General features: G+C 59.4%; 101 protein-coding genes and 2 pseudogenes (2 of these 103 cut by a window edge). 51 read left to right on the plus strand and 52 right to left on the minus strand.

Annotated features, from left to right (window positions below; all coding sequences use genetic code 11):
* On the minus strand, positions 1-254 hold the 5' portion of the coding sequence (locus AB1748_RS10860; RefSeq protein WP_293770001.1) for a cupin domain-containing protein. 76 nt of this gene lie to the left of the window's left edge; the window shows 254 of its 330 coding nt (coding positions 1-254); the start codon lies at positions 252-254; the stop codon falls past the left edge of the window.
* Positions 255-393: 139 nt separating this feature from the next.
* On the opposite strand from AB1748_RS10860, the gene AB1748_RS10865 reads away from it, so the two are divergent.
* The 5 genes from AB1748_RS10865 to AB1748_RS10885 all read left to right on the plus strand — a co-directional run bounded on the left by AB1748_RS10865 (position 394) and on the right by AB1748_RS10885 (position 5,499).
* A complete protein-coding gene (locus AB1748_RS10865) occupies positions 394-1,032 on the plus strand; it encodes an RpiB/LacA/LacB family sugar-phosphate isomerase (RefSeq protein WP_111140355.1) in 639 nt (212 codons plus the stop codon).
* 208 nt (positions 1,033-1,240) lie between these two features.
* Positions 1,241-2,356 (plus strand): ABC transporter substrate-binding protein, encoded by a 1,116-nt coding sequence (locus AB1748_RS10870; RefSeq protein WP_111140356.1) that lies wholly within the window; start codon positions 1,241-1,243, stop codon positions 2,354-2,356.
* Positions 2,357-2,520: 164 nt separating this feature from the next.
* Positions 2,521-2,928, plus strand: a complete 408-nt coding sequence (locus AB1748_RS10875) for a DUF2231 domain-containing protein (protein ID WP_111140357.1) — start codon at positions 2,521-2,523, stop codon at positions 2,926-2,928.
* A 12-nt stretch (positions 2,929-2,940) separates the two neighbouring features.
* Positions 2,941-4,242, plus strand: a complete 1,302-nt coding sequence (locus AB1748_RS10880; RefSeq protein WP_111140358.1) for a sorbosone dehydrogenase family protein — start codon at positions 2,941-2,943, stop codon at positions 4,240-4,242.
* A gap of 624 nt (positions 4,243-4,866) precedes the next feature.
* Positions 4,867-5,499 (plus strand): DapH/DapD/GlmU-related protein, encoded by a 633-nt coding sequence (locus AB1748_RS10885; protein ID WP_111140359.1) that lies wholly within the window; start codon positions 4,867-4,869, stop codon positions 5,497-5,499.
* Positions 5,500-5,513: 14 nt separating this feature from the next.
* Here AB1748_RS10885 and AB1748_RS10890 read toward each other — a convergent pair whose 3' ends face one another.
* Together AB1748_RS10890 and AB1748_RS10895 are read right to left on the minus strand one after the other, a co-directional pair.
* A complete protein-coding gene (locus AB1748_RS10890; RefSeq protein ID WP_111140360.1) occupies positions 5,514-6,395 on the minus strand; it encodes an EamA family transporter in 882 nt (293 codons plus the stop codon).
* The gene (locus AB1748_RS10895) at positions 6,392-7,597 is read right to left on the minus strand and encodes an MFS transporter (protein WP_367395484.1); all 1,206 of its coding nucleotides are present in this window, start codon (positions 7,595-7,597) and stop codon (positions 6,392-6,394) included. Before AB1748_RS10895 ends, AB1748_RS10890 begins: the two co-directional genes overlap by 4 nt.
* A 125-nt stretch (positions 7,598-7,722) precedes the next feature.
* On the opposite strand from AB1748_RS10895, the gene AB1748_RS10900 reads away from it, so the two are divergent.
* Complete coding sequence (locus AB1748_RS10900; RefSeq protein ID WP_111140362.1) at positions 7,723-8,178, plus strand: helix-turn-helix domain-containing protein; 456 nt, start codon at positions 7,723-7,725, stop codon at positions 8,176-8,178.
* Between the two features lie 224 nt (positions 8,179-8,402).
* The gene (locus AB1748_RS10905; RefSeq protein WP_367395485.1) at positions 8,403-9,830 is read left to right on the plus strand and encodes a cytosine permease; all 1,428 of its coding nucleotides are present in this window, start codon (positions 8,403-8,405) and stop codon (positions 9,828-9,830) included.
* 59 nt (positions 9,831-9,889) lie between these two features.
* Here the strand turns inward: AB1748_RS10905 and AB1748_RS10910 are convergent, their stop codons facing one another.
* Positions 9,890-11,212 carry an MFS transporter gene (locus AB1748_RS10910; protein WP_293770014.1) on the minus strand — a complete coding sequence of 441 codons (1,323 nt, stop codon included), beginning with the start codon at positions 11,210-11,212 and terminating at the stop codon, positions 9,890-9,892.
* Positions 11,213-11,402: 190 nt separating this feature from the next.
* The gene (locus tag AB1748_RS10915; protein ID WP_293770016.1) at positions 11,403-12,416 is read right to left on the minus strand and encodes a GT-D fold domain-containing glycosyltransferase; all 1,014 of its coding nucleotides are present in this window, start codon (positions 12,414-12,416) and stop codon (positions 11,403-11,405) included.
* Positions 12,417-13,086: 670 nt separating this feature from the next.
* Between AB1748_RS10915 and AB1748_RS10920 the strand changes: the two genes are divergently transcribed.
* The 7 genes from AB1748_RS10920 to AB1748_RS10950 all read left to right on the plus strand — a co-directional run bounded on the left by AB1748_RS10920 (position 13,087) and on the right by AB1748_RS10950 (position 22,058).
* On the plus strand, positions 13,087-15,441 hold the full coding sequence (locus AB1748_RS10920) for a membrane-bound PQQ-dependent dehydrogenase, glucose/quinate/shikimate family (protein WP_367395486.1): 2,355 nt from the start codon (positions 13,087-13,089) through the stop codon (positions 15,439-15,441).
* A gap of 296 nt (positions 15,442-15,737) precedes the next feature.
* Complete coding sequence (locus AB1748_RS10925) at positions 15,738-16,718, plus strand: TIM barrel protein (RefSeq protein ID WP_111140367.1); 981 nt, start codon at positions 15,738-15,740, stop codon at positions 16,716-16,718.
* Positions 16,719-16,774: 56 nt separating this feature from the next.
* Positions 16,775-17,815, plus strand: coding sequence for a substrate-binding domain-containing protein (locus AB1748_RS10930; protein ID WP_111140368.1), 1,041 nt, complete (start codon positions 16,775-16,777; stop codon positions 17,813-17,815).
* A gap of 16 nt (positions 17,816-17,831) precedes the next feature.
* Positions 17,832-19,334: a sugar ABC transporter ATP-binding protein gene (locus AB1748_RS10935; protein WP_111140369.1), complete on the plus strand. Its 1,503-nt coding sequence runs from the start codon at positions 17,832-17,834 to the stop codon at positions 19,332-19,334.
* A 32-nt stretch (positions 19,335-19,366) separates the two neighbouring features.
* Positions 19,367-20,338, plus strand: coding sequence for an ABC transporter permease (locus tag AB1748_RS10940; protein WP_111140370.1), 972 nt, complete (start codon positions 19,367-19,369; stop codon positions 20,336-20,338).
* On the plus strand, positions 20,338-21,195 hold the full coding sequence (locus AB1748_RS10945; RefSeq protein WP_111140371.1) for a MurR/RpiR family transcriptional regulator: 858 nt from the start codon (positions 20,338-20,340) through the stop codon (positions 21,193-21,195). Before AB1748_RS10940 ends, AB1748_RS10945 begins: the two co-directional genes overlap by 1 nt.
* A 2-nt stretch (positions 21,196-21,197) precedes the next feature.
* The gene (locus AB1748_RS10950; protein ID WP_111140372.1) at positions 21,198-22,058 is read left to right on the plus strand and encodes a PfkB family carbohydrate kinase; all 861 of its coding nucleotides are present in this window, start codon (positions 21,198-21,200) and stop codon (positions 22,056-22,058) included.
* Positions 22,059-22,101: 43 nt separating this feature from the next.
* On the opposite strand, the gene AB1748_RS10955 is transcribed toward AB1748_RS10950, so the two are convergent.
* Positions 22,102-23,133 (minus strand): NADP-dependent oxidoreductase, encoded by a 1,032-nt coding sequence (locus AB1748_RS10955; protein ID WP_111140373.1) that lies wholly within the window; start codon positions 23,131-23,133, stop codon positions 22,102-22,104.
* Positions 23,134-23,517: 384 nt separating this feature from the next.
* Between AB1748_RS10955 and AB1748_RS10960 the strand changes: the two are divergent.
* A pseudogene (locus tag AB1748_RS10960) lies at positions 23,518-23,845 on the plus strand (VOC family protein).
* Positions 23,846-23,963: 118 nt separating this feature from the next.
* Positions 23,964-24,482, plus strand: a complete 519-nt coding sequence (locus AB1748_RS10965) for a glutamate racemase (protein WP_111140381.1) — start codon at positions 23,964-23,966, stop codon at positions 24,480-24,482.
* Here AB1748_RS10965 and AB1748_RS10970 read toward each other — a convergent pair.
* Positions 24,475-25,224 carry a DeoR/GlpR family DNA-binding transcription regulator gene (locus AB1748_RS10970; RefSeq protein ID WP_367396343.1) on the minus strand — a complete coding sequence of 250 codons (750 nt, stop codon included), beginning with the start codon at positions 25,222-25,224 and terminating at the stop codon, positions 24,475-24,477. The two genes, AB1748_RS10965 and AB1748_RS10970, sit on opposite strands and share 8 nt — an antisense overlap.
* 83 nt (positions 25,225-25,307) lie before the next feature.
* On the opposite strand from AB1748_RS10970, the gene AB1748_RS10975 reads away from it, so the two are divergent.
* On the plus strand, positions 25,308-25,892 hold the full coding sequence (locus AB1748_RS10975) for an NUDIX domain-containing protein (protein ID WP_111140374.1): 585 nt from the start codon (positions 25,308-25,310) through the stop codon (positions 25,890-25,892).
* A 49-nt stretch (positions 25,893-25,941) separates the two neighbouring features.
* On the opposite strand, the gene AB1748_RS10980 is transcribed toward AB1748_RS10975, so the two are convergent.
* Together AB1748_RS10980 and AB1748_RS10985 are read right to left on the minus strand one after the other, a co-directional pair.
* Positions 25,942-27,042: an NADH:flavin oxidoreductase/NADH oxidase gene (locus AB1748_RS10980; protein WP_367395487.1), complete on the minus strand. Its 1,101-nt coding sequence runs from the start codon at positions 27,040-27,042 to the stop codon at positions 25,942-25,944.
* Between the two features lie 168 nt (positions 27,043-27,210).
* On the minus strand, positions 27,211-27,960 hold the full coding sequence (locus tag AB1748_RS10985; RefSeq protein WP_293770029.1) for an SDR family oxidoreductase: 750 nt from the start codon (positions 27,958-27,960) through the stop codon (positions 27,211-27,213).
* Positions 27,961-28,102: 142 nt separating this feature from the next.
* On the opposite strand from AB1748_RS10985, the gene AB1748_RS10990 reads away from it, so the two are divergent.
* The gene (locus tag AB1748_RS10990) at positions 28,103-29,089 is read left to right on the plus strand and encodes a LysR family transcriptional regulator (protein WP_367395488.1); all 987 of its coding nucleotides are present in this window, start codon (positions 28,103-28,105) and stop codon (positions 29,087-29,089) included.
* Here the strand turns inward: AB1748_RS10990 and uraH are convergent.
* On the minus strand, positions 29,045-29,467 hold the full coding sequence (gene uraH, locus AB1748_RS10995; protein WP_111140378.1) for a hydroxyisourate hydrolase: 423 nt from the start codon (positions 29,465-29,467) through the stop codon (positions 29,045-29,047). The genes AB1748_RS10990 and uraH overlap by 45 nt on opposite strands.
* Positions 29,468-29,889: 422 nt before the next feature.
* Between uraH and AB1748_RS11000 the strand changes: the two genes are divergently transcribed.
* From AB1748_RS11000 to AB1748_RS11020, 5 genes are all read left to right on the plus strand, one after another.
* Entirely contained in the window at positions 29,890-31,128 is a 1,239-nt protein-coding gene (locus AB1748_RS11000) for a thioredoxin domain-containing protein (protein ID WP_367395489.1), read from the plus strand.
* A 573-nt stretch (positions 31,129-31,701) separates the two neighbouring features.
* Positions 31,702-32,205 (plus strand): sugar dehydrogenase complex small subunit, encoded by a 504-nt coding sequence (locus tag AB1748_RS11005; protein WP_111140498.1) that lies wholly within the window; start codon positions 31,702-31,704, stop codon positions 32,203-32,205.
* A 20-nt stretch (positions 32,206-32,225) separates the two neighbouring features.
* Entirely contained in the window at positions 32,226-33,830 is a 1,605-nt protein-coding gene (locus AB1748_RS11010; protein WP_111140499.1) for a GMC family oxidoreductase, read from the plus strand.
* On the plus strand, positions 33,823-35,160 hold the full coding sequence (locus tag AB1748_RS11015) for a cytochrome c (RefSeq protein ID WP_367395490.1): 1,338 nt from the start codon (positions 33,823-33,825) through the stop codon (positions 35,158-35,160). Before AB1748_RS11010 ends, AB1748_RS11015 begins: the two co-directional genes overlap by 8 nt.
* A gap of 957 nt (positions 35,161-36,117) precedes the next feature.
* Positions 36,118-36,453, plus strand: a complete 336-nt coding sequence (locus tag AB1748_RS11020; RefSeq protein ID WP_111140501.1) for a gamma-glutamylcyclotransferase family protein — start codon at positions 36,118-36,120, stop codon at positions 36,451-36,453.
* Positions 36,454-36,724: 271 nt separating this feature from the next.
* On the opposite strand, the gene AB1748_RS11025 is transcribed toward AB1748_RS11020, so the two are convergent.
* From AB1748_RS11025 to hipB, 4 genes are all read right to left on the minus strand, one after another.
* Positions 36,725-38,770: an FUSC family protein gene (locus AB1748_RS11025; RefSeq protein ID WP_293770042.1), complete on the minus strand. Its 2,046-nt coding sequence runs from the start codon at positions 38,768-38,770 to the stop codon at positions 36,725-36,727.
* Between the two features lie 391 nt (positions 38,771-39,161).
* Positions 39,162-39,368: a type II toxin-antitoxin system MqsA family antitoxin gene (locus AB1748_RS11030; protein ID WP_111140503.1), complete on the minus strand. Its 207-nt coding sequence runs from the start codon at positions 39,366-39,368 to the stop codon at positions 39,162-39,164.
* 110 nt (positions 39,369-39,478) lie between these two features.
* Positions 39,479-40,792: a type II toxin-antitoxin system HipA family toxin gene (locus AB1748_RS11035; RefSeq protein WP_293770045.1), complete on the minus strand. Its 1,314-nt coding sequence runs from the start codon at positions 40,790-40,792 to the stop codon at positions 39,479-39,481.
* On the minus strand, positions 40,792-41,040 hold the full coding sequence (gene hipB / locus AB1748_RS11040) for a type II toxin-antitoxin system antitoxin HipB (protein ID WP_111140505.1): 249 nt from the start codon (positions 41,038-41,040) through the stop codon (positions 40,792-40,794). Before hipB ends, AB1748_RS11035 begins: the two co-directional genes overlap by 1 nt.
* A 183-nt stretch (positions 41,041-41,223) precedes the next feature.
* Between hipB and AB1748_RS11045 the strand changes: the two genes are divergently transcribed.
* Positions 41,224-41,685, plus strand: a complete 462-nt coding sequence (locus tag AB1748_RS11045) for a GNAT family N-acetyltransferase (RefSeq protein WP_293770048.1) — start codon at positions 41,224-41,226, stop codon at positions 41,683-41,685.
* A gap of 1 nt (position 41,686) precedes the next feature.
* Here the strand turns inward: AB1748_RS11045 and AB1748_RS11050 are convergent, their stop codons facing one another.
* From AB1748_RS11050 to AB1748_RS11065, 4 genes are all read right to left on the minus strand, one after another.
* Positions 41,687-42,478, minus strand: coding sequence for an inositol monophosphatase family protein (locus AB1748_RS11050; protein WP_111140507.1), 792 nt, complete (start codon positions 42,476-42,478; stop codon positions 41,687-41,689).
* A gap of 23 nt (positions 42,479-42,501) precedes the next feature.
* The gene (locus AB1748_RS11055; RefSeq protein WP_111140508.1) at positions 42,502-43,563 is read right to left on the minus strand and encodes an ABC transporter ATP-binding protein; all 1,062 of its coding nucleotides are present in this window, start codon (positions 43,561-43,563) and stop codon (positions 42,502-42,504) included.
* The gene (locus AB1748_RS11060) at positions 43,560-45,785 is read right to left on the minus strand and encodes an ABC transporter permease (RefSeq protein WP_367395491.1); all 2,226 of its coding nucleotides are present in this window, start codon (positions 45,783-45,785) and stop codon (positions 43,560-43,562) included. The genes AB1748_RS11055 and AB1748_RS11060 overlap by 4 nt, the downstream gene beginning before the upstream one ends.
* 88 nt (positions 45,786-45,873) lie before the next feature.
* The gene (locus tag AB1748_RS11065; protein ID WP_111140510.1) at positions 45,874-46,902 is read right to left on the minus strand and encodes an ABC transporter substrate-binding protein; all 1,029 of its coding nucleotides are present in this window, start codon (positions 46,900-46,902) and stop codon (positions 45,874-45,876) included.
* Positions 46,903-47,115: 213 nt separating this feature from the next.
* Between AB1748_RS11065 and AB1748_RS11070 the strand changes: the two genes are divergently transcribed.
* From AB1748_RS11070 to AB1748_RS11080, 3 genes and pseudogenes are all read left to right on the plus strand, one after another.
* Complete coding sequence (locus tag AB1748_RS11070; protein WP_111140511.1) at positions 47,116-48,150, plus strand: LacI family DNA-binding transcriptional regulator; 1,035 nt, start codon at positions 47,116-47,118, stop codon at positions 48,148-48,150.
* Between the two features lie 264 nt (positions 48,151-48,414).
* Positions 48,415-49,308, plus strand: a complete 894-nt coding sequence (locus AB1748_RS11075; RefSeq protein WP_367395492.1) for an SDR family oxidoreductase — start codon at positions 48,415-48,417, stop codon at positions 49,306-49,308.
* An 88-nt stretch (positions 49,309-49,396) separates the two neighbouring features.
* Positions 49,397-51,220: pseudogene (locus AB1748_RS11080) on the plus strand (glycoside hydrolase family 15 protein).
* A gap of 26 nt (positions 51,221-51,246) precedes the next feature.
* Here the strand turns inward: AB1748_RS11080 and ampC are convergent.
* The 3 genes from ampC to AB1748_RS11095 all read right to left on the minus strand — a co-directional run bounded on the left by ampC (position 51,247) and on the right by AB1748_RS11095 (position 53,926).
* Positions 51,247-52,401, minus strand: coding sequence for a class C beta-lactamase (ampC, locus tag AB1748_RS11085; protein ID WP_367395493.1), 1,155 nt, complete (start codon positions 52,399-52,401; stop codon positions 51,247-51,249).
* Between the two features lie 30 nt (positions 52,402-52,431).
* The gene (locus AB1748_RS11090) at positions 52,432-52,677 is read right to left on the minus strand and encodes a hypothetical protein (protein WP_111140515.1); all 246 of its coding nucleotides are present in this window, start codon (positions 52,675-52,677) and stop codon (positions 52,432-52,434) included.
* A gap of 67 nt (positions 52,678-52,744) precedes the next feature.
* Entirely contained in the window at positions 52,745-53,926 is a 1,182-nt protein-coding gene (locus AB1748_RS11095; protein WP_111140516.1) for a glycosyltransferase, read from the minus strand.
* Positions 53,927-54,544: 618 nt separating this feature from the next.
* On the opposite strand from AB1748_RS11095, the gene hpxO reads away from it, so the two are divergent.
* Positions 54,545-55,702, plus strand: a complete 1,158-nt coding sequence (gene hpxO / locus AB1748_RS11100; RefSeq protein ID WP_111140517.1) for an FAD-dependent urate hydroxylase HpxO — start codon at positions 54,545-54,547, stop codon at positions 55,700-55,702.
* A 42-nt stretch (positions 55,703-55,744) separates the two neighbouring features.
* On the opposite strand, the gene dcp is transcribed toward hpxO, so the two are convergent.
* The 5 genes from dcp to guaD form a co-directional block, all read right to left on the minus strand.
* Positions 55,745-57,790 (minus strand): peptidyl-dipeptidase Dcp, encoded by a 2,046-nt coding sequence (gene dcp, locus AB1748_RS11105; RefSeq protein ID WP_367395494.1) that lies wholly within the window; start codon positions 57,788-57,790, stop codon positions 55,745-55,747.
* Between the two features lie 61 nt (positions 57,791-57,851).
* A complete protein-coding gene (gene xdhC / locus AB1748_RS11110) occupies positions 57,852-58,628 on the minus strand; it encodes a xanthine dehydrogenase accessory protein XdhC (RefSeq protein WP_293770066.1) in 777 nt (258 codons plus the stop codon).
* Positions 58,615-60,981 (minus strand): xanthine dehydrogenase molybdopterin binding subunit, encoded by a 2,367-nt coding sequence (gene xdhB, locus AB1748_RS11115; RefSeq protein WP_367395495.1) that lies wholly within the window; start codon positions 60,979-60,981, stop codon positions 58,615-58,617. Before xdhB ends, xdhC begins: the two co-directional genes overlap by 14 nt.
* On the minus strand, positions 60,971-62,413 hold the full coding sequence (gene xdhA, locus AB1748_RS11120; RefSeq protein ID WP_367395496.1) for a xanthine dehydrogenase small subunit: 1,443 nt from the start codon (positions 62,411-62,413) through the stop codon (positions 60,971-60,973). The genes xdhB and xdhA overlap by 11 nt, the downstream gene beginning before the upstream one ends.
* Positions 62,410-63,738: a guanine deaminase gene (guaD, locus tag AB1748_RS11125; RefSeq protein WP_367395497.1), complete on the minus strand. Its 1,329-nt coding sequence runs from the start codon at positions 63,736-63,738 to the stop codon at positions 62,410-62,412. The genes xdhA and guaD overlap by 4 nt, the downstream gene beginning before the upstream one ends.
* Before the next feature lie 408 nt (positions 63,739-64,146).
* On the opposite strand from guaD, the gene ydfG reads away from it, so the two are divergent.
* A complete protein-coding gene (ydfG, locus tag AB1748_RS11130; protein WP_111140547.1) occupies positions 64,147-64,893 on the plus strand; it encodes a bifunctional NADP-dependent 3-hydroxy acid dehydrogenase/3-hydroxypropionate dehydrogenase YdfG in 747 nt (248 codons plus the stop codon).
* Between the two features lie 28 nt (positions 64,894-64,921).
* On the opposite strand, the gene AB1748_RS11135 is transcribed toward ydfG, so the two are convergent.
* Entirely contained in the window at positions 64,922-65,248 is a 327-nt protein-coding gene (locus AB1748_RS11135; RefSeq protein WP_367396344.1) for a YnfA family protein, read from the minus strand.
* 237 nt (positions 65,249-65,485) lie between these two features.
* Between AB1748_RS11135 and AB1748_RS11140 the strand changes: the two genes are divergently transcribed.
* Both AB1748_RS11140 and AB1748_RS11145 read left to right on the plus strand, forming a co-directional pair.
* Positions 65,486-65,809 carry a DUF1283 family protein gene (locus tag AB1748_RS11140; RefSeq protein WP_111140522.1) on the plus strand — a complete coding sequence of 108 codons (324 nt, stop codon included), beginning with the start codon at positions 65,486-65,488 and terminating at the stop codon, positions 65,807-65,809.
* A 45-nt stretch (positions 65,810-65,854) separates the two neighbouring features.
* Positions 65,855-66,151, plus strand: coding sequence for a DUF1161 domain-containing protein (locus AB1748_RS11145; protein ID WP_111140523.1), 297 nt, complete (start codon positions 65,855-65,857; stop codon positions 66,149-66,151).
* A gap of 38 nt (positions 66,152-66,189) precedes the next feature.
* Here the strand turns inward: AB1748_RS11145 and AB1748_RS11150 are convergent, their stop codons facing one another.
* Positions 66,190-67,656 carry an MDR family MFS transporter gene (locus AB1748_RS11150; RefSeq protein WP_367395498.1) on the minus strand — a complete coding sequence of 489 codons (1,467 nt, stop codon included), beginning with the start codon at positions 67,654-67,656 and terminating at the stop codon, positions 66,190-66,192.
* A 393-nt stretch (positions 67,657-68,049) separates the two neighbouring features.
* Here AB1748_RS11150 and AB1748_RS11155 point away from each other — a divergent pair, with 393 nt between their 5' ends.
* From AB1748_RS11155 to osmV, 4 genes are read left to right on the plus strand one after another with little or no spacing between them, the layout of a single operon-like run.
* Positions 68,050-68,766 (plus strand): ABC transporter permease, encoded by a 717-nt coding sequence (locus tag AB1748_RS11155; RefSeq protein ID WP_111140525.1) that lies wholly within the window; start codon positions 68,050-68,052, stop codon positions 68,764-68,766.
* Positions 68,767-68,782: 16 nt separating this feature from the next.
* Positions 68,783-69,694, plus strand: coding sequence for a glycine betaine ABC transporter substrate-binding protein (locus tag AB1748_RS11160; RefSeq protein ID WP_367395499.1), 912 nt, complete (start codon positions 68,783-68,785; stop codon positions 69,692-69,694).
* A gap of 9 nt (positions 69,695-69,703) precedes the next feature.
* A complete protein-coding gene (gene osmW / locus AB1748_RS11165; protein WP_010244802.1) occupies positions 69,704-70,351 on the plus strand; it encodes an osmoprotectant ABC transporter permease OsmW in 648 nt (215 codons plus the stop codon).
* Entirely contained in the window at positions 70,351-71,487 is a 1,137-nt protein-coding gene (gene osmV, locus AB1748_RS11170) for an osmoprotectant ABC transporter ATP-binding protein OsmV (protein ID WP_367395500.1), read from the plus strand. Before osmW ends, osmV begins: the two co-directional genes overlap by 1 nt.
* 138 nt (positions 71,488-71,625) lie before the next feature.
* Here osmV and AB1748_RS11175 read toward each other — a convergent pair whose 3' ends face one another.
* The 4 genes from AB1748_RS11175 to AB1748_RS11190 form a co-directional block, all read right to left on the minus strand.
* Complete coding sequence (locus tag AB1748_RS11175; protein ID WP_111140529.1) at positions 71,626-73,002, minus strand: nucleobase:cation symporter-2 family protein; 1,377 nt, start codon at positions 73,000-73,002, stop codon at positions 71,626-71,628.
* Between the two features lie 180 nt (positions 73,003-73,182).
* Positions 73,183-73,881: a dethiobiotin synthase gene (bioD, locus tag AB1748_RS11180; protein ID WP_111140530.1), complete on the minus strand. Its 699-nt coding sequence runs from the start codon at positions 73,879-73,881 to the stop codon at positions 73,183-73,185.
* A 113-nt stretch (positions 73,882-73,994) separates the two neighbouring features.
* Complete coding sequence (locus AB1748_RS11185; protein ID WP_111140531.1) at positions 73,995-75,212, minus strand: ROK family transcriptional regulator; 1,218 nt, start codon at positions 75,210-75,212, stop codon at positions 73,995-73,997.
* Positions 75,213-75,345: 133 nt separating this feature from the next.
* The gene (locus AB1748_RS11190) at positions 75,346-76,236 is read right to left on the minus strand and encodes a LysR family transcriptional regulator (protein ID WP_111140532.1); all 891 of its coding nucleotides are present in this window, start codon (positions 76,234-76,236) and stop codon (positions 75,346-75,348) included.
* A 94-nt stretch (positions 76,237-76,330) separates the two neighbouring features.
* Between AB1748_RS11190 and AB1748_RS11195 the strand changes: the two genes are divergently transcribed.
* The 3 genes from AB1748_RS11195 to AB1748_RS11205 all read left to right on the plus strand — a co-directional run bounded on the left by AB1748_RS11195 (position 76,331) and on the right by AB1748_RS11205 (position 79,405).
* The gene (locus tag AB1748_RS11195) at positions 76,331-77,581 is read left to right on the plus strand and encodes an MFS transporter (RefSeq protein WP_111140533.1); all 1,251 of its coding nucleotides are present in this window, start codon (positions 76,331-76,333) and stop codon (positions 77,579-77,581) included.
* Between the two features lie 159 nt (positions 77,582-77,740).
* Positions 77,741-78,001 (plus strand): hypothetical protein, encoded by a 261-nt coding sequence (locus tag AB1748_RS11200; RefSeq protein ID WP_111140534.1) that lies wholly within the window; start codon positions 77,741-77,743, stop codon positions 77,999-78,001.
* A gap of 219 nt (positions 78,002-78,220) precedes the next feature.
* Complete coding sequence (locus AB1748_RS11205; protein ID WP_111140535.1) at positions 78,221-79,405, plus strand: sugar transporter; 1,185 nt, start codon at positions 78,221-78,223, stop codon at positions 79,403-79,405.
* A 77-nt stretch (positions 79,406-79,482) separates the two neighbouring features.
* Here the strand turns inward: AB1748_RS11205 and AB1748_RS11210 are convergent, their stop codons facing one another.
* Positions 79,483-79,740, minus strand: a complete 258-nt coding sequence (locus tag AB1748_RS11210; protein WP_293770092.1) for a DUF1471 domain-containing protein — start codon at positions 79,738-79,740, stop codon at positions 79,483-79,485.
* A 50-nt stretch (positions 79,741-79,790) separates the two neighbouring features.
* The gene (locus AB1748_RS11215) at positions 79,791-80,048 is read right to left on the minus strand and encodes a DUF1471 domain-containing protein (RefSeq protein ID WP_111140537.1); all 258 of its coding nucleotides are present in this window, start codon (positions 80,046-80,048) and stop codon (positions 79,791-79,793) included.
* A 306-nt stretch (positions 80,049-80,354) separates the two neighbouring features.
* Here AB1748_RS11215 and AB1748_RS11220 point away from each other — a divergent pair, with 306 nt between their 5' ends.
* Entirely contained in the window at positions 80,355-81,005 is a 651-nt protein-coding gene (locus tag AB1748_RS11220; RefSeq protein ID WP_367395501.1) for a TetR/AcrR family transcriptional regulator, read from the plus strand.
* A 33-nt stretch (positions 81,006-81,038) separates the two neighbouring features.
* On the opposite strand, the gene rhaM is transcribed toward AB1748_RS11220, so the two are convergent.
* From rhaM to rhaB, 4 genes are read right to left on the minus strand one after another with little or no spacing between them, the layout of a single operon-like run.
* Positions 81,039-81,353, minus strand: a complete 315-nt coding sequence (gene rhaM, locus AB1748_RS11225) for an L-rhamnose mutarotase (RefSeq protein ID WP_111140539.1) — start codon at positions 81,351-81,353, stop codon at positions 81,039-81,041.
* The gene (gene rhaD, locus AB1748_RS11230; RefSeq protein ID WP_111140540.1) at positions 81,343-82,185 is read right to left on the minus strand and encodes a rhamnulose-1-phosphate aldolase; all 843 of its coding nucleotides are present in this window, start codon (positions 82,183-82,185) and stop codon (positions 81,343-81,345) included. The genes rhaM and rhaD overlap by 11 nt, the downstream gene beginning before the upstream one ends.
* Positions 82,186-82,195: 10 nt before the next feature.
* Complete coding sequence (locus tag AB1748_RS11235; RefSeq protein WP_111140541.1) at positions 82,196-83,452, minus strand: L-rhamnose isomerase; 1,257 nt, start codon at positions 83,450-83,452, stop codon at positions 82,196-82,198.
* On the minus strand, positions 83,445-84,917 hold the full coding sequence (gene rhaB, locus AB1748_RS11240; RefSeq protein ID WP_367395502.1) for a rhamnulokinase: 1,473 nt from the start codon (positions 84,915-84,917) through the stop codon (positions 83,445-83,447). The genes AB1748_RS11235 and rhaB overlap by 8 nt, the downstream gene beginning before the upstream one ends.
* Before the next feature lie 291 nt (positions 84,918-85,208).
* On the opposite strand from rhaB, the gene rhaS reads away from it, so the two are divergent.
* Together rhaS and rhaR are read left to right on the plus strand one after the other, a co-directional pair.
* A complete protein-coding gene (gene rhaS / locus AB1748_RS11245) occupies positions 85,209-86,030 on the plus strand; it encodes an HTH-type transcriptional activator RhaS (RefSeq protein ID WP_111140543.1) in 822 nt (273 codons plus the stop codon).
* Positions 86,031-86,040: 10 nt separating this feature from the next.
* On the plus strand, positions 86,041-86,907 hold the full coding sequence (gene rhaR, locus AB1748_RS11250) for an HTH-type transcriptional activator RhaR (RefSeq protein ID WP_111140544.1): 867 nt from the start codon (positions 86,041-86,043) through the stop codon (positions 86,905-86,907).
* A 52-nt stretch (positions 86,908-86,959) separates the two neighbouring features.
* On the opposite strand, the gene rhaT is transcribed toward rhaR, so the two are convergent.
* On the minus strand, positions 86,960-87,994 hold the full coding sequence (gene rhaT, locus AB1748_RS11255; RefSeq protein WP_111140545.1) for an L-rhamnose/proton symporter RhaT: 1,035 nt from the start codon (positions 87,992-87,994) through the stop codon (positions 86,960-86,962).
* 359 nt (positions 87,995-88,353) lie between these two features.
* On the opposite strand from rhaT, the gene AB1748_RS11260 reads away from it, so the two are divergent.
* Together AB1748_RS11260 and AB1748_RS11265 are read left to right on the plus strand one after the other, a co-directional pair.
* On the plus strand, positions 88,354-88,677 hold the full coding sequence (locus tag AB1748_RS11260; RefSeq protein WP_293770109.1) for a hypothetical protein: 324 nt from the start codon (positions 88,354-88,356) through the stop codon (positions 88,675-88,677).
* 43 nt (positions 88,678-88,720) lie between these two features.
* On the plus strand, positions 88,721-88,819 hold the full coding sequence (locus AB1748_RS11265; RefSeq protein ID WP_139805882.1) for a YoaK family small membrane protein: 99 nt from the start codon (positions 88,721-88,723) through the stop codon (positions 88,817-88,819).
* A 3-nt stretch (positions 88,820-88,822) separates the two neighbouring features.
* Here AB1748_RS11265 and AB1748_RS11270 read toward each other — a convergent pair whose 3' ends face one another.
* Complete coding sequence (locus AB1748_RS11270; RefSeq protein ID WP_111141284.1) at positions 88,823-89,089, minus strand: DksA/TraR family C4-type zinc finger protein; 267 nt, start codon at positions 89,087-89,089, stop codon at positions 88,823-88,825.
* Between the two features lie 195 nt (positions 89,090-89,284).
* Between AB1748_RS11270 and aldA the strand changes: the two genes are divergently transcribed.
* Positions 89,285-90,721, plus strand: coding sequence for an aldehyde dehydrogenase (gene aldA / locus AB1748_RS11275; RefSeq protein ID WP_111141285.1), 1,437 nt, complete (start codon positions 89,285-89,287; stop codon positions 90,719-90,721).
* 199 nt (positions 90,722-90,920) lie between these two features.
* On the opposite strand, the gene AB1748_RS11280 is transcribed toward aldA, so the two are convergent.
* Both AB1748_RS11280 and AB1748_RS11285 read right to left on the minus strand, forming a co-directional pair.
* Positions 90,921-92,189 carry an MFS transporter gene (locus tag AB1748_RS11280; protein ID WP_293770117.1) on the minus strand — a complete coding sequence of 423 codons (1,269 nt, stop codon included), beginning with the start codon at positions 92,187-92,189 and terminating at the stop codon, positions 90,921-90,923.
* Entirely contained in the window at positions 92,186-93,607 is a 1,422-nt protein-coding gene (locus AB1748_RS11285) for a M20 family metallopeptidase (RefSeq protein WP_293770120.1), read from the minus strand. Before AB1748_RS11285 ends, AB1748_RS11280 begins: the two co-directional genes overlap by 4 nt.
* Before the next feature lie 140 nt (positions 93,608-93,747).
* On the opposite strand from AB1748_RS11285, the gene AB1748_RS11290 reads away from it, so the two are divergent.
* Positions 93,748-94,662 (plus strand): LysR family transcriptional regulator, encoded by a 915-nt coding sequence (locus tag AB1748_RS11290; protein ID WP_111141288.1) that lies wholly within the window; start codon positions 93,748-93,750, stop codon positions 94,660-94,662.
* Between the two features lie 159 nt (positions 94,663-94,821).
* On the opposite strand, the gene AB1748_RS11295 is transcribed toward AB1748_RS11290, so the two are convergent.
* On the minus strand, positions 94,822-96,417 hold the full coding sequence (locus AB1748_RS11295) for an ABC transporter substrate-binding protein (protein ID WP_367395503.1): 1,596 nt from the start codon (positions 96,415-96,417) through the stop codon (positions 94,822-94,824).
* 127 nt (positions 96,418-96,544) lie between these two features.
* Between AB1748_RS11295 and pepT the strand changes: the two genes are divergently transcribed.
* Positions 96,545-97,771, plus strand: a complete 1,227-nt coding sequence (gene pepT, locus AB1748_RS11300) for a peptidase T (protein WP_111141290.1) — start codon at positions 96,545-96,547, stop codon at positions 97,769-97,771.
* Positions 97,772-97,806: 35 nt separating this feature from the next.
* Here the strand turns inward: pepT and AB1748_RS11305 are convergent, their stop codons facing one another.
* Both AB1748_RS11305 and AB1748_RS11310 read right to left on the minus strand, forming a co-directional pair.
* Positions 97,807-98,583 (minus strand): transporter substrate-binding domain-containing protein, encoded by a 777-nt coding sequence (locus AB1748_RS11305; RefSeq protein ID WP_367395504.1) that lies wholly within the window; start codon positions 98,581-98,583, stop codon positions 97,807-97,809.
* A gap of 64 nt (positions 98,584-98,647) precedes the next feature.
* Positions 98,648-99,814 (minus strand): methionine aminotransferase, encoded by a 1,167-nt coding sequence (locus AB1748_RS11310; RefSeq protein ID WP_367395505.1) that lies wholly within the window; start codon positions 99,812-99,814, stop codon positions 98,648-98,650.
* A gap of 124 nt (positions 99,815-99,938) precedes the next feature.
* Here AB1748_RS11310 and AB1748_RS11315 point away from each other — a divergent pair, with 124 nt between their 5' ends.
* On the plus strand, positions 99,939-100,820 hold the full coding sequence (locus AB1748_RS11315; protein WP_111141293.1) for a LysR substrate-binding domain-containing protein: 882 nt from the start codon (positions 99,939-99,941) through the stop codon (positions 100,818-100,820).
* Here the strand turns inward: AB1748_RS11315 and AB1748_RS11320 are convergent.
* From AB1748_RS11320 to AB1748_RS11335, 4 genes are all read right to left on the minus strand, one after another.
* Positions 100,778-102,442: a methyl-accepting chemotaxis protein gene (locus tag AB1748_RS11320; RefSeq protein ID WP_111141294.1), complete on the minus strand. Its 1,665-nt coding sequence runs from the start codon at positions 102,440-102,442 to the stop codon at positions 100,778-100,780. The two genes, AB1748_RS11315 and AB1748_RS11320, sit on opposite strands and share 43 nt — an antisense overlap.
* Positions 102,443-102,658: 216 nt before the next feature.
* Positions 102,659-104,179, minus strand: coding sequence for a carboxylesterase/lipase family protein (locus AB1748_RS11325; RefSeq protein ID WP_367395506.1), 1,521 nt, complete (start codon positions 104,177-104,179; stop codon positions 102,659-102,661).
* Between the two features lie 416 nt (positions 104,180-104,595).
* Entirely contained in the window at positions 104,596-105,939 is a 1,344-nt protein-coding gene (locus AB1748_RS11330) for a VOC family protein (RefSeq protein ID WP_111141296.1), read from the minus strand.
* Between the two features lie 67 nt (positions 105,940-106,006).
* Positions 106,007-107,341, minus strand: coding sequence for an MFS transporter (locus AB1748_RS11335; protein ID WP_367395507.1), 1,335 nt, complete (start codon positions 107,339-107,341; stop codon positions 106,007-106,009).
* A 322-nt stretch (positions 107,342-107,663) separates the two neighbouring features.
* On the opposite strand from AB1748_RS11335, the gene AB1748_RS11340 reads away from it, so the two are divergent.
* Positions 107,664-108,584 (plus strand): LysR substrate-binding domain-containing protein, encoded by a 921-nt coding sequence (locus AB1748_RS11340; RefSeq protein WP_111141298.1) that lies wholly within the window; start codon positions 107,664-107,666, stop codon positions 108,582-108,584.
* Here the strand turns inward: AB1748_RS11340 and smrA are convergent.
* On the minus strand, positions 108,581-109,147 hold the full coding sequence (gene smrA / locus AB1748_RS11345) for a DNA endonuclease SmrA (protein WP_111141299.1): 567 nt from the start codon (positions 109,145-109,147) through the stop codon (positions 108,581-108,583). The two genes, AB1748_RS11340 and smrA, sit on opposite strands and share 4 nt — an antisense overlap.
* Positions 109,148-109,464: 317 nt before the next feature.
* Here smrA and AB1748_RS11350 point away from each other — a divergent pair, with 317 nt between their 5' ends.
* Positions 109,465-110,217 carry an FNR family transcription factor gene (locus AB1748_RS11350; protein WP_010244686.1) on the plus strand — a complete coding sequence of 251 codons (753 nt, stop codon included), beginning with the start codon at positions 109,465-109,467 and terminating at the stop codon, positions 110,215-110,217.
* 116 nt (positions 110,218-110,333) lie between these two features.
* Positions 110,334-111,290: a universal stress protein UspE gene (gene uspE / locus AB1748_RS11355; protein ID WP_367395508.1), complete on the plus strand. Its 957-nt coding sequence runs from the start codon at positions 110,334-110,336 to the stop codon at positions 111,288-111,290.
* 46 nt (positions 111,291-111,336) lie between these two features.
* Here the strand turns inward: uspE and pntB are convergent, their stop codons facing one another.
* Both pntB and pntA read right to left on the minus strand, forming a co-directional pair.
* A complete protein-coding gene (gene pntB, locus AB1748_RS11360) occupies positions 111,337-112,725 on the minus strand; it encodes a Re/Si-specific NAD(P)(+) transhydrogenase subunit beta (RefSeq protein ID WP_111139509.1) in 1,389 nt (462 codons plus the stop codon).
* A gap of 3 nt (positions 112,726-112,728) precedes the next feature.
* Positions 112,729-114,261: a Re/Si-specific NAD(P)(+) transhydrogenase subunit alpha gene (pntA, locus tag AB1748_RS11365; protein ID WP_367395509.1), complete on the minus strand. Its 1,533-nt coding sequence runs from the start codon at positions 114,259-114,261 to the stop codon at positions 112,729-112,731.
* Between the two features lie 537 nt (positions 114,262-114,798).
* Between pntA and ydgH the strand changes: the two genes are divergently transcribed.
* Positions 114,799-115,343, plus strand: the 5' portion of a protein-coding gene (gene ydgH / locus AB1748_RS11370; protein ID WP_293770166.1) for a DUF1471 family protein YdgH. The gene runs 409 nt beyond the window's last position; the window shows 545 of its 954 coding nt (coding positions 1-545); its start codon is at positions 114,799-114,801; the stop codon falls past the right edge of the window.

Below are 115,343 nucleotides of genomic sequence, written 5' to 3' on the forward strand. Positions count from 1 at the left end.
CCATGCACCACATCCGGCGCCTTATAGAGCGTGTCTCCGGCGCCGACTTCACGCGTTTCGCCATCAATAGTGAAGGCGAAGCGACCGCGCAGTACGTAAGTCAGCTGCTCATGAGGATGATGATGCAGCGGTCCGATCGCCCCGGTTTCAAAGGTGACTTCGACCGCCATCAGGCTGCCGCCGTGCGCCAGTATCCGGCGCGTTACCCCCTGGCCGAGGTCCTCGACTGGCTGCGCGTTATGAAAGATAAACATGGTTAACCTCCGTTGATGACCCGACGTGCGGTCGCCAATTTGTGATGGCACTCACAGCCCGCAGCCCAATTAGTCCATGCACTTTACTCACTTTTCATTAAAATGAAACGGTGTTTCAATTAATTTATGAGGGCAGATCATGAAAATCGCATTAATGATGGAAAACAGCCAGGCCGCTAAAAATGCCATTGTGCTGAAAGAGCTGGAAGGCGTCGCACAGCCGCTGGGCCATCAGGTCTTCAACGTCGGGATGAGCGACGAGCAGGATCACGCGCTCACCTATATTCATCTTGGCATTCAGGCCAGCGTGCTGCTGAACAGTCAGGCCGTGGATTTTGTGGTCGCAGGGTGCGGGACCGGACAGGGTGCGCTGATGTCGCTGAACCTTCATCCGGGCGTGGTGTGCGGCTACTGCATCGATCCGGCGGATGCGTACCTGTTTGCGCAAATCAACAACGGTAACGCGCTCTCTCTGCCTTTCGCCAAAGGCTTTGGCTGGGGCGCAGAACTTAACCTGCGCTTTATTTTTGAAAAAGCCTTCACTGGGGAAAAAGGACACGGCTATCCGCCAGAGCGCAAAGAGCCGCAGGTGCGTAATGCCGGTCTGCTGAACCAGGTCAAAGCCGCCATGCTGAAAGAGAACTATCTCGACACCCTGCGCGCCCTCGATCCTGAGCTGGTGCGAACCGCCGTCAGCGGCCCGCGTTTTCAGCAGTGCCTGTCTGAGCAGGGGAAAAATCAGGAGATCATCGCCTTTGTGCGTCAGCTGACGCACTGACGACGGCCCCGAGCGGAGGCCGGTGCGACCGGCCTTTTACTCTCTTTCCGCCTGTCATCACCTCTTTACCGGCCATAACCCGCCCGTCTGCTTCCCGCCGGAGCCGTGAAAAACATTTCACCGAATGACTTCCCCTGACTGCCATTTTAGGTAATAGTAACGCCGCTTTACATTAATAATTCTCATTATCATTTATGTGGGTTTGACGATGAAAAAATGGTTTTTAGCGTTGGGGATGCTCGCGCTGGCAGGGACGGCTTCGGCCAAAGTAATCACTGACGTCGCAGGCCGTCAGGTTGACGTGCCACAGGAAGCAAAACGCATCATTCTGGGTGAGGGCCGTCAAATCTATCTGCTGGCTGCATTTGATACAGACGCGCCGTTCAGCCGGGTGATCGGCTGGCGTGACGACCTGCCGAAAGCGGACTGGGATGGTTATCAGGCCTATGAAAAACGCTATCCGCAAATTAAAAAATTACCGACCTTTGGCGGCGCAAAAGATGGCACCTTCAACGTTGAGCAGGCGTTAACCCTGAAGCCCGATCTGGTGCTGATGAACCTGGAGTCAAAGGCCGCCACGGATGAGGGCAAGCTGATTGAAAAACTGCAGGCCGTAGGCGTGCCGGTGGTATTCATCGACTTCCGCGAAGCCCCGTTTGTGAACGCAGAGAAAAGCATCCGCATTATGGGCGAACTGGTGAATAAGCCAGCGCGTGCCCAGGAGATCATCACCTTCCGCCAGCAGCAGATCGAGCGGGTCACTTCACGACTGAAAAACTTCACCGGCTATCGCCCGAAAGTGATGATTGATCGTGCGGGCGGCTACAGCGATGAGTGCTGCATGTCCTTTGGCAGTGAGAACTTCGGGCAGATGGTGGAGATAGCAGGCGGGCGTAACATTGCGAAAGGCGTGATCCCAGGCACCTTCGGCACCCTGAACCCGGAGCAGATCATCGCCAGCCAGCCGGATGTGGTGGTCGTGACCGGTGCGAACTGGAAGAACTACAATACCGTGGGCAAATGGGTCGGCGTCGGCCCGGGGGCGAATGTCACCGAAGCCACGGCGCGTCTTAAAGCACTGATGACGCGCGATGCGTTCAAAACCCTGCCGGTGGCGCATAACGGCCATGTCCATGCCATCTGGCACCAGTTCTACGACAGCCCTTATCAGTTTGTCGCGATCCAGGCGCTGGCGAAGTGGCTCCATCCCGATCTGTTTGCCGATCTCGATCCGGATGCCACCTTCCGTGAGTTTCACGAGAAGTTCCTGCCGCTGCCTTATCAGCCAGGATACTGGGTCACGCTGCCCGCCGACAAGTCCTGACAGCGCGGGATGACAGGGACGTCATCCGCCTGTTTTGCAATTCCTCCTGAATAAACCCTCTGTTTCTCTTCAGATTTACTAATCTTTTAAAGGCGCGGGGTCGGTTGCTGTCAGCAGCGCGACGTCTGACCTGGTCCGCATTCACGTAAAAAATGGAGAGAAACATGCGCAATACCCTGGGAAGATCGGCGTTTGCCGTGACGCTTTACGCTCTGCTGGAGCCGGTGCCGCTGGGCTTTTTTGTCGCGGCCTGGCTGTTCGATATTCTCTACATGCAGACCTTTGTGCTGTTCTGGACCGATGCCGCAGGCTGGCTGATTGCGCTGGGGCTGATACTGGCTATCGTGCCGCGCATCATCGCCCTGGTCTATCTGTTTCGCGGCAGCGACAGCGCAGAAAAGGGCCATTTCTGGCTCTGGCTGGTCGCGATTGTCATCGCCATCGTCAATGCGTTTATTCATAGCCGTGATGCGGCCGCGGTCATTCCGCTGGGCGTTACGCTTTCGACGCTGGTGGTGGCGCTGCTGCTGCTGGCGAATGTGCAACTTGCGTTACGCCACCGTAGCGCTTAAGGAGGAGCCATCATGAAAAGAACGCATAAAACGCTGCTGGCGCTGTCTGTGACGGCCCTGCTGGCAGGCTGCGATCAGGGCGCGCAGGTCGATCCACAGAAACAGACGGGTGCCAATCCCGAACTGCCGCAGGCGCGCAATTTCTTTATGCCGCCGATGCAGGTGCCGGAAGGCACACCCTGGAAAGCGGGCGAAATGCCGAAAGTGGCGCAGGGGCTGAAAATCGAGAAGATCGCAGAGAATCTGCAGCATCCGCGTCAGGTTTACGTGCTGCCAAATAATGATGTGCTGGTGGCGGAATCGAATGGCCCGCCCAAGCCGACTACCCGGCCGAAACAGCTGATCATGGGGATCGTGCAGAAAGCCTCCGGCAAGGGCGGCGCGGGCGGTAACCGCATCACGCTGCTGCGCAACGTGGACGGCAAATGGGAACAGCATCGCTTTATTGAGAATCTCCACTCGCCGTTCGGGATGCAGCTGATTGGCAACACGCTCTATGTGGCGAATGCTGACAGCCTGGTGAAATTCCCCTATCGCGAAGGCGACACAGAGATCCGCACCGCGCCGGAAGAGGTGACGGAACTGCCGGGCGGGCCCATTAACCACCACTGGACCAAGGCGCTGCTAGCCAGCCCCGATGGCAGCAAGCTCTATGTCGGGGTCGGTTCCAACAGTAACGTGACCGAGAACGGCATCGGCGCAGAGTATCGCCGTGCTGCGGTGCTGGAAGTAGACGCGGCCAGCGGCGCCAGCCGGATCTACGCCAGCGGGTTGCGCAATCCTACCGGCTTACAGTGGGAACCGCAGAGCGGTAAGCTCTGGGCGGTGGTCAACGAGCGCGATGAGATCGGCTCCGACCTGGTGCCCGACTATATGACCTCGGTAGAGGAGAAAGGCTTCTACGGCTGGCCCTACAGCTACTTTGGTCAGCATGTCGATACCCGCGCGGAACCGCAGCGTCCCGATCTGGTGGAAAAAGCGATCAAGCCTGACTATGCGCTGAGTTCGCACGTTGCGCCGCTGGGTCTGCTGTTCTATGGGGCGGATAACATGCCGCAGTACAAAGGCGGCGCGTTTATCAGCGAGCATGGCAGCTGGAACCGTACGCCGCTGAATGGCTACAAGGTTATCTGGGTGAAATTTGAAAACGGTAAGCCGGTGGGTGAGCCGCAGACGGTGGTCTCTGGCTTCCTGACGGATGACGAAAAACAGGTGCGGGGCCTGCCGGTCGGCCTGGCCAGCGATAAACAGGGCGGGGTCCTGATCGCAGACGATGCGGGCAATACCGTGTGGCGTATCAGCGCCGCCAACTAGCCTCTGCCCGGAGAGCTGAAAAGCAGGCATAAAAAAAGGATTTGGCGCGTTGCCAAATCCTTTATTTTTTTGTCCGCCAGCCCGGCTGGTAACCGCGCTGCAGACGAGGTGCTCAGCACTCTCCACAAAAGAGATTGTAAAATGTGCGGCTAAGGATTTCAAGTTTCGCCATAATGCTGTATGTTTATACAGGTGTTGGGCGTTGGGTATCGCCTCGTGGTCGACTGGCCGCTCCCAGGGGCAGGTTTTTTAAAATCCCGGCAGGCATCAGGTGGTGCTGGCCTGTGGCTTTAACCATGAGTGCCGCTCAGCCCTCTCCACAAGATGTGCTCAGGCGCCCGGCGGGTAGAGTCAAAGCCCTGGTTGCCGAAAAGCGCGCTCCTGAAAAAGGAGAAGGAAAGTGATGGAACTGACTAAGCTGATTCTGGATCTGATCCGGGTCATCTTGCAGATCATCGTTGCCCTTATGCAACTGACCGGTCAGGCAGGTTAACCGGAACTTGAAACAAGGCGGAGCTAACCACTCCGCCTTTTTTCTTTGTCAATTCTCTGTCATCAGAAGCGGATAAGGTGGTGCGGCAAAAGCACGTCGCAGGGGATGTGCTTATCCGGATTGGGAATGCTATGTCCATTGTTGCCGTTATGCCTGCCCCCTTAGCCCACACCAGGATCGACGAGAGTGTGCGGATGCGGGAAACCACCGTGGGTCAGCAGTGTGAAATCCTGGCGCACAGCCTGCTGGAATACAGCGAGCTGGGCGACTTCTCCTATGTCGGCGAGCACTGCTGCCTGGCCGACACCCAGGTAGGGCGCTTCTGCGCTATCGCCAACCAGGTGCGCCTTGGCGCGCCGAACCATCCGATGGATCGCGCCTCTCAGCATCGCTTCACCTACTGCCCGGAGTATTACCATCCCGACGCCCGCCGCGATCGGCCCTTCTTTGCGGCCCGCCGGGCCGATCGGGTGATCATCGGTCATGACGTCTGGATCGGGCATGGCGTGATCGTGCTGCCTGGCGTCACCGTCGGTGATGGGGCGGTGCTGGCCGCGGGCGCGGTGGTGACCCGCGACGTCGCGCCCTACAGCGTGGTGGGCGGCGTCCCGGCCCGGCCGCTGCGGATGCGGTTTTCGCCCGCCATTGCCGCCCGTCTGCAGCGTATCGCCTGGTGGAACTGGCCGCTGGAGAAGCTGATGGCAAACCTGGCCGACTTTCAGCACGGCGACATTGAGGCGTTCTGCCAGCGGCACGCGGTATAGCCCCTGAGGCGTCATCAGACGCGCAGGCCGATGCGGCGCGCCAGTCGCGGCCCATAGAGCCCCACGGCCAGTCCGGTCACGATCAGCAACAGTGCAGCGATTTTCTGCGTGGAAAGCGTTTCGCCAAAGATCGCCACCGAACCCAGAATGCCAAAAACGGGCACCAGCAGCGACAGGGGCGCAACCGTGGAGACCGGGTAGCGCTTCAGCAAGCCGTTCCACACCCAGTAGCCCAGCAGGGTATTGGGATAGGCCTGGAACAGAATAGAGAGCAGGGCAAGGCTGTCGGCGTGGCTGTACAGCGCCCGATAGCCCGCCATGCCGTTGACCACTCCATCCAGCAGAAAGAGCGGCAGGGGCGCAAAGGCGGATGACCAGACCAGAAACGCAAACACCTGCCGGGTGCCGGCTCTCTTGCTGATGATGTTGGCCGCGCTCCAGGCTATCGCTCCCGCCAGCACCAGCAGCACGCCGGAGATCGTCACCGAGCCATCGGTGATGAAAAATATCGACAGCAGTCCGGCGCAGGCGATGAGCCCACCGGCGATCTGATAGCGGCTCAGTCGCTCGCGAAAAACCAGGCTGCCGAGCAGCAGGGTAAAGAAGGCACTGAACTGCAACAGCAGTGAAGCGATGCCCGCCGACAGCCCGGCCTGAATCCCCAGGTTCACCAGCCCCCAGAGGCCGATCCCGAACACCAGCCCATAGCCGATCAGGTAGCGCCACGGCACGTCCGGTTTTTTGATAAAGAGTATCGCGGGCAGAGCGCAGAGCGTGAAGCGGATCCCAGCCAGCAGAAAGGGATCGACCGCGTGCAGCCCCAGCTTAATCACCGAGAAGTTCACGCCCCAGATGGCCGTGATGAGCACGGCGAGCAGCAGATGAGAGAGTTTCATGCGTGACGGGTTCCTGACCAGTAGAGAAAGGCGGCAGCACTGACGGCGGCCCCGCCAGCGCAGACACCATACCATCCGCAGTGTGCAAACAGCTGGGTGGCGGCAAAGGCGCCCAGCGCACTGCCGAGGGAGTAAAAGCACATGTAGGCACCGACCAGCCGGCTCGCCGCATCCGGCCGGGCCGCCACGATCAGGCTCTGGTTGATGACATGAACCGTCTGGATCGCGAAGTCGAGCAGGATCACCCCGACCACCATCAGCAGCAGCGAATGCGGCAGCGCGGCAACGGGCAGCCAGGCGAAGGTCAGCAGCGCCAGTGCAAAGCCGGTGGCGCGCTGGCCCCGTCCCTGGTCAGCCCAGGCGCCTGCGCTGGCGGCCGCCAGCGCACCGGCCAGCCCTGCCAGGCCAAACAGGCCGATCTGAGTCTGCGACAGCGCCATCGTTGTCAGCGGCAGCGCCATGGAAGACCAGAGCATGCTGAAGGCGGCAAAGATCAGCAGAGCGAGGATCCCCCGGCTGCGCAGGCGGGGTTCTGTGCGAAAAAGCAGGAGAACCGACAGCAGGCGCTGCGGCCAGGCCGGTCGCTGCGCCTGACCGGCGGAGGCGGGCAGCACCTTCGCCAGGACCCCGGCGATCAGCAGTAACAGACAGGCGGCCGTAAAGTAGACCGCGCGCCAGCCTGCCAGATCCGCGATTGCCCCCGAAACAAACCGCGCCAGCAGGATCCCGATGACGATCCCGCTGGTGACGCTGCCGACCACCTGGCCACGCTGCGCCGGTGACGCCAGCATCGCGGCCCAGGCGACCATCAGTTGCGTGACCACCGCCATTAACCCCACCAGCAGCATCGCTGCGAGCAGCGTGAACAGGCCGGAGGCGCAGGCCGCTGCGGTCAGCGCCAGCGCGGAAAGCAGCAGCTGGGCAACCACCAGTTTTTTGCGGTTCACGCAGTCACCCAGCGGCACCAGAAGGAGCAACCCCAGGGCATAACCGATCTGCGTGGCCGTCACCACCGCGCCAGCGATGCCGGACGGGATCCGCAGGCTGACGGCGATGGACGCCAGCAACGGCTGCGCCGAGTACACGTTGGCGACCGCCAGCGCCGCAGTAAGCGAGAAGAGAAAAATCATCCGGGGTGAAAGCACCGGCGTTGCGGGGGCCGGTGGTCCGGCATCCCCGCGCCTGGAGGTCGTTGAGATCATCGTCTGGCCTTCGGGTTTTTATTTGAAACTGGATTGGCCATATCATTAACCGGGATGGTTTTTTTTTGCAACTTCTTTTCGGAGGGGCTAAGCTGGCACGGTTAACGGAGAAAGTGAGAGAAGAGATGGCGAAGCAGGAATCCCTGAGAACCAGCGAGTGTCCGGTTGCCCGCACCCTGGAGTCGATAGGTGAGCGCTGGTGCATGATGATCGTGCGTGAAGCCTTTGATGACGTCCGCCGGTTTGGTGATTTCCAGCGCAACCTGGGACTGGCGAAAAATATTCTGGCGTCGCGACTGAAGCAGCTGGTCGGGATCGGCGTGCTGGAAATTGCGCCCGCTTCCGATGGCAGCGCCTACCGCGAGTATCTCCTGACCGAAAGAGGCCGTGCGCTCTTTCCGGTGGTGGTGGCGATGCGGCAGTGGGGTGAGCGCTATCTGTTTGAGCAGGGCGAGACCCACTCGGTGCTGCTGGATAATGCGGAAGGCAGGCCGCTGCCGCGTCTGGAGGTTTACTCGGCGCAGGGTCAGAAGCTCGAACCCGCCGACTGCCATCGTCAGCGGGTGGTGGCGAAGGGATAACCCCTGGCGTTCTGACGCCGCCCTTTACCCTGCGGAAAAGACCCGGCCGCCCGCATTGCCGATCGTGCGTGCCGGTCTGTCGGTGTCATCACATTTTCCAATGACCGCCTGTCTTGTAACTTCCTGCCGCGCGTGACACTCTCCCTGATTGTATAGACATGTCATCTCAACCGGTCATCCGGCCCTGTTCGTTTTCTCTGACTCACTGCATCAGCGAGGGATCTATGTCGGTCAAATCATCTGCTACAGCGTATCCGGACGCGGCACAACCGCGCCTGTCAGAAACCCGCTCCATCGATTACATTCCGCTGCGCGAACGTCATGGGCATCCCTTCAGCCAGTTCACGCTCTGGTTTGGTGGCAACCTGCAAATCACCGCCATTGTTACCGGGGCGCTGGCTGTCGTACTGGGCGGCGATGTTGTCTGGTCGCTTGTCGGCTTACTGGTGGGGCAGATGATCGGCGCCGCGATCATGTCTTTGCATGCGCTGCAGGGCCCGCGCCTGGGCTTACCCCAGATGATAACCAGCCGCATGCAGTTCGGCGTTTACGGTGCGGTCATCCCCCTGGTGCTGGTCTGCATCATGTATGTGGGATTCTCCGCCAGCGGCACGGTACTGGCCGGACAGGCGCTGGCGAAACTGATCTCTGTCAGCAATGCCACCGGGATGATCGTGTTCAGCGCCCTGATCGTGGTGATTGCGGTGATGGGATATCGCGTGATCCATCAGCTGGGCAAGCTGGCGAGCGTGATTGGCGTGCTGGCCTTCGCGTATCTCTTTATCACGCTCTTTGCCACGCACGACCTGGCGGCCGTCTGGCAGAATCGCCACTTTACCCCGGCAAATTTCCTGCTGGCGGTGTCGCTCTCGTCATCCTGGCAGATCGCCTTTTGCCCCTATGTTTCCGACTACTCGCGCTATCTGCCTGCAGACGTCTCCGCGAAGAAACTGTTCGGTTCGGTGTTTGCCGGAACCGTACTCGGCACCCAGGCCTCGATGACGCTGGGGGTGATTGCCGCCGCGCTGGCCGGAAGTGCCTTCGCCGGTAATGAGGTGGGTTACATCGTTGGTCTGGGCAGTACCGCAGGCATGGCGATGGTGATCTACTTTGCCATCTGCTTCGGGAAGATTACCTTTACCACGCTCAACGCCTACGGAAGTTTTATGTCCCTGACCACCATCGTCTCCGGCTTTCGCCGGCAGACGACGCTGAGCCAGGGCGGGCGCATTCTGTTTGTCATCCTCATGGTCTCCGTGGCCTGCCTGATAGCCCTGCTCAGTGAACCGGCCTTCCTGAAATCCTTTACCCACTTCCTGCTGTTCCTGCTGGCCTTTTTTGTGCCGTGGAGCGCCATCAGCCTGACCGATTTCTATCTGATCACCCGCGGGCGGGTGGACGTTCCGGCGCTGGCCGATCCCGACGGCCGCTATGGCCGCTGGAACGTCGCGGGCATCGCCGTCTACGTTCTGGGGATGATGGTGCAGTTACCCTTTATCGATAATCCGCTGCATCATGGCTCGCTGACCTGGATTTTTGCCGGAAACGATGTCTCATGGATCGTGGGCTGGCTGGTGACGGCGCTGTTATGGTTCGTTGCCAGCCGCTGGGATCGCCGGGGCAGACCCGAACAGAACAGCCGCGCCCTGTAGCGCAAAAAGCCGCCCGGTGGGCGGCTCAGGTTTCTCACGATAACGCTCAGCAGACGCGTTCAGGCGGTCGTCACCTCCGCCGTGGCGGGCTGCGTTTCGGCCACCAATGGCTTTTCCGGCTGCAGCAGCGTCATCGCCAGCATGCTGCCAAACGCGATGAGCGCCGTCACCGTAAACATGGCGTTATAGCCGTGATATTCCGCCAGCCAGCCGCAGAGCATTGGCGAGATGATCGCGGCCAGGTTGGCAATCGCCAGCGTCATGCCGCTGTAGGTGCCAACTGAGGCTTTAGGGGTCACATCGATCACCACCGACCAGTAGACATTGTTTACCAGCGCATTCAGCGCATTACCCAGCGTCATCAGGGCGATGATCCCGGCGGCAGATCCCATCCAGGGAATGGCCATAAAGCAGCAGGCGGTGCCACACAGCGTGACGGCAGCGAACAGATTGCGCGCCAGTCGCAGATTACGGAACCGGGCCAGCAGGGTATCGGCGATACGGCCGCCCAGCAGCACCGTGATGCAGGCGCCGCTCCAGGGGATCATCGCCACGTACCATAGCGAGTGCAGGTCGTAATGGAAATTATCCTGCAGGTACTTCGGCATCCAGGTCACCAGCGTGAAGGTGATGTAGAGGAAGGAGAAATAGCCCAGCGCGTTGCAGACCAGCGTCCGGCTGGTAAAGAAGCGCCACCAGGGCAGAGGCACGCTGTCGCCCGCGCTGCGACGCTGACCGTCCCGGATCAGCGCGCGCTCGGCGGCGTTGGTGAAGCGGCTCCGGTCCGGGCTGTCGCTGAAGGTGCGGGCAAACAGCAGCATCGCCAGCAGGGAGAAGATCCCCAGCAGGATAAACATCATGCGCCAGTCGTGGGTCAGCAGCAGCAGACCCACCGCGATCGGGGCGGTCAGCAGTGCGCCAACCTGAGTTGAGAGCAGGCCGATCCCCAGCGCGAACCCGCGCTCGTTGTCCGGTGCCCAGTGCGCAATGGTCTTGTTCATCAGCGCATAGGCGGGACCTTCGGCAAAACCAAACAGGATGCGCAGCGCCGCAAAGCCCATAATGGCCGATCCGCCAAACAGCGCCATGCCCAGCTCACCGGCCCAGGCGGTGGCGATCTCCAGCAGCGACCAGAGCACGCCCGCCAGCAGCCAGACCTTTTTGGTGCCGATGCGGTCGGCAAGAAAGCCGCCGCACAGCGAACCCAGCAGATAACCAAAGCCGAAATAGCCCAGCACGGCGCCGAGCTGGACTTTACTGAAGTGATACTCTGCCGCAATCGCATTAGCAGCAAAGGAGAGGGCGCCGCGATCGATGTAGTTGATCAGCGCGATCAGGAACAGCAGTGAAAACAGGGTGTAACGGTAACGGCTCGGTTTCATTTCACATCTCCTGATAAAAGGGGTCAGGAGAGTTAAAGCAAATTCAGTGCCGGAACGGTGCTGTTGCCAGAAGAGGCCCGGCTGGCGGGGTGGCGGGCCGCCTGGCTCGCGCGTCACGGCGGGCGCTGATCCCGCTAATTATTTGCCTGCGCATCAATGCGGTGCAGGCTCTGCCTGCTGGTGGTGATCCTCAGGCGGCGTGATGCTGGGTGCGGCCAGGATGCGGCAGGGGAACGATCGCCACCTCCGCTGACACCTCAGGCGCTGGCACGGAGGACGCAGAGGCATCGTCCACATGCTGCAGGATCTGCTGCTGATAGGTGACATCCGCCACGCAGCTCTGTTCGCCTAACAGGACGCCCGCTTCATTAACGTTTTTGCCTTCCACCTTTATTTTGTGGGTGGCACTGGCCAGCATCCACTCATATTCAATATCGACGTGGCCGCTATCAATACAGCGTATCCCGTGCTGACTTAAATCATGCGCCAGCACCGTGGCGGTCGGCCCTAATGAAATCAGGACCAGATCGAAATTAACGGCATGAGTAAGTACAGCATGAAACAGCGCGTCATAAACGGAAAAGGCATTACGGTTCAGCGTCGTAATTCTTTTCACCTCGCTGGCACCGTCCAGTAAATCGTTGCCTAATCCGAGTCGGGTTCCACTCCCTTCTACAATTAATACCCGCCGGTTGCGGTAAAGCAGTTTAAACTTGTCAAATATTCTGCCGGAAAGTTCTTTGCCTTTATAATCGTGATAAGGGCGCGTAACAGACGTATTTCCATAGTGGTACTGTTTATTCAGCAGAGACTCATAATGAGTAAAGTAAAAAGATTTATGAAAGAACCAGAACAGGGCCGAACCATTGCGCATATTACGGGTAGTGCGGAAGGCATCCGGCAGACAGATCAGGCAGTTCGGGCTGGCCGTGGCACCCTGCTGCAGCACCGCTTTCAGCCGCTCTGACAGTTCCGGATTAAAGGGCTGGAAACCGATATTTTTATAGCGTGTCATTTCCAGTTCGCCGTCGCCATATCGGGCCAGCGATAACGTGGGATCGCGTAATAACCGATCGATAGTTTCCTCAATCGACATCACGGAATAACGTTTAACACGGGACTGCGCCGCAGGATAGCGAATAGCGGCATGAATGAACTTAAACGGAAAGCGGAACTTGCGATATATCGCATGAAGTGCGGACATAAGTTTACCTGCCTGCTGTATTGCTGCCAGAGAAAATCCCGCCTGACGGCCGGATAAATAATTAAAATAGGAATGGACGATAACACAGATAAATGCCGCGTCCCGCTGCGGAATATCTTAAATCGTTTTCAGTGGATGAAGCTCACGCGTTATTAATCTATTCCCTGCGGGAAATAACGTTAAATAAATTCAGAAAGCGCAAAGTCAACTGCCATTTTTAATAAGGGAAAAAGGATTGACACCGCACCGGGCCTGAGAGTTTCGTCGTCAATACCAGCGTCTTTTTTCTTTTGCCGCTTTCAGCAATAAGAGTTTCAGCCCGACAGAATAAACAAAACATTACGATTATTTGACACTTATTCCCGCTCTGCGCGCGGACTTAAGCGCGGGTTACTGAAGCGCAGCTTGTCTGATATTTCATCGCCGATGAACAAAAGATGCGGTTATGCGCCGCCTATGGTTAATTTATTGTGATGAATATCGCGATTTAAGCCCTTCAGGCGTGAAAAAACCCCGCCGCAACCCGCCAGAGGGGCGGATTTATAATAAATATTTCTAACCATTTACACTTCGGCATGTTTTTACATATTTGATACATAAGTTAAGATCTCGTTGAAATTTTGTATGCAAATTAATTTTGTGCTTAGCGTGAATGACCCGAGGAAGGATCATGATAAATAAATTAACCAGTGTAATCATGGTGATATTTGCTATTGCCCTGATATACATGGGGGAAGAACTGCTGTCAGCCGGCGGCAGCGCGTTTTACGCCGCCATGGGCGTGGGGGTCCTGCTCAGCGCGATTCTGCTGCTGCTGAACAGACGCAGTGCGCTGACGCTCTATGCGCTGCTGATGTGGATAACCCTGTTCTGGATTATCCGGGAAGTGGGCTTCGATAAATGGCAGTGGATCCCGCGTGGCGATCTGTTTGGTCTGCTGGGTCTCTGGCTGGCTCTGCCGTGGGTGGTGCGTCCGCTCTATCAGGGGCAGCGACGCTTTCATCCTCTGCTTGGCGGAACGGTCGGGCTGATGGTGCTGCTGGTTATCGGCCTTTGCTTTTACGATCCGCTGCCGCAGCAGGGCACTATTACCACGCCGCGCCAGAGTGCCGCCACCGGCGGCGCTGCTGACGAGTGGCGCGCCTATGGCGGAACCACCGACGGGCAGCGCTTCTCGGCGCTGAAGCAGATCACCCGTGATAACGTAAAAGATCTTGAGGTGGCCTGGACCTACCACACCGGCGATCTGCGCCAGGATGACGATGCCACCGAATACACCTTCGAAGCGACGCCGCTGAAAGCCAACGGCATGCTCTACTTCTGTACGCCGCACAACGAAGTCCACGCGCTTGACCCGGAAACCGGGGCGGTGAAGTGGAAAACCGCGCCGGATAAAAACCGCTCCTATCTGCAGCAGCACCAGACCTGCCGTGGCGTGAGCTACTACGACGCCGGAGAGGCGCAGACACAGTCAGATGCCGCGCCGGCGCTCTGCCGCAGGCGTATCTTCAACGCCACCACCGATGCCCGCCTGCTGGCGCTGGATGCAGACACCGGTAAACCCTGTGCGGACTTCGGTGACAAGGGTGTGGTCAACCTGCGCGCTGGCATGGGCGAGTTGCGCCCGCACGCGCTGATGCAGACCGCCGCGCCGCTGGTGGCCGGTAATCTGGTGATCGTCGGCGGCTCGGTGATGGATAACGGCTTCCACAGCGGCAACCCGTCGGGCGTCATCCGCGCCTATGATGCCGTCAGCGGGCGTCTGGTCTGGAACTTTGATCCGGCTAACCCGGAAAATAGCGCCCCGATCGCCCAGGGCGCGACCTATCCACAGGATACCCCGGTCGCCTGGGCAACCCTGAGCGCCGACCTGAAGAATGGTCTGGTTTATGTGCCCTTTGGGAATGCGTCGCCGGATGAGGTGGGTTTTGATCGTGACCCTGCCAGCAATACCGAAAAATTCCGTGATGCGCTGGTGGCGCTGGATCTGAAAACCGGTGCATTCAGGTGGCGTTATCAGAGTTCGAACCACGACCTCTGGGACCGTGACAACCCGTCACAGCCGTCGCTGGTGGATATCAGCTACCAGGGCACGCCGCAACCGGTGGTGATCCTGCCGACTAAAACCGGCAACCTCTTTGTGCTGAACCGCCTGACCGGGCAGCCGGTCTACCCGGTAGAGCAGGTCAAGGTTTCCGTGGATGGCATCAAAGGCGAGCAGTATGCGCCGACCCAGCCGGTCTCCAGCCTGAACTTTATTCCGGCGCCGCTGACGGAGAAATCCATGTGGGGCATCACGCCATTTGATCAGATGGCCTGTCGCACCACCTTCCGCAAACTGCGCTATGACGGTAACCCGTGGACGCCGCCAACGGAAGCCGGCTCGCTGATCTTCCCGGGCAATATCGGTGTCTTTAACTGGGGTTCGGTGGCGGTCGATCCGCAGCGTCAGATGCTGATTGCCGCGCCGGTGCGCCTGGCTTACAAGTACAACCTGATCAAACGCACCCCGGAAACCGAAACCCAGCGCACCTTCACCAAAGATGGCACGCCGTACTGGAACGAAAACTTCCACGGTGAGTATGCGATCCACATCCAGCAGATGGCGTCGGGCCTGGGGATCCCCTGCATCGCGCCACCGTGGGGCCGGATGGTCGGTGTGGATCTGACGACCGGCAAAACCAGATGGCTGCGCCGCGTGGGGACGACCCGCAACCTGAAGACCAGCTTCCTGCCTGGCCGTTTCCCGCTCGGCTTCCCGATGGGAATGGTCGCGCACGGCGGCCCGCTGCTGACGGCCGGTGATCTGGTGTTCCACGGTGCAACGGCAGATAACTATTTCCGTGCTTACGACAGCACCACCGGCGAACTGCTGTGGCAGACCGAGCTGAGCGCCGGTGCTCAGGCCACGCCCTCCACCTTTATGGGTAAAGATGGCAAACAGTATGTGGTGATTGCCGCAGGCGGTCACGGCTCACTGGGCACCACGGCAGGCGACAGCGTGGTCGCTTTCCGGCTGAAATAATCCTGATCCGCTGAGCGCCGCCCGGCGCTCAGCTTTTTTCGTCATCGCCGCCAGCCTCTCTTCCCTCCGCTTTTCTGCCGCAACCTGCTGTATTCACAACCGATCTCTCCAGTCTGCCGCGCGGCTGGCTTAATCACGCCCTGAAACTATTTCGTGACAGCTCTCGCAGTTTGGTGATTTGCTCCGCCCGGCAGGCTTGCGCATTCAGTCGCGAGGCGTAGATTAATACATAACTTCACAATTAACTGTGAATATGAAAAGTACTTCACAATACGCTCTCTGAAGGATTGACCCCTATGTCGGAACTGAAATTTGCAACCCGTCTCAACTCATTCGCCTCGGGCGCGCACCTCTACTGGCCCGATCAGCAGGGCAAGCCCTCTGTCCTGCAGATGGTGGCCCGTGCCGGTAAGGTAAAGGGTTTAACGCATCTCGATCTCAATTTTCCGCAGCACCTCACCAGCGACATTCCCACGCTGCGTCAGGCGATTGAGGATGCAGGCCTGGCCGTCAACGGCATGCAGATGCGCTGGGACGCCCCGCAGTTCAAAATCGGTGCCTTTACCCATCCGGATGCAAAAGTGCGTCGCGAGGCGATCGAGCTGACCAAACGCGGCATCGATGCGGGTCGGGAGTTCGGTTCACGGCTGATGACGCTGTGGATGGGGCAGGATGGTTTCGACTACTGCTTCCAGGCGGACTATAAGAAGATCTGGGAGGATGCGGTCAGCGCCGTGCGGGAAGTGGCGGAGTATGCGCCGGATGTCGATGTCAGCATCGAATACAAACCCAACGAGCCGCGCGCCTATAGCATCTTTCCTAACGCCACCACCTGCCTGCTGGCGGTGGAAGAGGCGGGCTGCCCCAACCTGGGGATCACGCTCGACTTTGCGCACGTACTGTTTGCCAACGAGGTGCCGGCCTATGCCGCCGCGATGGTGGCACGGCGTTCACGGCTGCTGGGGCTGGACCTGAACGATGGCTGGGGCAAGCGCGACGACGGCCTGATGGTCGGCTCCGTCAACCCGCGCGCCACGCTGGAGTTTCTCTGGCAGATGCAGCGTGACGGCTATCGTGGGGCCTACTACTTCGACACCTTCCCGGACGCCAGCGGGCTGGACCCCATCCGGGAAGCAGAAAGCAACATCGCGACCGTGACCCGGCTGCTGCGGCTGTGCGATCAGCTGCACGGCAACACGGCATTACTGGCGGCCATTGAGCGCCAGGATGCGGTCGCCTCCCAGCAGATCGTCAATGACATTCTGCTGGCGCGATAACGGCTGATCCAGCCGATAACATAAAAAACCCTACCCAACATGCTGAGAATATAAAAATGAAAAAACTCCTGCTCGCTGTTATCGCCTCCTCACTGCTCTGCAGCACCGTCTATGCGGCCGAGCTGGCACCGCTGCAGTCCGACACCGAACCGGATCGCACCGACTGGACCCAGCTCGACAGCAAATATGGCGCACTGCCGAAAGTCGATAAATCGCTGAAGATTGGCGGCGTCTCCAAGACCCTGACCAATGAATACTGGCGTTCGCTCGGCGAGGGCTACCAGAACGTCGCGAAGAAGTATGGCTTCACCGTGGCCTATCAGGCGGCGGCCAATGAAGATGACCAGCTTGGCCAGCTGTCGATTGCCGAAACGCTGATCTCGCAGGGCTTCAACGGCCTGCTGGTGTCGCCTCAGACCGACATCAACCTGGAGCCTGCGCTGGAGAGTGCCAGCAGCAAAAAGATCCCGGTGGTGAACGTGAATGATGCGGTGATGCCGAATGCGCGTTACTACGTGGGTAACGTTCAGAAAGATAACGGCGTGCGGGTGGCGAAGTGGTTTATCCAGCACCATCCGCAGGGTGGCAAGGTGGCGGTAATTGAGGGGCAGCCGGGCGTTTATGCCGCCGGACAGCGTACCCGTGGCTTCAAAGAGACGCTGGCGACGGCCGGTAAGTTCACGATTGTTGCCAGCGTGCCAGCCAACTGGAGCCGCGAGCAGGCCTTTAACGCCGCCTCGACCATTCTTCAGCAGCATCCCGACCTGATCGGCTTCTACGCCAACAACGACACCATGGCACTGGGCGTGGTGGAAGCGGTGCGCGCACAGAACAAAGCGTCACAGGTTGCCATCTTCGGCACTGACGGCATCTCCGATGCCTACGCCTCCATCAAGCGCGGTGAACTCACCGGCACGGTGGACAGTTTCCCGGTGCTGACCGGCGAAGTGGCGATGGACGTGATGATCCGTCTGATCAACGGTCAGAAGCTGTCGCGCGTGGTATCCACACCGCAGGCGCTGATCACCAAAGAGAACGTCGATGCGTTCTCCACCAAAGACAACAACCGGCTGCGTCAGTTGCTGGCGCAGCAGTAAGTCAGCGGGAGCGGGTATGGAAGAGTTTCGCTTAACGATGCGCGGCATCAGCAAAAGTTACGGTAACGCCGCCGCGCTGCAGGATGTCGATTTCTCGGTGCGGCCCGGTGAGGTGCATGCGCTGATTGGGGAAAACGGCGCGGGGAAATCCACCCTGCTGAATATTCTCTCCGGCGTGCGCGGTGCGGACAGCGGTGAGATCAGCGTCAACGGCAGTCCGGTTCAGATCCGCTCGCCGCTCAGCGCCCGTCAGGCCGGGATCGCGATGATCCACCAGGAGCTGCAGCATGTGCCTGAGCTTTCTGTGGCGCAGAACATGTTTCTGGGCCGACCGCTGACCCGCGCCGGGGGGATGTGGGTCGATAAAAAAGCGCAGCTGGCGCGCGCCACCCTGATTCTGAAGACGCTGGATCCGACCATCGATCCCGACACGCCAATCAGAAACCTCAAGGTGTCGCAGCAGCAGATCGTGGAGATTGCCCGGGCGCTGCTGGATAACGCCCGCATCATCGCCATGGACGAACCGACCTCCAGCCTGACGCCGCGCGAGTTTGATCGCCTGGCGGAACTGATCGGCGATCTCAAAGCGACCGGGGTTTCGCTGATCTACGTGTCGCACAAGATGAATGAGATTTTCCGGGTCTGCGACCGCGCCACCATTATGCGTGACGGCAGGCAGGTCGGCGTGGTCAACATCAGCGATGAGGATGAGGAGAGCATCGTCGCCAGAATGGTCGGACGGAAGATCGACAAGCTCGACCATCAGGCGTTCGTCAGCGACCGCGAAGTGCTGCGGGTCGAGGATCTGACGCGCGGCAGCGAGGTGGTTTCCGCCAGCTTCAGCGTGCGGGCGGGCGAGGTGCTGGGCGTGGCCGGACTGGTCGGCGCGGGCCGCACCGAACTGCTGAAACTGATCGCCGGTATCGACAGACGAACCCGCGGCACCGTGAGCGTTAACGGCAGGGCGGTCAGGAATCACAGCGTGCGCGCCGCGATTCAGGCCGGCATCGGCCTGGTGCCCGAAGATCGTAAAAAAGAGGGCATCATCAAAGAGCGGGCGGTGAAGATGAACATGGCGCTGCCGTCGATGCATCGCTTCACGGCGGCGGGTCTCATCAGTCAGTCCCGGCTGGGCCGCGAGGCGCTGCGGGTGATGGGCGATCTGCGCCTGCGGCCGCTCGACATCGAAAAGCCCATCGGCACGCTGAGCGGCGGCAACCAGCAGAAGGTGATCATCGGCCGCTGGGTAGCCGCGGATGCGGAGGTGTTCCTGTTTGATGAGCCGACGCGCGGCATCGACATCGGGGCCAAGTCGGAGATCTATCATCTGATTGAAAAACTGGCCCAGGCGGGCAAAGCGATTGTGGTGGTGTCGTCGGAGATGACGGAGATCATCCGCATCTCGGATCGGGTGCTGGTGATGCGCGAGGGACGGATAACCAAAGAGTTAACCGGCAGCGCGATCACCGAAGAGAACATCGCCCGTTATGCCATTAAAGATATCGATCCAGGCGCCTGACCGCTGTCCTGACACTTATTAAGGTGATAATTATGACGACCCAGACCTCCACCGGGCCAGGCACCCGACCTGCACTGCGGCTTAAGTTTAATCTGCGCGATGCGGGCACCCTGATTGGCCTGTTTATTATCATGGTGACATTTTCGTTTCTGTCGCCGGTCTTTTTTACCGTGCCCAATCTGCTGAACATCCTGCAGCAGTCCTCCATTAACGCCCTGATTGCGCTGGGGATGACGATGGTCATCATCTCAGGCGGGATTGACCTCTCGGTCGGTCCGGCGGCGGCGCTCTCGGCGGTGCTGGGCGCAACGCTGATGGCGTCGGGCGTGCCGGTGCCGCTGGCGATCCTCGCGACGCTGGGGGTCGGCGCGCTGTGCGGACTCTTCAGCGGCACGCTGATTGCCTATGCCGGACTGCAGCCGTTTATCGTGACGCTGGGCGGCCTCTCGCTGTTCCGGGCCATTGCGCTGATTTACACCGGCGGCAATCCCATCTTCGGGATCCCGCTGACGTTTCGCAGCCTGATTAACAGCGACCTCCTGGGGATCCCGACACCGATTGTGATTGTGGCAGTGATTGCGCTGCTGCTCTGGACGGTGATGAATAAGACCCCGCTGGGGGAGTATATTCTGGCCATCGGCGGCAACGAAGAGGCGGCGCGGGTTGCCGGGGTGCCGGTGAAGCGGACCAAGGTTACCGTCTATGTGCTGTCCGGTCTGCTGGCATCGCTCGCGTCGCTGATCCTGATCGGTCGTCTCGGCGCGGCGGAGCCGACCATCGGTAACCTCTGGGAGCTGGACGCTATCGCGGCGGCGGCCATCGGCGGGGCCTCGCTGATGGGCGGCAAGGGCAGCATCTTCGGCACGCTGATCGGTGTGGTCATCCTGGGCGTATTACGTAACGGTCTGACCTTACTGAACATTCAGGCCTTTTACCAATTGCTCGCTACCGGCCTTATTATTATCATAGCGATGTTGATTGACCGGGCGACCCGAGGCAAGTAATGAAGCAAGATCCGCGAGCCATTGGCGCTCAGATTCGCATGCGTTTGCCCCAACTGACGCCGTTAGAACGGCGGGTCGCTGAGGCGATCATGGCCCGCACCGACATTACCGAGCAGTCTTCGTTAAAGGAGATTGCGCAGGAGAATAATGTCTCTGAAGCGATGATTGTGAAGATAACCAAAAAGCTTAACTTCACCGGCTTCAGGCATTTCAGAAGTGGTCTGATTTACTACAACCAGTCTGAGGTGGCGGGACTTCATGCGGAAATTGAGCCGGATGATTCGTCGGAGCAGTTGCTGACCAAAGTGTTCAGAACCTCTATCCAGGCGATCGAAGAGACCTTATCGATTCTGGATGTCTCTGAATTCAATCGTGCGGCAGACATCATCTTTAAAGCGCGTCATATCGATCTCTACGCCGTGGGCGGTTCTGCCGCTGTGGCGCGGGATCTGTCGCACAAGATGCTGAAGATCGGCATCAAAACGACCGTCTATGACGACGCCCATATCATGCTGATGTCCGCCGCCGTGTTATCTGACGACGATGTGGTTATCGCCATCAGTCATTCGGGCGCCACACGTGCGGTGAACGATCCGGTCAGGCTGGCGGGAAAGAATGGCGCGAAGGTTATCGCCATCACCAACTACGCCGAATCCCCGATCGCGCAGAACGCCCATGTGGTCCTCAATTCAACCTCTCAGGGATCGCATCTGCTGGGTGAAAACGCCGCGTCACGCATCGCCCAGCTGAATATTCTGGATGCGCTGTTTGTCGCTATCGCCAAGAAAGATCTGAAGCGGGCGGAGAAGAACCTGATGAAAACCCAGCATGCGGTTCAGGATCTGCGGGAATTCTAACTATGAGCAAAATTGCAGTCACCGGCAGTCTTCATTACGACATTATGCTGGATGCGCCTCATCGCCCTGAAAAAGGCGAAACGGTGATGGGCAGCGCCTGTCGCTATAAGTCTGGCGGCAAGGGCGGTAATCAGGCGGTCGCTGCCGCGCACGCGGGGGCTTCGGTCCGTTTCGCCGGTGCCGTGGGTGATGACGCGCAGGGGCAGTTCCTGCGGGATCATCTGCAGCAGGCGGGCGTGGAGATCACGGCGGTCAGCGTCATCCCCGCATCGCCCTCCGGGATGAGCGTCGCCATTACCGACGCCGAAGGGGATTACGGCGCGGTAGTGGTTTCCAATGCCAATCAGCAGATCCCGCTGACCACCTTTGCGCAGCCCGACTTCTGGCAGGACGTTTCGCTGCTGGTGCTGCAGAATGAGGTGCCGGAGGCGGTCAATCTCTGCGCCGCCAGGGCCGCCCGGCAGCGGGGGATTATCGTCTGCGTGAATGCCGCGCCCGCTCGTGCACTGTCGGCGGACTTTGCAGCCTGCATCGATCTGCTGGTGGTGAACGCCATTGAGGCGCGCGACATGTGCGGGGTTAGCGTACAGGATCTGACGTCGGCGTATGCGGCGGCGGACGCGCTGGCCAGCCGGTTTGCCCGCGTGGTGGTCACCGCCGGCGAACATGGGGTGGCGTACAGTGAATCAGGAGAGACGCGGACGCTGGCGGCAGAGAAGGTCACGCTGGTCAGTACTCACGGCGCGGGGGACTGTTTTGTCGGAGTGTTGTGCCAGCGCCTGAGCCGTGGCGCAACGCTGGCGGAGGCGGTCAGTGACGCGAATCGTGCGGCTGCCGATCACGTCTCCCGGCCGCTGCAGTAAAGGCGCGAGCGTGCCACGTCACCGACGCGGCACGCTCCTCTTATCAGGCGCCGACATTCACCACGGTTTTACCGAAGTTTTTGCCATTCAGCATATCGATAAACGCCTGCGGCGCATTCTCTAAGCCTTCGATCATGTGCTCGCGATAGTGGATTTTTTTGCTCTCCACCAGCGGCGTCATCGCCTTCAGGAACTCAGGATAGCGGTCGCCGTAATCCTGGAAGATGATAAAGCCCTGCATACGGATACGACGCTTCAGAATACCCGCCATGATCAGTGACGTTCTGTCCGGGCCTTCCGGCAGCTCACGCTGGCTGTAAGCGGAGACCAGCCCGCAGACCGGTACACGCGCAGCGGTGTTAAGCAGCGGGAACACCGCGTCAAACACTTTGCCGCCCACGTTTTCGAAGTAGATATCGATACCATCCGGGCAGGCATTTTTCAGCTGCTCTTCGAAATCGGCGCTGTGGTGGTCAATACAGGCATCAAAGCCCAGCGTATCGACCGCATAACGGCATTTCTCTTCACCGCCCGCCACACCGACGACGCGACAACCTTTCTGTTTACCCAGCTGACCGACCGTAGCACCGACCGGGCCGGTTGCGGCGGCCACGACCAGGGTTTCACCGGCCTGAGGCTGACCGATATCCATCAGGCCCATATAGGCGGTAAAGCCTGGCATTCCCAGAATACCCAGCGCCCAGGAGGGGTGGGGCAGATCGTTGCCCAGCTTCGCGATCTCTTTGCCATCGGAGACGGCATACTCCTGCCAGCCGCTCTGTGACAGCACCCAGTCTCCGGTCTTAAAGTCGCTGTGCTTAGAGGCCGCGACCTGACAGACGGTGCCGCCGACCATTGGCTGATCCAGCTCGGCGGGCGCAGCGTAGGATTTACCCTCATCCATCCGGCCACGCATATAGGGGTCCAGTGACAGGTAAATGGTCTTCAGCAGCACTTCACCCTCTTTGATTTCCGGCACAGGCTGCGCCACATAGCGGAAATTCTCTTTGGTCGGTTCACCCTGAGGACGTGAAGCGAGTAACCAGGCGTGATTCTGCGTTGCTTGTTCAGTCATCGTCTCTTCCTTCTGTAGCCGGGCGATGCAAGGAGCATCGCCGTTTGAATACAGCAAAGTGTAGATGACCCTGGCGGGAATGCGTTTAGCGTGACGAGCGGTAAACCGCCGGAGCCGATGTGCGGGCAGGGCGTACAGAACGCAGCGGCAGCCCGGCTGCGGCGGGATCACGATGTTGATAGCCGGGTGAATGACAGTCACATCCGCTTGCAAAAAAGCGCGCCGGCGCGGCGGCCGTTACCGCACCCGGTGACACAGGGCGCGGAACGGCGTGTGATAAAAATTTCTCTTTTAGCGAAGAGGGTTAGCATGACGATTCAGCATCTGCGTATCGCCCGGCCGGTGACGGATCTGGCGCTCAGCAGCCGTGTCTGATGTCACGGGCTGGGACTGCAGAACATCGGCGGGTTTACCGGCCATCAGGGATTCAGCGGTGTTATGCTGGGGGCGGACGGGCTGGGCTGGCATCTGGAATTTACCCCATTGTCCGGGCCATCCGCTTCTGCCTGCGCCTACAGAGGACGATCTGCTGGTGCTCTACCTTCCCTGTCACGCGGCGTGGCGCGATCGTTGTGCCCGCATGGATGAGGCTGGCTTCCGGCGGGTGCCTGCGTTTAATCCTTACTGGGATCGGCAGGGCGTGACATTCAGTGATCAGGACGGTTATCGTGTCGTGATCCAGCACGCAGCCTGGCCCCCTCAACCTCTCTGATAAACCGGAGCAGACTTTGAACATTCTCTGCCTGCATACAGCGGCCAGTAATATCGCGATATTTGATGCCGCCGCAACGACCCTGGCGCAGAACGCGACGCCGCTCAGTCATCGGGTGATGCCTGAACTGCTGGCGGAGGCGGAGCGCAGCGGCGGGATGACGACACCGTTGCGCCGCCGGCTCGCACAGCTGATCGCCTCGCTGCTGCCGTCGTTTGATGCGATCCTGATTACCTGTTCAACGCTGGGCCCGGTCGCTGAGGATTTCTGCCCGCAGGATCGCGTCATGCGCACGGACGCTATGCTGGCCAGCGCGCTGCAGCGTCATGCAGGACGCACGGTGGCGCTCTGCGCTGCCGAATCCACCCTGGCGGCGACACGGACGCTCTTCTGTCAGCCCGGCGGCCAGGTCGACGTTGTGCTGGTGGAGGATGCCTGGACCGCGTTTAAGGCAGGGGAGATCACCCGCTATTTCTCCCTGCTTGCCGCGGCGGCGGAGCAGGCTTATCAGCAGGGGGCCGTTGCGGTAGCACTGGCACAAAGCTCAATGACGCCGGTCGCACAGCAGTTTCCTGCTGCGCAGCGTCCGCTCACCGCACCGTTTCTGGCGCTGCAGGCCTGCTACGATCTCAGATGATCGTCACCCCCTGCTGATGCAATGCCCGATCCAGCGCCTCATCCGGCGCGGTCTCAGTAACCAGCATACTCGCCAGCGACAGATCGCCAATGGCAAACGCGGAGGCGGCGTTAAGCTTCTCCGCCGATGCCAGCACTACGGTCTCTGCAGCGCGGCCTGCCAGGGCCCGCTTGACCGTTGCCTCCTCGAAATTACCTGTCGTCAGGCCCGCCGCCGGATGTACCCCGGTCACGCCCATAAAAAAGAGATCGGCGTTGATGCGGCTGAGTGACTCCAGCATCGCGGCGCCCACTGTGACAACCGAGTGGCGGTAGAGCTGGCCGCCCAGCAGGATAATCTCCACCTGTGGATGTTCAGCTAACGCCAGCGCCACGCTGGGGCTGTGGGTGACGGCCGTAAAGCTCAGCGTATCGGGCAACTGCTGCACCAGTTCTGCGCTGGTGGTGCCGCCATCGATCAGCACAATCTGCCCGGGCTGAATCAGCGTCACCGCCTTCTGCGCGATAACCCGCTTCGAGGCGGTCTGCACGCTTTTGCGTGTTTCGAAGGTGCCCAGTGCGGCAGAGACCGGCAGTGCGCCGCCGTAAACCCGCTGCAGCAATCCTTCGGCTGCCAGTTCACGCAGATCGCGGCGGATGGTGTCCTCGGAAAGGCCGAATCGCTGACTGAGATCGCGCGACTGCACCTGTTTTTCCTGCGCGAGCAGGGCGAGAATGGTCTGTTTACGTTGGCTGGAGAGCATAAAACGGGCCTGCATGTTTTTTCTTGAGTTTGCACGATTCTGCATGATAGCGTGAAGGCTGTCTACTTATCCCGGAGAATACCATGCAGCCGAACGCGTCCCGTGTGCGCCTTATCCATGAGCAGTTACTGTCCGATAACTGGTATACCCTGAAGAAATATACCTTCTCGCTGCTGCGCCGCGATGGTCGCTGGCAGGAGCAGAGCCGCGAAGCCTACGATCGCGGTAATGGTGCAGTGATCCTGCTTTACAACCGTGAGACCCGCCGCGTGGTCGTGACCCGCCAGTTCCGTTTTCCCGTCTTTCTGAACGGGCATAACGGTTTCCTGATTGAAGCGGCTGCCGGCCTGCTGGATAACGCCTCACCAGAGGCCCGTATCGTGGCTGAGGCGGAAGAGGAGACCGGTTTTCGCGTCACCCGGGTAGAGAAAGTGTTTGAGGCCTTTATGAGCCCCGGTTCCGTCACCGAAAAGCTCTACTTCTTTATTGCTGAATATGATGACAGGCAGCGCAGCGGCGAGGGCGGCGGTATCGAGGAGGAGGGCGAAGATATCGAAGTGCTGGAGCTGGATTTCGACCAGGCGTTACAGGCGATCGATCAGGGGGAGATTGTGGATGCCAAAACCATTATGCTGCTGCAGCATCTGCGTCTGAAAGGCATTTTATAAGTTCGCTTTACCGGGCAGACCGCTATGCAGGCGGCCCGCCCGTCCTGGCTTACTGATCCTGCGTCAGAATGCCTTTTACATCGTGCGGTTCAGAACGCAGATACTGCGGCGGCACCTGAACTTTGCCATCCAGCGCGGCGGCGGCGTGCCACGGCCAGCGCGGATCGTAGAGAATACCGCGCGCCAGGGCGACCAGGTCCGCTTCGCCCTGTTGCAGCACATCTTCAGCCTGCTGTGGCTCGGTGATCAGGCCCACCGCGATCACCGGAACCGACACCTGCTCACGAATATCCCGGGCAAACGGCACCTGATAATTCGGGCCGACATCAATTTTCTGATCTTCCGACAGGCCGCCGCTGGAGACATGGATATAGGCGCACTGCAGGGCTTCCAGTTCACGCGAGAAGGCGATCGACTGGTTAATCTCCCAGCCACCCTCGACCCAGTCTGTGGCAGAAATCCGCACGCCCACCGGCACCGAAGCGGGAACGGCGTCACGTACGGCTTTGAAGATTTCCAGCGGGAAGCGCATACGGTTCTCCAGCGAGCCGCCATACTCATCACTGCGCTGATTCGACAGCGGCGACAGGAACTGATGCAGCAGATAGCCATGCGCGGCGTGAACCTCGATGAGCTGGAAGCCCAGACGCACGGCGCGCAGGGCGGTATCAACAAATGCCTGGGTAACCCGCGCCAGGTCGTCACGGCTCATGGCAACCGGTTTGATCTCATCTGCGCTGTAGCTCAGCGCCGAAGGCGCGATAGTCTGCCAGCCGCCCGCATCCGGGGCAATCTGCTTACCGCCTTCCCACGGCACCGCACAGGATGCTTTGCGTCCCGCATGACCCAGCTGAATACCGATCGGAATTGAGGAGTAGCGACGCACATCTTCCAGCACCGACTTCAGCGCGGCCTCGTTGTCATCATTCCACAGACCGAGATCGCCGGGAGAGATGCGGCCAATGTCCTCGACGGCCGTGGCTTCGATGATCATCAGGCCCGCGCCGGAAAAGGAGAGCTGGCCAAGATGGATCCGGTGCCAGGCGGTCGCATTACCCGCTTCGGCGGAGTACTGGCACATCGGCGCAATGACGATGCGGTTATCCAGCGTAAGTTCGCCCAGCGAGACAGTGGAAAAAAGTTGGCTCATGTTATCTCCATGGTGTTATGACTGACGTGACAGGCAATAACTATAGCGGGGGATTGGCAGAGTCGGGGGGAATGCAACGTGACATTTTATGACGGTGCGCTTTCTGCGGTTGCGTCAGAAAACGGCGGAACCTGCCCGCCAGAGGCGACGGGCAGCAAAAAAGGCCAGTCAGATCTGCGCCATGCCGCCGTCGACAAAGAGCTCTGTCGCATTAATAAAGCTGGCGGTATCGGACGCAAGGAACGCCACGGTTTTAGCGACCTCCTGCGCTTCCCCCAGGCGGCCAAGCGGGATCCGGGCTGACAGCGCATCAAACAATCCCTGTCGCTGCTCTTCATTCACCAGTTCGCCCAGACCCGGCGTGCGGATGGGGCCAGGGCTGACAACGTTGACCCGGATACCGCGATCTTTCAGATCCAGCGCCCATGAACGGGCAAAATTACGCACTGCCGCTTTACTGGCGCTGTAGACGCTAAAGGCGGCGGTACCCTGAACGCCGGCAGTAGATCCGGTCAGGATCACCGAGGCGCCTTCAACCAGCAGCGGCAGTGCTTTCTGAACCGTAAACAGCACTCCGCGCACGTTAGTATCAAAGATACGGTCAAAATGCGCTTCGGTAATCGCTCCCAGCGGCAGCATGTCACCGCCCCCGGCATTGGCAAACAGAATATCCAGATGTCCCGCCTGTGCCGCGATACGCGAATACACTTCATCAAGATCGTGCAGTTGAGCGGCATCGGCCCGAATTCCCGTGACGTTTTTGCCCAGGTGGATGACGGCGTTATCCAGCTCCCTCTGACGGCGGCCGGTAATAAATACCTGTGCGCCCTGTTGTGCCAGCTCGCTGGCTGTTGCCAGTCCGATTCCGCTGGTGCCGCCTGTCACTAATGCCACTTTTCCTGCGAGTAATGTGCTCATCGGTTTTCTCCTGCTCATAAGGTAACGTTTCCCGGTCAGCGCCGCTGCCGGTCTGATTGCCACTCTATGGGAGCCGGATTAGCAGATAAATCCGCTAAAATGAAAATGACTATTCACGGGGATGGATAATAAAGGGGAAAGAATGGATCAGTTACTGGCAATTAAAGCTTTTTCGCGGGTCGTGGAGAGCGGCAGTTTCACCCGTGCAGCGGATTCCCTGAACATGCCTAAAGCGACCCTGAGTAAGCTGGTGCAGGAGCTGGAAGCGCATCTCTCAGTACGGCTGCTGCAGCGCACCACCCGGCGCGTCACCGTGACGGCAGAAGGGCATGAATATTACGAAAAAGCCCCGCGCATTCTGCATGACCTGGAAGATATCGATGCCTGTTTTAATGCCCTTCGTCAGAAGCCGCGAGGGCATCTGCGCATCGATGTCGGAGGATCGACGGCCAGAGATGTGCTGATCCCGCTGCTGCCCGATTTCTTTGCCCGATATCCTGATATTACTCTGGACCTCGGTGTATCTGACCGGCCGGTGGATATGATCAGTGAAAACGTTGACTGCGTGATCCGGGGCGGTCCTCTGGCCGATTCATCACTGATTGCCCGTCTGATTGGACAGGCTACGCTTGTCACCTGCGCAACGCCTGCCTATCTGAAAGCGAACGGCGTCCCGGCTTATCCTGATGAGCTGCGTAACGGACACCGGCTGGTGAGCTATCTTTCGCCACAGACCGGCAGGCCATTTCCGTTTCGGTTTGAACGGCAGGGGGAAAAAACGGAGATCGTCACGCCGCATCGCATTGGGGTAAATGAGAGTAATGGCCATCTGGCGGCCGGACTGGCCGGGCTGGGGATTATTCAGACGTTCAGTTACTGCCTGATGCCGTTTCTGCAGCAGGGCCGGATGGTGGAGATCCTGCAGGCGTGGCGTCCGGCGGGCTATCCGTTTCATCTGGTCTATCCGCAAAACCGGCATGTCACTCAGCGGCTGAGGGTATTTATCGACTGGCTGGTGGCCTGTTTTCCGGCGAAGGTCGCAGGAGAGGGTGAGTCCGGCACCGGAGTGCCGGATTTTCCGGGATCAGTTACCGCGGTAGGTGGAGTAACCAAAGGGGCTCAGCAGTAACGGAATGTGGTAGTGCTCACCGCTGGCGTCCATGTTGAACTCAACCGGGATTTCCGGGAAGAAGGTTTTCTGGTTGCTCTTTTTGTAGAAGTCACCGGTTTTGAATACGACCCGGTAGCTGCCTGCGGCGGCCATTTTTTCCTGCGGGAAGAGGGCGCTGATGCGACCGTTATTATCCGTGACGCCTGAAGCCAGTTTCACCCAGTTATCCTGCTGCTTTTGATCCAGCTCGACCTCGATTCCCGCCGTAGGCTGGCCGGTCTGCAGGTTCAGAACGTGGACGCTCAGGGGATTTTTAGCGGTGGCAGGCTGCGCTGCGATAGCTGATGCAGCAGAGGTCATCAGTAGTGTAGCAATCAGAGCATATGACGTTTTCATCAATGTTTCCTTTATTGACTCGTTGGGTGACTGTGAGGAAAGGGTATGATCGCTGACGGCAAAGCGACATTTATTGGCGGGAAATGTGAAATTTCTGAGAAATGAAGGCGACAGGTATTTTAGTTACATCATACATGAAGCCTTCCTTTACGCTTAATCCGGCATAGTGCGGTAAAGGCTATTCAATGAAGTAAACCGCCGCTCAATAGTGCCAGAAAAAGCGGGGCGGCCAGATGTTAACACTGATTTATATGATTTACGTCAACAAGTTACGAACCGGACTGATGAATATAGTCAACCCGCACGGCTACGCCAGCGCAGCGGCTCTTTTCCTGCTGAGGCTACCAGATCGTTAAGGCAGGCAGACGGGCAGGCGCGGCTGGCCCTGTCACGCAAACAACTCACTCTTCAGGACGACAAGCATGAGAATGAATAAACTGGCGCTGACCATGATGTTACTGGCTGGCGCGACCGGCGCTGTGGCAGCAGAGCAGGCGGGCGATCCAGCGGCACAGACCGTTACGCAGAGCGGCCCTGCCGCGATTTCATCGCCGGATAGCGGGGCGCAGCGTCAGACGGCATCACACCCGGCTGATGTGCCTGTCGTTACCGCCGCTCCGGCGGCACAATCCTCTTCGCCATCTCCGGAGACGACGCCGGTTATCTCCACATCGGTAACGGCCGCGCCGCCTTCCGGCAACGGCGTGGCGCCTGCTGTGCAGAACGCAGAGGCATCCGGTATTGCTGCTACCCAATCATCCGGCTCCGCACCGCAGAAAGCCGCGGACGCTGCGGCTCTCCCGTCACAAACGGAGAGCAGGGCGTCAGACTCGGCTGCGCCGGCGGCGGTGGCGTCCTCTGCCACAGAAAAACCCGAAACGCCGCCGGCCACCGCTGACGCTGATACTCCCTCAGCCAGCGCCCCGACGCCATCGGTTACCGCAGCACCCTTTACGCCTGCGCAGGAAGCGCGTATTGGCGAGGTGGCAAAAGCTTATCTGCTTCAGCATCCGCAACTGCTAATCGAAATAGATCAGAAGCTGCAAAAAATGCAGTACGACAATCAGATAAAGGCGATGACCGCTGCCGCCATCCGGCATCAGAACGCGCTGCTGAACGACCAGACTATCCCGGCCATCGGCCCCGCAGACGCCAGCGTTGCGGTAATTGAATTTTTTGATTATCAGTGCAGCGTCTGCGCCCGTCAGGCACCGATTATTCAGTCGCTGATGAAAAGTCATCCACAGATCCGGTTTATTTTCAAAGAGTGGCCCATCTTTGGCTACCGCTGGAAACCCTCTTTTCAGGCAGCCGAAACGGGCCTGACTATCTGGCAACAGAAGGGGGCCGATGCCTATCTGAAATACCATGATGCGCTTTTTACTACCGGCCATATCGAGGGCGCACTGACGCAGAAGGACATTGCCAGAGCGGCATCCGTCGCCGGGGCGGCGAAAATCAAAGCCAGGAGTCAGGCGATGCTGGAGACGTTGTCCGGTACGGATGAGCTGGCGAAAAATCTCGGTTTTCAGGGCACGCCGGGCATCGTCGTGATGCCTGTCTCGGGCGCAACCGCAGAAAATGTCACGGTCTTTCAGGGCGGCGCGACGGAATCGATGCTGCAGGATGCGCTGAATAAGGCGCAGGGTCAGGCCCGCTAACCCTCATCGCGGGGCGGCGGCATCGCTGTCAGTGAACCCGGCCGGAAGGAAGAGTCGCTGCCTTCCGGCATCCTCATTTAATCCCCACCGGCCGTCCGAATGCATGACTGATTGACTCGCAATGAAATAAAGCCATCTTTCGTCAGAACTGACGTTAATAACGTTTTCGTGCTATTTCCGGTGAATAACCATTCCATTTTTCCACTTATTTCAGCCTCTGTTTTTACGCCACGCAGTAAAGCGGACCAATAATCTCCTGATACCCGGAATAACACCGTACGGCGCTGAACAAACGTCCCGCCCCCCGGCTGACGGGGGAAAGAAGAGGGGGTTGGCAACGCTGCGGGACGGTATAGCTGCTGTTTAAGAACGATTTAATATACTCGCCGCGCGCAGAGTGAAGATCGTTTTAATTCAATAACGGTGCGCAATTAAATAATCAGCCAGCATTGTCTCTCTGTCGCGGCTTTATATAACCGACAGGGCTTGTTCTTTTATTGCTGGCAGCCGCAGGCGCATTCGATTGACTTTGTTGCTCGCAGAAGCGCGAGCGACGATTGACTGGACAACACTATGAATCACTATTCCCGCCGTCGCGCGCTGAAGATGATCGGGCTGGTCGCTGTCGCAACGGCCTCCGGTCATCTGCTGCCACTGCCACGGCTCAGTGCGGCCCAGCCCCAGGCACCGCTAACCGGACTGGATGATTTCATCCATGTCTCCCGACTGCTGACCCAGCAGAACGATCTCAGCCCGGCCCTGGCACATGCGCTGATGCTGGCGCTGACCCAGACTTACAATGACATTGCCCGCGATCTCATGACGCTGAACGCGCTGCTGCAGAATCAGCCCGGCCTGCTGCAGCAGGATCGCCTGACGTTTGCACCTGAAGATGCCGCCAGCGAATCGCTGGCGAAGGCCATTCTCAGCGGCTGGTACACCGGCGTTGTCGGCAAGGGCAAGGCTGCCCTGTATGTCACCTATGTGAACACGCTTTCCAGCCAGCTGGTCAGTGACAAAGTTGTACCGCCCGGTTTTGCATACGGTCCTGTAGGAAGCTGGGCGAAACAGCCCTGACGAAGAGAGTTCTGCCATCCATGAATAAACAAACTTCTCCCGACGTGGTCGTGATTGGCGCGGGCGTCAACGGTTCGCTGCTGGCCACGCGACTGGCTAAAGCCGGTAAGCGCGTACTGTTACTGGAGTCCGGCCCCAGAGTCGGCCGCGACGAGCTGGTTGAACGGTTTCGCGCCTCCGCGTTCAAGTCGGACTTTATGTCGCCGTATCCGTTTTCACCGCTGGCCCCGCAGCCACGTTACACGCCAGTGCCCAATGATTATCTGCATCAGGCGGGCCCGCATCCGTTTGCCGCGCAATATATCCGCATCTTTGGTGGCACAAGCTGGCACTGGGCGGCGCAGCTCTGGCGCTTCGTGCCCAACGATTTCCGTCAGCACAGCCTGTATGGCGTCGGCAAAGACTGGCCGATCGGCTATCAGGATCTGGAAGAGTACTACTACCAGGCCGAGGCGATCGCGGGTGTGGGCGGCTCACCGGACAACGGTTCGCCCCGCAGCAAGCCGTTTCCGATGGAGCGCGTTCCGGCTTCCTGGCTGCAGCAGCGGGTGACGGCGCGTCTGGCCCCCGAATTTACGGTGCTGGATGACTGCACCGGGCGAAACAGCCGAAGCTTCGACGGCCGTCCCGCCTGCTGCGGCAACAATAATTGTATGCCGGTTTGTCCGATCGACGCCCAGTATCACGGCGGACTTGCGGCTCAGCAGGCTGAAAACAGCGGGGTGCAGGTCATCACCGAAGCCGTGGTTTATCAGCTGGAGCATGATGCGCAGGGGCGGATCACGGCTGCCCGCTATTACGACTGGAACAAAGTCAGCCATCGGGTGACGGCAGAGACCTTTGTGCTGGCCGCCAACGCGATCGAAACCCCGAAGCTGCTGCTGATGTCCGCCAGCGACACATTCCCGCAGGGTATCGCCAACGCCCGTGACAACGTGGGCCGCAACCTCTGCGATCACCCGGCGATAAGCGTCACTTTCGATGTGGATGAGGAGATCTGGCCGGGCCGTGGGCCGGTCAGCCCGTGCTCGATAGGCCAGTTCCGCGATGGCGATTTCCGGCGCGAGCACTCGCCGTTCCGCATCGATATCTCTAACGCGTCGCAGGTCGCTGCGGTAACTAAGGAGGTACTGGCAGAGGGCTACTTCGGTAAAAAACTGCAGGATGAAATCCGCTTCCGCGCCGCCCGGCGTCTCAGCATTAAAAATGCGCTGGAGCAGTTACCCGATCCCGATAACCGCGTCACCCTGAGCGGCAATAAAGATGCGCTGGGTCTGCCGACGCCGTCGCTTTACTGGAATATCGATGATTACGTGGTCAGAGGCACGGCCAGAACGCGGGAGTGTTACGACGCTATCGCGAAACGGCTGGGTGCGACCAATATCCGGCACAGCAAGAGCGGCAAATTCTCCAACCGTCAGCATATTACCGGCACGCTCTCGATGGGCCGGGACCCGGCGACCAGCGTGACCGATGAATGGGGGCGGGCGCACGACCATCAGAATCTGTTTATGGTCGGCACCGGCGTGATGCCGACGGTCGGCACCTGCAATGTCACGCTGACGGCGATGGCACTGGCGCTGCGCACGGCAGACAAAATCCTGCAGGAGACGCAACATGGTTAAGTTCTGGCACGCTTTACTGACCGCAGGCACCTTACTGGTCGCCCCGGCCCAGGCGCAGTCGGCCGATCAGAGTGAGTTGATCCGGCGCGGTGAGTATCTGGCGATAGCGGGCGACTGCGGCGCCTGCCATACAGAGGAGGGCAAAGCGCCTTTCAGCGGCGGTCACGCCATTGTCAGCCCGCTCGGCACCATCTTCAGCACCAATATCACGCCGTCGAAACAGGCCGGTATTGGTCATTATACGGAAGCAGAGTTCGCGGCGGCGCTGCGGAAAGGGATTCGGGCCGACGGCAGCCGTCTCTATCCCGCGATGCCTTACACCGCCTACGCCAGGCTTAACGATGAGGATATCCTGGCGCTCTACGCCTACTTTATGCAGGGCGTAAAACCGGTGGATGAGCGGCCGCCGCAGACGGCGCTGCCATTCCCGTTTAATCTGCGCATCAGTATGGCGGCCTGGGATCTGCTGTTCGCCGGTGATAAGGTTTATCAGCCCGATCCCACGCAGAGTGCGGCCTGGAACCGCGGTGCCTATCTGGTTCAGGGGCTGGCGCACTGCAGCACCTGTCATACGCCGCGCAATCTGCTGATGGCGGAACAGCAGCATAAGTTGCTGAAGGGAGCGTCGCTCGGCACCTGGTACGCGCCGGATATTACGGCACCGGCCCTGCAGGCGAACCCACACTGGACGCAGCAGATGCTGGCTGAGTATCTGTTGACCGGTCATGCGGCCAACGGCGCCACGGCAGGCGGCCCGATGCGGGAAGCGATCGACAAAAGCTTCTCGCGCATGACGGATGAGGATCGTCAGGCGATCGCCACATATCTGCTGCCCGCCGACGCTGTCATCCCGAAAACCCCGGACGTCAGGGGATTGCGGCCGGTCACCGGTGACGATCTGCCGCCGACGCTGGCGACGATCAGCCAGGGTGAACAGATCTATCGGGATAACTGCGCGTCCTGCCATAACTTATCGGGCCAGGGACAGAACGGGCTGCCGGCACTGCAGAATCATCCCGTGCTGAATAAGCCTGTGGCGGATAACGTGGCGATGGCCATTCTGGATGGCGTCTGGCCGGAAAAAGGTCAGGGCATGATCGGGTTTGCCGGTTCACTGGACGACGAGCAAATCGCGGCCGTGACCAACTACGTGATGCAGGATATGGGTCACAGTCAGGTGCAAATCACGCCGGAGAGAGTCAGCGCGCTGCGCGCTGGCGGTGACACGTCGCCGCTGAAACTCCTGGCGCGTATCGGCATGGGTGCAGCGGTGGTTGCGCTGATTCTGATCGCGTTCTGGTTACGGAAAAGACGCGCAGCAAAAATCTGAGTTGAAATCCCCGCAGGTGTTTGTCGCGGGGATTTTATCTATTGGTCGGGCAGCGTTCGTTAATTGCCAGCAACGGATTACAGAGAGGGTGAATTCAGTGTCAGGGCTGCCGACGCCGTTATCGGCTCAAAGGATGAAAGCGAGCGAACGACACGGCAGGGAACAGCAGAGCAGGAGAATCCCGTTACCCGATGGCGTACCGCATACCTTATTTAACATAATATACATTATGCGCTTTTAATGCTTATGATGTCCGGGCATCGCTGAAATCCTGAATTTCGATGAAAACGGCCTTTTGACCCTGACTGTCGATCCGATCCTCGCTCCGGCCCATTTTCGATGATGGCTTCTCAGTTTATCCCGGTTCATCTGTTGAGCCTCTGACTTTCTGTTTTACGCACTCTGCCAGTCAGCCGCCACGGCTCTGACATATTTGCCAGCAGCCACGTCTGCTGTGCCGCACGCACTGATTCACTACGCGCATTCTGTAACGGCCTCCGCTTCTCCGCGGCTGCACGCACAATTTCGGTTTCCGTATTTTCCGTGGACGAAGCAACAAAATGCGCTGACGTCTTCCCACTTATGCGTCTTTGCCGATATCCGCTGTCATGCAGCCCCACAGGTTTTACCACGCTGAGTCTGAGGCGCTGACCTGCGCGCACGCCTTATCCGTCTCGTTGCTGCTGCGGATTCTATGTCCGCCAGTTTCGGTTCCGTTCGCTGCCCGACCGCGACAAAGCCGGATCCTGCTCTGGATGTTGCCGCGTACATCCGAAAAATGGCAACGCTACGTGAATTCTGAGGCTGTTGTGTGGCCCGCTGGCCCCGGAATTTATCAGGACGCGCCATTTTCTGGCCCCGTTATCTGACCACACCGGAAAATTATGGCCGCTGCATGACATCCGATTTCAGGCACGCTAAAGTTGCTGGCTCTGACGGTTTGCTTGATGAGAGAAAATGAAGCGCTTATTTGTCTATGGCACGCTCTGTCCGGGCCGCGAGAACGCCCATATCCTGGAAAAGATTGGCGGCGAATGGCTGGCCGGTTCGGTGAATGGCACTTATTACCCGCGTGGCTGGGGCGCGGCGGCTGACTTTCCCGGCATCATCCTGGACGAAAACGGCCCGGACGTGCCGGGTTACCTCTTTATCTCCGACCAGCTGGAAGCCCACTGGCCGATGCTGGACGCCTTCGAAGATGGCTATGATCGCGTAAAAGTTCGCGTGCAGACGGAGAAAAACCAGCAGCTGACCGCCTGGGTTTATCAGCTCCAGCCGCCGGCGAGCGCCTGATCGATGTTTCCGTAACAAAGCGCGCGCGCCCTTCGGGTTTTATGGCAGGTAGCGCCTCATAGGTTCAGGACGTTATAAATAGCGCAAGCTACTGATTTTTAAACAGCTATAATGCATCTCCAGCTTTTCACTTTTGGCCACCCTTTTCGCTGCCAAACCCGATCAGGCAGGCACGATGTCAGACAGGTTTATCAAATAAGATTTAATGTATGATGTAACTAAAATAGTCTATTCTTTATACTACCAGCCTTTGCTATATGCCCACCAGCCCTTACTCCGGCCAGCGCTGATGCGGAAACAGTGACACCCGGATATTAAACAGATGGATCAGCGGTGCAACGGCCTCACTCTCCTGCCGGGCGATGCGCTCCAGCCGAAGCAGCAGCAGGTCCAGCTCCTCCAGCAGATCCTGATGCGGCGCGAGCTGTAGCGACTTCATTTTGCGCTTCAGATAGAGCGCCAGCTCATGAAACATCTGTCCGCTTTCAATACCGTGCCTCTCCAGAACCTCACGGTAACGCGCATAATAGTCATAACAGTTTGCGCCCAGCCAGGTTTCGGTAATCAGATACCCTCCCACCACGATATCGGGCACCGGATCGAGCCGTTTTCGCGGCAGGATGATGTTTACCCTGTCGAGCATCCGCGCAATAAATTGCTGCCGGGAAAGCAGCGTCGCGGAATTGCGCTCCACCAGTTTGGTAAAGCCCAGCAAATCACGCAGCCCCCGCTGCACCGCGCGTCGGGCAATCCATGACGGCCGTTTATTGCGGATCAACGCCGTCAGCACGACCGCAAACAGAATCCCTGTCATTGAAGAGATGGCCGCGTTGAGCGTCACGATCAGGTTCGGCACGTAGTGATGGCTCAGCCCGATAAAGCCCGGGATCTGAATCGCGACACTCAGCCCGATCAGATTGGTCGCCGGATTGGCGATAAGCAGACTCAGCAGCATCAGACCCGGCAGCAGACAGATCATCAGCGCCTGCAGCGTGTTGGCCTGCGGGATCAGAAACGCGATATAAAACAGACTGACCACCAGCGCAATCATCACCCCTTTGACGAACAGCTTCATCGGCGTTACCGGAGAATCGACGCCCGCGAAAAAGGAGCTGATAATCGCCGCCATTAGCGGCGCATTCGCGCCATCCGCCCAGCCACTGCCAATCCAGAACAGGCTGGAGAGAAAGGTCGCGAGAAAAGCGGTCAGCGCCGACAATCGCAGCAGCCCTTTGTCGATATGCCGGTGCTCCCGGATATTGCGGATCGCGGATCCGTCGCCGTGACTGTAGAGATCCCCGGCGCGCGCGCTGACGTTCTCATAGGCATCGGCAATACGCACAAAGTTTGCCATCCGTTCCAGCAGCCCTATCAGCAGCAGACTCTCTTCGGTTGCCAGCTCCCCTGCCCGCCAGGCCTGCTCCAGCGTCTCCTGTGTGGCCGCAATCGCTTCCCGCAGTCCGTTAATATCGTTAACCCGGTCATGATGCAGCCACAACAGAAACTGCTGAAAGGCATCGGTGACGCACGGCGGAAAGCGGATGTTCAGTTCAGCCAGTACGCCCAGCCGTGACTCAATGGCGGTCAGGGTTGGCAGCAGATAGGTCAGATGCTGATACTGCACGCTGACCAGACGAATGACGTTTCGGGCGGCCTCGCCCTCATAGACGCAGTGCGTCAGCAGCGTTTCGACGTTAAGCGGATAGCCAGCCATCTGAATCAGGATATCTTCCCGCTCCAGCGATTTGTTCTTCGCCATCCCGCTAATCAGTTCGTCACACAGTCTGCGGGCGTTCAGGAACCAGTGATTGACGCTCTGCCCCAGCAGATGGTGCATGGAAACCGGGAACAGCAGCCGGTGAATCAGCGTACTGCAGAGGATCCCCAGCGTGATCTCTTCGATTCGTGAAATCACCGTATTAATAATCGCTGACGGCGTATCAACATCGGGAAAGCCCATAATCGCCGCGCTGTAACCCGCCAGCATAAAGATATAGCTCTTCGGTGTGCGGTCATGCAGCGAGAGCCAGAGGCAAACCGTCACCCACAGTGAGACGCACAGGCTGAACAGCACCGGTGACTGCACCGTTTCGGGATAGATCAGCAGAATAAAGGTGCCGCCCAGCAGCGTGCCCAGCAGCCGAAACAGCGATTTTGAGATGGTCGAGGCGGCATAAAGCTGCGAGGTGACAAAGACGGTCGTCAGCGCCCAGGCCGGTTTTTCAAAGTTCAGGATCAGTGCGACAGAGAGTGCGATAAACGCGGCAAGGGAGGTTTTGCAGGCAAACAAAACCGCGTTTTTGGTAAACCATTTCATCGAATGAGGGCAGCCAGGAGCTTTCTGAGGCGCGTATCCTGACAGAAGCGCCAGCGTTTTACTCTCAGTTAAATTTTACAAATTATTACCAGCCTGATAACGCCTTTTTATCCTGCGGTGAACAGCTTCCTGAACGGCCTGCGAACGGCAAACAATCCCCCTTCTTTCCCCTTCAGATTCTGTGTGTGCGTCTGTTCCCAGGCTAATCTTAAGGTTGGTCGCGTATGCTGCCACCCGCACACCGCAACTGCGTGGGTGTGCACAAAAGATGACTTACCTGCGATACGATTTTGCCTGCCTCGTGCAGGCTTTTTTTTGCTGAAATAGTGACACAAAACCTGAGCTGGCGGACGGGATCGTAAAAAAGCCCGCAATCGGCGGGCTTACGCTGTTATCTGACGGGAATGCCACCATTCTCCAGTGCTTCAGCCTTTTCGGGATACTGCCCGGCTGTCCCGGCGGTCATAATCACCGCCCCGCAGCGGATGCAGTGATCGCCCTTCACATCCGGTACCACATCTGCCGGATTGCCCGTATTCAGGCTGACATCACGCGTGGCGTAAACGAACGCCTCTCCTTCACATCCCGGACATTTCATAGCTGACTCCCTTGTTGACCCTGTCTGCTAAGCATAGACGACAGCAGCTGAGCCACGGGCACCCGGACAGTGCTTTCAGAATGGGCCCATATTGCCGGTGATGCCTGAGACTACGCCTGATGCCGCAGCCGCTCCAGCATAATCAGGGAGTGGCTGAAAATGGCGTCGGCGATATGCTGCGGGAAACCGGACGGCAGTGTATCGCGCACCGCCACAACGGCCTGAGGAAAGGCCCGGACAAAGAAATCAAAAATCTGCTGCAGACTGTCCGTATCGAAACTGACGCTTCTGGCCGTATTGATAAAATGACGCGGGAAGATTTTGTCGATCTCCGTTTTCCGGCCCCGGCTGGCGCGCAGCCCCATCGCCAGTTTCAGGGCGCGCCTGTTCAGACCCGTGCCACCCAGTACCGGATAGGCGGAGATGAGATCATAGAAGGGGGTCAGGCGGTAGCTGCCGCCGCGCTCAATAAACAGGGAGAAGTTCTTGGCGTGGCCATCGGTTGCGCCTGTCAGCCACTGAAACACCTGAAACTGCATAAACCGGTAGCGATCCTCAATAGCGTTACTCGACCCCATCAGTATCTGCATGATCTCCGTAATCCCCGGCCCGCCGTCCGACTCATATTTGGTCGAGGATGGCAGCCCCAGCGCCTGACAGAAATCCTCCTGCGGCAGGCGAATCAGACGGGTTTTATCGCGTGACCAGCGGCGATCGAAACGTTCGACGGCCAGGGCGCGCATCCTGCCGGCCTGGATTATTGTGGCCTGCGGCACATCGATACCGAGTGCGCGGGCCAGTGCCAGACAGAGATACTCATTCTCCACGCTTTCGCGCATATCGAGCGTGGCGGCAGGCTGTTTAATCTCCCCAATCGGCAGCTTGATGATGTGGGAGGTAGGCGTGGCGCCGGCTGGAATGCTCCAGCCCTCATCGGTCAGCAGCAGCGCGGTCTTTTCCTGCGCACCCGCCACCGAGATACGGAAATCGGTCTCTTCCCGCAGCATCCCCAGCGGGATATCTGACTGATAGGCCGACAGGACGCTTTCGAGGCGGGTTTCATCCAGCACTTCGTAGCGGGCGTGCAGCGCGGGCAGCGGCATATCGGGCGGCAGCAGCATGGTTGCGCCAACGCTGTCGCGGCCGATCTCCTGCAGCAGATCGAACGGCTGACGCGATTTTATCTGATAACGCGCTACGATTCTGTCGCGAATCAGCGGACTGTCCGGCAGCAGGTTATCGAAAAAATTGATGACCGCAGGGGAAGTGATCGCCCGGACCTGCAGTGGCAGCGAGAGTGACAGCGGCCTGGAGAGCGGATTACTCAGCCAGCCGGTATCATACTGAAACTCATGCGCGCCGTTGCGCTGTCGGGTCAGTACACCCACCCGCTCGCCGTTCATCCACGCTATCAGCCTCTGCATTACCACGCATCCTCATCATCAATCTGTGGCGTTGCCGCCGCCGCTTTTTCCTGCACATCCAGACTCAGTTCCAGCGACTGCAACAGTTTAAACAGCGTGGCCAGTGAGGTGTTGTCAGGCGCATTTTCAAAGTGGGAAATGGTGGCCTGTTTCAGGCCGACCTTTTTTGCCAGTTCACTCTGGGTCCAGCCATTGCGCTGGCGGATCAGTTTCAGCCGGTTTGCCAGCTGAAGCGGGCTGTATATCATGGGGCGCTCCTCCGGAAAGCAGACGACAAGCATAGCGCAGTCGTCTTATCCCTGACAGGGTATAAATGACACTTTATCCCCATAAGAGGATAAATACAACTTTATACCCTTCCGGGGATAACGGGCGATTTATCCCTTGCAGCGGATATTCCGGGATTTACTAACGGATTAAAGAGGAGCAGGATGCAGACATTGACCCTTACCCACGAGATGAACGATGACGACCGGGAAGCCCTGCTGATCGGTCTGGGCGCGTATAACCAGACGTTTATCCAGCGAGATAACTGGGGGCCGCTGTCGGTTGCCTGCCATGATCCGCAGGGAACGCTGCGCGGAGGCCTCATAGCGTCACGGAAAGGCAACTGGCTCTGTATCGATTATCTCTGGGTAGACGAAACGCAGCGGCGTCACGGCACAGGCAGCGCGCTGATAAATGCGGCAGAACAGGAAGCGGTCAGAATGGGGTCACGGTTTGCGCTGGTCGATACCTTCAGTTTTCAGGCCCTGCCGTTCTATCAGAAACAGGGTTATGCGCTACAGATGTCACTGCCCGACTTTCCGCATGAGGGGATGCAGCGCCATTACCTGATAAAAACGCTGGATCACGCTGACGGGCAGAACGCCAGCGTGACAGCGTCACCGTAAGTCAGAGGCCCGCAATATGGCGCAGATCGGCCTCGGCACCCGGTGCTACGGCCAGCACCTGCGCCCCTCGGGTGAGGCGGTCACCCTCAGTGTTAAACGGATGAACCCAGCCGCCCGCCTCTTTTACCAGGCAGTACCCCGCCAGACAATCCCAGGCGTGCATGTAAGGTTCGTAATAACCGACTACGCGGCCTGCAGCCACCCAGGCGAGCATCAGCGCACCCGATCCGATACGGATAAAGTTACCGCCCGCCGTCAGCAGCGCCGCCACTATTTCGCCCACCTGCTGCGGCGTCACATGGCTGTTGGCACCAAACCCGGTGACATGATTCTGCAGCGTCCGTGAGGGATCGACGGCCAGCGGGCGTCCGTTCAGGGTTGCTCCCTGCCCCAGCGCCGCCACATAGCACTCCTGATAGGTGGGCGCGAAGATCACGCCGATAACCGGTTCATCGCCGCGCAGCACTGCAACCGACACACACCAGCTCGGCATCCCGTTGAGAAACGGGCTGGTGCCATCGATCGGGTCAACCACCCAGGTATAGTCAGATTGTCCCGGCTGCAGGCCCGACTCTTCACCCAGAAAGCCATCGTCGGGAAAGGCGTCACGGATGCGGCTGGCGATCAGCTGCTCCACGTCACGGTCAGCAATTGAGACAACATCCTGCAGATCATATTTGGTCTCCACCACCAGCGTCTCCCGGCGGTGAAACCAGGATAAGGCAGTCGCGCCCCCTTCGCGCGCCACGGCTTCAGCCAGGGCCAGTCGCGTCATGATTTCGTGCGTTTGCATACGAACTCCCGGATTTCATCAGATTAACGGGCAATCAGGGCAAGGCCCTGAGGCTTGAAGTGGATACCGACCCGGGCCGCGAGCGGCAGACGCTGCGCCATCAGCGGATCGATAATGAACAGTGCGCCCAGCTCGGTCGCCACCTCATATTCGATGTGGTCGCCCAGCCAGGTGCTGTGGATCACCTCCCCCTGCAATGCGCCGTGGCCCGCCTCCGACAGCGTGATAAACTGCGGTCGCACGGCCAGCTGCGCAAGCCCGGTCCGGGCAGAGGAGCTCTGTACCCGAAATTGCTGAGTGCCGAGGCGAATCAGTGCCTCCTCTGTATCGGCCTGTACCACTTCACAGGGCAGAATGTTGGCCTCCCCCATAAAGTCAGCGATAAAGACCGAGTCAGGTGCGTGATAAAGCGTCTCCGGCGCGCCCTGCTGAGCAATATCCCCCTCTTTCATGACAATAATCTTATCGGAGACGGCCAGCGCCTCCTCCTGATCGTGGGTGACATAGACGGCGGTAAAGCCGATCCGCTGCTGCAAATCGCGAATATCGGTGCGCACCCGACGGCGCAGACGCTCATCCAGGTTCGACAGCGGCTCATCGAGCAGCAGCACCTGCGGCTCCAGCACCAGCGCACGCGCTACCGCAATACGCTGCTGCTGTCCACCGGAGAGTTCCGACGGCAGCCGCTGCCCCTGGCTGTCGAGTCCCACCAGCTTCAGCCCTTCGTGCGCCCTTTCCTGCGCTTCACGTTTGTTCATGCCCGACGACAGCAGGCCATAGAGAATATTGTCGAGGGCGTTCATGTGCGGAAACAGCGCATAGGACTGGAAGACCATCGCCACGTCACGCTGGTTGGCGGGCAGATGGGTGACATCTTTGCCGCCTATCAGGATCCGGCCCGAGGTGGGATGTTCCAGCCCGGCCAGCAGCCGTAGCGTGGTGGTTTTGCCGCAGCCGGAGGGGCCGAGCAGCGTCACCAGCGTACCCGGCTCCACGCTGAGCGACAGATCCGGCAGCGCCGTGAAGCCGTCAAAATGTTTGGTCACATGCTCAAAAACCACCGAACCAGCTTGAATGGTCGTCATACGGCTCTCTCCTGAGTCAGGGTGGATGCAGAGGGTGCGGCAGTGATGACCGCCGGTCGGGTTGCGCGGCGCAGGCGGCGTTCGCCCACCAGAAGCTGGAAGAGGCCGATGATCAGAAGCATTACCACGATCAGGACAGAGGAGTAGGCAATCGCCATGCCATACTCTCCGTTCTCCACCAGGCCGACGATATAAGAGGTCGCCATGTTGTACTGCGCGCTGACCAGGAAGATCACCGCGCTGATCGAGGTGATGGCCCGCACAAAGGCATAAACCAGCGCCGCACTGATGGCCGGTTTCAGCAGCGGCAGCACCACTTTGCGCAGCGTGCGGAAACTGTCTGCGCCCAGCGTCAGGGAGGCTTCATCCAGGCTTTTATCGAGCTGGCTCATGGCTGCGATGCCGCCACGGACACCCACCGGCATGTTGCGGAAGACAAAGCAGGCGATCAGGATAGTCGCCGTGCCGGTGATCTCCAGCGGCGGCAGGTTATAGGCCATCACATAACTCACGCCAATTACCGTGCCGGGAATGGCAAAGCTCAGCATCAGCATAAATTCAAAGGTCTGACGACCGGCAAACTTCTGCCGCACAATCAGCCAGGCGGTCAGCAGGCCCACGATGGCCGTCAGCGGCGCGGCGATCAGCGCAATCTCCAGCGTGGTCCAGAATGAATTCCAGGCGACGCCGTGCCAGACCAGCGTGCCCTGCTCAATAGTGACGCTGAAGGCCCGGATATAGTGATCCAGCGTCAGCGCATTATTCAGCCCCCAGGACTGCACAAAGCCGCCGACCATAATCATGCCGTAGATCACCAGCGTGAAGAGGCCCCAGGGGATCACCATGCCGTAGACGCCGTAGCGCACCGGACGTGGCAGCCGGGCGTGACGGCCGCCGTCACCTTTCCCGGTCACGGTGGCAAAACTCTTGCCGGAAAGCCAGACGCGCTGTACCAGGAAGGCGAACAGCGTGAAAGTCAGCAGGATCATCGCCAGCACCGCGGCGCGGCTGGGATCGTTCTGAGCGCCGACCACCGAAAAGAAGATCTCTGTCGAGAGTACGCCGTGGCTGCCGCCGAGCACCATCGGGTTACCAAAATCGGCCATGCTTTCGATAAAACTGATGAGAAAGGCGTTGGCCAGACCGGGTGCCATCAGCGGCAGCGAGATGCGGGAGAAGGTACGCCAGCGGCTGGCGCGCAGAGTCTGTGACGCCTCTTCCAGCGAAGGCGAGATCCCCTCCACCACACCAATCAGCACCAGAAACGCAACGGGCGTAAAAGAGAGCACCTGGGCGATCCAGATGCCGGTCATGCCATAGAGCCAGCGGCCCGGCTCGATGCCGAACAGCGTCGCCAGCGATTCCGTCACCACGCCGGAGCGGCCAAACAGCAGGATCAGCGCCAGCCCGATGACAAACGGCGGCGTGATAATCGGCAGAATGGTCAGCATCCGCAGCGCCTTTTTGCACGGCAGCGGCGTGCGGGTAGCCGCCAGCGCAAATGCCAGCCCCAGCAGAGTGGATCCGCTGGCCGTCATCAGGGCCAGTCCCAGCGTACGCCAGGCGGTGCCGCAACTGCCGCCGGTGAAGCAGCCAAGGCTCCAGATGGCCGGATCCTGCAGATTGGCCAGCAGTCCGTCAGGCTTAAAGCTGCCATCAACATCCTGCACTGAGGCGACAAACAGACTCAGAACCGGATAGATCACAAAGGTGGTGACCAGCGCCACCAGCAGTACAATCGACGCCACCACAAAGGCATCGCCTTTCAGCACGCCGCGCTCGGCCAGTGCAAAGGCGAAGATCAGCAGAAACAGGGTCAGCAGCAGCAGTGCGCCTGCCCCCATCGCCGGTTGCCCCTGCGCCAGCGGCCCCGCAAGCTGATCCAGCCAGAGCCAGTTCCAGCCGCTGAAGCCGATGGCATGCCCTTCCAGCACCAGAAACAGGATGCCCGTGAGGCTGAACAACAGAAGCAGCGTACTGCGGGTTCGGCCGAAGGGCAGAAAGCGGCAGGCCGCCGCGAGCAGCCAGAGCGCCACGACGACGCTGAGCCAGGGGCGTAACGCAAGCTGGCCCAGCGCAGGGGGGCTGTTCTCATCGCGCCACAGGCTGAAGATCCCGTCAACGCTGAAAAAGCCCTGCTCCAGACTGTACCAGGGCAGCAGCGTCAGCGCGACGACTCCCGCCAGCAGCACACCGGTTAAGCGACGATTGTGCGCATTCATAAATCACCTCGTTCAGGAAGCGGACATCAGGCTTGCGCCACCGCGGTCTGGTACAGGCCCGGCTCAGGCAGCCAGGCGCACACCACCGTTACTGCGCGCGGGCACCGATCTCTTTATCCCAGCGACCCAGCAGCGCCTTGCGTTTTGCCGCGTCACCGTAGGTTTTGAAGTCATAATCGATCAGCTTGATGTTCTCGAAGCGCGGCGCGTATTCAGAGATCGCCGCCTGGCGGTTGGAGGGCAGCTGGAACGATTTCGCCTCTTTCATGTGCGACTGCGCCTCAGCACTCAATGCCCAGTCATACCAGCTTCTGGCGTTGGTCAGGTTGCGGGCCCCTTTGATGATCGACATCGAGCCAATCTCATAGCCGGTGCCCTCGCAGGGGGCAACGGGCTTAATCGGGAAGCCATCCACCTGCATGGCGACGGCATCGTGCATAAAAACGATGCCGATGGTGGTTTCGCCGCGCGCGGCGGCTTTGACCGGTGCCGAGCCGGACTTGGTGTACTGGGAGATGTTGGCATTCAGCTTCTTCAGATAGTCAAAGGCCTGGTCTTCGCCCATAATCTGAACCAGCGTTGCCAGGGTGTTGTAAGCCGTGCCGGAGGAGTTCGGATTGGCGATCTGAATTTCGCCTTTGAAAGCGGGATCGAGCAGGTCCGCCCAGCAGGCCGGTACCTTCTGCTTTTTCTCCGCCAGCAGTTTCGTGTTGTAGCCCCAGCCCAGCGCGCCGGCATAGACGCCGACGGTGCGATAGCCGGAGATCTCTGCCACCTTCTGCGACCAGGGCTGCTGCTGGTCGAGCAGCGGCGAGTGGTAAGCCTGCGTCAGGCCCTCTTCTGCGGCCTGCATATGCGGGTCGCCGGTACCGGCCCACCAGATATCGGTGCGGGGATTCCGCGCTTCGCTGCGGATACGGGCATAAGCCTCACCGGCGGAGAGTCGCACCATACTGACTCTGATATCGGGATGAGACTGGCTGAACAGCGTCGTCATCTGTTCGCATACCACCACATCCGCAGAACAGATCATATTCAGATTGCCCGCTGCCGCAGCGGCAAAGGGCACGGCCGGGCAACTGACAATAACAGCAGCAAGCAGAGAGGAATAACGCATGATGTTCTCCTGAGGGGCCGGATGACGCAGAGTCGCCACCCTTTGCACATGTGTGCAATTAGTACGGCCGCCCTGCCTGGCTGTCAATTCAGTTATCCCGCAATTGTCAGGTTCTGTCACAAATTTGAAACATTCAGCGCATCGTTATCTTTTGCACAGCTTTGCAATTTCAGGCAGACTCACTGCGGGCCCTCACGGGATAAGGAGAAGAAGATGCAGCAGCTGAAGACGGTCGTCAGCGCCCAGGATGTGGCGGAGCGGGCGGGTGTCTCCCGATCCGCGGTGTCACGCACCTTTACACCGGGCGCCAGCGTGTCGGAAACCACCCGTCAGCGGGTGATGAAGGCGGCAGAAGAGCTGGGTTATCACGTTAATCATCTGGCGCGCGGCCTGGTCAGTCATCGCAGCGGCATTGTCTGCTTAATCGCCTCCGAAGTAGATACCCCCTATCGTGCCAGCCTGGTGCGCTGGATGACGCAGTATCTGCAGGAGGCGGGAAAGGTGGCGATGCTGATCAACACCGACCGTTCAGATGCGCGGGTTTCGGCGGCGTTGCAGCAGGCGATTAATTTTCGCGCCGACGCCTCTGTCATTCTCTCCGGGATGCCGGACAGCGCCATCACCCGCCTCTGCTATAAGCACGGCCAGCATCTGGTGCTGATCAACCGCGATGAGTCCCTGCCCGGCACGCTGAACATCAATCTCGACTCCCGCCCGGCCGCAGAGATGGCCGTCAATGCCTTTGTGCGCGCCGGGTGCAGCCGCATCGCCTTTGTTAATTCGCTGGCGGGCACCCCGAGCCTGCAGAAACGTGAAGCGGATTTCCTGGCGGCCGCGCAGCGCGCAGACGTAACCGTTCATGTGGAGCGGTTCGGCTCGACCTCCTATGAGAGCGGACAGATTCTGGCGCAGCGTCTGCTGACGCGCAACGTGCGCCCGGACGCGGTTTACTGCGCCACCGACCTGCTCGCCTGCGGGTTTATGGATGAGGCGCGGCACCGCTTCGCGCTGCGTATCCCGCAGGACCTCTGCATCATCGGACACGACAATATTCCCCAGTCGGGCTGGGCCTCCTACAACCTCACCACTTTTGCGCAGCCGGTCGAGCAGTTTGCCCGTGACGCCATCCGCTGGCTGGTGGAAACGGAAGCACAGCCGGACGCACTGATACCGAAAAGCGAACAGCATCAGGAGCGAAGAATATATCCGGTCGATGTTGTCTGGCGCGGTTCTGTCCGGGGCGCATAGGCGCCCTTCTTTTTATTTTTCACCGGCACGTTACCGCGCTGAAATAATTTCCCGCCGGTTTTACGCTTCGCTTTAAATAATCGTGGCCTGCATTGAAAAATAGTGGACCACGGCAACCCACAATTGCGATTTCCTGTCTACGCTTTATCTGCATTATTAATTCACTCTGGTTTTATCTGCTCAATGAATCAGCAGTCAGATGTGACAAATATCACATTTGTGCCAGGCTTACTGTCTCAGATCACTCTGTTCAAGGAGCAAACAATGACAACACCAACGAATAATACGCTCGATGTGAATGACTTCCCAAAACCTCCTTTTGAGGATCAGCCGCAGCAGGCGCCAGGCCTGGCCAGCAAAATGATCCCGGTTCCGGACCACGGTGAAACCAGCTATCGCGGGACAGGCCGTCTGGCTGGCCGCAAGGCATTGATCACCGGTGGTGACTCCGGTATCGGCCGCGCCGTGGCAATTGCCTATGCCCGTGAAGGCGCAGATGTGGTCATTAACTATCTGCCGGAAGAACAGCCGGATGCCGATGAAGTGGTGAAATTAATCGAAGCGGAAGGCCGTAACGTTTTCGCTATTCCCGGCGACATTCGCTCTGAAGAATTCTGTCAGCAGCTGGTTAAAGAGGTTGCGGATAAATTAGGCGGTCTGGATATTCTGGTAAATAACGCCGGTCGTCAGCAATTTAATGAGTCCATCCGGACGTTGAGTACAGAAGATTTCGACGCGACGTTTAAAACTAACGTTTATGCTATGTTCTGGATCACTAAAGCGGCACTGGAATATCTGCCTCGCGGCGCGTCCATCATTAATACTTCGTCCGTGCAGGCATTTAAACCCAGCGATATTCTGCTCGACTATGCACAGACAAAAGCGTGCATTGTGGCCTTTACCAAATCGCTGGCTAAGCAGCTGGGCGGTGACGGTATCCGCGTCAATGCGGTCGCGCCTGGCCCATACTGGACCCCGCTGCAGTCCAGCGGTGGTCAGCCGATGGAGAAAGTTAAACAGTTTGGTGCCGATGCGCCGCTGGGCCGTCCGGGTCAGCCGGTTGAGATCGCCCCACTCTATGTGACCCTGGCGTCGACCGAGAGCAGTTACTCCTCCGGTCAGGTCTGGTGCTCCGATGGCGGCACCGGCACCCTGTAATCCCCAAAGTGGCCGCCTGGTGCGGCCCTTTTTTTGTCCGGCTTTTATCCCGCCTATCCCCCGCTATCGAGAACAGAGGAAAACGCGCATGGAGAACCCGATCTTTCATTCGCCCGTCAGAGAGGATGGCTTTGCGGGGCTGGGCGACTATGCCGCCATCGGCGAAGGCCGTTCGGTCGCGCTGATCGCGCCGGATGGTTCAATCGACTGGTGGTGTGCGCCCAATCTCGACGCGAAACCGCTGTTTGACCGCCTGCTGGATGCCGGACTGGGCGGCTACTTTCAGATCGTGCCGGCCGCGCCTTATCAGGTGTCACGTCGCTACCGGGACAACAGTAACGTGCTGGAGACCCGCTTCGAGACCGGAAGCGGTACGGTGCTGCTGACTGAATCGATTAACAGTACGCTGGCGGGTCGGCTGCCCTGGTGCGAACTGGCCCGCCGTATCGAAGGCGTCAGCGGTGAAGTGGCGTTAGCCATTACCCTGCGCTTTGGCACCGCGGCTGAAACCCGTTCGCCGTGGGTGGCCGAAAATGAGAAAGGCAAGGTGTTTCACATCGCCGACATCATGACGATGTTCCGTGCCAGTGACGATATCTGCATCACCCATCTTTGCGACGAAGAGATCTGCGCCACACTGCGCACCACGCCGGGTTCCCGTTCCCTCTGTGCGCTGCTGGTGACCGAGAGCGAGCCACTGGCGGTGCCGCCGCTGGAGGCGATCGACCAGCGCATCGAAATCAGCCACACCGGCTGGCGCAGCTGGGTGGAGAACCTGAGCTACAACGGACATTATCCGGCACTGGTAAAACGCTCTGCCCTGTCGCTGAAGTTTCTCTGGTACTCGCCGACCGGCGCGCTGGCGGCGGCGGCGACCACCTCACTGCCGGAGGGGATTGGCGGCGAAAAAAATTACGATTACCGCTACGCCTAGGTGCGCGACGCCTGCCTGATTATCAAAGCCTTCGTCTATATCGGCGCGCTGGAGGATTGTAAGGCGGCGTTCTCCTGGCTCTCTCAGACCATCATGCGCCACGGCGTCAGGCTGCGCGCCTGTTATGCCCTGAACGGCGATGAGGTGCCCGCCGAGCGTTATCCTCTGCTTGCGGGCTATCGCCATTCCCGGCCAGTCCGGGTCGGCAATAACGCGCGCGATCAGCTGCAGCTCAGCATGTATGGCGACATGCTGGTCACTGCGCAGCACTTTATTGAAGCGGGACATGTGCTGGATATCACCACCTCACGCATGCTGGGCGAGCTGGCGAACTGCTGTGCCGACCACTGGCGGCAGAAAGATTGCGGGATCTGGGAGCTGCCTGAACTGCAGCACTACACCCATTCGAAAATGGCCTGCTGGATGGCGCTGGATCGGGCGGTGGCCCTGGCCGAGAGCCAGCATATTGAACCGACCTGGCTGGGGCGCTGGCAGCGGGAGCGCGACCGTATCCGCGACTGGATTGAGTCCCACTGCTGGTCTGAACAGCAGCAGGCTTATCTCTTTTATGCGGGCAGCGAGGATCGGCTCGACGCCTCGCTGGCGCTGGTTCACCACTATGGCAACGCGGTGAACCGGCAGCGGATGCTCGCCACCTGTCACGCTATCCGCAGGGAACTGGGCGATGGCAGCGCCATGCTCTACCGCTACAGCGGCGTCCGGGAGGAAGAGAGTACCTTTCTCGCCTGCGCTTTCTGGCTGGTGGAGGCCTGGGCAAAGCTGGGCGAAACGGCGCAGGCAAACCAGGCGATGCAGGAGATCCTGACGACGCTGGAGGGTCACGGCAACGTCGATATTTTCAATGAGATGTATGATGTGCGCACCCAGAGCTGGCGCGGCAATATGCCACAGGGGCTGAGCCATCTGGCCCTGATCTGCGCGGCGCAGGCGCTGTCGGAAGCCGAAGCGCCGCCCTGAGTAACCGGGCCCTGCTGCGGGCCCGGTTACTCCGTTCTCTCCTGCTGCAGGGCCTGCAGGATCTGCCAGGCCGCCCGGACGCGCAGCGGGTTCGGATAGTTTTTATTCGCCAGCATCACGATGCCGCAGTTCGCGGCGGGAATAAACGCAATGTAGGCCCCGAATCCGTTGGTCGCGCCGGTTTTATGTACCCAGCTGGCGGGCTGCGACGGCCCGACGGGCGTCAGTTGCGTCGCCGGACGGGCTTTCAGCGCCACACTGTTATCGCTATCGCCGATCAGGGTGTCGGCAGAAACCGGCCAGTCGTACATCTCCCAGCCCAGCCCCTGATAGAGCTTCCCGACGCTGAAATAGCGCGACTGCGCGGTGCGTATGGCATTCCGCAACACCGCATTGCCAGCGGAAAGGCGATTAGGATCGATGTTCGCCTGCATAAACGTGAGCATGTCACGCGCGGTCGATTTAATGCCGTAAGCTTCAGCATCCAGCATCCCTGGCGACACCCGCACCGGCTGACCCTCTTTATAGCCCCAGGCGTAGTTAAGCATCATGGAGGGCGGCACAGTGATATAGGTGCGCGTCAGGCGCAGGGGCTGAAACACATTCCGTTCCATCGCCTGCTCATAGTCCCCCTTCACCATCAGCGCGCCAAACAGGCCGATGCTGGCGTTAGAGTACTGACGCAGCGTGCCTGACGCGGCCCCGGGCTGCCAGTCCTGATAGAAGCGCAGCAGCGACGCCTGATCGGTCACCTCATCCGGCAGCTGCAGCGGCAGGCCGCCCGCCGTGTAGGTGGCCAGATGGAGCATCCGCACCGGCCGCCACTGCGCACCGGTCAGCTGCGGCCAGTACTTCTGCACCGGATCGCTGAGGCGGATGTCGCCGTTGCGGATCTGCACCCCGGCCAGCGTGCCGGTAAAGGTTTTACTGACGGAACCGAGTTCAAACAGGGTGTTTTCCGTGACCCGGCGGCGCGAGTCGAGATCGGCCACACCGAAGTTCACGAACTGCGACCGGCCTTTGCAGAGCACCGCCACCGACATGCCGGGGATCGACTGCTGCGCCATCAGCGGTTCGATCGTGGCTTTGACCAGAGAAGTGACCTGCTGTGAGGAGAGATCGGCGGCAACACAGCGGGCAGAAAGAGCGAGCAACACAACGTACAACACAGACTTTTTCATCGGCAACCAGACGTTCTTTACTGAAAGAGATTACTTACATTGACTGGCACAGGCCTGCACACACATCTGCGCCTCGGTGCTGCAGGATCCGTTGTCACGGGTATTGCAGTGAGACTGTTCAACGTAGCAGTTGGACTGGCAGGCAGAGAGATCGCAACGGGCCGCAGCGGGCGTCAGCTGAACCACGGGGGCGCGGGCTGGAAAAAGCGGAGCGGGCTGAGCGAAGGCGCTGCTGCCCAGTAAACCGGACAGCAGCAGAGTGACGAGCAGTTTCATAAGAGTTCTCCTGTGGGACGCTTCCCTGAGTATGACCAGTCTGGCGCGTCCCGTCAGGGAAATCTCACTAAATTGAGACAACAGGAGGGTGTTGAGTGGCATTCATCACGCCACGGCTGTAGATTTCGTTGAGTCGGGCAATGTAACGCTGGGTGTCATGCTGCTCCCGGATACGCTGAATGGCCGCCTCGCCCTTCTCCTGCAATATTTCAGGACGCTCAATAATGGCCAGCAGCGTCGACTTGAGGCCCTCCACCAGCGAGCGGCGCAGTGCGGCTTTCTCATCCGGCGAGGTAATGCTGTATTCGCGGTCAGCGTTCAGTGGACTGGTCAGCACCCAGCCCGCGCTGGCGGGATTGATCTCCGGCAGCGCCCGCACGTTACTGGTGATCACCGGGCAGCCGTTGGCCTGCATCTCCAGTACCGAGAAGCCATAAGTCTCCTGCCAGGTCGGCAGGAGTCCGGCATCACTCTGGCGGAACAGCTGCATCAGTGCGCCATTCTCCATCCGGGCGTGGTGGGTAAAGCAACGATAGCGTTTAATCCGGTTCTCAATGCCGCGACAGAACGCCTCATCATCCTGGAACTGGCGATGCGCCACGTTGTGGCGCTTGGACAGCTCGCCAATCAGCTGCACATCCAGCTGCGACTCTTCCATGCGGCGCTCTTCAAGCAGTTCACTGATGGCCAGCACCACTTCCGCGCCGCCTTTACGGTAGAACTCATTACCGGCGAACGTCAGCCTGAGTATGCCGGGCTGGCGTGGTGCCTTCTGCTGCACAAACAGCTTTTGTGGCGGATGCAGCACCAGGGTTTTCCGGCGGATCTGCTGCGCAATATCAGGTCTGAACAGCTTCATCTGAATATTCAGCGTGGCATCGGAGATCGCAATCAGCCCCAGACAGTTATCTTTCAACAGGTGCGGGATCAGGCGCTGCAACTCCGGGTTATCCTGCTTGGCGACGCCCGCCACCGGTAACACGCGCGGCAGCTCGGTTTCAAAGCTTGCCACCCACTTCTGGCGGGTAATCGCGACTTCATTAAACAGATGCAGGATGTCCACCCGCGAAGCCCCGGAAAACGGCACCGGCTGGAAAACAAAGATTTTATTTTTTTTAAGCAATCGGGTGCGTAACGGATTAATAAAATAGAACAGATTGCTTTTCTTCAGATTGATATATTCATTATCCGGATTAACTAAAATATTGCGCTGCTCGGGATACTGGTTATTTGTGATTCCAATTTTCATGATTGCCTTCCGGAGTCCTTGTCATTGGCGTGATCTATATCATGCCACGCCAGAATCCGCGTCCAGGCAATATCCTAAAAGCCTGTTGTGGCGCGGTTTGTACGATTTTCCTTATGCTTTAATCTGGCAACAAAATCATCACAGTTGTTTCTGATTGTGAATAAACAAACGCTATTTATGGCACTATCCGGTTGGTTTACCAGCCTTTCCGGGAGAATAAACACCTGGCCTGACCGCGATTAACCGGGCCGATTGTTAATTAATTGTTTAATTATTTTTCGGGCTATTTAGCGCTTCCTGCCCGCCTTATCGTTAATTATTTCTTAACTGACTTCAGGACACCGCCAGAAACGCACCTGCCCGGCGGATGAGATGGGCTGATCGCGCCCCGCGCCAGATCGGGCGATGAAACGATCGATACAGCATCGCCGGGTCTGCACCCTGATGAAACGTCACGCTGCAACATGGTAGTGCAACGGCATCGCCAGTCGCGGCGGAATCGCTGGCCTGCTCGGGCCTTAATGCCTTGATTTTACTGCCGCCGCTGCTCTTTTCTGCGGCGCACGCCTGCCTGGTACAAAAGTTGCAGGATGTAAGGCAAGCAGACAGGAGAGCATTATGAAAGCAATCGTGATTGGTGGCGGGATCGGCGGCATGAGCAGCGCCATCGCGCTGGAAAAAGCCGGATTTGAGGTCGACGTCTTTGAAGCCGTCAGGGAGATGAAGCCGGTTGGCGCGGCAATTTCGATCTGGCCCAACGGCGTGAAATGCCTGAACGCGCTGGGCATGAAAGCTGCGCTGCGTAAGCTGGGCGGGAATATGGCTTATATGGCCTATCACGACGGCACCAGCGGAGCCGCCCTGACCCGCTTCAGCATGGCGCCGCTGGTGCAGCAGGTCGGCGAATATCCCTGCCCGGTTGCGCGGGCCGAACTGCAGGCGATGCTGATCGACACCTTCGGCCGCGAACGGGTGCAGTTTGGCAAGCGGGTGATCCAGGTCAGGCAGACCGAACAGGGGGTTATCGCCACCTTCTCGGACAACAGCCAGGCCCACGGTGATTTTCTGATTGCCGCAGACGGTACCCACTCGGTGATCCGCGACTATGTGCTGGAGCAGAAGCTGGAGCGGCGCTATGCCGGTTACGTTAACTGGAACGGCCTCGTTACCATCGATGAAGGGATCGCGCCCGCCGACCAGTGGACCACCTTTGTCGGCGATGGCAAGCGGGTGTCACTGATGCCGATCAGCGGCAATCGCTTCTACTTCTTCTTTGATGTGCCGCTGCCAAAAGGGTTGCCACAGGATCGATCCACGGTAAAAGCGGATTTAACCGGCTACTTCCGGGGCTGGGCGGCGCCGGTGCAGCGGCTGATTGCGGCCATCAATCCTGAAACCACCAACCGGGTAGAGATCCACGATATCGAGCCGTTCAGCCGGTTCGTTAAGGGTCGCATCGCCCTGCTGGGCGACGCCGCCCACAGTACCACGCCCGATATTGGTCAGGGCGGCTGCGCGGCGATGGAGGATGCGGTGGTGCTGGCCTCTGCTCTGGCGTCCCATTCGCTGGGCATTGAGGATGCGCTGCTGCGCTATCAGACCCGGCGGGTTGAGCGGGTCAGAGATCTGGTGCTGAAAGCGCGTAAACGCTGCGACGTGACCCATGCGCGCGACCCGGCCGTCACGGCGGCGTGGTATGACTCCCTGAAAAACGAAACCGGCGAGCGCGTGCTGGCCGGTATGTGCGAAACCATCGAAGGCGGCCCGCTGGGCTAGCGGTAAAGCGCGGGCCGTCTGCATGACGGCCCGCTGCCGGTGTCAGTCGTCCGTGAGACCGCGATTTTTCAGCATCGGCGCCAGCTCTGGCGCTGCGCCCCGCCAGCTCTCATAGAGCGTTTTCAGATCGCTGCTGTTGCCCCGGGACAGAATCTTCTGCCGGAAAAGATCGCCGTTTTCCCGCGTCAGTCCGCCCCGCTCTGAAAACCACTGATAGCCATCGTCGGCAAGCATCTGCGTCCAGATATAGGCGTAGTAGCCCGCCGCATAGCCGCCGCCCCAGATGTGCTGGAAATAGCTGGAGCGATAGCGCGGCGGCACCGCCGTCAGCGCCAGATTATCGCTCTCCAGCGCCTGCTGCTCAAAATCGCCGACGCTGTGCGGCGCGGCGTCGGCCTTCAGACTGTGCCAGTGCAGATCGAGCAGCGCAGCCGCCAGCAGTTCGCACATCTCATAGCCTTTGTTGAACTGTGCGGCCTGCACCATCTTCTCATATAGCGCGGCAGGCATCGGCTCCTGCGTCTGATAGTGGCGGGCGTAGTGCCGGAACACCTCCGGCTCGCTGGCCCAGTGCTCGTTGATCTGCGATGGAAACTCAACAAAGTCGCGCGGGGTTTCCGTGCCGGAGAGGCTTGGATAGCGCTGGCTGGCGAACAACCCGTGCAGCGTATGACCAAACTCATGGAACAGGGTAATGACGTCGTCCCAGCTCAGCAGCGCAGGCTCACCGGCTGGCGGCCGGGTGTAGTTGCAGACGTTGTAGATCACCGGCCGGCTCTCCAGCAGCGTTGACTGGTTAACGAAGTTACTCATCCAGGCTCCGCCGCCTTTGCTGTCGCGCTTAAAGAAGTCGGTATAGAAGAGCGCCAGCGGGGTGTCATCCGCGTCGAAAATCTCATAGACCTGAACGTCGGGATGGTAAACCGGCAGATCCTGACGCTGCGCAAACCGGATGCCGTAGAGCTGCGTGGCCGCCCGGAAGACGCCGTTATGCAGCACCGAGTTGAGTTCGAAGTAGGGTTTGATCTGACTCTCATCCAGGTCGTAGCGGGCGCGCCGCACCTGTTCGGCATAGAAGCGCCAGTCCCAGGCTTCCAGGGTAAAACCGCCCTGCTGCTCGTCGATGATCTGCTGAATCGCCGCCGCTTCCCGTCCGGCGCGGGCGCGGGCGGCAGGCACGATGTTGCGCATAAAGGCCAGCGCCGCATCGGGCGTTTTCGCCATCTGATCCTGCAGCTTCCACGCCGCGTAGCTGGCAAAGCCCAGCAGCCTGGCCTGCTCCGCCCTGACCTGCGCCAGCCGCAGAATAAGCTCGCGGGTGTCGTTTTCATCCCCTTTTTCGGTACGCGTGACGCCAGCCGTAAAGAGCGCCTCACGGGTGGCGCGGTCGGTGAGGCTCTGCAGCGCCGGTTGCTGTGTGGTGTTCTGCAGCACCAGCAGCCAGCGATCCTCCAGGCCGCGCGCCCGCGCTTCCGCCTGAGCCACCGCGAGATCGGCGGCGGACAGTCCCGCCAGCTGCTGCCGATCGCTGACCACCAGCCCGCCCGCTTTGGTGGCCGCCAGCAGCCGGTTGGTAAAGCGGGTGCTGAGGCGCGCCGCCTCCTGATTCAGCGCCTTAAGCTGCTGTTTCTGCGCCTCCGGCAGGTTGGCGCCCGCCAGCTGGAAGCGCTGCCAGATCACCTCGACCAGCCGTTTCGATTCGCTATCCAGCGTTGCGCGATCCAGATAGACCGCATCAAGTCGTGAGAACAGCGGCCGGTTAAGCATGATCTCATCGTTCAGCGCGGTGAGCTGCGGCGCAATCTCCTCATCGACCTGCTGCAGATAAGGGCTGGTATGTGCAGACGTCATGGCGCTGAAGACCAGGTTAACCCGGTTCAGCAGCTGTCCGCTCTTCTCCAGCGCCTCGAAGGTGTTGAGAAAGGTGGGCGCCTCGCTGTTCCCGGCGATTGCGGCGATTTCCTGACGCTTCGCCTCAATACCTGCCTGCAGTGCGGGCAGGAAATCCTGCTCCTCGATCTGATCAAAAGGAGGCGCCTGGTAAGGCAGTGTGCTGACGCTAAAGAAGGGATTCTGACGGGCGTTCATGGTTCGCTCCTGATGGGCATCGCAAAGGCTTATCCTGACAGGTTGCCGCCAGCGCGACAACTCAGCCGATCGTCTGCTGATAAACGCTGATGATCTCACCGGCAATCGCCACCGCAATCTCGGCGGGCAGCTTGCCTTTCACATCCGGCAGGCCAATCGGACAGCGCAGGCGGGCCAGCGTGTCGCTCTCCACTCCCTTGCCCGCCAGCCGGTAGCGGAAACGCTGATTCTTGGTTGCTGAGCCGATCACCCCGGCATAGCGAAAATCACCGCGCCGGAGCACCGCCTCGCACAGGGCAAAGTCGAGCGGATGATGGTGCGTCATGATGATGAAGTAGCTGCCTGCCGGGGCCTGCGCCACGCAGTCGAGCGGATCCTCCGGCTGATGTGTCACGACGCCGGGCGGCACATGGCAGAACTGCGCCGCGCGACTGTCGACCCAGTTTATGTGACAGGGTAACGTTGACAGCAGATTCACCAGCGCCTGACCGACATGTCCGGCCCCGAACAGCCAGATCTCCGGCTGCGCCTGCAGCAGCGGCTCAAACAGCAGCGTAGTCCTGCCGCCGCAGCACTGGCCGAGCCGCGCGCCCAGGCTGAAGGCTTCCGTGTGCGGGGCGCGGGTACCGCTCTCCAGCATCGCCCTGGCCTGGGCGATGCACTGAAACTCCAGATGCCCGCCGCCGATAGTCAGCCACGTCTCCTGCTGTGAAACAATCATCTTGCTGCCGCTGTCACGCGGCACCGACCCCTGTTCACTGAGCACGGTGATCAGGACGCAGCTCTGACGCTTCTCCCGCAGCTGGTGCAGCACGCCGATCCAGTCATGGTAGATCATCAGTGGCTCCTGTCAGGCGCTGCACGCCCCGGAAGATCCGTTCGGGCGTGGCGGGCGCATCCAGCAGCGGGTGCTGCCGGTAGTCCGCGACGCTGGCTACCGCATCCTGCAGGGCGCACCAGGCCGCGATACCCAGCATAAAGGGCGGCTCCCCGACGGCCTTGGAGTGAAACACCGTCTCCTTTGGATTTTTGCGATTCTCTACCAGCGTGACCCGCAGATCGGCCGGCACATCGCTGATGGCCGGAATTTTGTAGCTCGCCGGACCATCGGTCAGCAGCTGCCCTTTATCATTCCACACCAGCTCTTCGCAGGTGAGCCAGCCCAGCCCCTGCACAAAGCCCCCTTCCACCTGACCGATATCGATGGCCGGGTTTAAGGAGGCGCCGACATCATGCAGGATGTCGGCACGCAGCAGGCGGGATTCGCCGGTCAGCGTATCGATGATCACTTCGCAGCAGGCCGCCCCGAAGGCGTAGTAGTAGAAAGGTTTGCCCCGTCCCGCCAGCCGGTCGTAGTGAATACCCGGCACGCGATAGTAGCCGGTGGCCGAAAGCGGCACCTGATTCAGCCACGCCAGCTTTGCCACCTCAGCAAAGGTGTAATGTTTCTCCCCGGCGCGCACCACGCCGTTGCGGAAACTCACCTCGGCGGCGTCGCACTGATGCTGTTCGCAGAGCATCGCGGTCAGCCGGTCACGCAGAATCTCCGCCGCATTCTGCGCCGCTTTGCCATTGAGGTCTGCACCGCTGGAGGCGGCCGTCGGGGAGGTATTCGGCACTTTTCCGGTGTCGGTGGCGGTGATCTGGATTTTATCGGTCTCGATCTGCAGCACCTCGGCGACAATCTGCGTCACCTTGGTGTTGAGCCCCTGGCCCATCTCGGTTCCGCCGTGGTTAAGCTGCACCGTACCGTCGGTGTAGATCAGGATCAGCGCGCCTGCCTGGTTAAGAAAGCTGGAGGTAAAGGAGATACCAAACTTCACCGGGGTCAGCGCCAGTCCGCGTTTCAGCAGCGGGCTGCGGGCGTTAAAAGCCGTAATCTCTGCGCGGCGGGCCTGGTAGTCGCTGCTGCGTTCAAGCTGCTCCGTGATCTCATCCAGCAGGTTATCTTCGACCTGCTGATGGTAATGGGTAATGTTACGATCCTCCTTGCCGTAGTAGTTACGTTTGCGCAGCGTCAGCGGGTCCAGACCCCGTTCGCGGGCGATGTGATCCATGATCTGTTCAATCGCCACCATACCCTGCGGTCCGCCAAATCCCCGGTAGGCGGTGTTGGAGGCCGTATTGGTGCGGCAGCGATAGCCGGTAATCCGTGCATCTCCGAGGTAATAGGCGTTATCGGCGTGGAACATGGCACGATCGACAATGGATCCGCTCAGATCCAGCGAATAACCGCAGTTTCCGGCCAGATCGATACGGATGCCGCAGAGCCGTCCATCCTCCTCGACGCCCGCCTCATAGCGCACGAAGAAAGGATGGCGTTTGCCGGTCACGCGCATATCGTCGCGGCGTGAGAGCCGCATCTTCGCCGCCCGCCCGGTCTGGCGCGCCACGATGGCGCAGAGACAGGCGACGCCCGCCGCCTGCGTCTCTTTGCCGCCGAAACCGCCGCCCATGCGACGCATATCGATGGTGACCTGATTCAGGCTGATGCCCATCACCTCCGCCACCAGCTTCTGCACTTCGGTGGGGTTCTGGGTCGAGGAGAAAACCTGCAGCTGCTGATCTTCGCCCGGGATCACCATCGCGGTCTGGGTTTCCAGATAGAAGTGCTCCTGGCCGCCGATATGAAACGATCCGCTGACCCGATGCGGCGCACGCGCCAGCGCCGCCTCCACGTCGCCGCGCTGATGAACATGCGGCTCCTGAACAAAACTGCCCTGCGCCAGCGCCTGCTCCACGTCCAGCAGCGGTTCCAGCACCTCATACTCAATCACCGCTGCGGCCGCGCCCTGGCGGGCGGCGTCAGGTGTCTCTGCCGCCACCGCGATCACAATCTGGCCCAGATACTCCACTTTCTCGTGCGCCAGCAGCGGATCGCCCGGTTCCAGCGGACCGACATCGTTGATGCCCGGCACATCCTGCCAGGTCAGGACGCTGACGACGCCCGGCACGGCGTAGCAGGGTTGCACATCAATGTGCAGGATCCGGGCGTGGGCGTGTTCGCTCAGGCGCGGACAGAGGTGCAGCAGTCCGGGCAGCTCCGGCTTGTCGTCAATGAAGCGCGCCTCACCCGAAACGTGCTTTTCCGCACTCTCATGGCGATTACTGCGACCCACGCCGCTCTGCAGGTCGGCGGCGTACTGCGCCTTAATCACCTCTTCGGTCAGTTCAGGACGGTTATGAGACATAGCGTGAGACCTCGATACAGGTTATGTCGCCGTTATGGCGATGCCAGTAGCGGCGAAGCAGGTTCTGCGCCACCTTGAGGCGGTAGTCGCTGCTGGCACGAAAATCGGAAAGCGGCTGGAAATCCTCGGCCAGCGCGGCCGCTGCGTGTGACACTGTCACCGCATTCAGCGGCTGCCCGAGCAGTCTCTGTTCGCAGTGGTACGCGCGCCCGGGTGTCGCGGCCATGCCGCCAAAGGCGATACGGACGGCGCTGACGACACCCTGATCAAACTGAAGATTAAAAGCCCCAAACACCGCAGAGATGTCGTCATCCAGCCGTTTAGAGACTTTCCAGGCCACAAAATCAGGTGACACCGTCACCTTATCGATACGAATGGCGCGAATAAACTCCCCTTTTTTCAGCTGCGTCTGCCGGTAGCCGGTAAAGAACTGGTCGAGCGGCAGACTGCGCTGCTGTTCGCCACCCTGCAGCACCAGGCTGGCATTCAGGGCCAGCAGCACCGGCGAGGCGTCGCCGATGGGCGAAGCATTGGCAATGTTACCGCCCAGGGTACCCTGCAGACGGATCTGCAGCGAGGCGAAGCGTTGCAGCATCTCACTGACGCCGGGAATGCGGCTGGCAAGAAAATCGCTGACCTGCTGCAGCGACGCGCCCGCCCCCAGCAGATAGTGGTCGTCGAATTCGCTGCAGACTTTAAGCGCAGCGACCTGCTCCAGGGCAATCAGCACACCGATCTTTTTATGCTGCTGGGTGATCTGCAGGCTGAGGTCGGTGCCTCCGGCAATCAGCTGCGCGTCGGGGTGCGCCTGACAGAGCGCGGCCAGCTGAGCGGGGGTTTTCGGCAGGAAGCAGCGGCGACCTTCACCGGCCAGCTCCTGCACCTCCGGACTGGCCAGCGCCTCCAGCCGCTGTACGGTGGTGGCAGCCTGCTGCTCAAACAGATCGGACACCGGCTGCGAACAGAGCTGTTCGGCGGCCGCCATAATGGGCCGGTAGCCAGTGCAGCGGCAGAGGTTTCCGGCCAGCGCCGTTTCCGCCTGGTGGCGATCCCAGCCTCCCGCCCTTTTTTGCAGGCTGAACAGCGACATCACAAAGCCTGGCGTACAGAATCCGCACTGCGACCCGTGGCACTCCACCATCGCCTGCTGCGCCGGATGCAGGGCGCGTCCATGACGCAGATCCTCTACCGTGATCAGCTGCCTGCCCTGTAAGGCGGAGACCAGCGTCAGGCAGCTGTTGACGGTTTCATACTGCATCTTTCCCTCCACGACTTTGCCTAGGGTGACGCTACAGGCGCCGCAGTCCCCCGAGGCACAGCCCTCTTTGGTTCCGGTGCGCTGCTGCCGGGTGCGCAGATAAGTGAGCACCGTGAGATTAGGATCGAGCGTCTCTTCGGTGACGAGCTGATTATTTAACAGAAACTGGATCATGCGGCTTGCTCCTGTGATTCGCGCTGCCAGACCGGACGACCCGCGACCCAGGTCTGGGCAATGTTGCGGTCGTCGCCCAGCGTCATCAGCACGAACAGTTTTTCCCAGATATCTTTGCTGTTGCCGATACGCAGCTGCTGCAATGCAGAGACAGCCGGATCGAGCACCACGAAATCGGCCTCTTTACCCACGTTGAAATTGCCGATGGCCTGATCGAGATCCAGCGCATGGGCGCCACCCAGCGTGGCGTGGTAGAAGGCTTCGGCGGCGCTGAGCCGGTAGTGCTGTAGCTGCCCGACCTTGTAGGCTTCGCCCAGCGTCTGCAGCATGTTAAAGGTGGTGCCTGCGCCGACATCGGTCCCGATCCCCACGCTGACGCCCTGCTGCCAGCTGCGTTTCAGGTTGAACAGCCCGCTGCCGAGAAACAGGTTGGAGGTGGGACAAAATGCAATGGCGGATTCGGTGTCGTGCAGACACTGCCACTCCCGATCGTCCAGATGCAGACAGTGCGCAAAGACGCTGCGACGGCCCGTCAGCTGATGATGATGGTAGACATCCAGATAATTCTCCCGCTCCGGGAACAGTGCTTTCACCCAGGCCACCTCCTGCGGATTCTCACTGAGATGGGTGTGCACCCAGGTATCCGGGAACTCCTGACGCAGCTGCTGAACTTTTTCCAGCAACGCCGGGGACGAGGTCGGTGCAAAGCGCGGCGTCAGCGCATAGCTCAGTCGCCCGCGCTGATGCCAGCGCGCAATCAGCGCCCGCGTCTGCTGGTAGCTCTGCTCCGGCGTTTCGGTCAGGTTGTCGGGCGCATTGCGGTCCATCATGACCTTACCGGCAATCAGCCGCATGTTCAGGGCTTCGGCCGCGCTGAACAGGGCCTCCACCGACTGCGGATGGACGGTGCCAAACACCAGCGCACTGGTGGTGCCGTTGGAGAGCAGCTGATGCAGAAAGAAGGCGGACATCCGCGCCGCGTGATCGGGGCAGTGATACTGCGCTTCTACCGGGAAAGTGTAGTGATTGAGCCACTCCAGCAACTGTTCACCGAATGCGCCAATCATCTCGGTCTGCGGATAGTGAATATGGGTGTCGACAAAACCCGGCACAATCAGCCTGCCGCGCAGGTCGGTAACGGGCTGGTCTGCCAGCCGCGCCGCGCTGTTCTCCCAGCTCTCCAGCCCCACCACGCGGCCTTCACGCAGCAGCAACACCCCATCCTCCAGATAGCGGGCCCGTTTGAGGAGATCGTCGGGATGAGTCACTGTGCCCGTGAAATCGAAGAAGCTGGCGCGTATCGCCGTATCAGTTGCTGATAACATGGTCCGTCCTTTCTGAATGCGCGCTGATGCGCGATGGTGCATCAGCAGAGGTATCTTCATTACGCCTTGCAACCTGCGTGCCAATTTCGAAATGAAATAAAATCCTTAACAATCAGCAAAATAAGAGTGAAACGCATCGTTGCGCAACAAAACAGCCCGGAGTGGGTTAGCAACCGTTTGCGGAACCGATGCAAACGGTTGCAGTCCGTTTTCAACCGGACAGGATGATTTGAGTATGGCCGCTCAGCCCGGAATCTGCCCTTTCAGGGTGCAGGCTGCCCTGAAAAGGCGCATCCGGCTGAGCGGTAAAATGCGTTTACAGGCCAGGCTGTTTTTCCACGCGCAGAAGCCGGAATGAAATGCTATGGTGAAGCCATCGACTCTGAAAATGGCATAAGGAACAGTGAGATGATAATTTTTGTCACCGGTGCGACCGCCGGTTTTGGTCAAAGCATCACCCGCCGCTTTATCGAAAATGGTCATAAGGTGATTGCCACCGGACGCCGCGCCGAACGTCTGAAAGCGCTGAAAGAGGAGCTGGGCGACAACCTCTATACGGTGCAGCTTGATGTGCGCAACCGTGCCGCGATCGAAGAGGCAGTGAGCCAGCTTCCGGCCGAATGGCGTCATATCGACGTGCTGGTCAACAATGCCGGGCTGGCGCTGGGCATTGAGCCTGCGCACAAAGCTAACGTTGAAGACTGGGAAAACATGATTGACACCAACACCAAAGGGCTGGTCTATATGACCCGCGCCCTGCTGCCGCAGATGGTGGAGCGCAATGTGGGTCATATCATCAATATCGGTTCGATTGCCGGTAGCTGGCCCTATGCCGGTGGCAACGTTTATGGTGCCACTAAAGCCTTCGTGCGTCAGTTCAGCCTGAATCTGCGTACCGACCTGCACGGTACCGCGCTGCGCGTGACCGACATTGAACCGGGTCTGGTCGGCGGCACCGAGTTTTCTAACGTGCGTTTCAAAGGCGACGACGATAAAGCGGGTCAGGTCTATGAAGGTGCGACCGCCCTGACGCCAGAGGATGTGACGGAGGCGGTCTGGTGGGTCGCGACGCTGCCAAAGCATGTCAACATCAACAGCCTGGAGATGATGCCGGTCAGTCAGACCCTGGCGGGCCTGAAAGTCCACAAGCCGTAAGTTACCGCCACGCCAGCTGCGGCTGGCGTTATCCCCGCCCCCAGCCCAGCACGATGATCAGCATCCCGCTGAACGCAATCAGTGCCCCGCTCCAGTCCCACGCGCTTAACTTCACGCCATCCACGATCCGCAACCAGAGCAGCGCCGTCAGGACATAAACGCCACCGTAGGCCGCGTAGACCCGGCCACTGGCCGCCGGATGCAGGGTCAGCAGCCAGACAAACAGCGCCAGGCTGGCCGCCGCAGGCAGTAACAGCCAGACAGAGCCCCCTTTTTTCAGCCACAGCCACGGCAGAAAACAGCCGGTAATCTCCGCCAGCGCGGTAATAAAAAACAGCAAGGCGGTCTTGATCAGCACCGGTTCCTCTCCCGAACGTAAACAAATGACTCACCGCTGGTGAGCAAAGAAACGGCGATGATATACTAAAAGCCTCTGCCATCGGGCTGAATTGTTGTAGAGCGACCAGGCAGGCGTGTGCGCTGTCCGGGTTCAGCATCACCGCTGAAACAGCCTGATGGGCCAGGCTCCAGGCATGTCCGCTGCTATCGCCGTCGCAGAGAGTATGGTTTGCGTTAACTAAAGGATAAAGTAATGAAAAAAATGATCCCTGCCGTGCTGATGGTACTGCTTTCCACCGCGGCCCTGACTGCGACAGCCAACACCAATCGTCTGATCATTGAAGATGGCAGCTCTGCGCTGAGCAATGAAGCAGCGCGTCAGGACAGAGAGCAATGGAATGACACGCGGATGCTCCGCAACAAGGTAAACAGCCGCGTCGAAAAAGAGTTCGACAAAACTGACCGGGCGTTTGATACCCGTGACAAGTGCGAGCAGAGCCTCAATCTTAACGCCTACTGGGAACCCAACACCCTGCGCTGTCTGGACCGCCGTTCAGGCCGCCCGGTTACCCCCTGAAATTGCGCTATAGTAATGACGGACGACTAACATAAGGAAGACGTGATGAAGCTACAGAGAGTGTTGTTCACTGCGGCGTTGTTTGCCCTGCCGCTGATGGCGCAGGCATCCTGTGAGTCAGTAAAAGCGGATATCAGCCAGAAAATCATTCAGAATGGCGTACCCGAATCGGGCTTCAGTCTCGACATCGTCGCCAACGATCAGGTTGATCAGGCAGGCGGTCAGGTCGTCGGGCATTGTGACAATGACACACAAAAGATCGTTTATAAACGCTCTGGCAGCGACAGCGACGCCAGCGTGCCCGCCAGTGCCGGCAGTTCGCAGGACGCGCCAGCACAGTAGTCCGTTTCAGATCAGGGCGGCCCTCGCCGCCCTGCCTGCTAGTCCGCCTGTTCCGGCCGCTGACGCGGCATCATCCACGCCACCCCTATTGCCAGCAGCGCCGTCACCAGCGCCACCACAAAGACCCAGTGCAGGGACGCGGCAATCGCCGCCACCATCTGCTGCAGCGTCTCGGGCGGCAACGCCTGACGGCTCTGACCGGACATAATCTGCTGCACCGGATCCTGAATCTCTGGCAGACGCCACTGCAGATTCAGATTCAGCACCGCCCCCATAATGGCTGTCCCCACCGCTGAGCCGATCATCCGGCTGAACATGATGGACGCGGTACAGATGCCGCGAATCTGATAGTCCGCCTGATTCTGCACCGACACCAGGAAGGTGGTGCTGGTCATGCCCATGCCGGTGCCGATCAGGAAGGCCGTAAAGCCCGCCTGAAACAAGGAGCTTGCAGGCTGCAGAAACAGCAGCAGTGCGCTGCCGGTCACCAGCAGCAGTACGCCGAGCTGGGCGGTGAAGCGGTAGGAGGTGTGCAGCATCAGCCTGCCGCTGAGCGTACTGGCCAGCGGCCAGCCAATTGACATCATCGCCAGCACGCTGCCCGCCTGCAGCGGTGAACCGCCGCGGATGCCCTGAATCCAGGTGGGCAGAAAAGCGCTGATCCCCATCATGGCCGCCCCGATAATCAGGTTGCCCGCGTTCCCTGCCACAATCAGCCGGCTGCGCCAGATCACCAGCGGAAACAGCGGCGCTGCAGCGCGCTGCTCATGCCGTCTGAGCTGCCAGCCCGCCAGCAGCGACACGAGCAGAAACGGCACCAGCCAGAGACCCAGCTGCTCCGCCTGCAGCAGCGCGGTCAGCAAGGCGGTCACGCAGAGCATCAGCCAGCCGCTGCCCGCCACGTTCAGCGGCTGCGTCTCCTCCTCCTGCGGATGCGACGGCAGCCAGCGCGCCATCATCAGCATACTGACCACGCCTATCGGCAGATTGACCCAGAAGATCACCGGCCAGCTGAAGTGCTGCACCAGCCAGGCTCCGGTCAGCGGCCCCACGATCGCGGCCACGCCCCAGACGCTGGACAGCCAGCCCTGAACGCTGGCGCGTTCGCGCGGCGAGTAGATGTCGGCCACGATGGTAGAGCTGAGGGGCATAATGGCCCCCGCGCCGAGGCCCTGAAACGCCCGGAACAGGATGAGCCAGAACATGCTGTGTGCAAAACCGCACAGCACTGAGCCCAGCAGGAAAATTGTGGTGCCGATAAAAAACATCGTTTTGCGACCGACCCTGTCCGCCAGTCGCCCGTAGAGCGGCACGCTGACCGCCTGGGTCAGCAGATAGATAGAGAAGACCCAGCCAAACTGCGAAAACCCGCCGAGGTCGGCGATGATGGTAGGCATGGCGGTGGCGACGATAGTGACTTCGATAGCCGCCATAAACATCGCCAGCATGCAGGCGATTAAGATCCAGTGGCGGTGTCCGGTCTGAAGTTGTGCGCTGTCAGTCATAGAGTTCCTTTTTTTAACAGCAAGACTAGCCGAAAAGCGGCCCGATGAGTTTCCCGCCAGTGCGCATTTCCCGCTCCATCTGTGACGGTGTCACCGAATGTCGATGAAATTTTTTTATTGTCACATCAGCCCAGACGCTACAGGGCTTTAACACCATTTTAACCTGTTTCTCTCTTCCTGTTTTAAGGCTGAAAAGCTGGCCTCTCGGATAAAGGGCTGCTATAGCAATAGAGCTTCTTATTTCAGCATCGGCTGAAAAAGCGTGGATAAACAGTCATTTCATCCACATTTTATCGCAGTTTCGGTTTTGGGCGCGGTGGCCGGTTTTGCCGCTTCTGTCGGACTGTTTGTGGCAGTTATAACAATTGAGATCGTTATCAGGGAGAATCTCCTATGCAAAATGCTTCACTGGCGAAACGCGCCGGTCTGGCTCTGCTTGCAGTTGTGGCGGTCATCGCCTTACTGATCCGGGGCCTCGGCTGGGATCTGCTGGTGGCCCGCAAAGTCGATCTGCTCTATCTGGGGCAACAACACCTCTTTTTAGTGTTCTGGTCCATGCTGTTTGCCCTGCTGGTCGGTATCCCCAGCGGCATCCTGCTCAGCCGCCCTTTTGCCCGTCGCTGGGCTGAAAGCGTCATGCAGATTTTTAATGTGGGTAATACCCTGCCACCGCTGGCGGTGCTGGCCCTGGCGATGGTCATCATCGGCATCGGCGACCGTCCGGCGCTGATCGCGCTGTTCCTGGCCTCGCTGCTGCCCATCGTCCGCAACACCTTCTCTGGCCTGAGTGCGGTGCCGCCGTCACTGCTTGAAGCCGCCAACGGCATCGGCATGACCCGCTGGCAGCGGCTGCGTCAGGTCGAACTGCCGAATGCCCTGCCGGTGATCCTCTCCGGCGTGCGCATCGCCACCGCCATCAACGTCGGCACCGCACCGCTGGCCTTCCTGATTGGCGCCAGCAGTTTTGGCGAGCTGATCTTCCCTGGCATCTACCTCAACGACTTCCCGACGCTGATCCTGGGCGCTGTCGCGACCGCTCTGGTGGCGCTGGTTCTGGATATGATGCTGGCCGCGCTGGGGCGCTTTCTGAGTCCGCACGCCGCGGCCTGACCATAAGGAATTTTAAATGCTAACGCGCTGGATCAAGAAAAGCGTTGTCGCGCTGACGGCAACGCTGCTGATAAGCCAGACGGCACAGGCCGCAACACCGCTGGTGATGGCCACCAAAAGTTTCACCGAGCAGCATATCCTCTCCGCCATGACCGTGCTCTGGCTGCAGAAGAAAGGCTTTGAGGTGGTGCCAAAACGTAATATCGCCACCACCATCGGCCGCAATGCGATGCTGAACAAACAGATCGATATGGTCTGGGAATATACCGGCACCTCACTGATTATCTTCAACCACATCAGCCAGCCGATGTCTTCAGAGCAGGCGTATGAAACGGTGAAGAAGCTGGATGGAAAACAGGGGCTGATCTGGCTGAACCCGGCACCGATGAACAACACCTACGCCTTCGCCATGACCCGCCAGGAGGCGGAAAAACAGGGGATCAGCACCATGTCCCAGCTGGTGGCGAAAATTGAGCAGATCCGCAAAACCGACCCGGATAACAACTGGCGGCTGGGCCTCGACCTGGAGTTCGCCGGACGCTCCGACGGCCTGAAGCCGCTGCAGAAAACCTACGGCCTGGCGCTGGATCGGCCGCAGATCCGCCAGATGGACCCCGGTCTGGTCTACAACGCCATCCGAGACGGCTTCGTGAATGCGGGGCTGATCTACACCACCGACGGCCGGGTTAAGGGCTTCGACCTGAAAGTGCTGGAGGATGATAAGCACTTCTTCCCCAGCTACAACGTGACGCCGGTGGTGCGCCAGGATGTGCTGGCGAGCCACCCGGGGCTGGACAGCGCGCTGAATCAGCTCTCTGCGCAGATCACCGATGAGGCGATTACAGAGCTGAACAAGCGGGTCGATATCGATCACCAGTCACCGGAGAAAGTGGCGCGTGATTTCCTTCAATCCAAAAACATGCTGTAAGGAGGCACTGTGGATACCCTTCACTACATCATGGATAACTGGAGCACCCTGCTGACCCTGAGCTGGCAGCACAGCTGGCTGGTGCTGGTGGCGGTGGGCCTTGCGATCGTAATTGGCGTGCCGCTGGGCATTCTGATCGTGCGCGTCAGATGGCTGGCGACCCCGATTCTGGGGATCGCCACCGTGGTACTGACCATTCCGACTATTGCGCTGTTTGGCCTGATGATCCCGCTGTTTTCGCTGATCGGTCAGGGTATCGGGGCGCTGCCCGCGATTACGGCGGTGTTCCTCTACTCGCTGCTGCCTATCGTGCGTAATACCCACACCGCGCTGGAGAACCTGCCGGATGGCCTGCGTGAAGCGGGTCGCGGCATCGGCATGACCTTCTGGCAGCGTCTGCGCTGGGTAGAGATCCCGATGGCGCTGCCGGTGATTTTCGGCGGCATCCGGACCGCCGTGGTGATGAACGTTGGCGTGATGGCAATCGCCGCGGTAATTGGCGCAGGCGGTCTGGGACAGCTGCTGCTGGATGGGATCAGCGGCAGTGATATTCGTATGCTGATTGCCGGGGCACTGATGATTTGTCTGCTGGCTATTTTTCTTGACTGGCTGCTGCATCGTCTGCAGCAGGCGCTGACTCCAAAGGGGATTCGATAATGATAACGCTGGAAAACCTGACGAAAACCTTTACCCAGAAAAACGGCACCACCAATAAAGCCGTCGATAACGTCAGCCTGCATGTGCCAGCCGGTGAGATGTGCGTACTGCTCGGCCCGTCGGGCTGCGGTAAAACCACCACGCTGAAGATGATTAACCGGCTGATCCCCGCCACCAGTGGACGCATCCTGATTAATGGAGAAGATACCAGCACCCAGGACACTACCACCCTGCGCCGCAATATCGGCTATGTGATCCAGCAGATTGGTCTGTTTCCCAACATGACCATCGAGGAGAACATTACCGTGGTGCCGCGGATGCTCGGCTGGAACAAAAAGCAGTGTCACGAGCGGGCCACCGAGCTGATGAGCATGGTCGCACTGGACCCCAAAAAGTTTCTTCATCGCTATCCGCGTGAGATGTCAGGCGGTCAGCAGCAGCGTATCGGCGTGATTCGTGCGCTGGCGGCGGATCCACCGGTGCTGCTGATGGATGAGCCCTTTGGTGCGGTTGACCCGATTAACCGCGAAGTGATCCAGAATGAGTTTCTGGAGATGCAGCGTCAGCTGAAGAAGACCGTGATGCTGGTGAGCCACGATATCGACGAGGCGCTGAAGCTGGGCGACCGCATCGCGGTATTTGGTCAGGGTAAAATCGTGCAGTGCGCCAGCCCGGATGAGCTGCTGGCGACCCCGGCCAATGAGTTTGTCGGCTCCTTTGTTGGCCAGGACCGCACGCTGAAGCGTCTGCTACTGGTGCAGGCGGGCGACGTGACCGAGCAGCAGCCGACTATCACCGTGCGCCGCGCCACGCCGCTGGAGGAAGCCTTTAGCACCATGGATGAGAACGATATGCGCTCGATTACCGTGGTCGATGAGGATGGCAAACCGCTGGGCTTTGTGAAGCGCCGCGAGGCACGAAACGTCAGCGGCCGCTGCGAAGAGAAGCTGCACACCTTCAAAGTTACGGGTAAAGCGGAGGAGAACCTGCGCGTCGTGCTCTCCAAACTTTATGAGCACAACACCGTCTGGATGCCGATCGTCGATGAAGAGGGGCGCTACAGTGGGGAGATTTCGCAGGATTACATCGCGGATTACCTTAGCTCAGGTCGTACCCGTCGTCGTCTGAATCCGTAATTCACGCCTGTCCATCACCTGACGGGGGCCAGGCTGGCCTCTGTTGGGTGACGCCATCCCTGGCCCGCTATGCTTTGCTAACAATAATGGCGCCCTTCGCGTGAAATTCTGCATTGCCTGTCTGGATCGTCAGGCAGTTTAGCTCTCCGTCAGCCTCTCCGCCTCAGCGGCCTCTGCCATCTGCCCTTCGTCCGGCAGGACCAGGTTCAGCCCGATCGCCAGGAGGCCGCCGGTCGTCACCGCATGGCCGAACAGGCTGTTAATCAGCGGCGGGAACTGCTTCAGTACCTCCGGCACCGCTTCTACCCCCAGGCCGATACCAAAGGCGATGGCCACAATCAGCATCTCGCGGCGGCCCAGCGGCCGCTGCGTCATCACCCGGATACCGGCGGCCACCACGCTGCCAAACATCACGATGGTTGCACCGCCCAGCACCGGCGGCGGGATCTGCTGCAGCAGCGAGCCGATAAAGGGAAAAAGCCCCAGCAGCGCCAGCATAATCCCCAGCAGCATACCCACGTAACGACTGGCGACACCGGTCATCTGGATAACGCCGTTGTTCTGAGCAAAAGTGGTGTTGGGAAAAGCGGAGAACACCGCCGCCAGCACGCAACTCAGGCCGTCGGCGACGATGCCGCCCTGCAGCCGCTGCTGAAACGGCTTGCCAGTAATCGGCTGTTGCGAGATCAGGCAGTTGGCGGTGAGATCGCCCACGGCCTCGATCACCGCAATGACGGCGACCAGGGCGATGGGCAGGAAAATCGTCCAGTCGAAGGCAAACCCAAACCGGAACAGGGCCGGCAGCACGATCCCGTGCTCCGGCGTTATCATCTTCAGTGGCAGGTGCCCGGTTAAGGCCGCCGCCACGCACCCTGCCGCGATACCGGCCACCACCGCCACCAGCCGCGCCCAGCGGTTACGCGCACGGTTCAGCGCCACGATCACCAGCAGCGTCAGCGCCCCCAGCGCCAGGTTGCCGGGCGATCCAAAATCGGCGGCGTTGTGGCCGCCCGCCCAGTCGGTGATGCTGACCTTGATCAGGCTGATGCCAATCAGGGTGATTACCGTGCCGGTCACGACCGGCGTCAGCACGTTGCGCAGCGAACCGACGCAGCGGCTGATCAGAATCGGGATCAGCGCCGCCACCAGGTTACAGCCAAACAGCATCGCCATAATCTCTTCCGGTGAACCGCCACGGCCTTTCACCATCAGTCCGCCGGACAGAATCACCCCCAGAAAGGCGAAGCTGGTGCCCTGCAGACAGATCATCCCGGCGCCGATGCCCCCGATACGCCGGGACTGTAAAAAAGTGCCCAGACCAGAGACAAACAGCGACATGCTGATCAAATAGGGTGTATAGGCCTGTAGCCCCAGCACTGAGCCGATGATCAGGGGCGGCGTAATAATCCCGACCACGCTGGCCAGCAGATGTTGCAGCGCGGCGATGAATGCCGGGACGGGGCCAATGCGGGCATCCAGCCCGTATAACAAACCTTGCTCGTGCGAGTGCGACATAATGATGCTCCACCTCTGGATGATAAGTGGAGGTAATGCATTTTCTGCGCCATGACGCTAGTAACTCGCACTATTCTGATTAGCGCATTGATTTAAAAGAGGAATTAAGCAAAGGAAGACAGCGATAAGCCTGAAACTTTAGGCTCATCGCTGACTGAGATGAAGAGATTTGTTTCATAATCAGGCGATCTTTGCACTCACAGCGTGCAGATCGCTCTGCTCCAGCAGGGAAATATCAATATAGGGGGTCAGATCACGCTGTTCGGCACGCGGCAGGTAAGGCAGCTCGCCCAGCCGCGGCGCGGCAATCTTTTCACGCAGAACCTCAATGATGTCGCTGTAGTGGGCCAGCCCCGGGTTGATGCGATTCGCGACCCAGCCCACCAAAGGCAGCCCATCCCGGGCTATCGCCTCTGCCGTTAACAGGGCATGACTGATACAGCCTGACTGAATGCCGACCACCATCACCACCGGCAGTTGCTGCTCCACGACCCAGCAGGAGAGCGGACGGCCATCATTCATCAGACTGCGCCAGCCGCCTGTGCCCTCCACCACCACCCGTTCGGCCTGCTGCGACAGGCTGAGGAGTCCCCGGGTCAGCAGTCCATAATCGATGTGCTGACCGGGATGGGTGCAGATCTCCTCCTCCTGAAAAACCAGCGGGTTAATGGCCTGATAGGGCAAATCCAGGGATGAGGCGCTCTGCAGCACCTGGGCATCTTTATTGCGCAGGCCATCAGCGGTGCTGGCCGCACTTCGCGCGACAGGCTTGTAGCCGACGGCGCTCAGCCTGTGGCGGATAAAACTCTGTAACAGGGCGCGTGACACTACCGTTTTACCCACTGCGGTGTCGGTGCCGGTAACAAACAGTCTGTTCACTCCACTTCTCCTTTTGGACCGTTGCGGTTAATCGGTGATTAACCTTGTTGCGAACCGGCATTCTAAAGAATGGAGGATGAGAACAGATTGCGTTAGCGCAAGATTAAGCCCGCTTAACCTTGCAACAGTTTCACTAACAGATGACCGCTGTAAAGCGCATCTTTGATCAGCGCCGCTGCGCCCAGCGTTCCCGGCTCGCTGAATTCCGTGGGTGCCAGCTGGATCGTCGCGCTGTAGGCAGGCAGTGACTGCTGCAGGATGGTGTTACGCACCGCCGGAAACAGCACATCGGCAGCCGCGTTAAGGGGAGAACCGATAAGAATATGTTGTGGATTAAAGATGTTGACCATCATTGCCAGGATCCGGCCAACGTGATGTCCTACGCTGGCGATGGTGTCGCGCGCCAGGCGATCGCCTGACTGGGCGGCTGCACACAGTGACTGCAGCGTCAGCGGCTGCGCATTGAGCAGGCTGTCAGGCTGCGCAGGCAGACGCTGGGCCGCCAGCGCCAGCAGGCTGCCGGTGCTGGCTACGGTTTCAAGGCAACCATGATTCCCGCAGTAGCACTGCTGACCGTAGGGATCAATCTGCGTATGTCCAATCTCGACCAGCGCCCTGCCGCTTTTATGCAGCAGCTGACCGCCGCTGATCACGCCAGCCCCCACCGTTTCATCAATCACGATCTGGATAACATCCTGCGCGCCGCGTGACGCGCCAGACAGCGACTCTGCCAGCGTCCAGGCTGAAATATCATGCTGCACAAAGACCGGCAGCCCGGTACGCGACGCCAGCGCATCGCCCAGCGGCATATCACGCACCTGATAACCCGGCAGCCGGTGCACCACGCCGGACGCGGCATTTATCAGTCCGGGCAGCGTGATGGCAATAGCCGTCAGACGCTCCAGCTTCCTTTGGTGGCGGATAAAGAAGGCATCGACCTGTTCAATCAGCGCGTTCAGCAGCGGCTGCGCAGACTCATCCGGCAGCGGCAGGCTCTCTTCTGCCAGCGCACGGCTGCTGAGATCGCGCAACGTAAAGGTCATGGCGCCGCGATGCAGGCGGATCGCCAGATAGTGCCAGGCGTCAGTGTCCAGAATCAGGCCAATCGCCGGGCGACCGCGACTGCCCGGCTCCTGAAATTCGGTCTCCTGAACCAGATGGGCATCCAGCATTTCCCGCACAATTTTGGTAATGCTGGCCGGGGCGAGCTGGGCGCGGCGGGAGAGTTCGATGCGCGAAATGGGACCGTGAAGGTCAATTAATCGATAAACGACGCCTGCATTGGTCTGCTTGATCTGGTCAATGTGGCCAGGTTGACTGTCCGGATTCACAACCCTGCTCCCGGTTATTTTCGCGCTTCTAAATAAAGATGCGCCATGGTGATGCAGATCAGGCAACAGCGTCAAATATTTGATTAAATATGTGATTTATCGCACAGAATGATGAGATGTGGCGGGGGTTTCATCACCGCTTTGTCTGCAGCAGCGCCATCATGTTCTCCATCTGTGCACTCTTCTCGCGGGCGGCTGACCAGACCAGCCAGAGTTCAGAAATCGCATCCTCTTCCGTTAAGGGCAGCCAGACCAGGTCACTCAGCCGCGCCCGGCGAAAGGAGGCGGGCAGTATGGAGACGCCCAGACCGGTCGCCACCAGCCCCAGAATCGTCATCGCCTCGCCCACCTCCTGGGTGATATAGGGCTTAATGTGATAACGGTGCAGCAGCGCCAGAATGTCGCTATAGAGCGCGGTGCCCCCCTGCGGATCAAAAAAGACAAAGGGCTCAGTGGCCAGGGCCGACACCGAGATGCGCTCTGCGCTGGCCAGCGGATGCGCCTTGTGTACCACAGCACACAGCGGCTCACTCAGCAGTAACTGATGATGCAGTCCAGCGGGCAGCGACGTGTTGCGCATCACGCCGAGATCGAGCCGTCCATCCAGCAAGGGCGCCAGCTGCTGGCGGGTGTTGATCTCCTGCATCTGGATGTGCACCTGCGGCCACTGCTGCCGGAAACGGTAGAGGGCGTCAGAGACCGCTGCGGTAAAGGGTGCGGAGGAGGTAAATCCAATGCGCAGCTCTCCCTCTTCGCCACGGTGCAGTCGGGCGGCGCGGTCGGCGGCCTGCTCAACCTGCAACAGAATCGTCCGGGCATCGCTCAGCAGCTGCGCACCCGCCGCCGTAAGCTGCACGCTGCGGTTAGTGCGATGAAAAAGCCTGGCGCCGGTTTCCGCCTCCAGCTGGATGATCTGCTGACTGAGCGGGGGCTGAGAGATATTGAGCCGCTGTGCCGCCCGCCCGAAATGGAGCTCTTCTGCCACCGCCACAAAGTAGCGCAGATGCCGCAGTTCGATATTCATATCTTAAACGTCTTATTTGAGATTATTAATATATTAGACATCATAATGCCGCTTTCCTAAGCTGACGACAGTTTTCTGACTTTAAGGAAGATGTGTGAGTCGCTCAATTCAGGCCACGGCAGATGACGACGCGGCGCCAGGTGCGCCTGCGACCACTGCGGCTTCAGGTTATATCCGCCGGGGTACGCCCCAGTTTATGCGCGTGACGCTGGCGCTGTTCTCTGCCGGACTGGCCACGTTTGCCCTGCTCTACTGTGTTCAGCCAATCCTGCCGGTTCTGTCGCAGCAGTTTGGCGTTTCGCCCGCGGCCAGCAGTCTGTCGCTCTCGATCTCCACCGGGTTGATGGCGCTGGGGCTGCTGGTCACCGGACCGCTCTCGGATGCGATTGGCCGCAAATCGGTGATGGTCACCGCCCTGATGCTGGCGGCGCTCTGCACCCTGCTCTCGGCCACGATGACCAGCTGGCACGGCATTCTGCTGATGCGGGCGCTGATGGGGCTGTCGCTCAGCGGCGTCGCGGCGGTGGGTATGACCTACCTGAGCGAAGAGATGGATGTGCGGGTCGTCGCCTTTTCGATGGGCCTCTATATCAGCGGGAACTCGATCGGCGGGATGAGCGGCCGTCTGCTGAGCGGGGTGCTGACCGACCTGTTCACCTGGCGGATTGCCGTGGCGGTTATCGGCTGCTTCTCACTGGCGTCGGCGCTGATGTTCTGGAAGATCCTCCCTGCCTCGCGCCATTTTCGCCCCATCCCGCTGCGTCCGCGTAACCTGATGATTAACTTCCGGCTGCACTGGCGCGATCCCGGCCTGCCCTGGCTGTTTGCCGAAGGATTCCTGCTGATGGGGGCCTTCGTCACGCTGTTTAACTATATCGGCTACCGTCTGCTGGAGGCCCCCTGGCATCTCAGTCAGGCGGTTGTAGGACTGTTGTCAGTGGTCTACCTGACCGGATCCTGGAGTTCACCCAAAGCGGGGGCGCTGACCAGCCGCCTGGGACGCGGGCCGGTGATGCTGGGTGCCACCGCGATGATGCTGCTGGGCCTGCTGATCACCGCCTTTAACGCTCTCTGGCTGATTCTGCCTGGCATGATGCTGTTCACCGCCGGTTTCTTTGCCGCGCATGCCGTGGCCAGCGGCTGGATTGGCCCGCGCGCGCGCCGGGCCAGGGGCCAGGCCTCCTCGCTCTATCTGTTCAGTTACTACGCCGGTTCCAGCGTGGCGGGTACGCTGGGCGGCTTCTTCTGGCATGAGTATGGCTGGCGTGGCATAACGCTGTTTATCAGTTTCCTGTTGATCCTGGCGCTGCTGGTCGCCTGGCGGCTGCACAGCAAAAAACTCTGACGAATCCCGCCGGAACCCGGCTTTGTACCGGGTCTGGCGGTATCCTGTCCCGACCCTATCCTGTCAATCCGCTCACCACAACGCGTGCATTTCCCGCTATAATCGTTCGTATTGAAATAATTCGTCTGCTTTGCCTTTTCACGGCAACAAGGAACGCCTGTGGCCCTCTACTATTACGTCAATAAACAATCGGGATATAACAATAACCATGTGGTGCATGCGGCGGGTTGCCCCTGGCTGCCGGACATGGATAACAGACTGTTTCTGGGCAGTTTTTACCATGTGAACGCCGCCATCCTGCAGGCAAAAAAATATTATGCGGGTGCCATTGGCTGTGAGAACTGCTGCCCGCTTAACCATCATGACGCACCGGACGGTCAGCAAAGCGTGGCCCTGAAGCACACGCCCTTTTCCCGCTAGTCAGAGAGGCGGAAGGTGGCGACGCGCGACGGCCGTAAGGCACCGGGCAGCTATCCCGCCTCACCGCTGAGGATGCGAAAATTTCCGTATTAAAAATGCGTTTCAGGGTTCCTCTTCCCGCTTTATTCACTACAATGTTCAGTAATTTGTGACACAAGTCACTTTCGCGGGATGGTCTGCCCCATCCTTACCCGCCGTACTGACTGATTTGACACCTTAATGCAACCAACAACTGTTTCACGTAAAACGGCCTGGCTTCGCGTCGTCCTGCTGGCCATCGCCGCGTTTGTTTTTAATACCACCGAATTTGTGCCGGTTGGCCTGCTGTCCGATATCGCGGCAGACTTCTCCATGCAGACGGCGGATGTCGGGATTATGCTGACGATCTACGCCTGGGTCGTTGCCCTGCTCTCCCTGCCGCTGATGCTGCTGACCCGCAACGTCGAGCGACGGCTGCTGCTGGGCGTGCTCTTCGCCGTCTTTGTCATCAGCCATGCGCTCTCTACCGTCGCCTGGGATTTCTGGTCGCTGATGGTCTCCAGGGTGGGTATCGCCCTGTCGCACGCCGTGTTCTGGTCGATTACCGCCTCACTGGCGATTCGTGTAGCGCCAGCCGGTAAGAAGACGCAGGCGCTCAGTATGCTGGCGACCGGTACGGCCCTGGCGATGGTGCTGGGTGTGCCGATTGGCCGCGTGGTGGGTCAGTATCTGGGCTGGCGCACCACCTTTGGCGCGATTGGTCTGTCGGCGCTGGTGCTGATGATTATGCTGGTGCGTATCCTGCCGCGCCTGCCCAGCGAACACACCGGTTCCCTTAGCAGCGTGCCGATGCTGTTTCGTCGCCCGGCGCTGGTCAGCATGTATCTGCTGGTGACGCTGGTTGTCACCGCGCATTACACCGCCTACAGCTATATCGAACCCTTTATGCAGAACGTGGCGCAATCCAGTGGCAACTTCACCACTCTGCTACTGCTGCTGTTTGGCTCTGCGGGCATTGTCGGCAGTATTCTGTTCAGCACGCTGGGCAATAAATTCCCCTCTGCGCTGCTGATCGCCGCAATCGCGCTGATTACACTCTGCATGGGACTGCTGATTTTTGCGGCCATTCGCCCTGCCGCCATTTCAACGCTCTGCATTGTCTGGGGGATGGCGATGATGATGATCGGTCTGGCGATGCAGGTGCGGGTTCTCTCGCTGGCGCCGGATGCCACGGATGTGGCGATGTCGCTGATGTCCGGCATCTACAACATCGGTATCGGCGCGGGTGCGCTGCTGGGCAATCAGGTCAGCCTGCATCTGGGCATGGCTGAGGTCGGCAATGTCGGCGGGATGATCGGTCTGGTCGCCCTGCTCTGGTGTGTCTGGATCTTCCGCCGTTATCCGCAGCTGCGCAGCAACGGCTGAATCCCGCTGCACGCATAAAAAAGGCTTCAGATACGCGGGTTATCTGAAGCCTGTTCACTACAATCCGTGACTGACACTTATTTATAGAGAATGGCGGTGCCATGCAGGTTGTTGCTGCCAGAGGTCGAAGTGATGCGGAAAGACTTTGCTCCGGCATCGCTGGCCTTTTCTGACAACTGCTGCTCCAGCGACGTCAGGCTGGTGCTGCCTGTTGCGCTGATTACGCCTGTTTTCTGCTGATCCAGCGGGATCGTACTGACCTGCTGCGCGGCAACGCTGGCAAAAGAGAAGCCGCTCAGCAGCGCCGCCGCCATAACAATCATGATTCTTTTCATGATGCCTGCACTCTGATTTTTCAACGCGCTTATCGGCGGAAAACGCTTCCTTACTGGTAGATCACCGCAGTGCCGTGCAGCTTGTTCTGGCCACTGGTTGAGGTGATACGGAACGATTTCGCGCCAGCTTCATCTGCTTTCGCACTCAGCTGTGCTTCAACCGAGCTCAGGTTGCTGCCACCCTGAACCGCGATGGTGCCAACAGGCTGCTGACTGGCAGGTTCGCTTGTGACGAGATCGGCGGCTGAAGCGCCAAAAGTCAGGGTAGTCAGTGCCAGTGCCGCCAGAGTCGTTTTGATAGTGTTCATAATAATCTCTCTTGAGTTAGTCAGTTCATTGGGTCTGAAACAGGTTGTCGCTATTTAATTAACGACCTTTAAATAAATGATAGATCCTGCCGCTGCCGGTCGTCAATATTTATTTAATGAGCGTTATTTTATTCGCGAAGCAGCGTGATTATGGGCTTCAGGCCCTTTTCTGATTTAACCTCAGGGGCGAAAACGGGGTGCGAACGCACAAAATGGCAACCGCTGTCACGCTCACTTTCTGCGGGCCTTGCAGATTTTTATAATGATCGGTAATTTAATACTCTGTTTCAGAACAAGTGAGGATGTATGAGCCAGGTTCAGGATTGCGATGTAAAGAAATGCCGTGGCCGGCCCAAAGTGTTCGACCGCGATGCCGCTCTCGATAAAGCACTGACTCTGTTCTGGACCCACGGCTATGAAGGAACCTCTCTGGCTGACCTGGTGGCGGCAACCGGCGCAAAAGCGCCCACGCTCTACGCCGAGTTTGTGAATAAAGAGGGATTGTTTCGTGCGGCTATGGATCGCTACATAGAGAAGTTCAGCGCAGAGCGCCAGGCGGCCTTAGCCGATGACCAGCTGGCGGTGGAACGGGCTATTGAAGCCTATTTCCGCGCCACCGCAGCCTGTTTCACCGAGCGCGATTCACCTGGCGGCTGCTTCTTTATCTGCACCTCTTCCGCGCTGTCGGCGGCGTCCACCGAGATTGCCACGATGCTGCAACAGCAGCATCAGTTGCAGGAGCAGGGACTGAGTGAGTTCCTGCTGGCGCGCCAGCAACGCGGAGAACTGCGGGAATCGGTCAATATTGCTGCGCTCTCCCGCTATCTGGGCTGTCTGCTGCAGGGGATGTCGGTGCGGGCGCGTGAAGGCGCAGAGCGTGAGGATCTGGAGAGCATTATAGAAACGTTAATGGCGATGTGGCCAACCCTGACGGGTGTGTGCCGGGCCAGAGCGTGAGGAATCAGGGCGGCATGGCCGCCCTTCTTATTTTCAGCTCAGGAAGAATACCGGTTTTAACGGCTGGCTGACCGGACTGTTGTCGGCATTCGACGGCATCAGATCCTTCATTGAGGCCCACCAGCGCTGGCAGACCTCCGTCTGCGCCACCGCGTTCCAGCGCGCTTCTGACTCGATCTCCACGCTGGCAAACAGCAGGTTTCGCCCGGCGTCCAGCCAGATGGCGTAGTTATGTGCGCCATGCGCTTTCAGGGTCGCGGCCAGCTCAGGCCAGATCGGTGCGTGACGGCGCTCATACTCCGCATGACAATCAGGCTTCACCTGCATCACAAAGGCTTTACGCAGCATTGGCTGGCCCCACATCCAGTGCCGGTTGCCACGGCGTGACGCCAAAGCGCTGGCCCAGGGCAACCAGCTGTTCGGTGGTGATGCTCTGCCGGATACCGCCCATCGACAGCACTTTCACGATCACTTCAGACGATTTCTCCGCCGTATCGATGAGACCAAAAGCTTCATCCAGCGTCGGACCGGTGCCGAAGATACCGTGGAACGGCCACATCACCAGGGTATGTGACTGCATCTGCGCGGCGGTCGCCGTGCCAATCTCATCGGTGCCCGGCACCATCCACGGCAGTACACCAACGCCATCCGGGAAGACCACCAGACATTCGGTGCTGCCCTCCCAGAGCAGCCGCGTCAGCCGGGCAGAATCGAGCGCAACGACATAGCTCAGGGCCATGAAGTTGGTGGCGTGACAGTGCATGATCACCCGATCCGCGCCCCCGCTGACCGCTTTGCGCACCGCGTGAGACTGAAAGTGTGACGCCAGCTCCGAGGTCGGCAACCCGCCGTTCGACAATCCCCAGTGAATTTTAAACGAAAGCCCTCTGTCATCGACCTGCAGCAGCGCCAGGCAATCCGCCGGGTCAAGCTGGACGTTCCGCATGAATTTCCCCGAGCCGGTGACCAGAAACCACTCATTTGCCAGCGCCGGTGCGGGCTGGCTCAGCTCCACGCAGCGCGGCGACGGGTAAAAGTCAGCGGCAAAGGGGCGAACCTCCTCCTCGCGCAGTCGCAGGCTGACGTTGCCGCCGTTTCGTTCATCCCAGCCCTTCAGCCACATATCGCTGGTCGCTTTAACCATTCCTTTAACAAACCCGGAAGAAAGAATGCTTTGCATAGTGAAATCCTTAACGTTGGCTCAAGATCTGTTGTTCATAATGGCGGACATCGCCTAACCAGCTGGCATCCGCCGGGACGTCATGCCGCAGGCACCACGCCTCCCAGACCGCCTGCCACGGCAGGGATTTCTGCTCTTCCAGCAGCGCCAGCCGGGCGGTGTAGTCGCCGCTATTCTCGGCCTGGCGCAGACGGCTGGTCGGCTCCAGCAGGGCGCGCAGCAGCGCTTTCTGGGTGTTGCGTGTGCCGATCACCCAGGCGGCGATGCGGTTGATGGAGGCGTCGAAGAAGTCGAGCCCGATATGCACCTTATCGAACAGCTGATGACGGACGATCTCACTGGCGATCGCCTGGGTTTCATCATCCAGCAGCACCACATGGTCGCTGTCCCAGCGTACCGGACGGCTGACATGCAGCAGCAGGCGCGGCACGTAGAGCATGGCCGCCGAGATTTTGTCGGAGATCACTTCGGTGGGATGGAAGTGACCGGCGTCCAGGCAGAGGGCCGTCTGGCGGCTGGCGGCGTACCCCAGGTAAAACTCATTGGAACCGACGGTGTAGCTCTCTGCGCCAATGCCGAACAGCTTGCTCTCGACCGCATCAATATGGTGCTGCGGGTTGAGTTTCTCCGAAATCACCTCATCCAGGGCGCTCAGCAGACGCTGACGCGGTGCCAGCCGATCCACAGTGATATCTTTCATACCGTCTGGCACCCAGATATTCATCACGGAGGGCGTACCGAGCTGCTCACCAAACGAAGCGGAGATACGACGGCTCGCCTTGCAGTGGTCGATCCAGAACTGACGCACACCCTTATCGGCGTGCGACAGCGTAAAGCCGTCGGCGCTCAGCGGGTGCGAGAAGCAGCTGGGGTTGAAATCCAGCCCCAGCTGACGCTCTCTGGCCCAGGCCACCCAGTTAGCAAAATGCGCGGGTTCGATCGCATCCCGCGCGACCGGTCTGTCGCTTTCCAGATAGAGCGCGTGCAGGTTCAGGCGCTTCATCCCCGGGATCAGAGACATCGCCTTGTCGATATCGCTGCGGAGTTCGCTGGCATTGCGTGCCCGGCCAGGGTAATTGCCGGTCGCCTGAATGCCGCCGGTTAAGGTGGCCTGCGGATTTTCAAATCCCCGGACATCATCGCCCTGCCAGCAGTGCATAGAGACCGGAATCCTGTCCAGCTGGCGAAGCGCCTGTTCAGCATCCACCCCACTGTCGGCGTAGCGTTGTTTAGCCAGTTCAAAAGCCTGTTCAATCTGCTTAGTCATAAGCGGGTTCCTTAGCGGGTTGACTCAGCGTCGCGAAGCGCGCCTGACTGGCGCGGAAAACGCTGTTCGGTTGCGGGTCGAAGGTTTCAAGCGGGAAATTACGGGTTACGGCGCTGCGAAAATCGGCCACGTCGGTCAGTTCACCCAGCGCAATCAGCTGACCGCCAACGTTGCCCAGCGTCGAGGCTTCAACCGGCCCGGCCAGAACCGGGATCTGGCAGGCATCGGCGCAGAGCTGATTCAGGAAGCGGTTCTGACTGCCGCCACCGACCACATGCAGCTGAGTGAAAGGCTTGCCACGCAGCGCGGCCAGCTCCAGCATCACCTCACGGTAGAGCAGCGCCAGGCTGTCGAAGATGCAGCGCGCCAGGGCCGCAGCCGATTGCGGCACCGGCATCCCCTGCTCTGCGCAGGCGTTCTGGATCTCTCCGACCATGCTGCCGGGATTGATGAAGCGATCCGCGTTGGGGCTGATGAGCGAAACACAGGCAGGCTGACGGGCCGTCTCGTCGATCAGCGTGCCGAGATCCTCAATCTGCAGTTCGGCACAGATACGCTGCAGCAGCCACAGCCCCATGATGTTTTTCAGCACGCGATACCCCTCCGCGCCACCCTCATTGGTGATGTTGGCGCGCAGCGCGGCTTCGCAGGCATAGGGCTGCAGGCTTTCAAAGCCCATCAGCGACCAGGTGCCGGAGCTGAGATAGGCCGCATCCTCCTGCATCAGCGGTGTCGCCAGCACGGCGCTGGCGGTATCGTGGGTGGCGACAGCGATCACCGGCACCGCCATTCCGGTACGGTTGAGCCAGTGGCCGACGGTGTTGCCGGGTGCCTGCGGTTGCCTGAACCAGTGCGGCTCTGCGCCCGCCCAGGCCAGCAGATCACGATCCCACTCGCCGGTGTGAATATTGAGCATCTGCGTGGTGGTGGCGTTGGTGTACTCCCAGTTCAGGTTGCCGGTCAGACGGTAGTGGAGATAGTCGGGGATCATCAGCGCGTGAGCCACCCGCGCCTGCCAGTCGGGCTGCTGCTGATGCAGGGCGCGCATCTGATAGAGCGTATTAAACGGCAGAAACTGAATCCCGGTCCGGGCATAGATGGCGCTGCGGCTCAGCGCCACTTCAGCCTGCTCCATCAGCCCGTGGGTACGTGCATCGCGATAGCTGACCGCTTCGCCCACCCGTTCGCCCTCTGCATCCAGCAGCACCATATCAACGCCCCAGGTGTCGATCCCGATACTGTCAGGCACGATCCCCTCGTCATCCAGTTGCGCCAGCCCGGCGCGTATCTCCTGTTCCAGCCTCGCCAGATCCCAGCAGTCATAACCGGCACAACGCTGACGCTGATTTTTAAAGCGCCGCACCTCACGCAGCCTGAGCTGACGCTCTGCGGGATCCCATCCGGCGAGCATGACGCGACCGCTGGATGCACCGAGGTCGATAGCAACAATGTTTCTTCGGGTCATGGCGGTGTTTCCCTGTGATTAAGTGGTCAAAGAGTAAAAATCTGGCCGGATGAAGACCTTCCCCGGAGTGCCAGCGGCAGAAGTGCGCTGGCAGACCTGCAAAGAACTTCGTGAGGGAGATCACAGAGGCCACATGCAGGAGGATGTGACCCCTGCCGCAAATCTGTTAACTCCCGGGGATATCTTGAAAAATCAGCACGATTCCTGCTGAGCACGGCTGAAAATTCAAGGTAAGGTAAGCGGGTCCTGATTAGACTGCGTTAAAGTTTTGTTAACCAGCGGGAGCCGATCATGACCATTTTGCACAGTGCGGATTTCTTTCCGGAGGGCGACTACGCGATAGCGATAGAACCCCGCATCCCCCAGACGGCCTTTCCGGAGCATCATCATGATTTTTATGAGATCGTGCTGGTTGAGCAGGGTTCCGGCATTCATGTGTTTAATGGTCAGCCACAGACGCTCTGCGCCGGATGCGTCTGTTTTGTCCGCGACCACGACCGGCATCTTTATGAGCAGACCGATAACCTGTGCCTGACCAATGTGCTTTATCGCAGCCCCGGTGCGTTTCGTTTTCTCTCCGGGCTGCAGGCTCTGCTGCCCTGCGATCAGGAGGAGCAATACCGGCCTCACTGGCGTCTCAACCATAAAGTGATGGCGCAGGCGCTGAACGTGGCGGCGCAGATGCAGCAGGATGATGCCTGGTCGCTGGAGAAGCAGGCACGCCAGGAGCAGCTCTTTTTGCAGCTGCTGGTGCTGCTGCGTGAGGCCTGTATTGACGGCCAGCGTCAGGACCAGGAGGCGCGGCTGCACCGCCTGCTCGACTGGCTGGGCGACCACTACAGTGATGAGATCGTCTGGGATGAGGTGGCCGATCGCTTCTCCCTGTCGCTGCGCACGCTGCACCGGCAGATGAAGCAGCAGACCGGCAGTACGCCGCAGCGCTACCTGAACCGTCTGCGGCTGTTACAGGCCCGTCACCTGCTGCGTCACAGCGATATGCGCATTACCGATATCGCCTTCCAGTGTGGTTTTGGCGACAGTAATCACTTCTCTACCCTGTTCAGGCGCGAATTTGGTTGCGCACCGCGAACGGAGCGTCAGCAGATGGTGTAAGGAACCCGGAATGGCTTTGATCCTCAGTCGTGATGACTATTTTCCCGCGCCCAGCCTGCCGGTCGCGATTGCCGAAAGGATGCCCCAGCCCTCTTTCCCGCCGCACCGGCACGAGTTCAGTGAGATCGTTATCGTCTGGCGCGGCAACGGCCTGCACGTTCTCAACGATCGCCCGTGGCTGATCACCTGCGGCGACGTCTTCTATATCCGTGACAGTGACTGCCACAGCTATGACAGCGTCAACAATCTGGTGCTGGATAATATCCTCTACTGCCAGGATCGTTTTGGCCTGGCGCTCGACTGGCATCAGCTGCTGCCGCAGCCGGGGCCGGATGCGCCCGGCAGCTGGCGTCTGACCACCCGGGGCATGGCGCTGGCGCGTGGCGTGATCGGCCAGCTGGAGCGTGAGAGCCGCAAAAGCGACTCGCTGTCGGTACAGCTCACTGAAGCGCTGTTTTTACAACTGGCGCTGATCCTGCGCCGCCACGGCTATGCCGCCGATCGCCCCTGGGCATTGCCGGAGGGTGAGCAGCTCGATCTGCTGATGTCTGCACTCCAGGGCGCGATTGCCCGCCCCTTCGATCTGGCGGCGTTCTGCCAGCAGAACCAGCTCAGCGAACGGGCGCTGAAGCAGCTTTTTCGTCAGCAGACCGGCATGACCATCGGCCATTACCTGCGTCAGCTGCAGCTCTGCCAGGCGAAATATCTGCTGCGCACTCAGGACTGTCTGATTAGTGAGGTCGCCGCCCGCTGCGGCTTTGATGACAGTAACTACTTTTCAGTGGTGTTTACCCGCGACACCGGCCTGACGCCCAGCGCCTGGCGTCAGCGTTTTATTGCGCCACGCCAGGCGCAGAAAAGTTCAGCGTCTGAGTAAAAAGGGCCTGCTAAGCAGGCCCTTTCGTTACCAGCTGCATCGCCATGCCCGATCAGGCCGCCATGCCCAGCCCCACAATATTGGCGGCGATGATAATCACCACGCAGCCGATCGAAAGCACACTCACCGGACGACGCCCGGCAGATTTCCACTCCTTCATCACCAGACCCACCAGGCCGCCACACAGCACGTAGAGGCTCATGTGCAGCATCCAGCTCACATAATCGTACTGCGCCGGAATTCTGGCGTGTCCCCAGGCGTAGAAGAAGAACTGCAGATACCACATGGTGCCACCGAGCACGGCAAAGGCGATGTTAGCGACCAGCAGCGGCTTCGCGACCGACAGATCGCTGCGCAGCGACAGTTCAGCGCGGGTAGCCAGCCGCCAGAAGCAGAAGCCCAGATTAACCAGCGCACCGCCGCCCATGATGACGACGTAGCTGGGTAAGGCGACATAGAGCGGATCGATACCCAGAGCCGCGGCAGCCTGATGCATCGGTTTCGCGGCATCCATGGCAAAGGACATACCGGCTGAAAAGATGCCGCACATTACCGCCAGCAGCAGACCTTTCCGGAGATTAAACTCTTCGGCGTTAATTCCCAGCGCCCGCTCCTTTAACAGCCCGGCGCGGGAGACAATCGCAACGCCAGCCAGCGCGACCAGCACGCCCAGCAGGGTTAAGCGGCCTCCTGACGAGGCGAAAAGCTCACCAAAGCGTCCCTGCAACAGCGGCGTCATCAGCGTGCCGACCACCAGGGTAATCCCGATGGCGATGCCGATCCCCATCGACATGCCGAGATAGCGCATGGTCAGGCCGTAGTTAATATTGCCGATGCCCCACATGGCGCCAAACAGAAAGACCGGCATCAGTTGTGACAGCGTGAAACTGCGGTAGTAGGCCATAAAATCTGGCAGTAATACGGCACTCACCGCCCACGGCAGGATCAGCCAGGACATCAGGCCACCTACCGACCACATGGTTTCCCATGACCATTTTTTTACCTGCTTAAAAGGCGCGTAGAAACATGCGGCGCTGGCGGCTCCGACGAAATGCCAGAAGATACCCGCGATGATGGCACTGTTCATTGTTATTCCCCGGTTAGGTTAAGGCCTGTCGGAAAGCTGCTGCTTCCGCTCAGCACGCAGTCTACGTTCAGCAGGAATTTCTCAGCCTTTGGATAAGTGCCGGAAGCCACTGAGGCGTGGCAATATTTACCCATTATTAACGTTAAGGATCACAGTTTCGCCGTTGTCAGTTAACCGGAGGGGCAGACAGGTAAGTCGCTTATTATTCAGTGTTTTTCACGATTATGCTGTGTTGCGCAGCACAATTTCGTGCTGACTGCCAGCTTCCCGTGCCGGATGGCAGAGACGCAAAGAAGCCTTTCTTTCTGGCAGGCAAGGTCGTATAAACGGGGGCAAACTCAGCGGGATCAGGGATTGGGATGACAACGAAGTGGTTAACCGTGATTCTTTCGCGGTCGGTGAGCCAGGTCATGCTGGATGACCTCCGGGCGATACTGCCCGCAGAGGCGATAAACGTATTCGTTAATCAGCTGGATGATACACATTACGCGACCCTGGAGTGCCTGCAGGTGGAGCAGCACTGCGCGCTGATTGCCTCGGCGATTGTGGTCTGGCGACAGCTCGGCCACATCCATCATATTCTCTACAGAAAGGGCGATGTGCTGCGCGAGGAGCATGATGCCACGCAGTTCCAGCTCTTTACCCTGCTGAAAACCCACCGCGCACTGCTGCAGATCTCATGATAAGATCGCGCCTTCCTCAATCGCGGTTTGCAGCAGGTAGAAAATGAGAATAGGGATTCTGTTTCCCATCGCCATCATCGTGGCGGGCGTGAGCTTTCTGGCGTGGTTTATCGGCAGCGGCCTGGCGATGCCAGGCTCCTGAGCCTCAGCGCAGCTGGCTGTCTTTACTGCCGCGACGATTATATAAACTGCTGGTCTGCTGCTGTTTATCGATCTTCTCCTGACAGGAGACGCAGTAGCGCACCCCTTTCAGCGCCTGACGACGCGCTTCCGGGATCGGTTCGCCGCAGCATTCACATTCGGTCGCGCTCTCACCCTGACCGATCGCCTGCCTGACGCGCTCAATGCCGTCGTTGACGGTGCTGTCGATCTGCTCCTGAACCGCCCCTTCTGATGCCCATCCGTTAGCCATGATGCCCCCTTTTCTGCCTGTTTCACTTCTTTAAATCTATAACAGATTGGCGATTTTGCCGCAGAACTCACCGGGTTTTGCGACTGGCTGCCAGACGCCCCCGGTGGCTGGCAACCAGCAAAAGGTCGTTCCGGCCAATCTGCCTCACCCTGCTATCACATTACTGCAACATATCGATAGCGAAGAGGCCAACAAATGACTACTCATCATCAACATTATATTAATGGCGAATTTGTCGCTCATCAGGGTGACCAGTGGATCGAGGTGACGAATCCGGCTACCGAGGCACTGCTGTCACGCATTCCTCAGGGCAGTCGTGAGGATGCCAGCCGCGCCATCCGCGCCGCCGCCGCTGCGCAGCCAGGCTGGGAAGCGCTGCCCGCGATCGAGCGTGGCAGCTGGCTGCATAAGATTGCCAGCGCCATACGCGAGGCCGAACCGGAACTTACCGCCACCATCATCGCGGAAGGGGGAAAAACACAGAGCCTCGCGAAGACCGAAGTGCTGTTCACCGCCGACTATCTGGACTATATGGCAGAGTGGGCGCGGCGCTATGAGGGCGAGATCATCAACAGCGATCGCCCCAACGAGAACATCTTCCTTTTTAAAAAGGCCATCGGCGTCACCACCGGGATTCTGCCGTGGAACTTCCCCTTCTTCCTGATCGCCCGCAAAGCGGCACCGGCCCTGATTACCGGCAACACCATCGTGATTAAGCCCAGCGAGCTGACACCCAATAACGCCGCGCTGTTTGCCGGGATCATCCACAGGCTTGGACTGCCCGCGGGTGTCATCAATATGGTCTATGGGCTGGGGCCGGAAGTGGGACAGGAGCTGGCGGCTAACCCTGGCGTCGGGCTGGTGAGTCTGACCGGCAGCGTCGGCGCGGGTATCGCAACCATGCAGGCTGCCGCGAAAAATGTCACTAAAGTTTCGCTGGAGCTGGGCGGCAAGGCCCCCGCCATCGTGATGGATGATGCCGATCCCGAACTGGCGGTGCGGGCGATTACCGCTTCGCGGATGATCAACAGTGGTCAGGTCTGTAACTGCGCAGAGCGCGTCTATGTGCAGGCGGGCATTTACGACCGCTTTATTCAGGCGCTGACCACGGCGTTTCAGCAGGTCTCCTTTGGCGACCCGGCTGAACGCAGCGATATCGATATGGGGCCGCTGATTACGGCTGCCGCACGGGATCGGGTGGAGCAGAAAGTGGCGGAGGCGGTCGCTGACGGCGCAAAAGTGGTCGTGGGCGGCCGACGTGCCGGAGAGAGAGGTTTCTTCTTTGAGCCTACGTTACTGACCGACGTACGCCAGGAGATGGCCATCATGCAGGAGGAGATCTTTGGCCCGGTCCTGCCGGTCATGAAATTCACCACCCTGGAGGAGGCGATTGCTCTGGCTAACGACTGCGAATATGGGCTGACCTCCTCAATCTACACGCGGGATCTCAATACCACGATGATCGCGCTGCAAAAGCTGAAATTCGGTGAAACCTATGTAAACCGCGAAAACTTCGAGGCGATGCAGGGCTTTCATGCCGGATGGCGGAAATCGGGGGTTGGCGGTGCGGATGGAAAACATGGCCTGGAGGAGTATCTGCAGACCCATGTTGCCTATCTGCAGTTCAGGTAAGCGCAGGCGTGATTTCACGCTGACCCCGTCAGCCGCATACCGGCTTAACGTGTAGCGAAACCGCCGGCATTTTCAGGCACCTGCCACCGCGCAACAGGCGATTGCGCCCCCTGAAATGCGGTGCGCAATCGCAGCAAAGTATGGTGGCTTTACGACCAGACCGCCTGTGCAGGTATGCGCCAGGCGGTTCCGGGCGCGGTCAGGCCATTCGCTGACGGCAGCGCAGCAGCGCGAGGCCGCTCAGTACCGCCACCGCCATCAGGTAGTAGCCTGGCGCCAGGCTGCTGCCGGTCGCGGTAATCAGCATACTGCAGATCAGCGGCGCAAAGCCGCCAAAGACCGTTACGGCCACGTTGTAGCTGATCGCCATGCCGCTGGCGCGGGTGGTCGCCGGAAAGAGATCGGCCATCACCGAGGGCACCGTGGAGAAGTAGACCGACTTCAGCAGCGCCATCCAGGCCACCAGCAGGATAAGCGTGGTGGGTGTGGTATGACTGACCATGCCCCGGAAGGCGGGATAGATGGTGATCATCAGTAACAGCAGCGATCCCCACATCAGTGGCAACCGACCGATCCGCTCCGCCCATAATCCCATCAGCGGCGTCACCACGGTCAGGATAATCCCCGCCACCAGCGTTGCGGTGAAGGCCACCGACCCCGGCAGGTGCAGCGTCCGGGTGGCGTAGGTCGGGATATAATTAAGCATATAGTTCACGGCGGTCGAGATGACCATCACGCCAATCGCCAGGGTTATTAACGCCTTCTGCTGGCCAAACAGCGTCTTCAGCGGCGCGGCTTCCTTTTCCTGGGTGGCAAAGCTGGCTGGCTCCTGAACATGACGACGAATGTAGATCCCCAGAGGTCCAATCAGCAGTCCGAAAGCAAACGGGATGCGCCAGCCCCACGCCTGAATCTCGCTTTCGCTCAGCCAGTGGGTCAGCCCCAGCCCGAAAGCGGATGCCATCAGGGTGCTGGCTCCCTGGGTCGCAAACTGCCAGCTGGCAATAAAGGCTTTCCGCTCCGGGAAGTGTTCCACCAGAAAGGCGGTGGAGCTGCCAAACTCGCCACCGGCTGAAAAGCCCTGAATCAGTCGCGCCAGCAGAATCAGCAGCGGAGCCGCCAGACCCAGGGTGGCGTAACCCGGCATAAAGGTAATGATTGCCCCGCCCAGCATCATCAGGTTAATGGACAGCAGCAGCGCCTTTTTGCGGCCATAGCGATCGGCATAGTTGCCCAGTACAATCGCCCCCAGCGGACGAATGAGAAAGGAGATGCCAAAGCTGCCAAAGGTCAGCAGCAGCGACACCGAGGGATCGCTGACCGGAAAGAAGACGTGCGCGATGTAGCTGGCGAAAAAACCGTACACCGCAATGTCGAACCACTCCAGCGCATTGCCGATACAGGTCGCGAACAGGGTTTTGTGCAGGTGCGGTTTTACCGGTGAAGCGGCTTGCATCTGACTGTTCATCGCGCCTCCCTCCGCCACTGCTGGTGGCGCGTTATCAGCGTTTCGCCCTCTTCACCCAGTTGCCAGAACAGCCGGGTCATGATCGCCAGTCCCTCGCGGGCGATCCCGGTAAGCAGATGTTCATTCACCCCGTGCTGACCGCAGGCCGGATAGGAGTGCGGCACCCAGAGCGTCGGCAGGCCGAGGATATCAGCGAAGACCTCGTTGGGAAGTGAGCCGCCCAGATTCGGCAACAGCGCCGGTTTCTTACCGCTGCTGCGGGCCAGAATATCCAGCGCCCAGGCCACCAGTGGATCCTGCGGATCGAGCCGGGTGGCCGGTGAGCCGCGCATAAACTCCACGCTGACGTTGTCGAACCCATGCTGCCGCAGATGCTGTTCAACGTGCTGCACCAGGTTCTGCCAGTCGGTGCCGACCACAAAACGCAGCTGACACACCGCCGTGGCGCTGCCGGGAATCGCATTCATCGGCCGGGCCGGATTACCGGTTTCGAAGGCCAGCACCTCCAGGGTGTTCCAGCCATAGAGACGCTCGGCCGCCGTCAGTCCCGGTTCGCCCCAGCCTCTGGCCAGCGCCGGATCGCCCGGCATCCCGCCGGGTTCGATATCGCGCAGAATGGCGCGCACCGCGTCGGTCAGAGAGTCCGGCTTCAGCGCGGCAACCTGCAATACGCCCTGCGCGTTCACCAGGCAGGCCAGCGCGTTTGCCAGCTGGGTGCCGGGATTACTTAGCAGTCCACCCCAGTTGCCGGAGTGATAGGCGTTGTCACGCGCCCGAATCGTCAGCCGGAAGTTGGCCGCCCCGCGTGACCCCAGAAACAGCGTTGGCCGCAGCGCGTTGAGTCGCGGGCCGTCAGAGGCGATAAAGAGATCCGCCTTCAGCAGCGCCTGCTGCTGCTGGCAGATGGCCGCCAGCCCTGGCGAACTGATCTCTTCGCCCATTTCAAACAGAATTTTGCAGTTAAAGCCCAGCGTGCCGCCGCGCGCCTGCCACACCTGCTCCAGCGCCGCAAAATTGATGCAGTGCTGACCTTTGTTGTCCGCGCTGCCACGACCGTAGAGCCGATCGCCCTCTTCGGTAAGCTGCCAGGGTGATAATCCTTCGCGCCAGTTCTCATCGTCACCGAACACGACGTCGCCGTGGCCGTAGCAGAGCAGCGTGGGCTTAGCGGGATCTTCGATGCGGGTGGCAATCAGAAACGGCGGGCTGCCGGGCTGCGGATTCTCAAACGGATGCAGCGTGAAGCCCATCGCCGCCAGCTGCGGCCCGATCTCCTGCTCCAGATAATGCGTCAGCGCCGCCTTTCGGCTGGCGTGCTGACTTTCGGTGACGCAGGCTATCCGGCGTGCCAGCAGCTGCCGGAACGCCCCGGTGTCGAAATAGTGCATGGCCTGATCGACGGCCTGTTGCTCGGTCATGTTTGCCCTTCCTGTTTTTTTTATCGTGCTTTATCTTTGACAAACTTCCTCCTTTGCCACAATTATCAATTTATCGAGTCTGCTTTGCTTTTTAAGCAAAGCATCCCTGCCCTGTAATGAGGCGTTCAGCCGGAGGCACGATGTTAAGCAACGAGATCCGCTACTTTCTGGCGGTCACTGAATGCGGCTCTCTGAGCGCCGCCAGCGAGCAACTCTTTGTTGCGGTGTCGGCCATCAGCCGTCAGATTCAGCGCCTGGAGGCGCAGGTCGGTGCCCCGCTGTTCCGGCGTCATGCTCGCGGCATGGTGCTGACCGAGGCGGGAGAGCTTTTTGCGCATCACGTTCGCAAAAGTCAGCGTGATATGGCGTATGCGCTGGCGGAAATCAAAGGGCTGAAAGCGGTACGGCGTAGTCTGATCCGCATTGCCTGCACCGATGGCATGGCGTTCAGCCTGCTGCCCGGCCTGCTGGCCGAATTCCGGCAGCGTTATCCGGGCGCGTTGTTTGCGCTGAACGTGACGCACGCTCAGGGCGTGGCGGCGTGCGTCCGGGCGGGCGAGTGCGATGTGGCGCTGCAGTTCAGCCTGCAGCCGGAGCGCAGCGTTGAGGTGCTCGGCTCATGGCCTGCGCCGGTGTTACTGGCGATGCATCAGTCACATCCGCTGGCGTCCCGTCAGGTGACGCTGGCCGACCTCCACCGCTGGCCGCTGGCGCTGCCGGGCCAGCACACTACGGTGCGGCAGCTGTTTGACCTCTCCTGCCAGATGAACGACTGCGTGGTCGAGCCGGTGCTGACCTGCGACTATTTCGCCGCCCTTTACCACTTTCTGCTGCACACGCCGCAGGCCGTCACCATCTGCAGCGCATTCACCCTGCTGTTTGAGCGGGAAACGCAGAATCTGGTGCTGCAGTCGATGGGCGTAGATCAGCTAAGTCAGCGCACGCTGCAGCTGCAGACGGTATCGGGTCGCCAGCGCAATGCGGCGCTGACGCTGTTCCTGCAGTTTCTGCAGCAGCGGCTGACGGAGATGGATGAACAGGTCAGGATGGGATAAGGCGCCGCAGATAACCGGGCTGATGGTGGAAAGCGGGAGGATGGAGCTGGCTCAGGGGCATGGAACGTTGTCCTGAGCCTGTCCCCTGTGGCATTCGGCCAGGTCACCCCTGACCTGCGTGAACAGGCAGAGACCCACCCGAAAGTGGGTTTCCGTTGCTTACTGTTTGATATCAACCTGATAGAAGATGTGCTTGCCGAACGGGTCGACCTGATAGCCGCTGACCGATTTTCGAACCGGTTCGAAGATGGTGGAGTGCGCGATCATCACCGCGGGCATCTGGTCATGCATGATCTGCTGCGCCTGCAGGTAGAGTGCGGTGCGTCTGGCCTGATCCGGTTCGGCGCGCGCCTCGGTGATTAACGTCTCAAACGGCTGATAGCACCATTTTGAGGAGTTCGATCCGCCCTGCGCGGAGGTGCAACTGTAAAGCGGGCCAAAGAAGTTATCGGGATCACCGGTGGCCGTTGTCCAGCCCATCAGCGCCGCCTGATGCTCGCCGCTGCGCACCCGCTTCAGGTATTCGCCCCACTCATAGCTGACGATAGTGGCTTTGATGCCAACGTTGGCCCAGTCCGCCTGAATCATCTCCGCCATCCGGCGGGCATTCGGGTTATAGGGCCGCTGCACCGGCATCGCCCAGAGCGCAATTTCGGTGCCGGGTTTTACGCCAGCCTGCTGCAACAGGGCTTTCGCCTGCTCCGGATCGTAGTCGTAATCTTTCAGATCTTTGGCGGCGCTCCAGACCCCCGGTGGCAGGATGTTTTTCGCCACCGTGCCGGTGCCTTTAAAAATCGCCTCGATGATCGCCGGCTTGTTGATCGCCATCGCCAGCGCCTGGCGGACTTTAACGTTGTCGGTTGGCGCTTTGGTGGTGTTAAACGCCAGGAAGCCGGTGTTCAGCCCCGCTTTCTGCTCCAGGCGAATGTCAGGGTTGGCGCGCATTTTCTCCAGATCGGCCGGATTGGGGAATGGCATCACCTGACACTCGTTCTTCTCCAGTTTGGCATAGCGCACTGAGGCGTCCGGCGTGATGCTGAACACCAGCCGGTCGAGCTTCGCCTTGCCCTGCCAGTAGTCCGGGAAGGCTTTGTAGAGGATGCGGGAATCTTTCTGGTACTGCACCAGTTCAAACGGGCCGGTGCCGATCGGGTTCATATCGACCTTTTCCGGCGTCCCCACTTTCAGCATGGCATCGGCATATTCGGCTGAGTGAATCGAGGCGAAATACCAGGCCAGATCGGCCAGGAACGGCGCTTCAGGATGGGAAAGCGTAAAGCGCACCGTATGATCATCCACCCGGTCGATGCTTTTGATCAGGGTGGTTAGTTCCAGACTTTCGAAGTTAGAGTAGGTGCCACCAGAGACAGCGTGATAGGGATTTTTCGGGTCCATCTGGCGCATAAACGAGAAGATCACATCGTCGGCGTTGAAGTCGCGGCTGGGGCGGAACTGTTTGTTGCTCTGAAACTTCACGTTTTTACGCAGATGGAAGGTGTAGACGGTGCCATCCGGGCTGATCTCCCAGCTTTCCGCCAGGCTCGGTACCAGATCGGTGGTGCCTGGCGTGAAGTCGACCAGACGGTTAAAAACCGGCACTGCGCTGGCGTCGACGCTGGTTCCCGAGGTATAGAGCTGAGGGTTAAAGTTCTCCGGCGATCCCTCCGAACAGTAGACCAGCGTTTTAGCGTTGACGCTGCCTGCCAGCGCGATTCCAGCCGTAACAAGCGCTAAGGTGGCTATCCTGATTTTCATTATCATCCTCGCTTTGTATTGACTTCCGGTGATCACAATATCTAAATGAATCATTCAGATGCTTCATTGATAGCACGATTCGGCACCATAGCGAACCCTGCGCGTGGCTGACTAATAAGGAATAGTGATGACAGACAAACTTGAGTCGCAACTCACCCGACGTTTTTTCCGTTACCTCGCCGTCAGCAGTCAGAGCGATGCGAAAGCCACCTCGCTGCCGAGTACGCCGGGCCAGCACACGATGGCGGCCCTGCTGGCCGACGAGCTGCGTGCGCTGGGGCTGGATGCGGTGGAGATCGATGAGCACGCTACGGTGACGGCGGTGAAACGCGGCAACCGGCCCGACGCCCCGCGTATCGGGTTTATCACCCATATCGACACGGTCGATGTCGGTCTGTCGCCCGATATTCATCCGCAGATCCTGACCTGGCAGGGCGACGACCTCTGCCTGAATGCAGAGCAGCAGATCTGGCTGCGCCATGATGAACATCCGGAGATCGCGCCCTACGTCGGCCAGCAGGTGATTTTCAGCGACGGAACCAGCGTGCTGGGTGCAGACAACAAAGCCGCCGTTACGGTAGTGATGACGCTGATGGAGAACCTGCAGGGTGACCACGGCGACATCGTAGTCGCCTTTGTGCCGGACGAGGAGATTGGCCTGCGCGGCGCGAAAGCGCTGGACCTGGAGACGCGCTTTAACGTCGATTTTGCGTGGACCATCGACTGCTGCGAACTGGGCGAGGTGGTGTATGAAAACTTCAATGGTGCCGCCGCAGAAATTGTCTTTACCGGCGTGCCCGCGCATCCGATGTCGGGCAAAGGGGTGCTGGTGAATCCGCTGCTGATGGCTCACGACTACATCAGCCTGTTCGACCGGCTGGAGACGCCGGAGCACACCGAGGGCCGCGAGGGCTATATCTGGTTCAACGAGATGCAGGCCAACGCCAGCCAGGCCACGCTTAAAGCCTCGATTCGCGACTTCGACCTGAGCCGTTTTGACGCTCGCAAGCAGCAGCTCCGTCAGGCCGCAGAGACCATTGCAGCGCGCTATCCTGCCGGCGACGTCAGCATCACGCTCAGCGACATTTACAGCAACATCAGCAATGCGCTGGGCGAGGATCGCCGGGCCATTGATCTCATCTTCAGCGCCTTTGCCGCCCTGGAGATTGAACCCAAAGTGATCCCGATGCGCGGTGGCACGGACGGTGCAGCCCTCTCTGCGAAGGGCCTGCTGACGCCGAACTTCTTTACCGGCGCGCACAACTTCCATTCACGCTTCGAATTTCTGCCGCTGACGTCGTTTGTGAAGTCCTACCAGGTTGCAGAGAAGCTCTGCCATCTGGCGGCGGGCTGAGGAGAAAACCGGGCGCAGAACGCGCCCGGTGAGCATCAGGGTTTCGCGCTCACGTCGATACCAGGGAAATATTTTTCCGCCAGTTTTTTGATCGTGCCGTCGCTCTGGACTTTGGCGATGGCTGCATCCAGCGACTGCTTCAGCTGCGCATCATCCTTACGCAGGCCGTAACCGATGCCTGAACCCAGAATCGCGTCATCCTCAACCGGTTTGCCCGCAAAGCCAAAGCCTTTACCCTGCGGTTTATCCAGGAAGCCGGACTGACCGGCTGCGGACATCACCAGCGTCCCATCGAGGCGGCCCGCGACCATGTCGTTGTAGACCTGATTCTGATCCTGATAGGAGGTGACCGTCACGCCCTGGCTCTCCCAGTGCTTCTTCGCGTAGGTTTCCTGAATCGATCCCTGCAATACGCCGATGTTCTTGCCGCGCAGGCTCTCTGCCGTCGGCGCCAGATTTTCACCCTTTTTCGCCACCAGCATGGTCGGAATGCGGTAGATCGGCTGCGTGAAGGCGATACTTTTTGCGCGCGCTTCGGTGATGTTCATCGCCGAGTTGATCGCGTCAAACTTCTTCGCCTGCAGCGCCGGGATCAGCGCATCAAAACTGCTTTCCACCCAGTGGCAGGAGAAGTTGCCCGCCTTACAGATGGCATTGCCCAGCTCGATATCAAAGCCCTCCAGCTCGCCTTTGGCGTTGCGGCTTTCAAACGGCGGATATTGCGACTCCACACCGTACCGTAAATCCTGTCCCAGTGCCTGCACGGAGCTCATCATCCCCAGCGCGAGAAAAAGCGCGTTCAGTTTCTTCATTCTCTGTTTACCCCGAAAAGTCCTGGTTATCTGTTTCCCGGTCTGCCCTGCGCGGAAGCGCCGTTCAGTGGGAAAAAGCACTGAGCGCAGCCGCGCCCGCCTCAAGTGTCGCCTCGTCTTTGGCAAAAGAGAGACGAATCAGTTTATTGTCTGTGCCATCCATATAAAACGCCGACAGCGGAATGGTCGCCACGCCGTGATCGACGATAAGACGTTTTACCATTTCACTGTCGGGTTCGTCACTGAAATGTCCATAGCTGGCGAGCATAAAGAACGAACCGGCGCTCGGCAGCAGCCGGAATGGCGAATGCTGCATCAGTGCCGTCAGCCGATCGCGCTTCTGCTGATAGAAGGCGTTGAGCGACAGATAGTTCTGCGGGTTTTGCAGATAGTGAGCAAAGCCCACCTGCATCGGCGTATCGGCGGCGTACATCATAAACTGATGCACCTTGACCAGTTCGGTCATCAGCTCCGCCGGGGCCAGACAGTAGCCGACCCGCCAGCCGGTGACGTGAAAGGTTTTGCCGAATGAGGAGACGATGACGCTGCGCGCGGCCAGCTCCGGATGTGTCGCCATCCCGCAATGCGGACGGCCATCGAACAGAATATGCTCATACACCTCATCCGAGAGCACTACGATGTCGGTATTGCGGATCAGCGCGGCCAGCTGATTGAGGTCTTCCGGGGTCAGTACCTGCGCGCTGGGGTTGTGCGGCGTGTTGATGATGATCATCCGGGTACGCGGGGTGATCGCCGCCCGCAGCTGCTCCCAGTCAATGGCAAAGGAGGGCACCTGCAGCTTCAGGCCAATCGGCCTGCCGCCCTGCAGGCGCACCACCGGCGCATAGCTGTCAAACGCGGGTTCAAAGAAGATCACCTCATCGCCCTGATGCACCAGGGCGGTAATGGCCATATAGAGTCCCTGGCTGGCGCTGCCGGTAATCAGCACTTCACTGCCCGCATCATAGGTCTGCCCGTAGAGCGTCTGCACTTTGCTGGCGAGCGCTTCGCGTAAGGCCGGCAGCCCCATCATGGCCGCATACTGATTGTGTCCCGTCTGCATCGCCTGGCTGACGGCCCCGACCAGCGCCGGGTCGCAGGGAAAATTGGGTGCGCCCTGCGACAGGTTAATCGCCTGATGCCGGGCCGACAGCTGACCAATCACGCTGAAAATAGTGGTGCCGACATCCGGCAGTTTGGGGTGGATCGCAACAGGCGTTTTCAGGGACATACACTCTCCGTCAGGGAAGAACCGATCAGATGGGCTGAACCGTTATTCAACGAGGTGTGGCTTGAGTCGGCAAGCGAAATGTCGTCATAATAGCCATGACAAATATGCATAGCTGAGGTTCACTGTGTCCCGTACATCGCTGCCGCTGAATGCCATCCACGCGTTTCTGGTGACCGCCCGGCATCTTAATCTGACGCATGCCGCACGGGAACTCTGCCTGACCCAGGGCGCGGTGAGCCGCAAAATTGCCTCGCTGGAGCAGTGGCTCGGGGTCACGCTGTTTGACCGCCACGCGCGCGGACTGCGGCTGACCCCGCAGGGTGCCGCCCTGCTGCCTGATCTGCGCGCCGGGTTTGAACAGATGGTGCAGGCCAGCGAAAAGATCCGCCGCACCCAGAGCAGCATCCGCCTGAAAGCACCGACCTGCGCGATGCGCTGGCTGGTGCCCCGGCTGATGGCGCTGGAGCATCAGCGCCCGGAGCTGCATGTGGCGCTGACCACCACCCTGGATCATGCCTCGCAGCTGGAGAACTTTGATGCCGCGATCGTCTATGGCAGGCCGCACCCTGAAGGCATTACCCTGTTCCGGGAGTCACTGACGCCGGTGATGGCGGCGAATCTCCCCTTGCCCGCCTCGCCCGCCGCCCTGGAGGCGATGACCTTTCTGCATCCGACCGCTGACACGCGCGACTGGCTGTGCTGGCTGCAGGCGCAGGCGGTAACGCCGGTGATGAGGCGGAACCAGCATTTTTCCACGATGGACCTGGCGATAAGCGCGGCGATTCAGGGATTTGGGGTGGCCATTGCGGACAGCAATCTGGTGGAGAGTGATATTGCCAGCGGCAGGCTGATTACACCCTTCGCTGGCGAGGTAAAGACGGGGGCCGTCTACAGCCTCCTGCAGCGGCCCGAACGGGATGCGCCACCCTTCCTGACGGAACTGGTGGCGTGGCTATGCCGGGATCAGAAGGTAACCCAGTCGCCGTTATCAACCGGTTTAGCCTGAGCCGCACTCAGCACGGGCGCCTTCGGTGCGGCCGGTTTACCGCTCGCCCCTGGTGCACGGTGACTGTCGGCAGAGAGGCGGAACTTCGCGACCGAGGCCTGCAGCGCTTCCGTCTGCAGGGCCAGCGCGCTGGCAGCCGCTGAAACCTCTTCGACCAGCGAGGCGTTCTGCTGGGTTACGCTGTCCATTTCGGTCACCGCCGTACCGACCTGAGAGATCCCCTTGCTCTGCTCTTCTGACGCGGACGCGATCTGCTTCATGATCGCATCCACATCCTGCACCGACTTCAGAATGTTGTTCATGGTGCCACCGGTGGTGCTGACCAGCTCGGCGCCTTTGTCCACGCGCTGAACGGACTCTTCGATCAGGGTCGCGATCTCTTTAGCCGCATTGGCGCTGCGCTGGGCCAGATTACGCACTTCCGACGCGACCACCGCAAACCCACGCCCCTGTTCTCCGGCCCGGGCCGCTTCGACGGCGGCGTTCAGCGCCAGGATATTGGTCTGGAACGCGATACCGTTGATGACGTTGGTGATCTCCGCGATCTTTTTCGAGCTGCCGGAGATGCCATCCATCGTGCTGACGACTTCGCTGACCAGCTGGCCGCCGCGCTGGGCGGTGGTGGTGGCGGTTTCCGCCAGCAGGCTGGCCTGACGGGCGTTATCCGCGTTAAATTTCACCGTGGCGGTTAACTGCTCCATGCTGGCCGCCGTCTGCTCCAGTGCGGCGGCCTGCTCTTCGGTACGCGATGAGAGATCATTGTTACCGGCCGAGATCTCCGCCGCACCGCGCGAGATATTCTCGGTGCCGCTGCGGATGGCGCTGACCGCTTCCCGCAGGCTGTCCTGCATCGCACTCAGCAGCGGAACCAGTTTACCCACGCAGTTACGGCCGAACTCGTTGACCGGCTGGCTGAGATCGCCTGTGGCGATGACGGCGAAGTGGTTACGGATGGTCTCCAGCGGACGCACCAGCATGGCAACCAGATAGCGGTCGGTAAACAGCAGAATCAGCAGGCCGATAACCACCGTGATGGTGATGATGGTTTTGGTCATCGCAGTGAGGCGGTCGACCTCCACCCGGGTAGTGTCCAGCTTTTCGGCGGCGGCTTGATTAAATTTCTCGGCGCTGACGCCAAAAGCGCGACTCAGCGGCGGGGTGCCGTTATTCGCCTGCTCGCGATAAGCCTCCGCTGTACCCTGACGCGCCAGCTGCAGTTGCGGCGTTACGCCATCATCCAGCAGCTTCTGCCAGCTCTGAATCACGCCATCCACGACGTCCGGGTTCATCGGGCCGGGGGCCAGCTGTTTGAAGCGCGCCAGCTGCTGCGTCATGCTGTCCAGCGCCTGCTGCACCGGTGCATACGCCTCATCCGTCAGCGCCTTACCTGCAGCTTTGCTTTCCATCACGCGGGAAAGACGGGTTATCACGCGAAAATATTGATCGTTGCCTTTGCTCAGCACCGTCATTTGTTCAACCAGATGGCGGTCAACATCGTTGCCTTCGCTGAGCGCGCCTAGCGAGTGGATGCTATAAAGGCCGACGCCGCTCCAGAGCAGACAAAACAGTCCCAGAATGGAGAGCATCACTGCGCGAATGGTAAAATTTTTGAGCATTCCCATACCAAAATCCTATGCATGTTGACCCGTAATCGTCGGGCATAACGATTTATCGGCACAGGAATGTCAAAATGTAACTGTTTTGTTACCTGAAATTTTTCAGCGTCGGTATCGGGCTCGCGGATAAAAAACGCATCAATTCATCATATTAAGCTTTTTAAAGTAGAAAAATTTCATTCATGCGATTTCATGGTTAGCAGGCTAATCATCTGCCTGTACTCAAAGCTTCACCATACGACTCATGAATAACCGGAACAACCGCATACGGGCGCGCATAAAGTTCCTTTTCAGCGCGATGCTGTTCTCGCCTTCCTCCCCCAGTGACATTGTCACGTCTTCACCGGGATGCCATGCCGGCCAGATGATCTCCCCTGCCAGCTGATGCTTGTATTCTGTCGCGTCGCGGGCAAAGTTAAGCCAGTATTCACTGACCCGTCCGGCAAAGGCTTGATCGCCCTCGCTGAAGGGTCGCCCGTCGCCGGTTCGGGTCATCTGGCTCAGCGTATTCAACGCATAGGGCACTTCATTGCCGTGCCAGGTGCCGTGCAGATAGAGGTCGCGGGCATGTTCTGAGACGTAATCAAACCAGTAGCGCCAGCCCGGCATTCCCACCTGATGCTGCGCCCGCATGACCAGCCACGGCATAAGGCTGAACGCCATGTCGCGTGCCACGGCGCGACCCAGTAACCGATCGTCATGGATATCGTACATCCATTTCAGCGTCCGGTAGAGAAGACGGTTTTTATCGCGTAACTGCTGCAGCACGGCGGTGGCATCCACGCCGAAATAGTCCAGCACGCTGGCTTCATCGCTGTTGCTGCCCGCCATCAGCGGCAGACGATGCTGTTTTGCCGTCAGAAAAGTGCGCAGCATCGGTTCGGGCAGCACGGCATCCCCGGCGATAGGCACGGGCGGGATCGACAGCGCCCCCTCCAGCGGCCAGAAAGCATCGGCTGGCAGCGCACGCAGATCAGCCGCGCTGGAATCCGGCGGCAGGCCGAGATGACGGGCTACCGCCACACCCTGCTGACGCGCTTTTTTCAGCGGCGTGTCCGGCAGGCTGTAGGCGCTCTGCACAATACCTTTATGGAACAGTCCTTCCGCCAGCGGAGAACAGCAGAGTGACAGCACACTGCGGGCACCGGACGATTCGCCAAAAAGCGTGACGTTGCGACGGTCGCCGCCAAAAGACGGAATGTTGCGTTGCACCCACTGCAGCGCGGCTATCTGGTCCAGCAGACCAAAATTGTTCACCATGCCGCCCGCCGGATATTCCGCATCCAGCGCGGGATGTGAGAAGAACCCCAGGTGGCCCAGCCGATAGTTGAGCGTCACCACCACCGCACCGCGTGACGCCAGCGGCTTGCCGCTGTAGGGGGCCAGTCCGCCCGCGCCGATAGTAAACCCGCCGCCGTGCAGCCACACCATTACCGGCAGCGGTCTGGATGGCTCGACATCGGGCGTCCAGACATTCAGGTAGAGCGCATCTTCGCTGAATTCACCGGGATCGCCTCCGCCGACGGCCTCACAGTAAGTCCGGTTCTGCCAGCAGGAGGCGCTGAATGCGGTGGCATCACGCACACCCTGCCAGGGCGTGACCGGCTGTGGCGGACGCCAGCGCAGTGCGCCCTCCGGGGGGGCTGCATAAGGTATGCCTTTGAATACGAAAAGGTCATCGTCCCTGCATCCACGTAACTCACCCTCAGCCGTCATGATCCTCAGACCTGTTTCGTTTTTCATTCCTGTTTCCCTGTTCAGACGTTCCTCCATTATTTGCAGGCCCGCCAGCATTGTCCATGCGCGGAGGGGATTTGCAGAATATACCGAAGCGTAAGGGGCAGGCATGAACACAATCGTCAACCGATCACGCGCATCTGTTGAGGCGATGAGTTAAGCACGGGTTATCATTTTCTGGCCGGGTCGATGGCGGAGGTGCTACACGAACCGCCTGAGCAGTGTGATGCCCCGCCGCTAAGCCGTTATCTTTTTAACGATTCAGGATGGTCACGCAGAGGAATCTGCGCGATCGGTTAACACGTTTTAATGTTCCCGGCGGGCAGGCGATTTGTCCCCTTTTTTTCCGGTTTCAGGGCCAGCCAGGGAAACGGAGGCTGCGGGAAGCTGCCGGGCAACGGAATTGTTGCCCGGTAAACATCTCAGGCAGGGCGTAATCCACACTGGGCCAGCGACCGCTGCTGACGCGCTTCATACAACGCCATCTCATCCAGCACGGCACACCCCAGCGCCGTCTCGAACGTCTGGCGGCTCGCCTGACCCGCGGAACGGATCTGCGCCCGATCGCCCAGATTGGACTGGAAAATGCCCGCGGCGCTGACGGGCAGAAAATCTTCGTAGGTCTGCGGTTCGGCCACTATGCGCCCGGCTGCGATCAGCGTTTCCAGCGACTCACCCTGGGCGGGCGGCATCGCCATGCCCTTTTCACTCAGGCGATAGCGGAACCAGGCCAGCCCCTGCTGACGCAGCGTCGTTTCGTCGTCAGGAAAGTCACGGAAAATCTCCGCCAGATGCTGCTGATGCTGCTGATTATCCTGGCCGCTGCCCGCCTCGCTGAGGAGTCGATCGTAGAGCGCGCGTCCCTGTGGCGTCAGCGCCACGCCGCGCTGCTCTATCTCCCCGAAGCGGGCCGTGTGGGTGCCCTGATGACCATCGCGGAAGATGATCGGCTCCTCCAGGGCTTTAAAGCTGGTCTGCCGCAGCAGGATCGGCACCTGACGACGCGGCGGGCCTTCAATGAGGGTTTTGGGATCGATGCCGCGCGACGGCATCAGCTGCTGTACGCGGTCGATGTCCAGCGTGCGTGGCGTGAGATGGTTGATGTGGCAGCCGGGAAAACAGACGACATCGGCGATCAGCCGATGCTGCTGGTTCAGCGCCTGATAGGTCTGGCTGTCAACGCTGCTGTGCGCATGCCAGCGGAAGGTTTCCAGCGCTTCGGTGACAAACTCACCGGCCTGCTCTTCGGTCAGCCCGCCCTGCTGCGCATGGAGGTCCAGTAGCGCCCGGCAACGGGGGGTGAAGATGTCGCGCGCCGCGAGGATCTCTGCGGCCTTTTCACGCAGCGGCTCATCGTCGATCAGTTCCGGGCGCAGCAGCGAGGTAAAAACCCGGAAAGGATTGCGCCGCAGCGCCGCATCATCCACCGGCCGGAACGCGGTCGAGTGCACCGGCACGCCCGCCTGCGAGAGATCGTAATAACCGACCGGATACATGCCCATCACCGCAAACAGCTGCCGCAGCGTGGCGAGTTCAGCCGCCGTGCCCACGCGGATGGCACCGTGGCGTTCAATGCTGAGCCGGTCAATCTCATCCGCCGCCGCAAGACGATCCCTGAGCGCGCTGTCGGCTTCCAGCGCGCGATCGTTAACGGTCGCGACCAGCTGCATCAGCGTGCCGTACTGCGGCACCTCCTGCTGATACATCGCAGACATCGCCTGAGAAAAACGGGTGCGGATCGCATCCGCACTGAGAAACTTGTCCATCTTATCCACCTGACACCGTGAGCGTTGCTGCTACTGTAATGCAACGCGCTGGCGACAGCGGAAAAAATCACGAATCTGTGATCGGCTTAAAGCCGAAGCGATTTTTTAACAGCAGCATCAGGCTGGTGATCACAGCCGGTATCGCCAGCAGCAGGAAGATAACGCTGAACGACCAGCCCAGAGAGAGCATTTCGGCTCCCACAAAGGCGCTGAGGATCGCGCCGACGCGCCCCACGCCATGCATCCAGCTTGAGCCGGTGGCGCGGGCATGCGTCGGATAGTAGCTGGCGGATAAGGCGTTCATGCCGGTATTGGCCCCGTTGAAGCAGAAGCCGCTGCAAAAGGCGATGGCGCTCATTATGCCAGCTTCCGCCGGGGAGAAGCCAAGCGCCACGATAAACAGCCCGCCGCAGCCATAGATGGCAGCCAGCGCCAGGTTAGCGTTGAACCGGTCCATCAGCCAGCCTGCAAACAGCGAGCCCAGGGTTCCGCCAGCCTGATACATCGCGGTGACAATGGCGGCTTCAGTGACCGACATACCCAGTGTGTTGACCAGCGAGGGCAACCAGCTGCCAATCAGATAGACCAGGAACAGGCCCATAAAGTAGCCGCCCCACAGCATAGTGCTGCCGAACAGGTAGCGGCGCGAGAGCACGGTGCCGACCGCGCCGCTGTCCGGCGAGGTGGCTTCCGGGGCATGAAACGCGCAGTCAGGCGGGGTTTTGCCCGGCATCATCCGGTCGAGGATGGCGTGAATGCGGGCTGCGGGTGCGCCACGGCTGATCAGAAAGCGCACCGATTCCGGCAGGCCACGGATCAGCAGCGGCAGCACCAGCAGCGGCAGAATACCGCCGAGCAGCAGCACCGAGTGCCAGTCATAGCGCGGCAGCAGCCAGGAGGCAGCAAAACCGCCGCTGGCGGCCCCGAAGGTAAAGCCGCAGAACACCACCGTGATGATAAAGGCGCGGCGGCGCTCAGGTGCATACTCCGCCACCAGCGTGCCGACGTTGGGCATCGCGGCACCCAGCCCCAGCCCGGTCAGAAAACGGAACAGCATCATCTGCTCGATGTTCTGCGACAGCGCGGTAGCCAGCGTCCAGAGTCCAAAAAAGAGGACGCTGAAGAGGATCATCAGGCGACGGCCATAGCGGTCAGCCAGCGGCCCCGCCACCATCGCTCCCAGCGCCAGCCCGATCAGCGCCGCGCTGATCACCAGCCCGAGCTGATGGTTGGAGACGCCCCACGCGGCTTTCAGCGCAGGCGCAATGAATCCCATAATCGCAATGTCCATGCCATCGAGCGCCACCACGATAAAACAGAGTGCGATAAGTCGCTTTTGCCAGCGGCTGAGCCCCGGCTGATTGATAAGCTGGCGGATATCTACCGCCTCGACGCTGGTCAATGAACACTCCACGGGAGTAACGAATCCGACATCAGTTTAAGTAAAAAAAACGGCGCTAATGATAGCCGATCGTTAACCTTAAGCGGTCAGTTTTTTTGCAGAAAGGAGAGAATGATGCTGGTTGAGCGCGCTAAGTCCTTGATATCGGCCCGGCAGAGAGTGCTTTCGTTCAGGCATTTTTAAGATGAACGGTTTTCTTTCAGCAGGTTAACGTCGAATCCGCCTGTCGCCGCCCTGTTTGTTAAAATTATTTTGCAGCAAAGTTAACAGAATTCATTTTAAACTGTTGCCTGAAGACAGCAATTCTCATTAAGTTGAGCCTATGGAAAAAAATATCCTTTTCAATCAGCGCATTCGCTTGCGCCATCTGCATACCTTTGTTGCCGTTGCGCAACAGGGTACCCTGGGCCGGGCGGCAGAGACGCTGAGCCTGAGCCAGCCTGCGCTCTCTAAAACCCTGAACGAGCTGGAAGAGCTGACCGGCGTGCGTCTGTTTGAGCGTGGCCGGCTGGGTGCACAGCTGACGACCATGGGCGAACAGTTTCTGACTCACGCCGTCCGGGTTCTCGACGCCCTGAATCATGCCGGACAGAGTTTCAATGAACAGCCCGGTGACGCCCCGGTGATCATCCGGCTGGGCGCCCTGACCACGGCGGCGATGGGTATGCTGCCGCGTATCCTGGACCGTTTTCATCAGCTGCAGCCCAACACCACCATCCAGGTGGCGACGCTGCATAACAACGTCCTGCTGGCTGGCCTGCGTGCGGGCGAGTTTGATATCGGCATTGGCCGGATGGCCGACAGCGACATGATGACCGGGCTCACCTATGAACTGCTGTTTCTGGAGTCCCTGAAACTGGTGGTCAGGCCGGAACACCCGCTATTAAGTGACAACGTCACTCTATCCCGCGCCATGCAGTGGCCGGTAGTGATTTCACCCGAAGGCACCGCGCCGCGCCGTATCGCGCAGCAGATGCTGGATGAACAGGGCTGCTCCCTGCCGCCTCACTGCATCGAAACCTCATCGACCTCGCTGGCGCGCCAGCTCGCGCTCCGCTACGACTATATCTGGTTTGTTCCTTCCGGCGCGATTAAAGAGGACCTCAGCCACAATGCCGTCTGCGCCCTGCCGATCAACTCTTCCGGTCCGGGTGAACCGGTCGGGATTATTACCCGCACCGGCGCAGAACTGAGCCTGAGCGCCGAGGTTTTAATGTCGACTATCCGCAAATTTCACAGCTAGCGGCTGCGTTTCGCATGCCGCTCGCGGTTTTCCAGCCGCGCTTTATCGGTTTTTCGTAAGCCCACGTAGAGCGCGCCACCACCACCGTGCTGGGTCTGTGCCACGCAGAACGTCTGTACGTCATCAAACTGCGGTAACCAGCGCGCCAGATAGCTGCGCACGATATTAGCGTGCGACTCATCATCACGGCCTTTGCCATGAATGATCAGCAAATTCCTCAATCCCTGCTTGTGCGCCTGCATCATGAAATTAAACAGCGCCTGGCGGCAGGCCTCCACCGGCTGACGCAGCAGGTTCAGGCTCGCATCCAGCGCGTATTCCCCTCTGCGCAGCTTATCCAGAATGCCCTGCTGAATGCCATCGGCCTTGTACTCCAGCGGCGTATTGAGCGGCACGATCTCCAGATAGCCCCGGGTCAGGAAGTTTTCCTGTTCCGACTCACCGGGCGGATGACGCGGCGCTTTCGTGGAGGGCGATTTGAGCCATAAGGTGGACGTGGTGTCCTTTAACGGCGTGACATCACCCATGGCATCCCGAAAGAGATCGTTATCATCAAGGTTCATGGTTTTCTCACACCTAGTTAAAATTGATGGAGCGGGTAAATCAGGCTTATGACGTTAGCGTAGCAAAATCTGCAATCACCGGGCCACCCCGCTGTTTTGCCCAAATTTCGCGCGGCAGAACCGTGGAGCAGATCACAAAAGCGGAAAGTTTTCGTGACAGCGACGCCGAGCGCGTGCCAGGAAAGCCCGCTGCAGCGGGCTTCCGCGCCAGCCAATACGACCCTGATCTTTGTGGGTGTAAAGCTGCTCGGATGAGTTCCCTTGAGCGCAAAAAATGGTAAAATTGACCCCAGTCAATAATCGTCGAGCAAACTATTATGATCCCTGAAAAACGCAGCATTCGTCGTATTCAGTCAGGCGGTTGTGCCATTCACTGCCAGGATTGCAGCATCAGTCAGCTCTGCATCCCCTTCACCTTAAATGAACATGAGCTGGATCAGCTCGACAATATCATTGAGCGTAAGAAACCGATTCAGAAAGGGCAAACGCTCTTTAAAGCCGGGGATGAACTGAAGTCTCTCTATGCGATTCGCTCAGGCACCATTAAAAGCTACACCATTACCGAACAGGGTGATGAGCAGATAACCGGTTTTCACCTGGCGGGCGACCTGGTGGGCTTTGACGCCATCATGGGTTCCAGCCACCCCAGCTTTGCGCAGGCGCTGGAAACAGCCATGGTCTGTGAAATACCGTTTGAAACGCTGGATGACCTGTCGGGCAAGATGCCGGCTCTGCGTCAGCAGATGATGCGGCTGATGAGCGGCGAAATCAAAGGCGATCAGGATATGATCCTGCTGCTGTCGAAGAAAAATGCCGAAGAGCGTCTGGCGGCGTTTATCTGGAATCTTTCGCGCCGTTTTGGCCAGCGTGGCTTCTCACAGCGCGAGTTCCGCCTCACCATGACCCGTGGCGACATCGGTAATTATCTGGGCCTGACGGTCGAAACCATCAGCCGTCTGCTGGGGCGTTTCCAGAAGTCCGGCATGCTGGCAGTGAAAGGCAAGTATATCACCATCGAAAACCACGCCCTGCTGGAAGAGTTAGCCGGTCAGAGCCATCAGGCCGCCTGATCCGCCGCCGGATCAATAATTCTTATTTTGTTGATCCGGCAGTAACTTTTTCACTTCTTCCGCTGTGAAACATAGGCTATCTTTATTCCAACGCCCGGGTTTAAGGAGAATGCCTCATGTCTCAATACCAAAATATTCTGGTCGCCATCGATCCCCAGCAAGACGATCAGCCTGCGCTGCGGCGTGCGGTTTATCTCAATCAGCGGATTGGCGGAAGAATTAAAGCATTCCTGCCTATTTATGACTTCTCGTATGAGATGACCACCCTGCTTTCACCGGATGAACGCGCCTCGATGCGCCAGGGCGTAATCAGCCAGCGTACCGAATGGATACGCGAACAGGCTCACGCCTACCTGGATGCCGGCGTCGATATCGACATCAAAGTGATCTGGCACAACCGTCCTTATGAAGCCATTATCCAGGAAGTGCTCGCCCATAAGCATGATCTGGTACTGAAAATGGCGCATCAGCACGACCGCCTGGAGTCAGTGATTTTTACCCCGACCGACTGGCATCTGCTGCGTAAATGCCCCTGCCCGGTCTGGATGGTGAAAGACCAGCCGTGGCCGGAAGGCGGCAAGGCGATTGTCGCGGTTAACCTGGCCAGCGAAGAGCCCCATCATGACAGCCTGAATCAGAAGCTGATTCGGGAAACGGTGAAGCTGGCGGGAAAGGTGAATCAGACCGAAGTACATCTGGTCGGCGCCTATCCGATTACCCCTATCAATATCGCGATTGAATTGCCCGATTTCGATCCCAGCGTCTACAACGACGCTATCCGTGGCCAGCATCTGGTGGCCATGAAGGCGCTGCGGCAGAAGTTTTCTATCGGGGAAGAGTTTACCCACGTTGCGAAGGGCCTGCCGGAAGAGGTGATCCCCGACCTGGCGGCGCATCTGGGGGCGGGCGTGGTCGTGCTCGGCACCATCGGACGCACCGGTCTTTCAGCGGCGTTTCTGGGTAATACGGCGGAGCAGGTCATCGACCATCTGCGCTGCGATCTGCTGGCGCTGAAGCCCGACGATTTCAAATCACCTGTTGATCTGGATGATGAAGAGGATGAGGAGGATTAACGCCTCCTTATAAGAAAACGGGCGGCCGGTGAGCCGCCCTTTTTTATTACAGTGCTTTGAGAATCGCTTCCACGCTGGCTTTGGCATCGCCAAACAGCATCTGACTGTTCTCTTTGAAGAAGAGCGGGTTCTGCACCCCGGCATAGCCGGTATTCATCGACCGCTTAAACACCACCACATTCTGCGCCTTCCACACTTCCAGCACCGGCATACCGGCTATCGGACTGCGGGGATCGTCCTGTGCGGCCGGGTTCACGGTGTCGTTCGCGCCGATCACCAGCACGGTGTCGGTGTTGCTGAAGTCATCGTTGATCTCATCCATCTCCAGCACCACGTCATACGGCACCTTCGCTTCGGCCAGCAGTACGTTCATGTGCCCCGGCAGACGCCCTGCCACCGGATGGATCCCAAAACGCACGTTGATGCCCAGCGCCCGCAGCCGGGCGGTGATCTCCGCCACCGGATACTGCGCCTGCGCCACCGCCATGCCGTATCCCGGCGTGATAATCACCGAACCAGACGCCTTGAGCATCCCGGCGGTCTCTTCAGCGGTAATCTCGCGATACTCCCCCGCTTCCTGCGTATCATCGCCGCTGCTCACGTCGGTGCCAAAGCCACCGGCGATCACGCTGATAAACGAGCGGTTCATCGCTTTACACATGATATAGGAGAGGATGGCACCGGATGAGCCGACCAGCGCACCTGTCACAATCAGCAGATCGTTGCTGAGCATGAAACCGGCCGCCGCGGCCGCCCAGCCCGAGTAGGAGTTGAGCATTGAGACCACGACCGGCATATCCGCGCCACCGATCGAGGCGACCAGATGCCAGCCAAACGCCAGCGCAATCACCGTCATCAGCAGCAGCGCAAAGACCTGCGCTGCGCTGCTGCCGGTATTGACAAACCACAGCAGCAGCAGGAATGAGACGACCAGCGCCAGCAGATTCAGCTTATGACGATGAGGCAGTGCCAGCGGCCGTGAGGAGACCCTGCCACACAGTTTGCCGAAGGCCACCAGCGAGCCGGTGAAGGTGACGGCACCGATAAAGATCCCGATAAAGACCTCGCTGAGGTGGATATTTTCCATCACGGCAGGCAGGCCGGGCGCGTGCTCAATGTAGCTGTTGATGCCCACCAGTACCGCAGCCAGACCCACAAAGCTGTGCAGAATCGCCACCAGCTCCGGCATTTCGGTCATTTCAACTTTTTTTGCCAGACGAATACCAATCGCGCCACCGATCACCATCGCCAGCAGGATCCAGACGACATGGCTGCTGTCCGGGCCAAAGATGGTGGCGACCAGCGCAATCGCCATACCACTGATACCGAAAATATTGCCACGCTTAGAGGTCTCATGACGCGAGAGGCCCGCGAGACTACAGATGAACAGAATTGCAGCCACAATATAGGCTGCAGTGACTAATCCGCCAGACATGGTTTACCCCTTACGAAACATTTTCAGCATGCGCTGGGTGACGGTAAAGCCACCAAAGATATTGATGCTGGCAATCAGCACGGCAATAAAGGCGATAAAGGTGACCCAGCCACCGTGGCCCATCTGTAAAACCGCCCCGATAACGATGATGCCGGAGATGGCATTGGTCACCGACATCAGCGGCGTATGGAGTGCATGACTGACGTTCCAGACCACGTAGTAGCCCACCACACAGGCGAGTGCGAACACGGTGAAGTGCGAGAGGAATTCCGCAGGCGCGACGCTCGCCATCCAGCCAAACAGTACAATGGCCAGCGCCATCAGCAGAGAGTTGCGCCACGGCGACGCGGGCCGGGTTTCAACCGGCGCTGAGGGCTTCACGGCTGCCGCTTTGGTCTGAGGGGCGGCCGAGACCTGAATGGGCGGAGCCGGCCAGGTGATTTCGCCTTCACGAACCACCGTGACACCGCGCACGACCACATCATCGAAATCGATATGAACCTCGCCCGGCTTCTCTTTACACAGCAGCTTAAGCAGGTTGACCAGGTTGGTGCCGTAGAGCTGGGAAGACTGGGTCGGCAGACGGCTGGGCAGATCGGTGTAACCGATGATCTTGACGCCGTTCGGGGTCACGGTCACCTGATCGGCGACGGTCAGCGCGCAGTTGCCGCCGGTCTGCGCGGCCAGATCCACAATGACACTGCCCGGCTTCATGCTGGCGACCATCTCTGCGGTGATCAGTTCCGGGGCTGGTTTACCGGGGATCAGCGCCGTGGTGACGATAATATCCACCTCTTTCGCCTGGCTGGCAAACAGCGCCATCTCAGCCCGGATAAAGGCCTCCGACATGACTCTGGCATAACCGTCACCGCTGCCCGCCTCCTCTTCAAAATCGAGTTCGAGGAATTCGGCGCCCATACTCTGCACCTGCTCTTTGACCTCCGGACGGGTGTCGAATGCGCGGACAATCGCCCCCAGGCTGCCCGCCGCGCCAATCGCAGCCAGACCGGCCACACCGGCCCCGATGACCATCACTTTTGCCGGCGGCACTTTACCGGCCGCCGTGATCTGGCCGGTAAAGAAGCGGCCAAACTCATGGGCCGCCTCGACGATGGCGCGATAACCGGCGATATTCGCCATGGAACTCAGGGCATCCAGCGACTGCGCCCGCGAGATACGCGGCACTGAATCCATCGCCATCACCGTGACCTGACGCGCAGCCAGCTTCTCCAGCAGGGCCGGATTCTGCGCGGGCCAGATAAAGCTGACCAGTGTGCTGCCCGCGCGGGTCAGTGCGATCTCTTCATCATCCGGCGCATTGACCTTCAGCACGATATCGGACTGCCAGACCTGCTCTCTGTCGCTGAGTGTGGCACCGGCGGCGAGATAGCTTTCATCATCGAAGCTGGCGCGTTTACCGGCGTCATGCTCAAGCGTGACGCTGAAACCCAGCCTGATCAGTTGTTCGACGGTCTTTGGCGTGGCGGCCACGCGCGACTCGTTTGGCAACCTTTCCTTGGGTATTCCAATTAACATAGTGTTTCCTTTCATCGGTTAAAGGATGATGGCCCGAATCGGCACCGCGCCCGCGCAGCGGGATCGCTGACCCGGCTGACGAACGCAACGCCTCTGTTTCAAAGTGTTTATAACCTACTGAAAATGTGACAGGCGATCTACCGTCGCCAGGCCGCGTCGTAACATTCGCCTGATTATTCAGTATTGCGCTCAAAAACCGGCGTTATCCCACTACAAAATCGTATCGCAGGCAGATTTTCTGCCAGAGATGATGGCCTGCGGGCGGACAAGGCGTTATTAAAAACCTTTATTTAACAATGCATTAACTGAAAAACTGCTAATCGTTACCGCTTTTACCGGTTAATTCCGGCAGAAATGGCCTTAGCGCACTCAGATGACAATCAAATGAAAAAACGGTAAGTGAATAACGCGATGTGAGACAAAAAATCGCTGCGACAGTCTGTTTATAACATGCAATAATCAGCGGCTAATCTGTTATACATCAAGAGTCCAGCACGTTTTCGTACTCATTTTTGCGTAAGGCGAAGGATTATTTTTATGAAGCTGAAGAACACTATTCTGGCGTCCACTCTGTTGTCCCTGCTGGCAGCCAATGCATTCGCTGCGCAGGAGTTAACGCCAGAAAAAGCGGCCGCGTTGAAGCCATTCGAACGTATTAATATCACCGGCCGTTTCAACGCAATTGGCGACGCTGCCGATGCGGTGTCGAAGCGTGCAGATCAGCTGGGCGCCGCCTCTTTCTACATTCAGGGGATTAACGACAGCAACGGCAACAGCGGCAACTGGCGCGTCACCGCCGACCTCTATAAAGCCGATGCCCCGGCAGCCTCAGACACTAAAACCTACCGTCGCTTTAACGGCGTCAACGAACTGCCAAAAGCGGAGGCCTACCGGCTGGAGCCTTTTGATACCGTTTCGGTCAGCGGCTTCTTTGCCAGCCAGCCGGACGTTAACGACGCGATCTCCAAAGCCGCGAAACAGAAAGGCGCCGCCTCCTTCTTTATCGTTCGCCAGATCGACGCTAACAGCGGCGGCAACCAGTACGTGACGGCTTATGTCTATAAAGCCGATGCAAAAGCGCG

Origin of the sequence: Pantoea sp. Ep11b, from assembly GCF_040783975.1 — a bacterium.
Lineage (GTDB): Bacteria > Pseudomonadota > Gammaproteobacteria > Enterobacterales > Enterobacteriaceae > Pantoea.

Bases quoted from the DNA above. Each gene is read 5' to 3' on its own strand.
- AB1748_RS10935 (WP_111140369.1), top strand. From the start codon at position 17,832: ATGGAAGAGTTTCGCTTAACGATGCGCGGCATCAGCAAAAGTTACGGT.
- AB1748_RS11160 (WP_367395499.1), top strand. From the start codon at position 68,783: ATGCTAACGCGCTGGATCAAGAAAAGCGTTGTCGCGCTGACGGCAACG.
- AB1748_RS10980 (WP_367395487.1), bottom strand. From the start codon at position 27,042: ATGAGCCAACTTTTTTCCACTGTCTCGCTGGGCGAACTTACGCTGGAT.
- AB1748_RS11145 (WP_111140523.1), top strand. From the start codon at position 65,855: ATGAAGCTACAGAGAGTGTTGTTCACTGCGGCGTTGTTTGCCCTGCCG.
- AB1748_RS10940 (WP_111140370.1), top strand. From the start codon at position 19,367: ATGACGACCCAGACCTCCACCGGGCCAGGCACCCGACCTGCACTGCGG.
- AB1748_RS11290 (WP_111141288.1), top strand. From the start codon at position 93,748: ATGTTAAGCAACGAGATCCGCTACTTTCTGGCGGTCACTGAATGCGGC.
- AB1748_RS11175 (WP_111140529.1), bottom strand. From the start codon at position 73,002: ATGTCGCACTCGCACGAGCAAGGTTTGTTATACGGGCTGGATGCCCGC.
- xdhC (WP_293770066.1), bottom strand. From the start codon at position 58,628: ATGATCTACCATGACTGGATCGGCGTGCTGCACCAGCTGCGGGAGAAG.
- osmV (WP_367395500.1), top strand. From the start codon at position 70,351: ATGATAACGCTGGAAAACCTGACGAAAACCTTTACCCAGAAAAACGGC.
- AB1748_RS10965 (WP_111140381.1), top strand. From the start codon at position 23,964: ATGCCTGAACTGCTGGCGGAGGCGGAGCGCAGCGGCGGGATGACGACA.
- pepT (WP_111141290.1), top strand. From the start codon at position 96,545: ATGACAGACAAACTTGAGTCGCAACTCACCCGACGTTTTTTCCGTTAC.
- AB1748_RS11140 (WP_111140522.1), top strand. From the start codon at position 65,486: ATGAAAAAAATGATCCCTGCCGTGCTGATGGTACTGCTTTCCACCGCG.
- AB1748_RS11220 (WP_367395501.1), top strand. From the start codon at position 80,355: ATGAGCCAGGTTCAGGATTGCGATGTAAAGAAATGCCGTGGCCGGCCC.
- rhaS (WP_111140543.1), top strand. From the start codon at position 85,209: ATGACCATTTTGCACAGTGCGGATTTCTTTCCGGAGGGCGACTACGCG.
- aldA (WP_111141285.1), top strand. From the start codon at position 89,285: ATGACTACTCATCATCAACATTATATTAATGGCGAATTTGTCGCTCAT.
- ydfG (WP_111140547.1), top strand. From the start codon at position 64,147: ATGATAATTTTTGTCACCGGTGCGACCGCCGGTTTTGGTCAAAGCATC.
- AB1748_RS11025 (WP_293770042.1), bottom strand. From the start codon at position 38,770: ATGAAATGGTTTACCAAAAACGCGGTTTTGTTTGCCTGCAAAACCTCC.
- pntB (WP_111139509.1), bottom strand. From the start codon at position 112,725: ATGTCTGGCGGATTAGTCACTGCAGCCTATATTGTGGCTGCAATTCTG.
- AB1748_RS11280 (WP_293770117.1), bottom strand. From the start codon at position 92,189: ATGAACAGTCAGATGCAAGCCGCTTCACCGGTAAAACCGCACCTGCAC.
- AB1748_RS11015 (WP_367395490.1), top strand. From the start codon at position 33,823: ATGGTTAAGTTCTGGCACGCTTTACTGACCGCAGGCACCTTACTGGTC.
- AB1748_RS10970 (WP_367396343.1), bottom strand. From the start codon at position 25,224: ATGCTCTCCAGCCAACGTAAACAGACCATTCTCGCCCTGCTCGCGCAG.
- AB1748_RS11325 (WP_367395506.1), bottom strand. From the start codon at position 104,179: ATGAAAAACGAAACAGGTCTGAGGATCATGACGGCTGAGGGTGAGTTA.
- AB1748_RS10955 (WP_111140373.1), bottom strand. From the start codon at position 23,133: ATGACTGAACAAGCAACGCAGAATCACGCCTGGTTACTCGCTTCACGT.
- smrA (WP_111141299.1), bottom strand. From the start codon at position 109,147: ATGAACCTTGATGATAACGATCTCTTTCGGGATGCCATGGGTGATGTC.
- AB1748_RS11155 (WP_111140525.1), top strand. From the start codon at position 68,050: ATGCAAAATGCTTCACTGGCGAAACGCGCCGGTCTGGCTCTGCTTGCA.
- rhaT (WP_111140545.1), bottom strand. From the start codon at position 87,994: ATGAACAGTGCCATCATCGCGGGTATCTTCTGGCATTTCGTCGGAGCC.
- AB1748_RS11350 (WP_010244686.1), top strand. From the start codon at position 109,465: ATGATCCCTGAAAAACGCAGCATTCGTCGTATTCAGTCAGGCGGTTGT.
- AB1748_RS10895 (WP_367395484.1), bottom strand. From the start codon at position 7,597: ATGATCTCAACGACCTCCAGGCGCGGGGATGCCGGACCACCGGCCCCC.
- AB1748_RS10915 (WP_293770016.1), bottom strand. From the start codon at position 12,416: ATGTCCGCACTTCATGCGATATATCGCAAGTTCCGCTTTCCGTTTAAG.
- AB1748_RS10865 (WP_111140355.1), top strand. From the start codon at position 394: ATGAAAATCGCATTAATGATGGAAAACAGCCAGGCCGCTAAAAATGCC.
- AB1748_RS11150 (WP_367395498.1), bottom strand. From the start codon at position 67,656: ATGACTGACAGCGCACAACTTCAGACCGGACACCGCCACTGGATCTTA.
- rhaD (WP_111140540.1), bottom strand. From the start codon at position 82,185: ATGCAAAGCATTCTTTCTTCCGGGTTTGTTAAAGGAATGGTTAAAGCG.
- AB1748_RS11330 (WP_111141296.1), bottom strand. From the start codon at position 105,939: ATGGACAAGTTTCTCAGTGCGGATGCGATCCGCACCCGTTTTTCTCAG.
- AB1748_RS11020 (WP_111140501.1), top strand. From the start codon at position 36,118: ATGAAGCGCTTATTTGTCTATGGCACGCTCTGTCCGGGCCGCGAGAAC.
- AB1748_RS10920 (WP_367395486.1), top strand. From the start codon at position 13,087: ATGATAAATAAATTAACCAGTGTAATCATGGTGATATTTGCTATTGCC.
- AB1748_RS10930 (WP_111140368.1), top strand. From the start codon at position 16,775: ATGAAAAAACTCCTGCTCGCTGTTATCGCCTCCTCACTGCTCTGCAGC.
- AB1748_RS11035 (WP_293770045.1), bottom strand. From the start codon at position 40,792: ATGCAGAGGCTGATAGCGTGGATGAACGGCGAGCGGGTGGGTGTACTG.
- AB1748_RS11310 (WP_367395505.1), bottom strand. From the start codon at position 99,814: ATGTCCCTGAAAACGCCTGTTGCGATCCACCCCAAACTGCCGGATGTC.
- AB1748_RS10880 (WP_111140358.1), top strand. From the start codon at position 2,941: ATGAAAAGAACGCATAAAACGCTGCTGGCGCTGTCTGTGACGGCCCTG.
- AB1748_RS11010 (WP_111140499.1), top strand. From the start codon at position 32,226: ATGAATAAACAAACTTCTCCCGACGTGGTCGTGATTGGCGCGGGCGTC.
- pntA (WP_367395509.1), bottom strand. From the start codon at position 114,261: ATGTTAATTGGAATACCCAAGGAAAGGTTGCCAAACGAGTCGCGCGTG.
- AB1748_RS11270 (WP_111141284.1), bottom strand. From the start codon at position 89,089: ATGGCTAACGGATGGGCATCAGAAGGGGCGGTTCAGGAGCAGATCGAC.
- AB1748_RS11095 (WP_111140516.1), bottom strand. From the start codon at position 53,926: ATGAAAATTGGAATCACAAATAACCAGTATCCCGAGCAGCGCAATATT.
- AB1748_RS11205 (WP_111140535.1), top strand. From the start codon at position 78,221: ATGCAACCAACAACTGTTTCACGTAAAACGGCCTGGCTTCGCGTCGTC.
- rhaB (WP_367395502.1), bottom strand. From the start codon at position 84,917: ATGACCCGAAGAAACATTGTTGCTATCGACCTCGGTGCATCCAGCGGT.
- AB1748_RS10875 (WP_111140357.1), top strand. From the start codon at position 2,521: ATGCGCAATACCCTGGGAAGATCGGCGTTTGCCGTGACGCTTTACGCT.
- AB1748_RS10890 (WP_111140360.1), bottom strand. From the start codon at position 6,395: ATGAAACTCTCTCATCTGCTGCTCGCCGTGCTCATCACGGCCATCTGG.
- AB1748_RS11065 (WP_111140510.1), bottom strand. From the start codon at position 46,902: ATGCGTTATTCCTCTCTGCTTGCTGCTGTTATTGTCAGTTGCCCGGCC.
- AB1748_RS11265 (WP_139805882.1), top strand. From the start codon at position 88,721: ATGAGAATAGGGATTCTGTTTCCCATCGCCATCATCGTGGCGGGCGTG.
- AB1748_RS11285 (WP_293770120.1), bottom strand. From the start codon at position 93,607: ATGACCGAGCAACAGGCCGTCGATCAGGCCATGCACTATTTCGACACC.
- AB1748_RS10985 (WP_293770029.1), bottom strand. From the start codon at position 27,960: ATGAGCACATTACTCGCAGGAAAAGTGGCATTAGTGACAGGCGGCACC.
- AB1748_RS11210 (WP_293770092.1), bottom strand. From the start codon at position 79,740: ATGAAAAGAATCATGATTGTTATGGCGGCGGCGCTGCTGAGCGGCTTC.
- AB1748_RS10990 (WP_367395488.1), top strand. From the start codon at position 28,103: ATGGATCAGTTACTGGCAATTAAAGCTTTTTCGCGGGTCGTGGAGAGC.
- AB1748_RS11090 (WP_111140515.1), bottom strand. From the start codon at position 52,677: ATGAAACTGCTCGTCACTCTGCTGCTGTCCGGTTTACTGGGCAGCAGC.
- rhaM (WP_111140539.1), bottom strand. From the start codon at position 81,353: ATGCTGCGTAAAGCCTTTGTGATGCAGGTGAAGCCTGATTGTCATGCG.
- xdhA (WP_367395496.1), bottom strand. From the start codon at position 62,413: ATGATCCAGTTTCTGTTAAATAATCAGCTCGTCACCGAAGAGACGCTC.
- AB1748_RS11045 (WP_293770048.1), top strand. From the start codon at position 41,224: ATGCAGACATTGACCCTTACCCACGAGATGAACGATGACGACCGGGAA.
- rhaR (WP_111140544.1), top strand. From the start codon at position 86,041: ATGGCTTTGATCCTCAGTCGTGATGACTATTTTCCCGCGCCCAGCCTG.
- AB1748_RS10910 (WP_293770014.1), bottom strand. From the start codon at position 11,212: ATGAAACCGAGCCGTTACCGTTACACCCTGTTTTCACTGCTGTTCCTG.
- hipB (WP_111140505.1), bottom strand. From the start codon at position 41,040: ATGATATACAGCCCGCTTCAGCTGGCAAACCGGCTGAAACTGATCCGC.
- AB1748_RS11075 (WP_367395492.1), top strand. From the start codon at position 48,415: ATGACAACACCAACGAATAATACGCTCGATGTGAATGACTTCCCAAAA.
- AB1748_RS11060 (WP_367395491.1), bottom strand. From the start codon at position 45,785: ATGAATGCGCACAATCGTCGCTTAACCGGTGTGCTGCTGGCGGGAGTC.
- AB1748_RS11260 (WP_293770109.1), top strand. From the start codon at position 88,354: ATGACAACGAAGTGGTTAACCGTGATTCTTTCGCGGTCGGTGAGCCAG.
- AB1748_RS11215 (WP_111140537.1), bottom strand. From the start codon at position 80,048: ATGAACACTATCAAAACGACTCTGGCGGCACTGGCACTGACTACCCTG.
- AB1748_RS10925 (WP_111140367.1), top strand. From the start codon at position 15,738: ATGTCGGAACTGAAATTTGCAACCCGTCTCAACTCATTCGCCTCGGGC.
- ampC (WP_367395493.1), bottom strand. From the start codon at position 52,401: ATGAAAAAGTCTGTGTTGTACGTTGTGTTGCTCGCTCTTTCTGCCCGC.
- AB1748_RS10975 (WP_111140374.1), top strand. From the start codon at position 25,308: ATGCAGCCGAACGCGTCCCGTGTGCGCCTTATCCATGAGCAGTTACTG.
- uraH (WP_111140378.1), bottom strand. From the start codon at position 29,467: ATGAAAACGTCATATGCTCTGATTGCTACACTACTGATGACCTCTGCT.
- AB1748_RS11050 (WP_111140507.1), bottom strand. From the start codon at position 42,478: ATGCAAACGCACGAAATCATGACGCGACTGGCCCTGGCTGAAGCCGTG.
- dcp (WP_367395494.1), bottom strand. From the start codon at position 57,790: ATGAACGCCCGTCAGAATCCCTTCTTTAGCGTCAGCACACTGCCTTAC.
- AB1748_RS10945 (WP_111140371.1), top strand. From the start codon at position 20,338: ATGAAGCAAGATCCGCGAGCCATTGGCGCTCAGATTCGCATGCGTTTG.
- xdhB (WP_367395495.1), bottom strand. From the start codon at position 60,981: ATGTCTCATAACCGTCCTGAACTGACCGAAGAGGTGATTAAGGCGCAG.
- AB1748_RS11030 (WP_111140503.1), bottom strand. From the start codon at position 39,368: ATGAAATGTCCGGGATGTGAAGGAGAGGCGTTCGTTTACGCCACGCGT.
- AB1748_RS11235 (WP_111140541.1), bottom strand. From the start codon at position 83,452: ATGACTAAGCAGATTGAACAGGCTTTTGAACTGGCTAAACAACGCTAC.
- guaD (WP_367395497.1), bottom strand. From the start codon at position 63,738: ATGTTATCAGCAACTGATACGGCGATACGCGCCAGCTTCTTCGATTTC.
- AB1748_RS11000 (WP_367395489.1), top strand. From the start codon at position 29,890: ATGAGAATGAATAAACTGGCGCTGACCATGATGTTACTGGCTGGCGCG.
- AB1748_RS10900 (WP_111140362.1), top strand. From the start codon at position 7,723: ATGGCGAAGCAGGAATCCCTGAGAACCAGCGAGTGTCCGGTTGCCCGC.
- AB1748_RS11320 (WP_111141294.1), bottom strand. From the start codon at position 102,442: ATGGGAATGCTCAAAAATTTTACCATTCGCGCAGTGATGCTCTCCATT.
- AB1748_RS11305 (WP_367395504.1), bottom strand. From the start codon at position 98,583: ATGAAGAAACTGAACGCGCTTTTTCTCGCGCTGGGGATGATGAGCTCC.
- AB1748_RS11005 (WP_111140498.1), top strand. From the start codon at position 31,702: ATGAATCACTATTCCCGCCGTCGCGCGCTGAAGATGATCGGGCTGGTC.
- AB1748_RS10905 (WP_367395485.1), top strand. From the start codon at position 8,403: ATGTCGGTCAAATCATCTGCTACAGCGTATCCGGACGCGGCACAACCG.
- AB1748_RS11190 (WP_111140532.1), bottom strand. From the start codon at position 76,236: ATGAATATCGAACTGCGGCATCTGCGCTACTTTGTGGCGGTGGCAGAA.
- AB1748_RS10885 (WP_111140359.1), top strand. From the start codon at position 4,867: ATGTCCATTGTTGCCGTTATGCCTGCCCCCTTAGCCCACACCAGGATC.
- AB1748_RS11340 (WP_111141298.1), top strand. From the start codon at position 107,664: ATGGAAAAAAATATCCTTTTCAATCAGCGCATTCGCTTGCGCCATCTG.
- uspE (WP_367395508.1), top strand. From the start codon at position 110,334: ATGTCTCAATACCAAAATATTCTGGTCGCCATCGATCCCCAGCAAGAC.
- AB1748_RS10950 (WP_111140372.1), top strand. From the start codon at position 21,198: ATGAGCAAAATTGCAGTCACCGGCAGTCTTCATTACGACATTATGCTG.
- AB1748_RS10870 (WP_111140356.1), top strand. From the start codon at position 1,241: ATGAAAAAATGGTTTTTAGCGTTGGGGATGCTCGCGCTGGCAGGGACG.
- AB1748_RS11295 (WP_367395503.1), bottom strand. From the start codon at position 96,417: ATGAAAATCAGGATAGCCACCTTAGCGCTTGTTACGGCTGGAATCGCG.
- hpxO (WP_111140517.1), top strand. From the start codon at position 54,545: ATGAAAGCAATCGTGATTGGTGGCGGGATCGGCGGCATGAGCAGCGCC.
- AB1748_RS11070 (WP_111140511.1), top strand. From the start codon at position 47,116: ATGCAGCAGCTGAAGACGGTCGTCAGCGCCCAGGATGTGGCGGAGCGG.
- AB1748_RS11055 (WP_111140508.1), bottom strand. From the start codon at position 43,563: ATGACGACCATTCAAGCTGGTTCGGTGGTTTTTGAGCATGTGACCAAA.